Origin of the sequence: Micromonospora coriariae (assembly GCF_900091455.1) — a bacterium.
Lineage (GTDB): Bacteria > Actinomycetota > Actinomycetes > Mycobacteriales > Micromonosporaceae > Micromonospora > Micromonospora coriariae.
The window spans coordinates 6,476,552-6,589,692 of the sequence record NZ_LT607412.1; the positions used below are offsets into that span (position 1 = coordinate 6,476,552).

Below are 113,141 nucleotides of genomic sequence, written 5' to 3' on the forward strand. Positions count from 1 at the left end.
AACCCGATCGGGCTGCACCGCGTACGGGTGCTGGCGGTGGACGGGCTGCGCGTCCGGGTGGCCGATCTGGAGGCGCTGGACGGCACGCCCGTGCTCGACGTCAAGCCGGTGCTGGGCGCGGCCGACGAGCGTTGACTCGCCGGCCCCGCCCCGGCCAGCCGACCGTGCTCAGTGGCCTCGGGCCAGCCACTCCTGAAGGTGCGGCGCCTCCGCGCCGATCGTCGTGTCGTCACCGTGCCCGGTGTGCACGACCGTCTCCGGCGGCAGGGTGAGCAGCCGGGTGCGGATCGACCGGACGATGGTGTCGAAGTCGCTGTACGAGCGGCCGGTGGCACCCGGGCCGCCGGCGAAGAGCGTGTCGCCGGTGAACACGACGCCCAGCTCGGGCGCGTGGAAGCTGCACGCGCCGGGGCTGTGCCCGGGGGTGTGCAGCACCCGCAGCGTGGTGCCGGCCACGTCGATGCTCTGCCCGTCGTGCAGTTCGCCGTTGGGCGGCAGCTGGGGGTGGACCATGTCCCAGAGCACCCGGTCGGCGGTGTGCAACAGCACCGCCGCGCCGGTTGCCTGGGCCAGCTCGGGCGCCACGCGGACGTGGTCGTCGTGCGCGTGGGTGGCCAGGATCGCCCGCACCCGCCGGTCACCCACCACGGCGAGGATCGCGGCCACGTCGTGCGGCGCGTCGAAGACGACGCACTCGCTGTCGTCGCCCAGCACCCAGACGTTGTTGTCCACGTCGAACGTCTGCCCGTCCAGGGAGAACGTCCCAGAGGTGACCGTGTGCTCGACCCGGGCGCTCACGGGAACACCACCACCGAACGGAGCACGTCGCCGTGGTGCATCCGGCCGAACGCGTTCTCGACCTGGTCCAGCGCGATCTCCTCGGTGACGAACGCGTCCAGGTCGAGCCGACCCTGGAGGTACAGCTCGGTCAGCATCGGGAAGTCCCGGCTGGGCAGGCAGTCCCCGTACCAGCTGGACTTGAGGGAGCCGCCGCGACCGAAGACGTCCAGCAGCGGCAGCTCGATCTTCATCTGCGGGGTCGGCACGCCCACCAGCACCACTGTGCCGGCCAGATCCCGGGCGTAGAACGCCTGCTTCCACGTCTCCGGTCGACCCACCGCGTCGATCACCACGTCGGCGCCGAAGCCGCCGGTGGCGGCGCGGATCGCCTCGACGGGGTCGGTCTCGGAGGCGTTCACGGTGTGCGTGGCGCCGAACCGGCGAGCCCAGTCCAGCTTGCGGGAGTCAGTGTCCACGGCGATGATCGTCGTGGCGCCGGCCAGGGCCGCTCCGGCGACCGCCGCGTCGCCGACGCCACCGCAGCCGATCACCGCGACCGAGTCGCCGCGGGTGACGTTACCGGTGTTCATGGCCGCACCCAGGCCGGCCATCACCCCGCAGCCGAGCAGCCCCACAGCGGCCGGTCGGGCGGCCGGGTCCACCTTGGTGCACTGTCCGGCGTGCACCAGGGTCTTCTCGGCGAAGGCGCCGATGCCCAGCGCCGGTGCGAGCTCGGTGCCGTCGGTGAGGGTCATCCGCTGGCTGGCGTTGTGGGTGTTGAAGCAGTACCAGGGGCGGCCACGGCGGCAGGCCCGACAGACCCCGCACACCGCCCGCCAGTTGAGCACCACGAAGTCGCCCGGGGCGACGCCGGTGACGCCCTCCCCCACCTGCTCGACGATGCCCGCCGCCTCGTGCCCGAGCAGGAACGGGTAGTCGTCGTTGATGCCACCCTCGCGGTAGTGCAGGTCGGTGTGGCAGACCCCGCAGGACTGGATCCGGACGATCGCCTCACCCGGACCGGGATCGGGCACCACGATGGTGGTGACCTCGACCGGCGCGCCCTTGCTGCGGGAGATGACTCCCCGGACTTCCTGGCTCACTTCGCCTCCTGCTGGTGATCTGCGGCGGGGTCGGGTGCCGGGCTGGCGGGTGGCCGGGGCCGGCGGGAGCCCCTCGCGAACCTACCGCGATCACCACGGCCGGCCCAGTCGGCTCAACGGGTTATCGCGGGCCGCGGCGGGTACGCGGGCCGCATTCGGACCACGGCCACCGGGAGTGATCATGAAACTGGCGCATCTGCCGCTGCGGGTCAGCATCGGCGCGTACGTCCTCAATTCGGGCCTGACCAAGCGGACCCTGGAGGGCGATGCCGCGCAGGGCCTGCACGGGATGGCGGTGGCGGCCATTCCGCAACTCGGCCAGCTGGAGCCGGCGCGCTTCGCCAAGCTGCTGTCGTACTCCGAGCTGGCGTTGGGTGCCGCGTTGATCGCCCCGTTCGTGCCGGCGACGCTGGCCGGGCTCGGCCTGACCGCCTTCGGCGCGGGCCTGGTACAGCTGTACCTGAAGACGCCGGGGATGCGCGAGGCCGGCAGCGTGCGCCCGACCCAGCAGGGCAGCGGGCTGGCCAAGGACGTCTGGCTTGTCGGCGCCGGGCTGACCCTGGTGCTGGAGGGGCTGACCCACGGCCGCCGGCGCCACTGATCCGACCGGCGAAAGCAGCGGTCCGTCGGCGCAGGCGTGAGCGGGCCGTGCCGGGGTAGCAGGGCCGCCATGACCGACGTGACAGTGGTGGTGGCCACCCGCAACCGACGTGAGCAACTGCTCGACATGCTGGGCCGGCACACCGCCCCGGTGATCCTGGTGGACAACGGCTCCGACGACGGCACAGCGGCGGCGGTGGCCCGGGCCTTCCCCGCGGTGCGGGTGGTGCGGCTCGCCGAGAACGCGGGTGCCGGCGCGGCGCGCAACATCGGTGTCGAACTGGCCGACACGCCGTTCGTGGCGTTCGCCGACGACGACTCGTACTGGGCGCCGGACGCGCTGGAACGGGCCACCGCGATCCTGCGCGCGCACCCCGGCACCGGCCTGCTCACCGGACAGGTGCGGGTCGGGCGGGAGCAGCGGCTCGACCCGGTGTCCGCAGCGATGGCCCGCGCGCCGCTGGGCACCCCGCCGGGCGCGCCGGGCCCTGCGGTGCTGGGCTTCCTGGCCTGCGCGGCGGTGCTGCGCCGTCGGGCGTTCCAGCAGGTCGGCGGCTTCACCGAGCGACTGGGCACGTACGGCGAGGAGGCGCTGCTGGCGATGGACCTGGCCGCGGCCGGCTGGCAGCTGGCGTACGCCGACGAGGTGGTGGCCCACCATCTGCCGCTGCCGGTGGGGCGGGACGGGCCGGCCCGAAAGCGGATGGAAACGCGCAACCGGCTGCTCACCGCGCTGCTGCGTCGTCCGGCGGGGGTGGTGCTGCGCACGGCGACCGCCGTGGCCCGGGACGCCGCCGGCCGGGGCGGGCTGCTCGACGCCGCCGGTGACCTGGGGTGGGCACTGCGTGGCCGGCGCCGGTTGCCCGCCGAGGTCGAGGCTGCCCTGCGCACGCTGGCCCGCTGACCGCCCCGGCGGCGATCGATCCCGCGACAAGCGTCGGGCTCGCTATCGTGTGGGCGACCCGAGGAGCTGCGTTGACCCGTTCCCGATCCGTGCGGCCGTTCTACCGGCCGATGAGGCCCCGCCACCGGCGTGAGCCGCACCGCTCGGCCACGCCGCTGGAGCTCTTCTTCGACCTCTGCTTCGTGGTGGCAGTGGCGCAGGCCGCCGGCAGCCTGCACCACGACGTCTCCGAGGGTCACTTCGGTCACGCGGTGGCCAGTTACGCGATGGTGTTCTTCGCGATCTGGTGGTCGTGGATGAACTTCACCTGGTTCGCCTCGGCCTACGACACCGACGACGACGTCTACCGGATCACCGCGCTGGTGCAGATCACCGGAGCGTTGATCCTGGCGGCCGGGGTGCCGCGCGCCTTCACCGACGGCGACTTCACCGTCATCACCTACGGCTACGTGGTGATGCGGTTGGCCGCCGTCGTGCAGTGGAGCAGAGCCGGCGTCGGCGACCCGGCGCACCGCGCGGCGGCACGCCGCTACGCGATCGGCGTGACAGTGGTGCAGGTCGGCTGGTTGCTGCGGCTGACGCTGCCCGACGAGTGGGGCATCGCGTCGTTCGTGCTGCTGGCGCTGGCCGACCTGCTGGTGCCGGCGGTGGCCGAGCGGCCCGGAATGACCCCGTGGCACCCCCGGCACATCACCGAGCGGTACGGGCTGTTCACCCTCATCGTGCTCGGTGAGGTGGTGCTGTCGGTGTCGGTGGCGATCCAGACCGAGCTGGACGGCGGCGGAAGCAACCTCTGGTCGCTCGCGGCGGCCGGCACGGTCATCGTGTTCGCGCTCTGGTGGCTCTACTTCGACCGGCCGATCGAGGCGCCCGACCGGCTGCCGTACTCGCTGATCTGGGGCTACGGCCACTATCTGATCTTCGCAGCGGTCGCGGCGGTCGGCGCGGGCCTGGTCGTGGCGGTGGACCACCAGCGGCACGTCGGGCACATCTCCGGAGTCGCCGCCGGATACGCGGTCGCCGTACCGATCGCCGTCTACCTGCTCACCATCTGGGTGCTGCACGTCCGCCGGCAGCAGCACGGCGCGGTGGTCGTCGCCTTCCCGGTGGTCGCGCTGCTGGCACTGCTCGCGCCGCTGGGTCCGGTTCCGGTGCACCTGCTCGCGCTGCTGCTCTTCGCCCTGGTGGCGCTGACGGTGGTGATGCGCCAGCGGGACGTCCTGCCGACCTCGGCGCCGGCCGACGCCGACGAGACCTGATTCGCCGCGACCGTCGGCCGCCCGGCCTGCCGTTGAGCGCGACGGCCCGGGAGTGGGCAGAATTGGGGCATGCTTCGCCGCCGATGGTTGCTGGCCGACCAACTCGGGCCACACTTCCTCGACGACCCCGACCAGCCGGTGCTGCTGGTGGAGATCCGGGAACTGTTCCGCCGACGTCCGACGCACCGGCAGAAGGCGCACCTGATCCTCTCCGCGCTGCGGCACCGGGCGGCGGAGCTGGGCGACCGGGCGCTGCTGCTGCGTACCGACACGTTCCGTGCGGCACTGGCGCAGGTCGCCGAGCCGGTGGAGGTGTGCCATCCGCACTCCCGGGCGGCGTTGCGCTTCGCCCGATCGGTGCCGGGGCTGACGGTGCTGCCGCCGCGTGGCTTCATCACCAGCCAGGCCGACTTCGCCGGCTGGGCGGACCGCAGCCGGCGCGGCCCGCTGCGGATGACCGACTTCTACCGGCACGCCCGCCGCCGGCACGACGTGCTGACCGGTCCGGCCGGCGGACCCCGACCGCGCACCGAGGGCCGCGCGGCGCCGGGGACGCCGCCACCACCGCCGCCGATCGTCGAGGACGACATCGACGCGGAGGTCCGCCGCGACCTGGACCGGTGGGCGGCCGACGGGGTGCGGTTCGTCGGCCGGGACGGCCCGCGGCGGTTCCCGGCCACCCACTGCGAGGCGCGGGCCCGGCTGGAGCACTTCCTGACCCACCGGCTGGCCGAGTACGGCCGCTACGCCGACGTGATGAGCGCCGACGACCCGCTGTTCGCGCACTCCGTGCTCTCGTCCTCGTTCAACCTCGGACTGCTCGACCCGGAGTCGGCCGTCCGGGCCGCCGAGCGGGCGTGGCGGGCCGGCGCTGCTCCCCGTACGGCGGTCGAGCCGTTCATCCGGGGGTTGCTCGGCTGGCGCGAGTTCCTCTGGCAGCTGTACTGGCATGTCGAGCCGCGGTTTCGGGGAGCGGACCGGCTGGCTGCGACCGAGCCGGTGCCGGACTGGTTCGCCGAGTTGGACGCCGACGCGGTCGAGGCCCGCTGCCTGGCCGACGTGCTCGCCACCGTCCGGGACGGGGCGTGGACGCACCACGCGCCCCGGTTGCTCGTGCTGGCGAACTACGCGTTGCAGCGCGGCTGGCGCCCGGCCGAGGTGGTGGACTGGTTTCAGCGTTGCTTCGTGGACGGCACCGACTGGGTGATGAACGCGACGGTGATGGGCATGAGCCGGTACGCCGATCTGGGTCCGGTGGACACCCGCCCGTACGCGGTGGACGGCACCGACATCGACGAGATCAGCGACTACTGCGCGGGCTGCCGCTACATGCCCGAGCGGGCGCTCGGTGACCTGGCCTGCCCGTACACCGGGGGTTTCGAGAGCTTCCTGCACCGCAACCGGGCGCAGCTGGTGGCCGACCCGCGGCTCGCCGCCGAGCTGGCCCGCCGGGACGAGCCGGAGCACCGCGAGGCCGTGCTGGCCCAGGAGGAGAAGCGGGGCGGCACCCCGCCCTGACCGTCAGCCGCGGCCGGCGTCGGCGGCCGGCACCGCACCGGCGGGCGGCACGGGGCGGACGACGCCGCGGTTCAGGCCGGTGACCAGCAGCCGGTTGTACGAGGCCGGCATGACCCGGGCCAGCAGGTCGGGCAGCTTCGCCGACCAGCCGATCAGCACCCTGCCCCGGCGTCGCTCGACGCCCCGCAGGATCACCTCGGCGGCCCGTTCCGGAGCGATGGTGAGCAGCTTCTCGAACTGCGCCCGGCCGGCCGCGTACTCCTCGATGGAGACGCCGCTGCCGACGCGGGCGTTCTCGGTGATCCGGGTGCGGATCCCGCCGGGGTGCACCGAGGTCACCCCGATGCCGTCGTCGACCAACTCGTGGCGCAGCGCCTCGGTGAAGCCGCGCACCGCGAACTTGCTCGCCGAGTAGGCGGTCTGCCCGGCCGGCGCGATCAGCCCGAACAGGCTGGAGACGTTGACCAGGTGCGCGCCCGGTTCCGCCTTGAGGGTGGGCAGCAGCGCGTGGGTCAGCTGCGCCACGGCCCGGAAGTTGATGTCGATCACCCAGCTGAACTCGTCGAACGTCACCTGGTCGAACCGGCCTCCGAGGCCGACACCAGCGTTGTTCACCAGCAGCCGGACCCGCGGGTGCCGTTGACCGATCTCGACGGCCACCCGCGCGGTGGCCGCCGCGTCGGCGAGGTCCACCAGGTAGGTGTGCAGCTGGCGATCGGGGTGGTCGGCCCGGATGGCGGCGGCGACCGCGTCCAGCCGCCCGGCGTCGCGGTCCAGCAGGACCAGGTCGCTGCCCCGGCGGGCGAGCGCGTGCGCCAGCGCGGCGCCGATGCCGCTGGCCGCGCCGGTGACCACGGCCGTTCCGCCGGCGAAGTCGAATCTCTGCACGACCGGTGCTCCTTTCCTGGTGGCCCCCGAACGGGAGAACCGCACGCCCTCGTCGGTGAGCCGGCCGTGCCGCATCAGCAGCACGTCGCGGGCGTAGTTCTGGTAGAGCCGCCACGGCGCGGTGGCGCCCTGCTTGGGCAGCGCGTCGACGCTGCGCAGCACGTACCCGGAGCGCAGGTCGATGAGTGGTACCCGCTCGTCGTCGGGCGGTGGGAGCGGGGTGACGACGTGCTGGCCGGTGCGGGCCAGGTGGCGCAGCAGCCGGCAGACGTAGCCGGCGACCAGGTCGGCCTTGAGCGTCCACGAGGCGTTGGTGTAGCCGATGGTGAACGCGAAGTTCGGCACGCCGGAGAGCATCATGCCCTTGTAGGCGACGGTGCTGGCCAGGTCGACCTCGGTGCCGTCCACGCTGAGTGTCAGGCCACCGAGGGCGAGCAGGTTGAGCCCGGTGGCGGTGACCACGATGTCGGCGGGTACCTCGTCGCCGGAGGCCAGCCGGACGCCGTGCGCCGTGAAGGTGTCGACGGTGTCGGTGACCACCGACGCCCGGCCCTGCTGCAGGGCGGTGAACAGGTCGCCGTCGGGCACCACGCAGAGCCGCTGGTCCCACGGGTCGTAGCGGGGCGAGAAGTGCCTGTCGATGTCGTACCCGGCTGGCAGCCGACCCTTCGCGCCCCGGCGCAGCAGCCGCTTCACGAGCCCGGGCGCGCGTCGGCTGAGCTGGAAGTTGATGGTGGACAACAACACGTTCTTCCAGCGCACCACGGGATACGCGGCCTTCGCCGGCAGCCAGCGCCGCAGCGCGTCGGCCAGGACGTCGCGCGAGGGCAGCGCGATGATGTACGTGGGTGAGCGCTGGAGCATGGTCACGTGGGCGGCCCGCTCGGCCATCGCCGGCACCAGGGTGACCGCGGTGGCGCCGCTGCCGATCACCACCACCCGCTTGCCGGTGTGGTCGAGGTCGGCCGGCCAGTGCTGCGGGTGCACCAGCCGTCCGGCGTACTCCTCGACGCCGGGCAGCGGCGGGGTGTATCCCTCGTCGTAGCGGTAGTAGCCGGCGCAGGCGAACAGGAACGAGCAGGTGAGCAGGATCGCCTCGGCGGTGTCGGTGCGCTGTGCGTGCACCGTCCAGCGGGCGGTGTCGCTGTCCCACTCGGCGCGCAGCACCCGGTGCCCGAAGCGGATGTGCCGCTGCACGTCGTACTCCCTGGCGGTTTCCCGGACGTACTCGCGGATGGCCGCGCCGTCGGCGATGGCCTTCGGGTCGGTCCACGGCTTGAAGGAGTAGCCGAGGGTGAACATGTCCGAGTCGGACCGGACGCCCGGGTAGCGGAACAGGTCCCAGGTGCCACCGATGGCGTCGCGTGCCTCGAGCACCGCGTACGTCTTGTCGGGGCAGTCGCGGCGCAGGTGGCAGGCCGCGCCGATGCCGGACAGGCCGGCTCCGACGATGAGCACGTCGACGTGGTCGGAGGTCATCGCGTTCCTCCATCCGGGGCAGTGGACGGACACTATCCACCGCCGTCGACAGCAGTCAACACCCTGTCGAGTGCCGTCGACAGGGTGTCGAGTTCGGGTAGCATCACCGGCCATGACGACCGCGCGTACCGGGAGGGCGAGTCCGCGCGGTCGCCGCGCCGCCCGTTCCACAGGCGACGACCGGGAGACGGCGATCCTGGCCACCGCCGAGCGGCTGCTGGAGCGCAAGGCGTTCGGCGACATCTCGATCGACGACCTGGCCCGGGGAGCGGGCATCTCCCGGCCGACGTTCTACTTCTACTTCCCGTCCAAGGACGCCGTGCTGCTGACCCTGCTGGATCGGGTCACCGAGGAGGCCGACGCGGCCGCCGGAGACGTCCTGGTCCGGCTCGCCGAGGACCCACGGGCCCGGTGGCGGGAGCTGATCCAGCGGTTCCACGACACGTTCGGCGCACACCGCGCGCTGGTGCTCGCCTGCGCGCAGGTCCGTGGCACAAACGCCGAGGTACGCCGGCTCTGGGCGGCGGTGCTGGAGCGCTGGGTGCAGGCGATCGAGGCGGCCATCGAGGCGGAGCGGCGACGCGGCGCGGCCCCGGACGGGCTGCCCGCCCGGGACCTCGCCATCGCGCTCAACTCGATGAACGAACGCGTCTGGTACGCGACCTTCGCCGGCGACGGGCCGGCGGTCGACGAGCGGGACGTGGTGGACGTGCTGCTCGACCTCTGGCTGGCCGGCATCTACCGCGACACCACTCCCCCGCGGTCCAGCTGAGCTACTCCGCCGCCTTGGTGAACGTCATGATCCAGTTGGTCTCCCAGGTGCGCTCGCCGTCCACGGAGAAGGCCTGCTCCCAGCGGGCGGAGGTCGCGGTGATCTCCGACCAGATGAACCGGCACCGCACCGGGCGCCCCTCGTGCTGGTCGTCGGCGTAGAGGCGGCCCACACCGTCGACGAAGCGGCCCACCATCGGCGGCTGCTCCAACTCGCCGCGACCGCTGTTCATCCAGTAGATCGACCACTGCTCGGTCGCCGGGTCGAAGAGCCGGATCGTGGCGCCGGCGAAGCCCTTGGTCGGGAAGACGATCTCGTCGAAGTGGCCGCCGCCGCCGAAGAAGCCGTGCGCGACGGACATCCCCGGAAACTCCTCCCACTCGTCCGAGCCGACCAGCCGCTTGCGCAGCCGCCGGTTTACCACGTTCCAGGTGCCCACAAAGAAGTCGAAGTCGCCCATCAGCGGCCCACCGGCCCTTCCGCTCGCGTGTCGTGCAGGTAACCGGTCAGATCGGGGTTCTCCGGCACCAGCATGTGCCGGACCCAGGCGGCCCGCTCGTGCTCCAGCACCGCCAGCTCCCAGACGCAGCCCACGGCGGGGCGGCGTAGTTCGACGAAGTGTGCCGGATCATCGTCCGGACAGTCCAGTGCGGGCTGCCCGGCGGCCGCGATGCGGACCTCCAACGCGTTGTCCCACACCCAGGTGTACGCCAGCAGGTAGGCGCCGGTGTCCGCGCCCCGATGCAGCACCACCCACCCGGCGGCCGGTGTGCCGTCGTCCGCGACGTCCGCCAGCAGCGCGGGCAGCAGGTCGTACGCGGCCTTCTCCACCTCCGGCTCGAGCGGCCGTTCCAGCTGGTCGATGTGGTAGCGCTTGAGCTGTCGGCCGTCCACCATGACCGGTCCCGGCGTTCGTAGATCCTTGTCGCGAAAAGCCATGCCGGGACGGTAGAACGACTCCCCTGACAGCTAGTGTCAGTGAAGTGCGGGCCAGTCGACTTCTCTCCCTCCTGCTGCTGCTCCAGTCGCACGGCCGGCTCACCGCCGGGCAGCTCGCCGAGCGGTTGGCCGTCTCACCACGGACGATCTACCGGGACGTGGAGTCGCTGCACGCAGCCGGCATCCCGCTCTACGGGGAGGCCGGGCACGCGGGCGGCTACCAACTGGTCGACGGCTGGCGGACCCGGTTGACCGGTCTGACCGCCGAGGAGGCCGACCGGCTCTTCCTGGCCGGCCTGCCCGGGCCGGCCGACGAGCTGGGCTACGGCGACGTGGTGGCCGCGCTGCAACTCAAGCTGCACGCCGCCCTGCCGGCCCCACTGCGCGACCGGGCCACCCAGCTCCAGCAACGCTTCCACCTCGACACGCCCGGCTGGTACGCCGACGGCGACGCCTCCCCCGAGCTGGCCCGCACGGCCGAAGCGGTCTGGCGGCAGCACCGCGTCGAGGTGCGCTACCGCAGCTGGCGCGGCGAGGTGACCCGGGTGCTGGAGCCGTACGGGCTGGTGCTCAAGGGCGGCCGGTGGTACGTGGTGGCCGACCGGCCCGGCCGGGGTGCCCCGGCGACCTACCGGGTCAACCAGATCCTCACCCTGACCCCCCTGGCCGAGGAGTTCGACCGCCCGGCCGACTTCGACCTGCCGGCCTGGTGGCGCGCGCACGTGGTGCAGTTCCGGGCCCGACTGCACCGGGACGAGGCCACCGTGCGGCTCTCCCCGGGCGGCCGGCAGCGGCTGCGGGAGATCGGCAGCGATCCGGTGGTGGCCGCGGTGGAGGCCAGCGCCGGGCCACCGGACGCCCAGGGCTGGGTGACCGCTGTGCTGCCGATCGAGTCGCTCACCCACGCCCACGGTGACCTGCTGCGCCTCGGCGCCGACGTGGAGGTGCTGGCCCCGGTCGCGCTACGCGAACGGCTCGCCGCCACTGCGGCCGGACTCGCGGCCCTCTACGCCCGTGCCGACCAACCGGCCGGATGACGGCACGAGCCATCTTTTCTCCACAGTGGAAGATCCACGGGGCATCGACTGTCGGCGCGATGTGCCACCCTGGGACGGTCACCAGCGGTCACCGGAGGTGAGGGTCACGTTACGGCTAAGCGCACTGGTCGCCGTCCCCGGCACCGGGCCGGTGACCCTCGACGTTCCGGCCGGCACGACCGCCGCCCTGGTGGCGCCGCCCCGGGTCGGCACGGCCGTGGCCCGGGTGCTGGCCGGGCTCGCCGCCCCGGTCACCGGGCGGGTCATGGTCGGCGACCGGGACGTCACCGCCCTGCCGCCGCCACGCCGGCAGATCGGCTACGTGCCCGCCGGCGGCGCCCTGCTGCCACAGCTCACCGTGCGCCGCAACATCGAGTACGGCCAACGCCGGCGCGAACGGGTGCACGAGGTGGCCGACGACTGGACGGCCACAGTGGTGGACCGGCTGGAGCTGGCCCCGACGCTGGCCCTGCTGCCGCATCTGCTCTCCGACGCCCAGCGGTTCCGGGTGGCGCTGGCCCGGGCCGCGGTCTGCCTGCCCGAGGTCCTGGTTGTCGACCTTCCCGTCGATCCGACCGGCGGTAGCCGCCTCGGCGACCTGCTGCCCCGACTCTCCCCACCGGACGCGCCGGGGGTGGCCGTGGTGGTGTGCACCGCCGACCCGGCCACCCTGGCCGAGATCCCGCGCCGGCACGAGCTGGTCACCGAACCCGACGGGACGCCCCGGTGACGCCGGCCGGCCGGGCGACCCGCCGTACCCTGCTGCGCGCCGCCGCGGCCGGGGCCGCGGCGACCGCGGCCGGCTGCACCGGCGGCACCCGGTCCGTGCAGGTCGCGGTGGTCTGGAGCGGAAGCGAGCTGGACAGGTTCCGACGGGTCGTCGCCAACTACCCGGCGCCGGTGCACGTGGTCAGCGCCGGCAACGACATCGACGCGTTCCTGCGTGCCCGGCACCTCGCCGGCACCAGCCCCGACGTGGCGATCCTGCCGCGCCCCGGCCTGGTCACCGAGTACGCCCAGCGAGGCTGGCTGAGCCCGGTGCGCCCGTCGAGCGAGTACGCGGTGCCCAGCGGGCTGAGCGACCTGCTGATGACCCGCGGGCGGCGCTACGGCGTCTGGGTGAAGGCGGCGCACAAGTCGCTCATCTGGCATCTGCCGTCGGCGCTGCCCCGGCCGCCGGCCACCTGGGACGAGCTGGTCACGCTGACCCGCACCCTCGGCGCGCTCGCCCGGCGCGGGTCCGGCCCGGCGCCCCTGGCCATCGGGGCGGCGGACGGCTGGGTGCTCACCGACTGGTTCGAGAACGTGCTCGCCGACCTGGCACCCGACGCGTACGACGCCCTCGCCGGGCCGGACGCCGACTGGCAGGGGCGACCGGTGCGCGACACCCTGGACCGGCTCGCCGAGCTGTGGAGCATCGATGGCGCGTTCCCCGGCGGCGGCCGCCGTGCCCTGCTCACCCAGTACGAGGAGTCGGTGATCCAGGTGGTGCGCTCCCGGCGGGCGGTGATGGTCTTCGAGGCCGACTTCACCGCCGAGGTGGTCGGCACGTTCCGACGGGGCCCGGAGCAGCCGAAGACCTTCCGGTTCCCGAGCGCGCGGGCGGGCGGCGGTGGCCCACTGATCGTCGGCGGAGACGCGGCGGTGGCCTTCGCCGACGCCCGCGGCGGGGTGGAGCTGGTCGAGTGGCTCACCCGGGCCGCCTCGTTCCAGCCCTGGTTGGACGCCAGCGGCTACCTGTCGCCGAACACCACTGTCGCGCTGGACAGCTACGCCGACCCGGTCAGCCGCCAACTCGCCGGCGAGATGCGCGCCCCCGGCACCCTGCGCTTCGACCTCTCCGACCAGCTGCCCGGGCCGTTCACCGGCTCCGACGGGGTGGGCATCTGGCGGATCATGCAGGACTTCTTCGCCGACGTCACCGACGGCGTACCCACCGCGGTGGCGGTCCGCCGGGCCACCGGGCAGCTCGCCGCGGCGGCCCGCAGCGCGGGAGGCGGCCGGTGAGCCGGGTCCGGGTGCTCGGCGAGCTGGCCGTGCTCGACGATGTGGGGCCACCCCGGCGCGGCCGGGCGTACCCGGCGGCCGGCGCGACCTCCGCGCTGCTGCTGCCGGCGATCCTGCTGCTCGGCGGGCTGGTGCTGTGGCCGGTGCTGCGAACGGTGCACGCCAGCGTCACCACGGACGGCCACTGGGTCGGCGCCGAGCACTTCCGTACCGCGCTCGACGCGCCGGACACCGGCGCGGTGGTCGGCCGCACGGTCCTCTGGGCGGTGCTGGTGCCGGCGGTGGTCACGGCGCTGGGCTACCTGCTCGCCGCCGCGTCGCGCCGCTCTCAGGAGGGTGGGCTGGTCCGCCTGATCCTGCTGGTGCCGGTGGCGTTGCCGCTGGTCGTCACCGGAGTGACGTTCCGGCTGATGTACGACCCCGACCCGAGCCGGGGCCTGGCCACGCTGGTCGCGGCGCGACTGACCGGCCGGTCCGCCGCGGACGCCCCGCAACTGCTCGGGCCGGGCCTGGTCACTGTGGCGCTGATGTCGGCGTTCGTCTGGGCCTGGGTCGGCCTGGCCGTGCTGGTCTTCCGGGCCGCGCTGGACGCGGTGCCGCCGAACCTGGCCGACGCGGTACGCGCCTACGGCGGCGGTCGCCGGCATGTGCTGTGGGACGCGCAGTGGCGGCCGCTGCTGCTGCGTACCGTTGCGGTGGTCTTCGCGCTGGTCGCGGTGGGCACCAGCCGCACCTTCGACCTGATCCTGGTGATGACCCCCGGCTCGGTCCGGGACGAGGCCGCCGTGCTGGCGTTGCGGGTCTGGCAGACCTCGGGTGGCACCACCACCGGCGAGGGCGCCGCACTCGGTGTGGTGTGGCTGGTGGCGGTGATCGGCGGGATCCTGGTGGCCGCGCTGTTCGTCCGGCAGGCGTGGCCGCCGCCGCGGGCCGAGGCGCCGCCGGACCCGGACCGGGTGGCACCGCCCCGGCGGGTGTTCCGACTGCTCGCGGCGGGTGCCGCGGTGGCGTGGCTGGTGCCGCTGGTGGTGCTGGTCGCCACTTCCCTGCACGGTCAGGTGGACGCGGCGGCGCGCGGCTGGTGGTCGGCGCCGCCGGGGGCCGGCTCCTACCGTGACCTGGTCACCGGCACCGAGCTGTGGCGCACTCTGGCCTTCACGCTGCTGCTGGCCACCGTCGTGACCGCCACGGTGCTGGTGGTCGCGCTGCTGGCCGCGTACCCGCTGGCCTGGTTGACCGGGCCGGCCGCGCAGGCCACCGGGCTGCTGCTGCTGGCCGCCAGCGTCGTACCGGTCCAGGTCATCGCCGGGCCGCTCAACGAGGTGCTCGGCCTGGTGCTCTCCTCCGGGACCGCCCGCGGCCTGGCCCTGGTGCACGTGGCGCTGGGCGTGCCGTTCGCGGTGCTGGTGCTGCGCAACGCGTTCGCCGACCTGCCCGCCGAGCAGGTGCGCGGCGCCCGGCTGGGTGGGCGCCGCTGGTGGGGCACGCTGCGCCGGCTGGCCCGGCACAACCTGCCCGCGGTGGTCGCGGTCTCCGTGCTGGAGTTCGTCCAGGTCTGGAACGACCTGGTGGTGGGCCTGCTGTTCAGTGGGCCGGAGGCGACACCGCTGGGGCTGTTCCTGGCCGGGCAGTCGCGTGGCTTCGTGTCCAACAGCGGGGCGCTGGCCGCCGCCTCGGTGCTCGCCTCGGTGCTGCCGGTGCTGCTGGTGGTGCTCGCCCGGCGGCAGCTCGTCGCCGGGCTGGTCTCCGGGGGCGTCCGGTGACCGGCCCCACCGGCGCCGGCCGGGGGCCGCGCTGGCCGGTGCTGATCGCGGTCGGCACGCTGGTCAGCGGGGTGCTCGGCAACCTGGCCAGCAACATGCTCTCCGAGCTGGCGGCCAGCGTGCTCGGGCCGGCCAGCATCGCGCTGGTGGTCAGCGGCGGGGTCGGTTTCGTGGTGTTCGAGATGCGCCGGCGCCGAACCGGTCGGGAGGTGAGCCCGGAACCCACCGAGGTCGTCGCCGCACCGGCCACCGGCGCGCCGACGCTGCCGTACCCGGCCGGCTTCACCGGCCGCGACGAGCACGTCGAGGCTGTGCTCGCGCTGCTCACCCGGGAGCACGCGGTGGCGGTGCTGGGTCGGCGGGCGGTGGGCACCTCCGCCTGCGCGGTACAGGCGGCGAACCTGTGCCGGGAGGACTTCCCGGACGGGCAGTACTACCTCGACCTGCGCCGCGGCGGGCGACCCCGGTCCGCCCGACAGGTGCTCACCGCGCTGGCCGGGGTGCTGGGCACCGCCGCCCCCGTCTCGGGCCGGCCGGACGCCCTCGCGGTCGCCGCCGACGCGCTGCGTGGCCAGCTCGACGGCCGCAAGATCCTGCTGGTGCTGGACAACGTCGACCGACCCGAGCAGGTCCTGCCGCTGCTGCCGCCGACCGCGCGGACCTGCCGGCTGCTGCTGGCCGGCGGGCCGGCGTTGAGTGGGCTGCAGGGTGTGGTCGCGCACTGGATCGCCGAGCCGGGCCGGGCCGAGGCGGTCGAGCTGTTCGCCGCCGCGGGCGTGGCCGCGCCGGCCGCCCGGATCCGCCGCGCCGACCCGCGCACCGACCCGGCGGTCGGCGAGATCGTCGAGCTGTGCGGGCGGCAGCCGCGCACCGTCCGGGCCCTCGGCTACCGCACAGCACAGCACGGCTGGCGGCACGCCGACGTGCTGGACGCGCTGCGCCGCGCGGTGCAGACGCCACCGCACCAGCGGGTCACCGTCTCGCCGGCGGCCCGGCTGGTCACCGAACGGGACACCGCGTACCGGGCGTTGACCCGCGAGGCCCGCCGGCTGTACAGGCTGATGTCGCTGGCGCCCGCCCCGGTGGACCGGCCCGCCATCGCCGCCCTGGCCGGTCGGCACCCGGAACGGGTGACCGCGCTGCTCGACCAACTGGCCGCCGCGGCGTTCGTCGTCGGCGCGCCCGGCGACCGGTACGAGATCCGCCCCCTGCTCGCCGGCAACGCACGGCTGCACCTGCGCGACGCCGATCCGGCCCGGGCCCGGGTCGCCGCGCAGGCCCGGCTGACCCGGCACCTGGCCCGGCGGGCCGAACGGCACGCGGCCAACCTGGCCGTGCTGGGCTCCCCACCGGACCGGGAGTGGTCGCTGCCGCTGGACGACGACCCGTACGGCTGGTTCGATCTGCACCAGGAGCTGCTGCTGGCGGTGGTCCGGGTGCCGGCCGGCGCGGCTGAGACGCTGCCCCGCCGGGTGCGCCGGTGGTGGTTCCGGCTGGCCGTGGCGCTGTGCGGATGGCTGGCGCACGTCGAGCGGCTGACCGAGTGGGAGCAGGTCTGCCGCACGGTGCTGGCCACCCCGACCGCCGACGACCGACCGGAGATCGCCGGGTGGGCGCACAACGAGCTGGGGGTGCTGCGCCGGCGCCGGCACGACCCGCAGGGTGCCGCCGCCGCCCTGACCCTCGCGGTGGCCGAGCGTGGCCGGCGGGGCACCGCCCAGGCCCGGATGAACCTCGGCCTGGCCCTGCTCGACCTGGGGCAGCTCGACGACGCGGTGGAGCACCTGGAGCTGTCCCGCCGGCACCGCTCGGGGGCGGACCGGGCCGGGCACGCCCTCACCGACCTGGGCCTGGGCGCCGCGCAGTTGGCCCGGGGTGAGCTGGACACCGCGCACCATCATCTGGTGCGGGCGGCGAACACCTTCCGGTCGGTGGGTGACGCCCGCGGCTACGCGGCGGCGCTGACCAACCTGGTGCTGGTGCACGCCGCCCTCGGCGAGCACCTGGACGCCGCGCAGGCGTGGCGGGCCGCGCTGCGCGAGTACGAGTCGGTCAGCGACCCGACGAGCCGGGCGGCGGCGCTGCTCAACGCCGGGGCGACGCTGTTGACCGCCGCACCGGCGCAGGCGCGGGCGGCGTACGAACTGCTGGCCGAGGGCCGGCGGCTGCGCGAGGAGGGCCGACCCACCCCGGGGCTGGCACGCACCCTGCTGTACCTGGGTGACGCCGCCGCGGCGCTGGGCGACCGGGCCGAGGCGCGGCGCCACTGGGCGGACGCGGCGGCGGTGGCCGAGGAGGTCGGCGACGCCGACGGGCAGGCCGCCGCGGACAGCCAGCTGGAGGACGACGGCGACCTCCCGGCGACCGGCGGGTGATCCGCGCCCAGCTCAGCGGGGGCACGGGGAGCGCGCGTGATGTCGGTCGCTCAGGTTGGCCGGTTGAAGGGGTCTGGGAGAGTGTGTGATCGTGGATACGCTCTCGGTGCGGGGACTCAGCCGCAACTTCGGCAACCTGGTCGTGCTCGACGACGTGAGTTTCACGCTCCAGGCGGGCCGGATCGCGGTGGTGCTGGGCCCCAACGGCAGCGGCAAGACCACGCTGCTGCGCTGCGTGGTCGGCGCCGACCGGCCGGACGCGGGCGAGGTGCTGGTGCAGGGTCGCCGGGCCGATGAGACCGATCCCCAGGTGCGGGCGCTGGTGGCGGCCGCCCTGGACGACATCGACTTCTTCCCCGACCTGTCCGTGGTCGAGCACCTGGAGCTGGTCGCGTACGCGCACGGCGGCAACGCCGAGCCGGTCGAGGAGGTGCTCGCCGAGCTGGGCCTGGAACCGGCCCGCGATCAACTGCCGGTGACCCTGTCCAGCGGGCAGCGCCGCCGGCTGGCGCTGGCGTCCTGCTTCGTGCGCCCCCGCCGGGTGCTGATCCTGGACGAGCCGGAGCAGCGGTTGGACGTCCGGGGCCGGCAGTGGCTGGCCGACCGGCTGCGCCGGGAACGGGACGCGGGCACCGCCGTGCTGCTCGCCTCGCACGACCCGGAGCTGATCGACGCGGTGGTCGACGAGCGCATCGAGATCGGCCGGTGACCGCCCCACCGGTGACCGTCGCCGACGCGCCGGCGGGTGTGCCCACCGCCCGGCAGGTGCGTACGCACCTGCGCCGGGCCCGCCGCCGGCATCACGACCACTCCCTCGGTGACGTGCTGGGCGACGCGTACGTCATGGTCCTCTTCGTGGGTATGTACGGCTGGTTCGCGATCAGCGCCAGCCGCGACATGTTGAACTCCCCCACCGTCGGCCGGGCCGACCCGGGGGTGCGCTGGTGGCTGGCGGTCGCCGCGCTGCTGGCCGGTGCCGGGCTCGCCTGGCGCGGCCTGCGCGCGCTCGGTCCGCTCCTGGTCACCCCGGCGACGCAGAGCTGGGTGACCAGCGCGCCTGTCGACCGCCGGGCCTGGCTGGCGCCGCGCCTCGGTGTGCTGCTGACGGCCGCGGCGGTCGGCACCGCGCTGCTCGGGGTGGCCGTGGCGGCGCTCGGCGGCGTCAGCGACCCGACCGCGCTGGGCTGGGCGGCGGCGGCCGGCGCGGGGTGGGGGGCGGCCGCGCTGGCGCTGAGCGTCGTCGCCCAGGGCAGCCGGACGGGCCGGCGGTGGCCGGCCATGGCGGGGGCGGCGCCGATGCTGGCGGCCGCCGTCATCACGGGGCTGGTGGTGCTCGTCGGTCGTCTCGGCGACGGGCTGCCCCGGCCGGCGGCGACGCCGACCGCCGCCCTGGTGGCCGTCGGGGCGCCCCTCGCGGTCGTCGCCGCCGTCCTGGCGGTCCGCGCGCTGCCCCGGGTGGACCGGGCCACCCTGACCACCGGCGCGCAGTTCGCCAACGCCGCCGCCACGGCCACGATCCTGCTCGACCCGAGCCTGCTCACCGGCCTGGTGGAGAGCCGGCGCTGGCGCCGGATCGGCCGGGTGCGCAGCAGGCGCTTCCTGCCCGGCCCCGCCTGGTGGGCGCTGCTCCAGGCCGACGTGCGCCGGCTGGGCCGCCACCCCAGCGCCCTGCTGATCTGGGCGGCGCTGATCGGGGTCCAGTACGCCGCCGCGCTCGCCCTGCCCGGGCTGGCCGGTGCCGCGCAGGTGGTGTTCGGCTACCTCGCCGCCTCCCGGTTGACCGGCGGCCTGCGGTCGGTCAGCCGGTCACCCGGGTTGCGTCGGGCGCTCGGTGGCAGTGACGCGGCGCTGCGCGGGATCCACGTGGTCGTGCCGGCGGTCGGCGCGGGCCTGTGGTGGCTGTTGACCCTGCCGACCGTCGACGGTGGGCCGCCGTGGCTGGCGCCGACGCTGGCGCTCGGGGTGGTGGCCGCCGCCTGGCGGGCCGCCACCCGACCGGCGATCGACTACGGCGGCGCGACGGTGAACACGCCGTTCGGGATGATCCCGGTGGACCTGCTGCGCCAGGGCGCGCGCGGGCCGGCGCTGCTCGCCGTGCTGGTCCTGGTCCGCCTGCTCGTGGGCTGACCGGGCGGGACCCGCCCGGTCAGCCCCGGACCGTCAGCCGTCCAGGCGGCGGATCATGTTCATGACGGTCTCCACCTGGGCGCCGCCCTTGATCGGGTAGTTGGTCGCGCCGAGGTAGCCCCACCAGTCCCAGCAGCCGTTCGGGTTGGTGCCGGCGGTGCTCGCCTGGGGGTAGAGGACGATCAGGTTGTTGGTGTCGGCGTACTGGTTCAGGTTCGCCCGGTCGACGAAGGCGGTGCCCACCGAGCCGTACCCCTGCAGGCAGCCGTGCAGCGCCACCAGCAGCCGGCACGACTGGCCGGCCGCGCAGGACGAGGGGACGTACGCGAAGCCGTTGGCGTCCATGCTCAGCCCGTTGGCCCAGCCGTTGACCGCGAACGTGTTCTGGCTGAACCGGATGAGCGTGCCGCCGAGCGGGCCGGTGTTCGGCGCGTTCACGCCACCGAGCAGTTTGCGGAGCAGGGCGTTCTGCGGGTCGGTGCCGCAGTCGTTGAGGAACGGAGAGGTGGTCGCGGTGCAGCCCCGCGTCCCGTACGGGGTGACCCAGCCGTGGCCGGCGGCGGAGCCGCTGTCGTACTGCACGCTGGCCCCGAAGTGCTGGTAGTAGCGGACCAGGTCGTCGGTGACGGACTTCTTGACGGTGGTGTCGTTGCCGCCGTGGAAGACGTACACCGGGTCACCTGACAGGTTGCCGACCGGATCGACCCAGCCGTAGGACGCCCAGGTCCGGGTGTACGTCTGCAGGGCGGACAGGTTCGTCGGGTACCGGTTGTCGCCGCAGCCGTAGAGCGCCTGGGCGACGTTGTTCTGGGCGCAGTAGTACGGTCCGGCGGCGAAGACGGCCGCGCCGCGGATCCGGGACGAGTAGGCGACGTGCAGTTGCGTGGCGAGGTAGGCGCCGGAGGAGACGCCCGCGACGTAGACGCCGGACACGTTGTAGGTGCCCAGCGATCCGGAGACCGGGGGCTTGGTGGCCGGGTTGGCGGCCTGGGCGGGCGCCGGGGTGGTGAGGATCAGCAGGAGGACGGCGGCGAGGGCGGTGGCGGCTTTCAGCGGTGTCGTCATGGACGCTCTCCTTGCGAGCGCCGGCGGGGGCGTCGGCGTGCGCCCGACGCTATCGTGACATAGAGCACAGCAGATATGAGCGCAACCGACACGTCGGGCGGAGACGGTGTGTTCCCCGCGCCCATCCGCGGTCACGGCCCGGTGATCCACCGGGCAACGTGATCACGGTTGACGGAGCTGGCGGAGCGCGGTGGCGACCGTGGCGACGCCCTCCTCGATGTCCGATGCGGTGTTCGCCGCGTAGCCGAGCACCAGACCGGGCCGGTGTGGCCGCTGGCAGTGCCAGGACAACGGCTGCGTCTTCACCCCACGGGCCAATGTCGCAGCGGCCAGCTCGGTGTCGGCCAGCTCGGAGTCCAGTGTGATCATCAGGTGCAGCCCGGCCGCCGCGCCGTGCACTGTCGCGCCGGGCAGGTGCCGGGTCAACGCGGTGATCATCGCGTCCCGGCGACGGATGTGTCGGCGGCGCAGCAGCCGCAGTTGTCGCTCCAGCGCGCCGGAGGTCATCAGTTCCGCCAGCACCAGTTGCGGTAGCACCGCGTTGCCCAGGTCGGCGTTGCGCTTGGCGGCCACCACCGCATCCCGGTGGCGGGCCGGCACGAGCAGCCAGCCGACCCGCAGCGCCGGGGCGAGCAGTTTGGACACGCTGCCGGCGTAGCAGACCTGCTCGGGCAGCAGGCCGCGCAGCGCCGGCACCGGGGGCCGGTCGTAGCGGTGCTCGGCGTCGTAGTCGTCCTCGATGATCAGGCCGCCGGCCCGGGCCCAGTCGAGGAGCTGACGCCGACGGTCGCCGTCGAGCACCACGCCGGTCGGGAACTGGTGCGCGGGGGTGAGCATCACCGCGGGCGCACCGCTGGCGGCCAGCTCGTCGACGCGCAGCCCCGCGCCGTCCACCGCGATCGGCGGGGTGTGGATCCCCCAGTTGTTCAGGTGCTGCCGTACGCCCAAGGAGCCGGGGTCCTCGACCGCGATCCGGTCGATGCCGAGTGCCTGGGCGAGCAGCCCGAGCGCCTGGGACACGCCCGCCACGATGATCACCTCGACGGGGTCGACGGCGATGCCCCGGCTGCGGGCCAGCCAGGCGGCCACGGCTCGGCGCAGCACGGGAGTGCCGCACGGGTCGCCGTAGCCCAGGTCGGCCGCGGCGAGGTGGCGCAGCACGGTCCGTTCGGCGCGCAGCCAGTCCGCGCGCGGAAAGGCGGCCAGATCGGGCACGCCGGGGGTCAGGTCGATGGTCGCGCTCGCCGCGCGTACCGCGTCGAAGATGTCGCTGCCCGGAGCGGGAGGGAAGAGCGCGGCCGGTGCCGACGCGGCGGCCGGGGCGGGCGCCGGCGTGGCGGGCGCGGCCGGGGCGGCGACGACCACCGTCCCGGCGCGACCCCGACCGGTGACATGCCCCTCCTCGGTCAGCCGCTGGTACGCCTCGGTGACGACGCCCCGGGAGACACCGAGGTCGGCGGCGAGCACCCGGGTGGCGGGCAGCCGCCCGCCGACCGGCACCCGCCCGTCGGCGATTGCCTGGCGTAGCCGGGCGGCCAGCCAGTCGGCCCGCCCACCCGGCGGAGCGTCAGTGATGGTCAGGTGCAGGAAGTCCGAGCCGGCCGTTATGGACCTCTCGGGCGCTCTCGGTTTGGCCCTGCTCACCGGACCATCCTGGCAGCAGAGTGGAGATCAGGCAGCACCACCGAGGGCATCGGAGGACAACCGTGACAATCCCGTTCCTGGTCACCACGCTGGTCGTGGTGGTCACTCCGGGCACCGGGGTGTTCTTCACCCTGTCCGCCGGCCTGTCCCGGGGCGCCCGGGCCGGCGTGCTGGCCGCGTTCGCCTGCACGCTGGGGGTGGTGCCGCACCTGCTGGCGGCGATGACCGGTCTGGCAGCCCTGTTGCAGGCGAGCGCGGCGGCGTTCGAGGTGGTCCGGTACCTCGGCGTCGGGTACCTGCTCTACCTGGCCTGGTCGACCGTGCGGGACCGCAGCGCCTTCACGGCGACTCCCGGCACGCCACCCCGCTCGGCTGCCCGGGTGATCATCTCCGGGGTGCTGGTCAACCTGCTCAACCCGAAGCCGACGCTGTTCTTCGTCGCGTTCCTGCCGCAGTTCGTGGACACCACCGCGCCCGGCTCGACGCGGTCGATGCTCGCGTCCGGGGCGGTGTTCATGCTGCTCACCTTCGTGGTGTTCAGCGGCTACGGCATTTTCGCGGCCCGGCTGCGCGACCGGGTGCTGACCCGGCCGAGGGTCACCGACTGGCTGCGCCGGTCCGTCGCCGGCGCGTTCGTCGCGCTCGGCGTGACGCTCGCTCTCACCGAACGATAGGAAGTCCCGTGCACTTCGAGCATTCCGCGCGGCTCCGCGCCGCGTACCCGGACCTGGTGGCCGGCGTGGTCCTGGCCACCGGCATCACCGCCACGGCGGACGTGGCGCAGCGGACCGCCGCGTACACCGCCGTCGCCCGTGAACGGTTGGCCGGTGGCGCCGAGAGCGGATTCCCGCAGATCCAGGCGTGGCGGCGGGCGTACGCGGCGATGGGGCTGCGGCCCACCCGGTACCGGTGCGCCGCGGAGGCCCTGCTGCGCCGGCTCCGACTGGACGACGAGCTGCCCCGGCTGCACCCCCTGGTGGACCTCTGCAACGCCGTCTCGGCCGCGTACGCGATCCCGGTCGCGGTGCTCGACCTGGACCGGGTCGACGGCGACCTGGTGGTCCGCCCCGCCCACGGCGACGAGGAGTACCTGAGCTTCGCCGGCGAGACCGAGCATCCCGACCCGGGCGAGGTGACCTTCGTGGACACCGCCGGCCGGGCGCACGCCCGGCGCTGGACGAACCGGCAGAGCGGCTGGTCGGCCGTGCGGGAGGGCACCTCGTCGGTGCTGATCGTCGCCGAGGCGCTGCACCCCGGCGCCGAGGCGGACGTGACCCGGCTGGTCGCCGCACTGGTGGCGGAACTGGCCGAGGGGTGGTCGGCACCGACGCGGGCCGCCGTGCTCACCGACACCGCACCCCGTTTCGACGTGACGACCGCCGGTGAAGCGTCAGGTCAGGCGGTGTCGCCGGGGACGAGGTGGCGGTAGCCGGGGATCGTATCGGCGAACCAGCCGGCGACGCTGGCCAGGCCGCGCTCGTTGAGCTGCGCGTCGTGGATCGGGTACGCCCGTTCGGCGCCCACCTCCCGGGCGAAGCGGATCGCCTCGTCGAGGCGCAGCCAGGACCCCTGCGCCGGGACCAGCAGCGTGCGCACCGGCTCGTCCGGCACGTGCACCGAGTCGCCCGGGTGGTAGAGCCCGTCGCCGATCAGGTAGCCGAGGTTGGGACAGTCCGGCTGGCCTTCGTGGATGGCGGCGTGCCGGCCGCCGTGGGCGGTGACCGTGATGCCGGCCGCGGTGAAGCGCTGCCCGGCGTGGACCCGGGTCACCGGCAGCGGGGCGAGGTCGGGCAGTTGAGCGCCCTCCGGGGCGTACACCGGGACGCCCAGGCCGGCGAGCCGCAGCACGTCCACGTGGTCGGTGTGCTCGTGGGTGACCAGGACGGCGTCCGCGCCGACCAGGGCGCGCGGTTCGCTCCACGTGCCGGGGTCGACGACCAGCACGCCGCCGTCGTGCTCGACGCGGACGCAGGAGTGGGTGAACCGGGTGATCCGCATCAGGTGACGGTACGTCGCCGGCCGGGCGGCCGTGGTCCCGGCCGATCGGGGCGGTGGGTGGGCCACCGGCCGGCATGATCGGGGGCATGCAGCGCTCGACGCGACGAGGGCACCGGAGCGTGCCGCACACCGCAGACGTACGGATCGAGGCGTGGGCGCCGGACCGGGAGGGGTGTCTGGCCGAAGCGGTCGTCGCCCTGGTCGAGACGTTCGCCGACCTCAGCGGCGCCCGGCCGCAGGCGGACACCGAGTTCCAACTGCCGCCCGGTGACGACGGGGACCTGCTGGTCGGCCTGCTGGACGAGGTGATCTTCCGGCTGGACACCGAGGGCACCCTCCCGCTGGACTGCGACGTGCGGCCGACCGGGGACGGCGGGCTGACCGCGCGCTGGCGATCGACAAGCACCGACGCTGTGGAACTGGTCGGCGCGGTGCCGAAGGCGGTGTCCCTGCACGCGCTGCGCGTCGGCCCGGACGACGCCGGTTGGTCGTGTGCAGTGACCCTGGACGTCTGAGCGTCGACCGGCGGGCACCGGCCGGTCAGCCGGTGCGGTCAGCCCTTGACCACGCCGAGCGACGTGAGCCGGGCGACCAGCCGGCACAGCCCGGCACCGCTTGCCGCCTCCACCACCGCCGACACGTCCTTGTACGCATCCGGCATCTCCTCGGCCAACCCCTTGCGGGACGCGCCGCGCACCGCCACGCCCCGCGCCGCCAGGTCGCGCCGAACGTCCTGGCCCCGAGCGGCGCGGGTGGCCTCGCCCCGGCTGCGGGTACGGCCGGCGCCGTGACAGGTGGACGCGAAGGCGGGATTGCCGGCGACGCCGGTGAGCACGTACGAGGACGTGCCCATCGAGCCGGGAATCAGCACCGGCTGCCCCACGTCGCGCAGGTCGGCGGGGAGGTCCGGGTGATCGGGCGGCAGCGCCCGGGTGGCGCCCTTGCGGTGCACGCAGAGCCGTCGGGTGCCGCCGTCCCGCTCGTGTTCCTCGATCTTGGCGAGGTTGTGCGACACGTCGTAGACCAGATCCAGATCGGTCCCGGCGACCCGGGTGAAGACCCGGCGGGCCGCCTCGGTGAGCAGTTGACGGTTGGCCCGGGCGTAGTTCGCCGCCGCGGCCATCGCGCCCAGGTAGGCCCGTCCCTCCGGCGAATCGACAGGCGCGCAGGCCAACTGCCGGTCCGGCACCTCGATGCCGTGCCGGGGCATCACCCCCTCCATGATCCGCACGTAGTCGGTGCAGATCTGGTGGCCCAGCCCACGGGAACCACAGTGGATCATGACGCAGACCTGTCCCGGGCGCAGCCCGAAAGCCGCCGCGACCGGCTCGTCGTACACCTCCTCGACGGCCTGCACCTCGAGGAAATGGTTGCCGGAGCCCAGGCTGCCGACCTGGCCCTGCCCCCGCTGCACGGCCCGCTCGCCGACCTGCGCCGGATCGGCGTCGGTCACCGCGCCGTCGTCCTCGCAGCGGGCCAGGTCCCGGGGCACCCCGTGCCCCCGCTCGACCGCGTACCGGGAACCGCCGCGCAGCACCGCGTCCAGCTCGGCGCGGTCCGCGAGCTGCCACACCGCGCCCCGGCCCATGCCGCGCGGGATGGCCGGGTCCAGACCGTCCATCAGCGCCTCGATGACCCGGGGAAGCTCCGCCCGGTCCAGCTCGGCGGTGAGCAGCCGGACCCCGCAGGAGATGTCGAAACCCACCCCGCCGGGCGAGACCACCCCGCCGGCGGCGACGTCGGTGGCCGCGACGCCGCCGATCGGGAAGCCGTAACCCCAGTGCACGTCCGGCATGGCGTACGACGCCTCGACGATGCCGGGCAGGGTGGCCACGTTCGCCACCTGGTCCAGCGACCGGTCGGCGCCGACCTCGGGCAGCAGCTCCGGCACGGCGAACACGACCCCGGGCACCCGCATCGGCGCCTCGCGGTCGATCCGGAACCGGTACGGCGACTCCTGGACCAGCTCCATGCCGGGCGGCTACCCGCCGCGCCGCCTGGTACACCCGATTGGGGCCCGGCCGGTCCGGGTAGTGCGGGAGCATGCCCCAGCGATACGAGAACTACCCGAGAATCGCGGTCGTCACCGGCGCGGACTCCGGCATCGGAAAGGCGTGCGCGGTCGCCCTTGCCCAGGCCGGCTTCGAGATCGGCATCACCTGGTACGGCGACCCGGACGGCGCCGAGCGGACCGCGACCGAGGTCCGCGCCACCGGGCGGCGCTGCGAGGTCGCCGAGGTCGACCTGACCCGGCTGCCGGCGGCGGCGGCGGTGGTGGATGAGCTGGCCGACCGGCTGGGCGGCATCGGGGTGTTGGTCAACAACGCGGGGACCGGCGCCTCGACCCCGTTCGTCGACACCGGGTGGGAGCAGTGGCGAGAGGTGCTCGCCGTCGACCTGGACGCGCCGTTCCTGTGCGCGCAGCGCGCCGCCCGGCGGATGCGGGCCGCCGGGGCCGGCGGGCGGATCATCAACATCACCAGCGTGCACGAGCACGCACCCCGGGTCGGCTCGGCCGCGTACTGCGCCGCCAAGGGTGGGCTGGGGCTGTTGACCCGGGTGATGGCACAGGAACTGGCCGCGGACGGCATCACCGTCAACGCGGTCGCCCCGGGTGAGATCGCCACGCCGATGACCGGCCAGGAGGACGTCGACCCGTTCACCCAGGAGCGGCCCGGCGTACCTGTGGGACGGCCGGGCGACGCCCGGGAGGTCGCCGGCGTGGTCGCCCTGCTCGCCTCCCCCGCCGCCAGCTACGTCACCGGGGCGTCCTGGCCGGTCGACGGTGGCATGCTGCTGATGGGCCCGCAGGCCAACAGCCTGACGTCCGACGACTGGCGGTCGGTCTGACCGTCAGCGGGAAAGCGGTCGGTCCATGCACGCCCGGTTCGAGGAGCTGTGGGAGCACGAGCAGGCGACCTTGGACCTGGAACGGTACTGGTCGGTGACGGTCACGCTGTACGGGCCCGGCAACGGGGAGCGGGCGATCCGCCGCTTGGCGCCGCAGCAGCCGGGCGGCCCGCGTACCCCCGCGCCCCGCTCCTCGGCGGCCGGTGACACGCACGGACGGTGACCCCGACCCGCCTGGTGGGGCGGCGCGCGGGACAATGGTGGCTGCCGTGCCCGATCACCAGGAGGACCTCCCGCGTGTCGCCCAGCCCCGCTTCCCCGCCCGAGCCGACGCAGCTGCGCGCGGACTGTGGGCGCTGCTTCGGGCTGTGCTGCGTGGTGCCCGCCTTCGCCGCGTCGGCTGACTTCGCCGTCGACAAGCCGGCCGGTCAGCCCTGCGCCAACCTGCGTGCCGACCACCGCTGCGGCATCCACACCGAGCTGCGGGAGCGGGGCTTTCCCGGCTGCACGGTGTTCGACTGCTTCGGCGCCGGCCAGCAGGTCGCCCAGGTGACCTTCGGTGGGCGGGACTGGCGGGACGCGCCGGAGACGCTGCCGGACATGGCCGCGGCGTTCACCGTGCTGCGTCCGCTGCACGAGCTGCTCTGGTACCTGACCGAGGCGTTGGCGCTGCACCCACCGGCCGAGCTGCGCGTCGAGCTGGAGCGTGCCCGCGCCGAGACGGCGGCGCTCACCGGGGGCGATCCGGCGCAGCTGCGCGCCGTGGACGTGGCCGCGCACCGCGACCGGGTCAATCCGCTGCTCTCGCGGGCCGGGGACGCGGCCCGATCCCGGGGCGGGGCCGCCGGCCCCGATCGCCGTGGCGCACAGTTGCTGGGGGCGGATCTGCGCGGGATGGACCTGCGCCGGGCCAACCTGCGCGGGGCGCTGCTGATCGGCGCCGACCTGCGCGGTGTCGACCTGGGCCTGGCCGACGTCACGGGCGCCGACCTGCGCGGCGCCGATCTGCGCGGCGCGGACCTGCGCACCACCCTCTTCCTGCACCAGGCACAGCTGGACGCCGCTCGCGGTGACGTGCGCACCGCGCTGCCGGCGACCCTCACCCGGCCGGTGCACTGGACGGCGCTGGCGCTGACGCCGGTCCGCCGACCGCACCGGGCTGCGGCGCCCGCCCGTCGCGGCCGGCGTCGGTAGGCGGAGCGACCCCACCGCAGCGGCCCGGCTCGCCGAGACGTACGGCTGGTCGCAGACCGCCGGCCAGCTCGGCATCGCCGTCGGCTCGGCGACCACACGCCGGCGGTCAGCGCCGGCGGTCGAGGTTTCGCCCGCGACGACGCCGGGTAGCCACCGCCGACGCGGAACGGCACCGACGGGGGGCACGGCGTGGGTTTCCGAAAGCGCGACGGTGAGCAGCCGAGCGACCCGCAGCACAGCGAGGACGAGGCCGGCCAGGCCCGGTTGGTGCAGGTCGAGGCGGACACCGAGGTCCCGCCGCCGGACGGCACCGACGTACGACCGGACATCGTGACCGAGGACGACAACTCGGGTGTCGCCGGGGGCTCCTCCGGCAGCAGCGGCGGCGGGTCGACCATGCCCGGGCATCCGGACGCGACCCGCTGACGCGGGCTCAGCCCGGAGTCAGCGGCTGGCCAGCGCGGCCGCCCGCGCCTCGGTCATGCCCCTGTTGGCCAGCCCGTCGGCCCGCTCGTTCTCCGGGTGACCGTTGTGCCCCTTGACCCACAGCCAGGTGACCTGGTGTCGCTCGCAGGCCGCCTCCAGCCGCTGCCACAGGTCGGCGTTCTTCACCGGCTGCTTCGCGGCGGTCAGCCAGCCGTTGCGCTTCCAGGACGCCAGCCAGCTGGTGATGCCGTTGCGCACGTACGTGCTGTCGGTGTGCAGCTCCACGGTGACCGGCCGGTTCAGGCTCTCCAGCGCCTGGATGGCCGCCATCAGCTCCATCCGGTTGTTGGTGGTCGGGCTGGCCTCGCCGCCGCACAGCTCCCGCTCGTGGTCGCCGTAACGCAGCAGGGCGCCCCAACCGCCCGGCCCGGGGTTGCCGCTGCAGGCCCCGTCGGTCCAGATCTGCACACCCCTACCGGCCGCCGCGTCCACCATGGCGAGCAACCTACCGGGCTGCGCCGCCGCGCCCCGCGCTCGGGGGGCCGCCACGCCGGGCGACGCCTGGCGAAAATCCCGCGCGCCATCCCGGCGCGGTCTGCCAGAGTCGATCGCCATGGGCGGAAAGTGGGACGGCCTGCGGGCCGAGGTGCGGCAGCGGATTGACGAACTGATCGCCGCCGGGCGGGAGTCCGGCGTGCAGGTCGCGGCGTATCTCGACGGCGAGCCGATCCTGGAGGTGCACGTCGGGGCCGCCGACCGGGCCACCGGCCGGCCGCTGACCGCCGACACCCCGGTCTGGAGCGTGTCCACGGGCAAGGCGCTCACCGCGACGGTGGTGCAGGTGCTGGCCGAACGCGGCGAGCTGGACTACGACCTGCGGATCGCCGAGGTGTGGCCCGAGTTCGCCCGGCACGGCAAGGACGGGGTCACCCTGCGGCACGCGCTGACCCACACCGCCGGCGTACCCGCCCTGCCGGCGGACGTGACGCCGGAGGACTTCACCGACTGGGACCGGATGTGCGAGATGGTCGCCGACGCCGAGCCGATCGCCCCGCCCGGCGCGGTGAAGGCGTACCACGCGTGGACCTTCGGCTGGCTGGTCGGCGAGGTGGTCCGCCGGGTGACCGGCCGGCGCGTCTCGCAGGTCCTGGCCGAGGACGTGGCCGGCCCGCTCGGGGTGCCAGGCGAGCTGTACCTCGGGGTGCCCGCGGCCGAGCTGGGCCGGCTGGCCCGGGTCGAGGACCGCAACCTGTCGGCGCTGTTCGACTACGCCAGCGCCAACCTGCCGAACTTCGACCGGGTCGCCCCGCCCGGCGTCCGGCCCGGCGCGGAGATCGGCAGCCGCGCCGACGTCCTCACCGCCGACGTGCCGGCCACCGGCACCATGACCGCCCGCGCGGCGGCCCGGATGCTCGCCGCCCTGATCGGCGAGGTGGACGGCGTCCGGCTGATCTCGCCGGCGCGGCTGCGCGCCGCCACCACGCCCGCCGGGCCGGGCCGGGAGTGGGTGTTCGGGCAGGAGGCGACCTGGGGTCTCGGGTACGCGGTGGACTCCGACGGGTCGTTCGGGGCGGCCGGCAGCGGTGGCAGCCTGGCGTACGCCTATCCGGAGCTGGGGCTGACGGTCGCGGCGACGAAGACGCTGCTCGGGGCCGGCGACGGTGACCCGATGGAGGACCTGCGGGTCCTGATCCGCGACGCGGTGACCGCCCAGCGCTGACCCGCCCGGTCAGCGCGGCGTGCCACGCTCCGACCCGGCGCCGTCCGGCACGGCATCGCCGGCCGCGCCCGCGGGCGAAACGCCCACCACGGCTGCCGGGATGGCCGGGGCGGATCGGGTCGGGCGCAGCCGGTAGCGGACCCGGTCCGCCGCGTCGCCGGCGGTGGCCGCGATCATCGGCAGCAGCCGGGTGGAGTTCATCACGGCGACCTCCTCGGCGGGGGTGGTCACGCCGTCGAGGAAGCGCAGCACCCGCTCGGCCGGGTTGCGGTCGAAGAGCCGGTCGAAGAAGTCCGGGCCACCGACACCGCCCCGGTCCAGCGCGCGCAGCGCGACCGCGTCCATCCAGCGGTGCCGGCGCGGGTACGCCGGCGCGGGCACCGGCGGCCGCCCGGCGGCGAGGGCACGGGCCACCTGGTCGGCCTGGCGGTACATGGCGGAGAAGGTGAAGCCGGTGGAGGGGCGGGTCGCGCCGCCGGCCGTGCCGAGGCGGACCACCCGGGGTGAGGGCCGGGCCGGGAACGGCGCGTCGGTCATCGGGATCACCCCGTTCTCCACCTCGCGCACCCGAAGCCCGGCCGGATCGAGCCCGAGCAGGTCCCGGTAGCCGGTCAGCGCCGTGTCGTACCCGGAATCGGTGAGCAGCGCCGGCGAGAACTCGGTGTACTCGACCAGGGCGTAGCGATCGCTCACCGGGAGCACGTACCCGAACGAGACGCCCCGGGCCGGCTGCGGGGTGCGAAAGTCCATCAGCACCGCCCGCGCCGGGTCGAACACCGCCCGGTCGGCTTCGAGCCACCACCCGCGGAAGTGCTGCAACCAGGTGGTGCGCCCAGGTCGGGCCGGTGGTCGGGGACGGGAGTCGAGCACCCAGCCGGCTCGCACAGTGGGCCCGCCGCCGGTGCGCACCACCACCCGGGTGCCGTCGTCGACGACCGTCCCGGCGGGCGCGACGATCCGGGTGGCGCCGAGGCGACGCTCGGCCTCGGCAGCCCGGTCGTAGACCGGGCCGGAGCGGAGCATGGCGTACCGCAGCGGGGCCAGGTCCAGCACCCGTCGCCGCGCCGCCGTGATCACCTCGACCTGCTGCCAGCTCGCGCTGAGCAGCGGGTCCAGGTCATCGTCCGGGTGGCCCCAGAACGCCCAGGTACGGTCCTGGCCGCGCCGGCGCACCGGGTCGACCACCGCGATCCGGAGGTCGTGGACGCCGTGCCGGTCCAGCGCGGCGAGCAGCAGCGACGCGGCGCCGCCGCCGCCGAGCAGCGCGAGGTCGACGTCCAGCGGCGCGGATTCGGTCACCGCCCCACGCTGCCACACCGCTCCGCCCGGGTCCTGCGCCGCGCCACTCGACGCGCCGCGGTCAAGCAACGCGTTTGACAGGCAACCATATGGTTGCCTATGTTCATGAGCAACCAGACGGTTGCGCATGGGGAGGGTCATGGACGAGGCGTTCCGGGCGCTGGCCGATCCCAGCCGCCGCCGACTGCTCGACCGGCTCAACGAGCGCAACGGCCAGACCCTGCGGGAACTCTGTGACGGGCTGGCGACGACCCGACAGGCGGTCAGCAAGCACCTGTCGGTGCTGGAGGCGGCACATCTCGTCACGACAGTGCGGCGCGGCCGCGAGAAGCTGCACTACCTCAACGCCGCCCCGATCACCGCCATCGCCGACCGGTGGCTCAGCCGCTACGACCATCAGCGGGCGGCGGCGCTCGCCGACCTGAGCACAGCATTGGAGCGCCAGCCCATGGAGAGTCCCACCTTCGTCTACACCACGTACATCACCACCACGCCGCAGCGGCTCTGGGCCGCCCTCATCGAGCCGAGTTTCACCCGCCGCTACTGGGGCGGGGTCGCGCTGGTGTCGGACTGGCAGGTCGGCTCACCGGTGCTGTGGCAGGACGCGCCCGACGCCGAGCCCCGCGACCTCGGCCAGCGGGTGCTGGTCGCCGAGCCGCACCGCCGCCTGTCCTACAGTTGGCACGGCTTCCAGCCGGAGCACGCCGAGCACTTCGGTTGGTCCGCCGAGGAGCTGGCCGCCCGGCTCGACGAACGCCGGTCGACCGTGACCTTCGAGATCGAGCCGCACGGCCCGTCGGCCGTCCGGTTGACAGTCATCCACGACGGCTTCTCCCCCGACAGCGAGATGCACCGTGCGATCAGCGGCCAGCTCGACGGCAGCGGAGGCTGGCCGGAGCTGCTGGCCAGTCTCAAGACGCTGGTGGAGACCGGCGAGCCGATGCCCGAGCCGGCCCCGGCGGAGCGGGCCGGCTGAGCCGCCTCTCGGGTGGTGCATTACCGCCGTCGCCGGCAATACCTCGCCATCGACCCAGGCGTGACAGCCCGGCCGGACGGACATCGATCGGATCAGCGGTGCCGGTCGGGCCGTGCGGGCCTTTCCGCAGCTCTCCCCGCCTTCGGGTGGACACGTGACGGCAACGAGGATTTCTCATTTTCACCGGATCGAGGTCCCAACACACCTAGTGTTGGGCACACCGGTGCTAGTCACGGAGTTGGCCACCCGAACGACGTCCCACGCAGTCAGCGGACGAAAAGTGAGGGAAGACGCGTATGAAGGTCTCAACAGCACTCTGTTCGGCAGCGCTCGGCGTGGGCCTCGGCACGCTCCTGCTGCCGGGCGCCGCACTGGCCGACACCACCGTGTCACCAGCCACCACCCCGGTCGGTGGGACCGTCGTGCTCACCGCGACGACCTGCAACCCGAAGTCGGGCGACGCCATCTTCCGCGTCACCGGCCCCAACCGCGACCAGAACGTCCGGTCCACCACCGCCGCGGCCGGCGGCGGGCTCAGCGCCGAACTCTTCACCGCCGGGTTCACCCTGGGCACGTACACCGTGGCGGCCACCTGCGGCGACGGCAGCTCGGCCGGCAGCGCCACGTTCACCGTGACCCCGATCGGCGGCGCGCCCGCCGGCTCCGGCGGCGGCAACCGCGACAACGGTGCCCTCGCCGCCGGCGGCACGCTGCTCGGCACCGCCCTCGCCGGCGCGGTGATCCTGTTCCGCCGGCGCCGTCCGGTGTCCGCCGTCGCCTGACCGGCGACGAGCTCCATCCCTGAGGACGGGTGCCCGCGCCGTGTCACGGCGCGGGCACCCCGACGATCCCGTACGGAGGTCGGCACGTGTGGAGACGGCGGACCCTACCGGCCGTGGTCGCCCTGCTCGCCGTGAGCGGCCTGGGGCTGATCACCGTCGGCGTCACCGCCGACCCGCCGCGGCCGCCCCGGCCGCCGGCCGACACGCCGACCCGCACCCACCCCGCGCCGGACCTGGCGCCGCTGCCCCGCGCCGCGCCCGTCCGGGTCCAGATCCCCGCCATCGACGTACGCGCCGAGGTCGTCCCGGTCGGCGCGGACGCCGCCGGGGTGCTGGAGGTGCCGCCACTGGACCGACCGACCCTCGCCGGCTGGTACCGGCACGGCGTCAGCCCGGGCGAGACCGGCAACGCCGTCCTGGTCGGACACGTCGACTCCCCGGCCGGCCCGGCCGTCTTCTTCGACCTCGGGCGGCTACGCGCCGGCCAGGAGATCCGGATCACCCGCGCCGACGCGCGCGTCACGACGTTCACCGTGGACGGCGTGCGGTCGTACCCCAAGGAACACTTCCCCACCACGCTGGTCTACGGCCCGGCGGACAGCGCCGGGCTGCGCCTGATCACCTGCGGCGGCCGGTTCGACGCCGGGACCGGCAACTACGTGGACAACATCGTCGTCTTCGCCACCCGCACGACCTGAGCCGGCCCGCCCGGCTGTCGGGAGCCGGACCCTGCTCGGCAGAATGCGGTGGCACCATCCCCTGCGGGCATCGTGAGGCGGTGCGCCGGCGACGGGGAGGCACGCTGTGGACCAGCAATCCGTACGGGACCGGGCCGGCCGAGGCGTACGCGCCCTGACCCGTCGGCTCCTCGGTCGGGTCGAGGAGCAGTTGCCCGCTCCGCGCCGGTCCAACCCGGACGCCGTGGTCGACTGCGCCGTCTACGTCAACGGCCGGCGCGAGCCCGGCCGCCCGCACTACGCCGACGCGTACGCCCACGCCCGGCGCGGCCGCGACGCCTTCGTCTGGCTGGGCCTGCACGAACCCGGGCCGGCGGTGCTCGCCGCGGTGGGCCGGACCTTCGGGCTCGACGAGCTGACCGTCGAGCAGGCGCTCGCCGACGGGCACCGGCCGACCGTGCAGCGCCACGGGCCGGTCACCCTGCTGGTGCTGCGCACCGCCGGGTACGTGGAGCACGACGAGCTGACCGACACCTCCGAGGTGATCGACACCGGGGACGTGATGGTGCTGCTGGGTGACCGGTTCGCCATCACCGTGCGGCACGGCGCCGCCGGGGCGCTGCGCAGCGTCCGCGCCGACATCGAACGCCGACCGGCGCTGCTGGCCGCGGGACCGTGGGCGGTGGCGTACGCGGTCTGCGCCCGGATGGTCGACTCCTACCTGGAGGTGGCCGGGCACGTGGAGCGGGACCTGGAACGCGTCGAGGAGTCCGTGTTCGCCCGTGACCGCTCCGCCGACATCCAGCACATCTACCAGCTCAAGCGGGAGGTGGTGGAGTTCAAGCGGGCGGTGCTGCCCTTGCAGGCGCCCCTGCGTACGCTGCTCGACCCGGGCCCGGACGGGCCGCCGCGCGCACTGCACCGCTGGTTCGTCGACATGGACGGCCGGTTGAGCCGGGCGGTGGACCGGGTGGCCGCGTACGACGACCTGCTCACCTCGATCGTCCAGTCCCGGCTGGCGCAGCTCGCCGTGGAGCAGAACAACGACATGCGCAAGATCGCGGCGTGGGCGGCCATCGCGGCCACCCAGACCGGCATCGCCGGCGTGTACGGCATGAACTTCTCGCACATGCCGGAGCTGGCCTGGCGCTACGGCTACGCCGGCGCGCTCACCCTGATGGCGGTGGCCGCCCTCGCCCTGTACCGGCTGTTCCGCCGCTCGGGCTGGCTGTGAGCCCCGCGTCCACCGCCGTCCGCTAACCTCGCGCCGTGATGTGGCATCGGTACGTGGCGATCGGCGACAGCACCACCGAGGGGCTCGACGACCCGGACGGCGCTGGCGGCTACCGGGGCTGGGCCGACCGGTTCGCCCTGGCGGTGGCCCGCGCCCAGGGTGGCCTGGAGTACGCGAACCTGGCGATCCGTGGCCGGACCACCGCGCGGATCCGCGCCGAGCAGCTCCAGCCCGCCCTCGACCTGGCCCCCGACCTGGCCACCGTGGTCGCCGGCATGAACGACGTGCTGCGACCCTCGTTCGACGCCGACCAGGTCGCCGAGGACGTCGCGGCGATGCAGCGGGCGCTGGTCGGGCAGGGCGCCACGGTGCTGACCTTCACGATGCCGGACCCGGCGCCGGTGATGCCGCTGGCCCGGCCGCTGCGGGGTCGGATGCTCGCCCTCAACGAGGCGCTGCGGGCCGCCACCGCCCGGACCGGCGCCACCCTGCTCGACCTGGGCGTCCACCCGGTCTCCTCCGATCCCCGGCTGGAGCGACGACCGGCTGCACGCCAACAGCGCCGGGCACGAGCGGATCGCCGCCGCGCTGGCGTACACGGCGGGTCTGCCCGGGTTCGACGACTCATGGACGCGGCCGCTGCCGCCGCCGCCCCGGCGTCGGCGGGGCGAGGTGTTCGGCGCCGAGCTGGCGTGGACCCGACGGCATCTGCTGCCCTGGCTGGCCCGGCACCTGCGCGGGCAGTCGTCGGGCGACGACCGGGTCGCGAAGCGGCCGGTCCCGCTGCCGGTGCCGGTGGACTAGCTTCTGTGCGTGGGCGCCAATTTCTCCACAGCGGCGCGAAGGGTCTTGGAGAATCACGACACGGGCTGTCAGCGTGGCGAAAGCCCCGGTTTCGCCGGTCGCCGCGTCAGCGGCGGTCGCGCGGGTGCTGCGGCGGATCCAGCACGTCCGATGGTGGCGGTGGCTCCTTTGGGCCGCGCCCGTACCGCACCACCCAGAGCGCGATGACCGCCACGATGACGACGACCAGAAAGAAGCATGCGATGCCCCCGGTGATGCCCATATCGAGAAATTATCGTGTTGCGCACAGCGGGGACCCGGTTTCGAGGACCTACGTGGTTACTCCGGCGACCCGGGCCTGATCGTTTGGCGCCCCGCCGGCGGGCTGCGACCGACGCGCTGACGTCTGAAACACGCCCCCGCTCCGGTCGGTGCCCGGTGCCGTCAGGTGGTGCGGCAGGATGGCGGGGTGGGCAAGGGTGCGGGGCGCCGGCGGGCGGACGCGACGACGGGACGGGCCTGCCCGTGTGGCTCCGGTCCGGCCTACGCCGACTGCTGCGCACCGGTACACGGCGGCGTGGCGCAGGCGCCGACCGCCGAGGCGCTGATGCGCTCCCGGTTCAGCGCCTTCGCCCTCGGCGACAGCGGCTACCTGCTGCGCAGCTGGCACTCCTCGACCCGCCCGGCGAGGCTGGAGCTGGAGCCCGGGCAGCGGTGGACCCGGCTGGAGATCGTCGAGACGGAGCGGGGCGGGCTGCTCGACACCGCCGGCACGGTGACCTTCCACGCCCATTACCGGGAGGCGGGGCGCCCGGGCACGATGACCGAACGCAGCCGGTTCGCCCGGGAGAACGGCCGGTGGGTCTACCTCGACGGCGAACAGTCCTGACGACCGCCCCGGCGGCCGGTTCGGTCGTAGGATGACTGTGGCGTAGTTCTGCGCCGCACCTCGGTCAGCGGCGTGGCGGCGGGTCCGCCGGAGTCGGACGGAGACCACGGATGACCATGACGTTCATCAACCTTCCGGTGCGTGACCTGACGACCGCCGCCGAGTTCTACCGGTCGCTCGGCTTCACCAGCGAGCAGGCCGAGCTGGACGGGGACAGCCTGGCGCTCACCATCTCCGACAGCACCCGGCTGATGCTGCACCTCCGCTCGGCCTTCGAGGAGTACACCGGGGTCGCCGTGACGGACACGCAGACCAGCCGGGAGGTCATCGTGGGGCTGACGGCCGAGAGCCGGGAGCAGGTCGACGAGCTGGTCGACCGGGCGGCGGTGGCGGGCGGGGAGTCGCTCGGGCCGGGGACCACCGACGGCCGGCTGTACATGCGCGGCTTCCGGGACCTCGACGGCCACCAGTGGTCGTTCCTGCACATGCACGCTTGACCCAGGGGTCCGGCGACCGGTGCGACCGCGCCGGCTCGTGCCGCACGTCGCCCCGGTCACTCCGGGCCGGGTGCGCCGAGCGCCGCGACGTCGCCGCGCGCGCCCACGCTGGCCGTACGACGCCTGCGGTGGGCCACCAACACCAGCGCCACGATGAGGTACGGCCCGGCCGCCACCGCGAACGCCACAGCGTTGCCCGCCGCCGTGGCGACGAGGCCGTAGCCGATGTAGGTCGCGATGACCAGCACGTCGGTGGCCATCCCGGCCAGCGAGGTGACGGTGGCGCGGCTGCTCCCGGTGATCCGCGCCTGAAGCCGCGCGTCGGCCAGCACGGTGGCCAGCTGCGCGGCCCCGAACGCCACCGCGAGCAGCACGAACCCTGCCGGGTGCGCGATGAGCGCTCCCCCGGCCAGCGCACCGGCGACGACGACCAGCAGGGCGGCGTAGCCGAGCGCGCCCAGCCGCTCCCCCGCCGGCGCGAGCAGCCCGCCGGTGGTCACCCCGGCCCAGAGCAGCAGGAGCAGCAGCGGCACGACCTGCGCCCCGACGCCGGTGTCCAGGGCCAGCAACGGGGTGTACTCGTCGAGGGCGCCCCAGTCGGCCGTCACCACCGCGACCAGCAGCACGGTGGCCCGTACCGGCGGATGCGTACGGACCTGCGCCACCCCCGCCCGCAGCGTGTCCCACCAACCCGGATCGGTGTCGTGCACACCGGACGGTGGTGTCAGGTCGGGCTCCCCGGCCACGGCGGGCGCGGTTGGCGGCCTGCGGTGCTCGGGGAAGCGGGCGGCGACAACGGTGGCGAGCAGACAGGCGAGCACGCTGGCCGCGCCGACCGCCGGGTAGCCGCCGGCGGCGAGCACCGGGCCGGCGAGCACTCCGGAGACCAGCACCCCCAGGACACCCGCCGTCCGGGCGCGGCCGAGCACCCGGGGATACCGGCCGGCCGCGCCGAGCCGATCCAGTTCGGTCCAGACCAGAGCCTCCAGGGCGCCGGAGACCAACGCACCACCGGCACCCCAGAGCAGGAACCCGACAGCGAACGCCGGGTACGACGGGACCAGCACCCAGAGGGCGTACGCGGCGGCGGTCACCAGCGGAGCGAGGCGCAGCAGCAGCCGGCGGGACACCGCGTCGGCCCAGGCGCCGGAGGGCACCTCGAACAGGATGCCGGCGGCCGACCAGATGACGAAGAGCGAGGAGATCTGCCCCACCGACAGCCCGGTGTCGGCGAAGAGCAGCGCGTACACCGGGTAGAGCAGAACGAGGTCACTGAGGAACGCGTACCCGTAGAGGGTGGTCGTCAGCCGGCGGACCGGCGGGTCGGGCACGCGTGCGGCGATGCGGGTCATGAGGCCTTCCCGTGGGAGTGGAGACGGACACCGGACGTGCGGTGCCCGCGGTGGCCCACGGATTCGGCCTACGGCGTTGGATCAATGTCGCCAGGTCATGTCGGAGATGCTAGACCCGCCTCGGGGCGCCGGCCAGCGCTTTCGGCGCGCCGGACGACGCGACGCGGGGCGGGACCTCCACGGACCCGCCCCGCCGTCCGGTGCGGTGTCAGCGACGGTTCTCCTCGACCGGCGGAATGACGGTGGTGGTCTCGCTGTCGTCGCTGGCCCGCTGGTCGGGCACGGCGCGGTCGGCGCCGGCGGTGACCACCTGGGTCGCGTCCGGGTCGGCCGGCCGCGTGACCACCTGGGTGGCGTCCGGGTCGACTGAGGGACGCACCACCTGCGTGGCCTCCGGGTCGGTGCCGGCGGTCGACTGCCGAGCCACTTCGGCCTCGGCGTCCCGCCGGCCGGCCCGGTAGGCGCGGGCGTGCGTGGCGATCAGCTGCGACTCCTGCTCCGCACGGCTCAGCCAGGTCTCCCAGCGGCTCTGCATGGGACGGATCAGGCCGCCGCCGACCCCGACGACGAGGATGCCGCCGACGGTGGCCAGCACGGCGATCAGCACGGGAGTGGTGACCGCGGTGGCCACGCCGATCTGGTTCAGCGCGGCGATGACACCGAGGCCGAGGATGAACACCGAGGCGATGCCGGCCAGGACCCGGCCGTACGACAGCCCGCCGAGCGCGCCACTGATGATGTCCTTGACGGCGCTGGCGATGGCGGCGGCGACCACGACAATCACGATCGCGACGAAGGCGCGGGGCAACCACGAGACCACCGCGGCGATCAGGTCGGAGATCGGGTTCGGGCCCCAGATGCCGAAGGCGAGCTGGAGGGTGAGCAGCAGCACCGCGTAGTAGACGAGCTTCGCCACGATGTCGCTGGCGTCGTACCGGGAGCGGCTCAGTGCCCGGCGGACGCCGCCGCGCTCGACGGCGCGGTCGAAGCCCACCCGTTCCAGCACCTTCTCGACAATCTTCAGCACGGCCTTGGCGATCAGCCATCCCGCCACCAGGATCGCCAGGAAGGCGACGGCCTTGGGCAGGAAGAGCATCACCGAGCGGAGGGCGTCGCCCACCGCGTCGCTGACGTTGTCACTCATCGGGTTTTCCTCCATGCGGGGCAGCCGGGACGGTCGGCCCCGGACCTACCCCCGGCGACACGCGCGGAAACGCCGGCGGCTCAACCCGGTGCCGCCGACCCGGGGTCGTCCTGCTCGGCGGCGGTGGCCACCTGCTCCGTCACCGGCCCCAGATCGGGCACGGCGGCTGTCGTCGGCCGACCCGACCCGGCGGTGTGCGGGGCCAACTGGTCGAAGAAGCGCAGCAGCTCGACCGGGAACGGCATGACCAGCGTGCTGTTCTTCTCCGCGGCCACGTCCACCACCGTCTGCAACAGGCGCAGTTGGTACGCGCCGGGGGTGGCCTCCATCGCCCGCGACGCGTCGGCGAGGCGCCGCGACGCCTGGAACTCGCCGTCCGCGGCGATCACCCGGGCCCGCCGTTCCCGTTCGGCCTCGGCCTGCCGGGACATCGACCGCTTCATCCCTTCCGGCAGCGAGACGTCCTTGACCTCCACCCGCTCGATGAGCAGGCCCCACGGCTTCTCGGTGGGCGCGTCGATGACGGACTTCAGCTCGGCGTTGACCCGTTCCCGGTCGCCCAGCACGGTGTCCAGGTCGGCCCGCCCGATCACCGAGCGCAGCGCGGTCTGGGCGACCTGGAGCACCGCCGAGGGGTAGTCGTGCACGTTCACCAGCGCCTTCACCGGGTCCACCACCCGGTAGTAGACCACCGCGTCGACGGTGAGCGTGACGTTGTCCCGGGTGATCGCGCCCTGCGGCGGTACGCCGATCACGGTGGTCTGCATGCTGACCCGCACCATCCGGTCGGCGACCGGGACGATCAGTTGCAGGCCCGGCTGGCGGACCCGCTCCAGGACCCGGCCGAACCGGAACACGATGCCGCGCTGGTACTGCTGCACCAGTCGGACGCTGAGCGACAACGCCAGCACCACGACCACGGCCACGGCGACCAGGCCGACGACAGCTCCCATGACATCCGCGCTCCCCCGGAGGCGCCCGCCTCCCGGAGCGCCGGGTACCCGTTCCGATCCCCGCCATGCCGCCCCGATCGCAACACCGGAGCCCTGCTCAAGGACGTGCGCCGCGACCACGTCAGCAACGTGCTGACCAAGCTCGGCCTCCGAGAGCGCCCAGGCGGTGAGCTGCGCCTATGAGGCCGGCCTGATCACCGCTGGCGAGAACCGAGCGCGGAGCATCAACCGACTGAGCTCGGCCGTGGGCCAGGTACTTCTCATTGGCCGTCGTCGGAGCGGGGGGTGCGCTCCCTACGATGACGGCTCGTCGGAGTGCGCAGGGGGTCGTGGGTGGACGGGTTCGGTGAGTTGTCGACGGCGCTGGTGGCGGACGCGTGCGTGCGGCTGGGGGTGCCGGTGCGGGTGGCGCCACCGGGCATCCGGCCGGTCGTGTCCGGTCAGCGGGTGGCGGGGCGGGTGCTTCCGGCACGGCACTACGGCAGTGTGGACGTGTTCCTGGAGGCGTTCGAGCGGGCCGAGCCGGGCGACGTGCTGGTGATCGACAACGGCGGGCGGTCGGACGAGGCCTGCGTGGGCGACCTCGCGGTGCTGGAGGCGGGCGCGGCCGGGGTGTCCGGTGTGGTGATCTGGGGGCTGCACCGGGACACGGCGGAGCTGATCGAGATCGGGCTGCCGGTGTTCAGCTACGGCAGCTGCCCGCCCGGACCGTCCCGCCTGGAGGACCGGGAGCCGGCGGCGTTGGCCAGTGCCCGGTTCGGCGGATACGAGGTGGGCCGGGACGACCTGGTGTTCGGCGACGACGACGGGGTGCTGTTCGTGCCCGCCGACCGGGGCGGGGAGGTGCTGGCCACGGCCGCGGAGATCCGGCGGGTAGAGCGGCAGCAGGCCGCCCGGATCCGGGCCGGGGACACACTGCGGCGGCAGACCGGATTCGCCGACTACCTGGGGCGGCGCGAGGCCGACCCGAGCTACACCTTCCGCCGGCACCTGCGACGGATCGGCGGCGCCATCGAGGAGTGACGTGGGGTGCAGAACCTCTAGCGCGCGGGCGAGTCTTGGCAATATCCTCCGGGGAACGTGCGGCCACTGGAGCTACTTTTCATTCACCGCCGGCCGCAGGAGGAGAGAACATGCACGTCGACCCTTCCGAAGTGGACCGCCGGACGCTGCTGCGTGCCGGTCTCGGCGCGGCCACGGTCGCCGTGGTCGGGAGCGAGCTCGCCTTCCCGGGCGCCGCGCAGGCCGCCCCCGGCGGCGACCTGGACTGGATCATCAGTTGTGACGAGTGGGCGGCACGGCCGCCGAAGGACCCGCTGTCGGTCAGCGCCATCGCCACCAACAAGATCATCGTGCACCACATGGCGTTCCCGAACGTCACCGACTACTCCCAGGAGCAGGCGGTCAAGCTGGCCCACGACTGCCAGGACCTGCACATGGACGGCAACGGCTGGTCCGACACCGGCCAGCACTTCACTGTGAGTCGGGGCGGCTACGTGCTGGAGGGTCGGCGGGGCAGCCTGGAGCGCCTCGAGGCCGGCGACCGGCAGATGATCTCGGCGCACTGCCCGGGCGAGAACGGCCGGGCCATCGGGATCGAGAACGAGGGCACCTACGTCACCGAGACCCCGCCGAAGGCGCTGACCGACTCGCTGGTCAAGCTCTGCGTCGCCGTCTGCCGGCAGTACGGGCTGCACGCGCACGACATCTTCGGCCACTGGGACTTCCGCACCACGCAGTGCCCCGGCGCCGCCTTCTACCGCGAGTTCCCGGCGCTGCGCCGGCGGGTGTTCGCCGCCCTCGGCACCGACCTGGCCGACGTTCCGGCACGCCGGTGGCCGGACCTGTGGCGCTTCGTCAACTCCCCGTCGGTCCGGGTGGTGCAGTACCTGCTCGCCTTCCGCGGCTACCCGGTGACGGTCAGCGGCACGTTCGACGCCGCGACCGTGACCGCCGTGCAGGACTGGCAGGCACGCAACGGCATACCGGTGGACGTGGACGCCACCCTCACCACGCCGACCTGGGAGACCCTGGCGCCCGAGTTGGACCAGCACGCCAGCGGCCTGCCGGTGACCGCGGTGCAGGAGATCCTCGCCACCAAGGGGTACGCCGTCACAGTCACCGGGGCGTACGACCACGCCACCCGTGCGGCCGTGCAGGACCTGCAGGAGCTGCACGGGCTGCCCCGCAACGGCAAGCTCAGCACGAGCACGTGGTGCGCGATCGTCGGCGGAAACGTCCGCCAGTCGTTCCGGCACCGCTGATCCTCCGGAGCGCCAGCGGCGGCACGGGCTCGCACCCGTGCCGCCGCCGGGCCCGGCGACCAGCGCGAACGCGGGCGCGCCTCGTTGGTCGCCCTCCCGGGGTCTGCGACGATGACGCTGACCAGAACCCAGGAGGGTGCGCTGTGCAGACGCGACTCAACCCGTACCTCAACTTCCCGGGCACGGCCCGGGCGGCGATGGAGTTCTACCACCGCGTGTTCGGCGGCGAGCTGACGATGAACACCTTCGGCGAGTTCGGCAGCACCGAGCCGGGCCTGACCGACCAGATCATGCACGCGCGGCTGGAGTCCCCCAACGGGTTCACCCTGATGGCGTCGGACACCGCGCCCGGGATGAACCATGTGCCCGGCACCAACATCGCGATCAGCCTCAGCGGCGACAACGCCGACGAGCTGCGCGGCTACTGGGCGCAGCTCTCCGAAAGCGGATCGGTGACCGTCCCGCTGGAGAAGCAGATGTGGGGCGACGAGTACGGCCAGTGCGTCGACCCGTACGGCATCGACTGGATGGTCAACATCACCCAACCCCGGACCTGACCAGCGCAGCGTCGCCGGTCAGCCGGTTTGGCCGACGGCGCGGGCGGAAAGAGTGCCGGGCATGAGATGGGCCCGTCGAGCCGTACCCGCCGTCGCCGCCGCCGTCGCCGCGCTCGCCGCGCGGGACCTGATCCAGCGCGACCACGCGCTGCTGCGCAACTTCCCGGTGCTCGGGCGCGCCCGATATCTGCTGGAGGCGGTCGGGCCGGAGCTTCGGCAGTACATCGTGGCCGGCAACAACGAGGAGCGGCCGTTCACCCGGGACCAGCGCCGCTGGGTGTACGCGTCGGCGAAGCAGCAGAACAACTACTTCGGCTTCGGCACGGACAACGACATCGAGTACACCCCCGGCTATCCGATCATCAAGCACCGTACCTTCGGCCGGGCCGTGCCGCCGTCGACGCCGACCGCCGGGCACGACGTGCGACTGCCCTGCGCCAAGGTGCTCGGTGCGGCCCGGGGTCGGGCCCGCGCGTTCCGACCGGAGTCGGTGGTCAACGTCTCTGGGATGAGCTTCGGCTCGCTCTCCGGCAACGCCGTCGCGGCCCTGAACAGGGGTGCCGCGCTCGCCGGCTGCCTGCAGAACACCGGCGAGGGTGGCCTGTCGCCGTACCACCGCAACGGTGGTGAGCTGGTCTTCCAGCTCGGTACGGCGTACTTCGGCTGCCGCGACGAGCACGGCCGGTTCAGCCTGGACCGGCTGAAGGACCTGGTCGCCAGGGCGCCGGTGAAGGCGCTGGAGATCAAGCTGAGCCAGGGCGCCAAACCCAGCCTCGGCGGGTTGCTGCCCGGCGCGAAGGTGTCCGCCGAGATCGCAACCATCCGGGGCATCCCGGCCGGTCAGGACTGCGTCAGCCCCTCTCGGCACGCCGAGTTCTCCGACTGCGACAGCCTGCTCGACTGGGTGGAGCTGCTGGCCGCCGAGACCGGCCTGCCGGTCGGCATCAAGTCGGCGGTCGGCGATCTGGGCTTCTGGCAGGAGCTGGCCACCCTGATGCGGGACACCGGCCGGGGTGTCGACTTCGTGACGATCGACGGCGGCGAGGGCGGCACCGGCGCCGCGCCGCTGATCTTCACGGACTCGGTGTCGCTCCCGTTCCAGCAGGGCTTCTCCCGGGTGTACAAGGTCTTCGCCCAGCACGACCTGCACGAACAGGTGGTCTTCGTGGGCGGCGGCAAACTCGGCCTGCCGGACAACGCCATCGTGGCCTTCGCGCTCGGCTGCGACCTGGTAAACGTCGGTCGGGAGGCGATGCTGTCTGTAGGCTGCATCCAGGCGCAGAAGTGCCACACCGACACCTGCCCCACCGGCGTGGCGACCCAGAACGCCTGGCTGGCCCGGGGACTGGACCCGACGGTGAAGTCGGTGCGCGCGGCCAACTACCTGCGGACGCTGCGCCGCGACCTGGTGAAGGTCGCCGAGGCGTGCGGCGTGGAGCACCCCGGCCTGATCGGCACCGACGCGGTGGAGATCCTGGACGGCCGCACCGGCTCCACTGCCCTGCACGAGGTGTACGGCTACCGGCCGGAGTGGGGCCTGCCCTCGCCGGCCGACCGGGCGGAGATCGTCCGGCTGATGGCACCCGAGGCGCCGCAGGGCGGCAGTGCGACGCCCTCCCCCACCGCCGTCGGCTGACCGGCGCTCGCCGATAACCCGTGGAGCCGGACGCCGGGGCCCCGTATCGTGGCGCGGTGCTGATCAGACGCGAGACGCCCGCCGATGTCGACGCCATCCGCGCGGTGCACGCCGCCGCGTTCACCGCGCCGGACGGTGGCGTACCGGTCGAGGCGACGCTTGTCGACGCGTTGCGCGCCGACGAGGGCTGGCTGCCCGCGTACTCAGTGGTGGCGACCGCCCCGGACGGGCAGGTGGTGGGGCACGTGGTGGCCACCCGCGCCCGGGTGGCCGGCCAACCGGTCGCGCTCGGCATCGGGCCGCTCGGCGTGCTTCCCGACTGGCAGCGACGCGGGGTCGGCTCGGCGCTGATGCACGCGGTGCTCGGCGCGGCCGACGCCCGGGACGAGCCGCTTGTGGTGCTGCTCGGCCACCCCGACTACTACCCGCGATTCGGGTTCCGACCGGCCGTCGAGCTGGGCGTCACTCCGCCGCAGCCGTGGGGCCCGCAGTACTTCCAGGCCCGCCCGTTGAGCGCCTGGCGGGAGTCGATCCGGGGCGAGTTCCGGTACGCCGCCCCGTTCGACGAGCTGTGACGCCACCGCGGATCCGGCGGCGCCGGGCCACCGACCTCGACGGATGCGTGGCGGCGCTCGCCCTCGTCCACCGGGCCGACCGGTACCCGCTGAACTGGCCCGCCGACCCACACCAGTGGCTACGCGAGCCCCGTCCGGCGCGCGCGTGGGTCGCCGTGGACGCCGACTCGGCGATCGTCGGGCACGTGGCGGTGCACCGGCTGCCCGACCCGCCGGACGGGTCGCTCGCCCGGCCGACCGCCGAGGTGGCTCGCCTCTTCGTGGTGCCGGCCGCCCGCGGAACCGGGCTCGGCGGTGCCCTGCTGAACCGGGCCCGGCGGTGGGCGAGCGAGCGCGGGATCGACCTGGTGCTCGAGGTGGCAGGCAGCGACACCGCGGCCGCCGCGCTCTACGAGCGCACCGGGTGGCGGTGCACCGGCACCAGCACGGCGCAGTGGACCGCCCCCGACGGTGGCGCGGTGTCGCTGCACCGGTACACCCTGCGCACCGATGCCGCACCGGGGTACTAGACACCGCCTGGGCGCGTTCCCCCAGCTCACTGCAGTGATCGCGGACGCCATGCGAACATATGTACGTGTCGCCCGGCGCCAGCATCCTGCACGCCGACCTGGACGCCTTCTACGCGTCGGTCGAGCAGCGCGACGACCCGCGCCTACGGGGGCGGCCGGTGATCGTCGGCGGCGGCGTGGTGCTGGCGGCCAGCTACGAGGCGAAGGCGCGGGGCGTACGCAGCGCGATGGGTGGTCAGCAGGCGCGCCGGCTCTGCCCGGACGCGATCGTCGTACCGCCCCGGATGTCGGCGTACACGGCCGCCAGCCGGGCGGTGTTCGAGATCTTCCGGCAGACCACGCCGCTGGTCGAGGGGCTCTCCATCGACGAGGCGTTCCTGGACGTGAGCGGTCTGCGCCGGCTGGCCGGGTCGCCGGCCGACATCGCCGCGCGGCTGCGCCGGGAGGTCCGGGATCGTGTCCACCTGCCGATCACCGTGGGCGTGGCCCGGACGAAGTTCCTGGCGAAGGTGGCCAGCGGGGTGGCGAAGCCGGACGGGTTGCTGGTCGTCGCGCCCGACGCCGAGCTGGCGTTCCTGCACCCGCTGCCGGTGGAGCGGCTCTGGGGCGTCGGCCCGATCACCGCCGCGAAGCTGCGGGAACGGCGGATCCGCACCGTCGGCGAGGTGTCCCGCCTCGGCGAGGCGGCCCTGGTGTCACTGCTCGGCGCCGGCGCCGGTCGACACCTGCACGCCCTGGCGCACAACCACGACCCCCGTGCCGTGCAGGTCGGCCGCCGGCGCGGCTCAATGGGCGCGCAGCACGCGCTGAGCCGTACGCCACACGCGCCGGCGGAACTGGACGCCGTCCTGGCCGGCCTGGTCGACCGGGTCACCCGACGGATGCGGGCGGCCGGCCGGTCCGGGCGCACGGTGATGCTGCGGCTCCGCTTCGGCGACTACACCCGGGCCACCCGCTCACACACCGTCCGCAAGGCGACCGCGGACACCACGCCGCTGCTCGCCGCCGCGCGGGCGCTGCTGCGGGCCGCCCTGCCCGAGATCGACAGGCGGGGCGTCACGCTGATCGGCGTCTCGGTCGGCAACCTGGACGACAACCCGGTCCAGCCGGAGCTGCCGTTCCACCACGATCCGGGCGTCGAGCTGGACGCCGCGGTGGACGCGGTCCGCGACCGGTTCGGATCGGCGGCACTCACCCGCGCGGCGCTGCTCGGCCGGGACCCGGGCTTCGAGATGCCGCTGCTGCCGGACTGACCGCACCCGGTGGCCGCGGGCGGACATCACACGCGCTGGAGGGTTTAGCGACGGCCACAGCGGTCAACGTAGTAAAGATCAGCCTTACCAGGGGGGACCACCATGTCCGACGACACCAGCAACCGTCCGAGCCGGCGCGAGCAGCGTCCCGACGATGTGACCGACCCGCTGCTCTGGCAGCTCGCGATCGACGTGCTCAGCGCACATGAGCCGGACGAGGACGGCGCCTGCCGCAACCTGCTCTGCGCCGGCCAGCCGTGGCCGTGCGCAGCCCGCAGCTCCGCTGAACAGTCGCTGCGGCTGGCCCGTGGCGCGGCCGGCACACCGTCCACAGTCGCCGTTGAGCGGGGCGAGGACGTGACCACACCCGCCGACCGGTCCGCTGAGGGCGTTCCGGCCGCGCGCCGGACCTGGTCGGCCCGCCCCGAGGCTGCCGCGTCGGCCGCCTGACGCCCCACCCTTCTCGACACGCCCGCGGGCGCCCGACCGGAGTCCCCGGTCGGGCGCCCGCGCGTCGTGTGTCAGAGGGCGAGCCGCTGACCCGGGAAGATCAGGCCCGGGTCGGCGCCGACCACCTGACGGTTGCGCTCGTACAGTGCCTGCCAGCCGCCGGTGACCTGATGAGCCTGGGCGATCTCCGACAGGGTGTCGCCCGACTTGACCAGGTACGTCCTGCCGTCCGTGGACGGCGCGGTGCGCTCGTGGTGGCGGGTCGCCGGCTGCTCGCCGCGCGACGACCGCTCCCGGGGCTTGGGCGTCGAGTCGGACTTCTTCGTCGAGGACTTCGCCGCGGAGCCGCCCGACGAGCCGCCCTTTCTGCCGCAGGTCGGCCAGGCCCCGATGCCCTGCCCGTCGAGCACCTTCTCGGCGATCGCGATCTGCTCGCCGCGGCTGGCCAGGTCGGCGCGGGCGGCGTACTTCTTGCCGCCGTAACCGGCCCAGGTGCTCTGCGAGAACTGCAACCCGCCGTAGTAGCCGTTGCCGGTGTTGATGTGCCAGTTGCCGCTGGACTCGCACTTGGCGATCGCGTCCCAGTTGACAGCGGCCTGAGCCGGGGCGGCCGGGCCGAAGAGGGCGACGGCGCCGGTGACCGCGCCGACGGCCAGGGTGCCGACGGCAAGGCGGCGGGTGGTGACCCGTCGGTGACGGGGCGTGTGTGCAGATGACATGTGAGCTTCCTCCACGCCGGCGAGGTGAGCTGTCGGGTTCGGGCCGAGGAGCCCGGCCGCGCGGTGGCGGCTTCACCCCGAGGTGACGTGCACCGAGGAACGTTGGGTCCCCCGCTCCTGCCCGGGTGACTGGGTTCCGACGACCGGGGGCAGGATTAGGCGTTGCCGGTCGCGGTGTCCGCATTGGCGAACCCGACCGACGTTAGGCACGGCCGGTGACGGTCGCCCACCCCCTGTGAACTTCTTCACCGGGGCACACGGGGCGGCCCGCGCAGCGGTTGCGGATGTCGCGTGACTGTGCGGTGACCACGATGGACCGTTACCGATCAGGTCGGTCACAACAGCCGCCGGGGGGCGCGGCACGGCGGATCCGGGCGGCCGTCATCTGCCACGCCTGCGCCTCGTCGACCAGGCAGCCGGCGAGCAGCTCGCGGCCCCGGGCGAGGACCGCGAGGGCGTCGGGGTGGCCCGGCAGCCACTGCTCGGCGTCTCCGACGGTCAACTCGGCCCGCCGGCCGGGCAGCGGCTTCGCCCCGGGTGGCAGGCCGCCGAGCCGGTCGAGGTGCCCGGCGGAGAGGATCTGGTACCACATGGCGTCGGGGATGAGCACGTCGGCGAGCATCTCCACCCCGGGCCGCCGGGTCACCGTCTCTTCGTCGCTCGGGAGCCGCTGCGACCACTGTGGCGTGCTCACCCGACGGCTGTCCGGCGCGGCGTCCACTCCGGCCCAGACCAGCGATCCGCTGTGCGCGCGCAGCTTGTCGCGCAGCCGGTGCATCGGCCCGGCCAGGTCGGCAGGGTCGTCGCGCGGCCGCGCGACGGAGAACGCCGCCGCCGGTAACACATCGTGGTAGCCGCCGACGGTCGCGGCCACCAGCCGGTTGGTGAGGTCGCCGGCGAGCAGGGTCACCGTGATGGCGGTGGGCAGGGTGGACAATACGGCGGCAGTGGCCGGGCCGGCCGCCTCGGCGGTAAGGGGAACCTGCACGCCGAGCACGACAGCGCTCAGCTCGTCCGCGCGTCCTCGCTCGGCGTGCAACCAGTCGAGCGCCACGTTCAGCAGGGGCGGGGGCAGTTGGCACGGGGCGTCGCCGAACGGCGCGCCGAGTGGCCCGCGCAGGTAGGCCCGGGCGGACACGCCGAACTCCTCGATGTCGTGGCTCGGGCCGCGCCGGGCCACCGAGACCAGAGCGTCGCGCACACCGGCATCGCGCAGTTGCCGGACCAGCAGCTCCGGTATGGCGAGGACATGCTCGGCGGGGAGCGGGCCGAGGTCGATCACGAGGAGCTGCGCGCCGGGCAGGATGATCGGTGACGAGACGACGGCCAGGCCCACCCGCTCCCCGCCGGCTCCCGTCGCTTCGAGTCGGAGCAGAGCCTGCCGGAGCGCGGCCACCGCGACGGGCACAGCGACGTCGTCCGAGCGGACTTCGATCGTCAGGCTGTGCTGCTCGCGCAGAGTTTCATCGATATCAAGCACTACGACGACGGCCATGTGTCCCCCAATAGTGGCGCATCCGCACGCTGCGACAGCCCATTCCTAAACTCTGCTTCGCACGTGGACCGGAGTGGAGAATGGGATATTTGCTTTTGTCTATTGACAGCGGAAGGGGCTCGTCGGGAGCATATTGCCGGCGCCATTTTCTGGAAGCCCCACCAGGTGCGGAGCGCTCCAAACTGGCCAATCTGTCTCATTAGCGCGAATGCGCGCAGCATGAAATAGCGCGGCCCGGACTCCAGATGTAACAAAATCGAAGCGGTCAGCGCTATTCGCGAATGCCAATGACTATCGCCGCACTTTTCCCCACCCTTCGGTAACGGCCGATGCCCGCAATCGCCGTAAGGGGTGCCGGCTGCCTCGGTGATGTCACCCGCAGCCGGGCAGCGGCCCGCCGGTCCGGTGCGACGGGGGTGCGCGTCGTGGCCGGCTCGGGCGGTCCGGGGGGCGGGCAGGGGCAGTGCGTTCAGCCGAGCTGGTAGCGGCCCGCAGCGTGCGGGTGTCGGGCACACGTAGTCCACAAAGAGACGCCGGATGCGCGTGCTCCGCCGACCTCGACGCGTCGTGGACGTTGTCCGTCCGCTCCTCGGACAGCGCCGTGATCTGGTTCAGCGGCGTCGGGTGGGCTCGGCGTAGCCATCGGAGCAGTGAAGCTTCTGGATACCCGATCGACGCTGCGCGATCCAGAAAGCGACGCCGCCCACCCGACGTCAGGGTCAGTCCTCCTCCGGCTACAGGGTGCGGGCCAGCCGGTCAGCGAGCGCCCGGGTGAACCGTGCCGGGTCGGCCAACTCGCCACCCTCGGCGAGCACCGCCAGCCCGTACAGCAGCTCGGCCGTCTCGGTCAGGGCTTCGGAGCCCCCGCTCTGCTCGTGGGCCTTGCGCAGCCCGGCAACCAGCGGGTGACCGGGATTGATCTCCAGGATCCGCTTCGCCGACGGAACCTCGTGCCCCATCGCCCGGTACATCTTCTCCAGCGTCGGGGTGAGATCGTGCGCGTCGCCGACGACGCAGGCCGGTGAGGTGGTCAGCCGCGACGACAGGCGGACCTCCCGGACGCTGTCCGCAAGGGTGGTGCCGAGCCAGTCGAGTAGCGCGGCGAACTCCTGTCGCTGCTGCTCGCGCTCGGCCTCGGCCTGCTGCTTCTCGTCGTCGGTGTCCAGGTCGACCTCGCCCTTGGCGATGGACCGCAGCGGACGGCCGTCGTACTGGCCGACCCGCTCGACCCACACCTCGTCGACCGGGTCGGTGAGCAGCAGCACCTCGTGGCCCTTGGCCCGGAACGCCTCCAGGTGCGGGGAGTTCTCGATGGTGGCCCGGGAGTCGCCGGTGGCGTACCAGATGTCGCTCTGGCCGTCCTTCATCCGTGCCACGTAGCCGGCCAGGTCGGTGGGCTCGGCCGGGTCGTGGGTGGAGCCCACCGACAGGATCTCCAGCAGGGTGTCGCGGTTGTCGGTGTCGTCGATCAACCCCTCCTTGACCACCGCGCCGAACTCGGTCCAGAAGGTGCGGTAGCGCTCGGGGTGGTTGGCCTTGAGGCCCCGGACCGTGGCGAGGATCTTGCGGACCAGCCGACGGCGGACGATCTGGATCTGCCGGTCCTGTTGGAGGATCTCCCGGGAGATGTTCAGCGACAGGTCGTGCGCGTCGACCACGCCCTTGACGAAGCGCAGGTAGGTGGGGACCAGCGCCTCGCAGTCGTCCATGATGAACACACGCTTGACGTAGAGCTGGACGCCCCGGCGGCCCTGCGGGGCGAACATGTCCAGCGGGGCGTGGCTGGGCAGGAACAGCAGCGCCTCGTACTCGAAGGTGCCTTCGCCCTTCATGTGCACGACCTCGAGCGGGTCGGCCCAGTCGTGGCTGACGTGCTTGTAGAACTCGTGGTACTCGGTGGCGTCGACCTCGTCGCGGGGCCGCGCCCAGAGCGCCTTCATCGAGTTGAGCGTCTGCACCTCGCTGGTGGGTGCCGCGCCGTCGGCGCCCGGGCGCTCGACGCGCATCCGGATGGGCCACGCGATGAAGTCGGAGTATCGCTTGACGATCTCCCGGATGGTCCACTCGGCGGTGTAGTCGTGCAGGTTGTCCTCGGTGTCGGCCGGCTTGAGGTGCAGGGTCACCGCGGTGCCCTGTGGTGCCTCTTCGACGGTCTCGATCGAGTACGTGCCCTCGCCGGCGGACTCCCAACGGGTGCCGCCGGTCTCGCCGGCCTTTCGGGTCAGCAGGGTGACCCGGTCGGCGACCATGAACGCGGCGTAGAAGCCGACGCCGAACTGGCCGATCAGGTCCTGCGAGGCACGGGCGTCGGCGGACTCGCGCAGCTGGCGCAGCAGCTCGGCGGTGCCCGACTTGGCGATCGTGCCGATCAGCCCGACGACCTCGTCGCGGGTCATCCCGATGCCGTTGTCCCGCACGGTCAGGGTGCGGGCGTCCCGGTCGACCTCGATGGCGACGTGCAGGTCGTCGGTGTCGGCGACGAGGTCCTTGTCGACAAGCGTCGCCAGCCGCAGCTTGTCCAGCGCGTCGGACGCGTTCGAGATGAGTTCCCGCAGGAAGACGTCCTTGTTCGAATAGATCGAGTGGACGACCAACTGGAGGAGCTGACGCGCCTCGGCCTGGAACTCCAACGTCTCGGCCTGGTTGCTCACACCGTCTCCCTTCTCGGCTCGTGCGGAGGTTCGCGGAAAGGATACGAGCCGTCACCGGTGGGGTCGTGCCCGCGTCCCGGTCGTATTCCCGATCCGGTGGCGCCGCTTCGTGAGTTAGCTGACTTTGCCTGCCAGAAGTCAGCTAGGTAACGTCGGGGCCGGCAAGAACCGACCGAGCCCGACCACCCACCGTTCCGCCCGAGCAGCGGCGCGCGACCCCTGGAGCACCCCATGAAGATCGCTGGAAGCACCGCCCTCGTCACCGGCGCCAACCGGGGCTTCGGCCGGCACCTGGCATCCGAACTCCTCTCCCGGGGCGCGACGGTGTACGCCGGCGCCCGCAACCCGGACAGCGTCGACCTGCCCGGCGTGACGCCGGTCCGGCTGAACATCACCGACCCCGCCTCGGTGGCCGCCGCCGCCGCGCTGGCCGGAGACGTCAACCTGCTGATCAACAACGCCGGCATCGACACCGGAACGAACCTGCTCGACGGCGACCTCGACCTGGTCCGGCTGGAACTGGAGACCCACTACCTCGGCACCCTGTCGATGGTCCGGGCGTTCGCTCCGATCATCGCGGGCAACGGCGGCGGGACGGTCCTCAACGTGCTCTCCGCGCTGTCCTGGGTGACCTTCCCGAGCGTCGGGGCGTACGGCGCCGCGAAGGCGGCCGAGTGGTCGATGACCAACGCGCTGCGCGTCCAGCTCGCCGAGCGGGGGGTTCGGGTCGCCGGCCTGCACGTCGGTTACATGGACACCGACATGACCGCCGCGGTCACCGCGCCGAAGTCGGAGCCGGCGGCGATCGCGCGGATCGGAGTGGACGGCATCGAGGCCGACGCGTACGAGATCGTGACCGACGAGACCAGCCGGCAGGTCCAGGCCGGGCTTGCCGGCGGCGTGGCCGCGCTCTACCCGCAGCTGCCCTGAGCTGCGACACCACGGCCGTGGACGGGCCGCCGCCGGGTCCCCGGCGGCGGCCCGTCCTCGGTACGCGGTCAGCTCCGTCCGCGTACCCGCCTCAGCTACCGGTCAGCAACCGCCACAGCTGTAGAAGAGGATGTCCCAGTGACTGCCCTCCTTGGTGTAGAGGTTGCCGGAGGGGGCCCGGTACTGGTAGCCGAAGCCGGCGATGTAGCCGACGTAGGTGTAGTTCGCGGAGATGTAGTTCTGGATGCAGGTGCTCAGCGCGATGTCGAGCTTGTAGCCATTCCAGTGGCTGTACGTCCCGCCGGCATGCCCGACCTCGGTACCGGCGGTGATGGTCACCGCGCAGCCGCTGGCCCGCTTGAAGGTGATGATCCCGCTGATCGTCGCCTGCCGGACACCGTCGAACGAGGTGCAGGTGGCGACGTTGCGGTTGCTGCAGTTGCCGCTGGAGGTCCAGGAGACGTTGGCGGCGCGCAGCTGCGAGGTGGCGCTGGAGTGGCTGATGGCGAAGGCCGGGGCGGCGAGACCGAGCGCGGCGCCGACCGTGGCGACTGTGGCCACCAGCAGTGTGAGCACGCGGCGGCGCAGGGTGGATCGGGTGGAAGACATGGCACTCCCGTTCGCGTCAGGGGTGGAATTTTTGCGAACCAGGGGCCGGCCTTGAAGGATTTCTACCAGAGATAGACGGGCATGACTAGATGCCGGGTGGAGGCGGTCGCCCGGCTCCACCCGGCGACCCACGTCAGCTCGCCTGCAGCGTCACGTCGTCGATCACGAAGCTGGTCTGCAACGAGGAGTCCTCGGTACCGGTGAACCTCAGCGTCACCGTCTGCCCGGCGTACGCGGCGACGTTGAAGGTGCGCTGGGCGTAGCCGGCGGCGGCGTTGAGGTTCGAGTACGTCGCCAGCGCGGCCGAGCCCACCTGCACCGTGAGCCTGTCGTACGCCGTCGAGGCGGTGGTCTCGGCGGTGTCGATGTGCAGCCAGAACGACAGCGTGTAGCTGGCGCAGCCGGCCGGCACGGTCACCGACTGGGACAGGGTGTCGGTGTGGGTGCTGCCGTACCCGTCGAGCCACGCCTTGTACGACCCGGTCCGCGCCGGCTGACCGCTGGAGCTGGTGATCACGCCGGAGGACGCCGTCCACGGCGTGCTGCCGCTCTCGAAGCCACCGTTGCCGATCACCTGGCCGCCGGCGCAGCCTCCGGCGCCGGTCACCGTGAGCGTGAGGCTGGCGCTGCGGGTGACCGAGCCGGTGCCGGTGACCGTGATGGTGAAGGTGCCGGTCGCCGCGCCGGCCGACGCGGTCAGGGTCATCGTGGCCGAGCCCCCCGAGGTCACCGAGGACGGGCTGAACGAGACGCTCACCCCGGTGGGCGCGCCGGAGGCGGAGAGGCTGACCGACTGCGCCGAGCCGGCGGTGGTGGCGGTGACGACCGTGGCGGTGGTGCTGGCACCCCGCGCGACCGAGCGCGCGGTGGGGTTGACGGCCACGGAGAAGTCGTTTGTCGGGGTGCCGCCGCCCACGGCGAGCTGCCACAGCGCGTACGCGACGCCGTCCGCGGCCCGGTTCAGCACTGTGGCGCTGACGTTGGCGGTGGTGTCGCAGGCCCGGTGGTAGCAGGTGTCGTAGGCGGAGTTGGCGGTGCCGCCCCACTTGGCCGCCTGGGCGCTGGTCTTGCGGGCGCTGGCGCCCGCGGCGTAGCCGGAGGTGGGGATGCCGGCCTGCTGGAAGTAGTAGTCGTCGGAGCGGCCCTGACCCTCGACGTTCTCCTCGGGTTGCAGGCCCAACGAGTCCCAGTACGCCTTCAGCGGCGCCGCAGTGGTGGAGGTGACCCGGTTGATGAAGTAGCCACCGTTGGTCGAGCCGACCATGTCGAAGTTGTAGTACCCCTTGATGTAGCCGCGCTGGGTGGCGTTGAGCGAGTTGACGTAGAAGCGGGAGCCGTTGAGCCCCTGCTCCTCGTCGGTCCACCAGGCGAACCGGACCCGCTTGGTCATGGTCGGGCTCTGCGCCGCCAGGACCAGCGCGTTCTCCAGCAGGGTCGCCGAACCGGTGGCGTTGTCGTTGATGCCCGGGCCGGCCGAGACTCCGTCGAGGTGGGCGCCGAACATGACCACCTGGTCGGCCGGACCGCCGGGCCACTCCGCGATCAGGTTGTTCGAGGGGTACGTGCAGCTTGAGCAGTACTGCTCGCTGACCGTGTAGCCGGCCGCCTGGAGCCTGGTCTTGACGTAGGTGAGCGAGGCGGTGTAGCCGGCCGAGCCGGCCCGTCGGTTGCCGCCGTTGCTGCTGGCGATGGAGTTGAACTGGGTCAGGTGCGCCTGGACGTTGCTGACGGAGATGTCCGGCGCCGCCAGGACGGCGGCGGGTGCGGCGATCGGCCGGGCCACTGCCGTTCCGGCGATGGGTGACGCGGTCACCGGCTGGGCGGCCAGCGTCACCGTCATCCCGGTGAACACGGCGAGCGCGATGCCCGCGCTCAGCGTTCTGCCTCTCATGGGGGCTCCTCGGGGGTTGGAGAGATAACCGAGACACTTACAGATATCAATGTCTGGGGCATCGGTCGTTCGTCCGGAACGCCCACCGGTTCGGTGGCCGCCGCCTCGCTGCCCAGCGAGTCGCTCACACCGGCACGACGGGGGCGCAAGGGTACGTTTCGCCGTCGCCGCCCCGTACGCCGAGCGCACCGCGACCCGGGCGGGCGGCATCGGCGGGTGCCGGCGTCGGCACAGGTGAGTGAAGGTGCCAGGATGGGTAGGTAACGCCAGCAGGGGTCGTCGGGCCCGGAACGGGGGCTTGCGATGGAGCCGGGTCGAGCGTGAGACGACCCAGCACGGACCTGTTCACCGACGGCGGTGACACCGGGCGGTTGATGGCGGAACTCGACTGGACCGCCACCCCGCTCGGCCCGGTGACCGGCTGGCCGCAGAGCCTGCGGGCAGCGGTGCGGATGGTGCTCAGCTCCCGCTACCCCATGCTGCTGCTGTGGGGTGACAACTTCTCCCAGCTCTACAACGACGCCTACTCCGCGCTGATCGGCGACAAGCACCCGGCCGCGCTCGGCGCTGACGTGCGGGTGACCCTCGCCGAGGGCTGGGACGTGCTCGCCCCGCTGATCCAGCAGGCCATGGCGACCGGGGTGGCCAGCTGGGTGCCCGCCCTGCAACTGCTGCTGGAGCGGGCCGGCTACCGCGAGGAGGCGTACTTCAGCGTCTCGCACGCCCCGGCCCGCGATGACGAGGGCCGCACCGTCGGCGTACTGACCGTGTGCAGCGAGGTCACCCAGCAGGTGGTCGGCGAACGGCGGCTACGACTGCTGCGTGATCTGGCCGTACGCGGCGACGGGCGCACCGTCGACGTGGACGCCACCGGCGCCCGGTTGATCGACGCCATCGACGTCCACCCGCTGGACGTGCCGTTCGCCGCGATCTACCTGCGCGACGGCACGGTGCTGCGCCGGGTCGCCTGGGCCGGCGGCGACCCGGGTGACGCCACCGTGGCGGGGGCGCTGCCGGAGGCCACCGAACTGACCGACCCGAGCAGGGCCGCCCGCGCCTGGGGTCTGCCGGCCGCCGCCGAGGGCCGACCCACCGAGGTGACCGGCGTCGCCGATTGGCTGCCACTGCCGGCCGGCCCGTGGAAGGACCCTGTCGACACCGCGCTGGCGCTGCCGCTGCCCTCGGCCGCCGCGGACCAGCCGCTCGGCGTCCTGCTGGTCGGGGTCAGCCCCAGCCGGGGGCTGGACGAGGCGTACCGCTCCTTCTACCACCTACTGGCCCAGCAGGTCTCGGTGGCGCTGCGCAACGCGCGGGCGTACGAGGAGGAGCGGCGCCGGGCCGAGGCGCTGGCCGAACTGGACCGGGTGAAGACCGGCTTCTTCACCAACGTCAGCCACGAGTTCCGCACCCCCCTCACCCTCATGCTCGGTCCGTTGGCCGACGCGCTCACCGACGCCACCGCGCCACTGGCACCGGTGCAGCGGGAGCGGGTGGAGACCGCTTGGCGCAACGCCACCCGCCTGCTGACCCTGGTCAACAGCCTGCTCACCTTCTCCAGCCTGGAGGCGGGACAGGCCCGCAGCGATGCGCACGTGGTCGATCTCGCCGCCCTCACCGCCGAGCTGGCCGGCGTCTTCCGGGCCGCCATCGAGCGGGCCGGTCTGACCCTGGAGGTCGACTGCCCGCCGCTGCCCCGGCCGGTCACGGTGGACCCGGTCAACTGGGAACGCATCGTCACAAACCTGCTGTCCAACGCCCTGAAGTACACGTTCATCGGCCGGATCCGGGTCAGCCTGGAGGCCGACGAGGAGGAGGTGCGGCTCACCATCACGGACACCGGCATCGGCATCGCCGAGCAGGAGCTGCCGAAGCTCTTCGAACGCTTCCACCGGGTGCAGGGCGCCCTCTCGCGCAGTCACGAGGGCACCGGCATCGGCCTGGCCCTGGTGCACGAGCTGGCCCGCCTCGAGGGTGGCGAGGTCCGGGTGAGCAGCCGGGTCGGCGCCGGCAGCACCTTCACCGTGGCGCTGCCGTGGTCGGCGGCGCGCCGCGTGGCGACCGGAGCACCGCCCGACGGGCGGGGCGACGCGGCCCGTGCCGCCGTCCAGGAGGCGGTGACCTGGCTGGCCGACCCGGGCGGTGGCGTCGCGGAGCCCGGTCCGGCGTCCGGTTCCGCAGGGGACGAGCTGACCGGGGCGCGGATCCTGGTGGCCGACGACAACAGCGACATGCGGGCGTACCTGAGCCGGCTGCTCACCGGGCAGGGCTGGCGGGTGCGGACCGTCACCGACGGCCGGCAGGCCCTCGACGCGGTCCACCGCGATCCACCGGACCTGCTCCTCACCGACGTGATGATGCCGGTGCTGGACGGCTTCGAGCTGGTCCGCCGGCTCCGCGCGGACCCGGCGGCCCGGGCGTTGCCGGTGCTGGTGCTCTCCGCCCGCGCCGGTGGGGACGCCAGCGTGGCGGGCCTGAGCCTGGGCGCCGACGACTACCTGGTGAAGCCGTTCGCCGCAGCCGAGCTGATCGCGCGGATCCGCGCCGTCATCCGCCGGTCCCGCGCCAGCGCGGCACCCCGGTCCGACGCGGCGCAGGCCTGGTCCGACGACATCCCACCGGCATTCGACGCCACCCCGGCGGCGGCGCGACCGGCCATGGCCACCACCGTCGCGCCGGCTCCGACGGCCGTGGAGCCGACCTCGCCCGGCCCCGCCACGGCCAGCGACGGACCGGCCGGCGATGCCGTCGACGTCGGATGGACGTACCCCTCCGCGCCCACGTCGGCGGCGGCGATGCGTCGCGACGTCCGGCTGGCGCTGAGCGGCCTGCACGTCGATCCGGACGTGCGGGAGGACCTGCTGCTCGCCGCGTCCGAGGCGGTGAACAACGCCGTCGAGCACGCCCAGCGACCCAGCCGTCCGGAGGTGCGGGTCCGGCTCCAGGCTGGCGGTGGCCTGGTCCGGATCTCGGTGCGCGACTTCGGCACCTGGCGGGACCGCCGGCCGGCGATGGACCGGGGACGGGGTGCGCTGCTGATGAACGCCTACGGCGACGTGCGGCTGGTCTCCACCAGCGAGGGGACGACGGTGACCATCGAGGGTCGGCTGGCCTGAGCCGGCCTTGCGCGCGACGACCAGCGCGTCACAGCCGATGGTTGCCGGCGTCGCGGGCGACGATGCCGTCCAGCCGATCGCCCGGCGCCAGTTCGGCGGGGTCGAACCAGAAGATCACCACCTGCTTGTCGGCGCTCCACCGGGTCAGCCGGGCAGTGACCTGCCGGCCGTCCACCGTGCCGGTGATCCGCTGCGCCGGTCCGACGAAGTAGCCGAACGTGGGCACCGGCGCGGCCGCTCCCCCGCTGTCGTAGCCGATCTGGTGGAACCCGGGGCTGCGGTCCGCCCCCTCGACGTCGTTGACCAGCAGATCCGTGGTCAGTGTGCCGTCCGGGGCGCGGCGTCCGGCGGCCAACCCGATCTTCACCCGGGGCTGGCCGGGCACCGACACCTGAACGACGTAGTACACCCGCTGGTCGCCACCGTGCCGAATCCCGCTGTCGACGACCTGGCCCAGTGGCGAGGGCGGCGGCTCCCCACGGCCCACAGTGGTCGCCGGCGTGGGTCCGGGGCCACCCGGCGGCGTCGGAGAGACGCCGACCGGCGGCGTGGGGGCGACCGCGACCTGCGGCGGCCGCTCGACCGTACGCGGATCGCCCGGTAGCGCGCCGACCACCACCGCGACGACGGCGGCGACCAGCGCGGCCGCCAGCGTCGTCGCCCCGGCTCCGGCGACCCGGCGGCGAATCCGCAACCGCCGCCCGTCACGCATGACGGCCGCCAGGTCGAGGGTGGCCTCGGGACGCTCGGTGGCCCGCATGGCGTGGCGGAGCCGGTCCAGCTCGCTCATCGGCACGCCTCCTGACTGTCGAACGCGCTCGGTCCGGCCGCGCGCAGCTTCTCCAGCGCCCGAGAACTGGTGCTCTTGACCGTGCCCACCGAGATGGCGAGTTCCCGGGCCACCTGCGCCTCCGGGAGATCGAAGTAGTAGCGCAGCACGACGATGGCGCGCTCGCGTGGGCTGAGCGCGCCGAGGATCGCGGTCAACCAGCGCCGGGTGGCCACCTCGTCGGCCACGTCGGCCCGCCGTTGTTCCGGGACCTCCTCGGTCGGATACTCCCGGATCGGGCGCCGCCACCCGTCCACCAGATGGTTGACCAGGATGCGGCGGGCGTAGCCGTACGCGTCGTCGTCGCGGATCCGGGACCAGGACGCGTAGGTGCGGGCCAGGGCGGTCTGCGCGGCATCCTCGGCCTGGTGATGATCCCCGGTCAGCAGGAACGCGGCGTGCACCAGCCGCGCGGACGCCGCCCGCGCGAACTCGACGAACTCCTCGTCACCCCGCGCCACGCCGAACCCTCCCCCGTGCCACACCGTTACGGACGGGCGAGGACCACGAAAGGTTGAGTCTTCTTGAGATCAACTTTTCGGCGGCGTCACCCGTCTCCTCCCCTGCGGCGCCGCAGACCGGCGCGCGAGGGGAGAGAGATGTCGACGAAGGCTACCCGTCGAGGCCAGGCCGCCTCTGCGGCCTTGGTGCTGGTGGTGGCACTGCTCACCGGCTGCGGCCTGCCGGCGGCCGGGCAACCCGCCACCGGCCCGCCCACGACCGGGCCGGAACGCGTTGGGCAACCCCCGGCGGGGCGGGCCACGACCGGCCGACCGGCGGGAGCCGCCGGGAGCACCGATGTCACGCCCTCCCCGGCCGCCGCGATCAGCTATCCCGCGACCGGCGGCAACCGCTGGTCGACGGCCCCCGCAGAGACGGCCTCCGGGCACGGCGACAGCGGGCGGCTGCTGCGGTACCGGGTCTCCGTGGAGCGCGACATCCGCGGCCTGCCGGTGGCCGACGTCGCCGCGGCGATCTCCGCGACACTCAACGACCCGCGCGGGTGGACGGGCGGCGGCACCTGGCGGCTACGCAGGGTGGGCGCCGGCACGCCGGCCGACTTCACCATCTACCTGGCGACCCCCGGCACCCGTGACGAACTGTGCCAGGACGTTCCGGACGGCTACACCTCGTGCCGCAATGGCCAGCGGGTGGTGCTGAACGTGGCCCGCTGGGTCGAGGCGGTGCCGGGATACGGCGCCGGCCTGGCCACGTACCGGCAGTACATGGTCAACCACGAGGTCGGGCACCGGCTCGGCCTGGGTCACGAGCGGTGCCCGGGGCGGGGTCGGCCGGCACCGGTGATGCAGCAGCAGACGCTGGGCCTGCACGGGTGCGTCGCGAACGCCTGGCCGTACCCGGACGGGGTTCGCTACCGCGGGCCGATCGGGGCGTACCACGACGAGATCCCGCCGCGCGAGGGCGCTCGGCCGGCTCGCTGAGGCCGGCGGCCGGGCGCCGCGCGTCAGGACCGGTGACGGCGTTCCTGTTCGAGCCGCTCGTCCAGCCGGCCCAGCTCGTAGATGGCGTTGAGGTTGGTGGGAAGTCGGCTGACATTGTCCGGCGCAGGGCCGGGATCGGGCGCAGGAGTCGGTGCCGGCGCCGGGGCGGGGGCACCGGCGGCGCCGGCCGCGCGGGCCGCGCGGGCCGCCCGGCGAGGACGCAGGAGCAGCAGCGCCAGCACCGCGAGGGCACCCGCGACCAGCAGGTAGTACGCCGGCAGCACCGGCCAGCCGCCCCGGTCCGGGGCGGCGAGCGTCGGCGGGGCGACCGGGTCGCCACCGTTCGGCAGCGGCACGGCCGCCTCACGCTGGCCCCGACCGCCGGCCGTGCGGTCGGGCGCTGCGGGCGCGGCCGGCTGCCGGAGACCGGTCGACGATCCGGTGAGCGTGGGGGTCGATGCCGGCACCATCGGGGCAGGCGTCACCGGTGCGGGCGTCACCGGGGCCGACGGCCCGGCGGACGCCGGCGGAGTCTGGCTCGGGTTCGGGTTCGGGCTCGGGTTCGGGTTCGGGGAACCACTCGGGGTGCTGCCGCCACCGAGCAGATCGTCGACGATCTGGCCGACGCCGCCGAGCAGGCCACCGACCGGGCCCGGGGGGCCGAGGGCGACGGCGCGGGCGACAGTGCGAGGGTCAGCACGAGTGCGACGACGGCAGGCATGAGACCACCTCGGATGGGTCGATGTGCCAGGCACGCTACCCCAGCGCGCGACACCTGGGCGACCCGGCTACGCGAGGCGGGCACGCGTGTCGCGCGTACCCGCCTCGGGTGTCCGAAGTGATCAGACGGGCAGACCACCGACCTGGGTGGACATCCAGGACCGGATGGACGGCAGATCGACGTAGATGGACGGGCCGGTGGCGCAGGTGGAGTTGTTGTTGCCGGCCCGACTGGTCGCGCCGATCAGGTTCCACACCCCGTTGACCCGGCGCACCTGGGGACCACCGGAGTCGCCGTAGCAGGCTCCGGAGGTGCCGTTCGTGTTGTTGGTGCAGATCTCGTAGGGGCCGTTGATGCCCGAGCACCGGCTGTCGGCCACGATGGACGTGTCCAGCTCGTTGGCCACCGTGGGGGCCGAGCCGCAGCCCGGCCGGGGGCAGGTCTGGCCCCAACCGATGATCCGGGTGGCGGTGCCGACCGCGCCGGAGGTCGTCGGGATAGGGGCCGGGGCGTAGCTGACCGAGCTGGCCAGCTGCAGCAGCTTGACGTCGACGCTCGGGTGGTTGACCGCGCGGGTCACCCGGACGACTGTCCCGCCGCTGGTGCGGTTGACGCTGCCCACCCGGACCGAGGACGGCGTCGAGCAGTGCTTGGCGGTGACCGCCCAGTTGGCCTTGATCAGCGTGCCGGTGCAGCCGGAGACGTACACCATGAACGGGTAGTTCTCGGAGGCCGGCCGGCCGCCGACCACCGTCGGTCCGATGTCCCCGGCGCCGTCCCAGGTGTACGTCGCGCCGGTGACCGGCGCGGCGAGTGTGCCGGCGAACAGCGAGTTCACCCGGGACGCCTCGGCCGAGCTGGGGTTCGCGTTGCGGCAGGAGACCGGGGCACTGCTGCCGGACATCAGGTCGGAGCAGAGGCCGGTGCGCCGGTCCGGCAGACCCAGGATGTGGCCCAGCTCGTGGGCGGCGATCCGGTTGCGGTCGTAGCCCTGGTTGACTGCCGTGCGGCCCATCCAGATCCGGCCCGAGCCGAGCCCGGTCGGTTGCGCCCGGGGCCAGCCGTCGTCGACGTAGATGGTGATGCTGGCCGGGGTGCCGGGTTGCAGCCGGACGGTGCTGACCCGGCTGTTCCAGATCTGCGCGGCCTGGTCGAAGTTGGTGCGGAACTCGCCGGTCCGGCTCGCGTCGTAGTAGACGGTCCGTACGGCGGCGGCCGGAGCCCCGGTGGCGAGCTGCACCCCGGCCGCCGCCAGCACGGCCACCAGTACGGCCTGCGCCGCACGCAGCACTTGTCGTCGGAACATCACGCACTCCCCTGCGGTCGTCCGGCGACCCTCGGCCACCGGTCATCGAAATACGTCAATGTTAAGACGACGATGGTCGATGTCCGGCATAGCGGAAGAGTCATAGCGGTGAGGTCGACGGGTGTTGACCGGCCGTTACGCCGCGGTGCGGCCTCCGCATGGCCGTGCGGAGGCCGCACCGCGGGCATTGCCCGGGTCAGTCGCTACCAGTTGCCCAGCACCAGGCGGCCGGCGACGTTGCCGAGGTTGAACGGCCCGCTGTCATACCAGACACGGGCAGACGAGTTGCCGTTGCGCCAGACGTAGTAGGAGAACGTTCCGCCCGGCTGCTGGTACGCCATGACGATGTCGTCCTTGCCGTCACCGTCCACGTCACCAGAGGCCATCCGGTCACCGACGACGCTCAGCCGGAAGGCTCCCGAGTCGTAGTCGCTGGTGCGGTTGAAGGAATCACCGTCGGACAACCAGCGGTAGATCCGCATGGTGCCGTCACCCTGGTCGTACGCCAAAGCCGGCTCGGCCTTGCGATCACCGTTGAAATCACCGAGCACGAGGCGGCCGCCGGCCCTGCTCAGGCTGAACGGCCCACTGTCGTACCAGACACGGGCAGACGAGTTGCCGTTGCGCCAGACGTAGTAGGAGAACGTGCCATCCGGCTGCTGGTACGCCATGACGATGTCGTCCTTGCCGTCACCGTCCACGTCACCGGAAGCCATCCGGTCACCGACGACGCTCAGCCGGAAGGCTCCCGAGTCGTAGTCGCTGGTGCGGTTGAAGGAATCACCGTCGGACAACCAGCGGTAGATCCGCATGGTGCCGTCACCCTGGTCGTACGCCAAAGCCGGCTCGGCTTTGCGATCACCGTTGAAGTCACCGAGCACGAGACGGCCGGCAACGTTGCCGAGGTTGAACGGCCCACTGTCGTACCAGACACGGGCAGCGGAACTGCCGTTGCGCCAGACGTAGTAGGAGAACGTGCCGCCCGGCTGCTGGTACGCCATGACGATGTCGTCCTTGCCGTCACCGTCCACGTCACCGGAGGCCATCCGGCCACCGACGGCACTGAGCCGGAAGGCCCCGGAGTCGTAGTCGGTGGTGCGGTTGAACGAATCACCGTCGGACAACCAGCGGTACATCCGCATCGTGCCGTCACCCTGGTCGTACGCGACGGTCGGGGCGGCACGCCCGGTCGGCTTCGGCGGTGCCGGCGGCGTGGAGGGTTTCGCGATCTTCGTGTATCGCCGCGCGACATAGCTGGTAGCCCGGTGGCTGTCGATGTTCCCGGCGTCGATCGCCGCCGTTTTGATCCTCACCGGCGTCGAACCGAAGGTGTAGTAGGTGAAGTGCCGACGGTCGGTCTTCCAGCTCTTGAAGAGGACGACGTGCCTCGCGGCGAGGTTGAGGATGTCGCCGGGCTGCAGGTCCGCCTTGTTGATCTCGGTGGAGAACTTGTCCAGCGTGTGCGTGCTGGGGTCGGCGTTCAGATGCCAGGCCATGTCCACGAGGCCCGAGCAGTCACGCCGGTATTTGCGGGTGTGAGTGGGATCCCAGGAGAACGCTTTCTTGCTGTACGGGCCGGGCTGATGGTCCACCCAACCCTGGGCACGCTGCAGGACCTCGGCTCGCGTGATCGTCCCACCGATCGCGGAGGCCAACGTCGACATCTGGCCACCGTCGGAGCCCTGGGGCGCCGCGGGATCCTCGGTCTCGTCGACCGGATCGTCGTCGGGCAGCTCGTCGCCCGGGTCGTTCAGCTGGCAACCGTCGAGCTGGGCCGCGATCTCGGCCGGAACCGTCTCGTCGCAGACCCCACCCGAACCGACGTTGAGCGGCTTCCACTGCTGTGCCACATCCTCGTAGCGGAACAGCACGAACGACGCGTCGTACTCACCTTCCGCCGGCACGACAGCGGTGGCCCAGGGCAGGGCACAGCTCACGCTCTCCAGCAGAGCGGGATTCCCGGCCGCCTCGTCGGTGAGCGGATCGGCCCGCAGGCCCGCCAGCAGGGTGTCCGGCGCCGGACAGGCCGGAGCCGCCGCGGCGGCCTGCGCCGGGACCCCTCCCGGAACAGCAAGAACACCAGTCATCAGCAGTACTGTCGCGAGCTTTCGCCCGCCTGATTCACGCACAGTCTTCCTCCCCGTTCGTCATTGATGGATGTCCGCACCATGGATGATCGAGGGCGACTCAGGGTCGTCGAGCGCTCGACGCACGTGTCGCCCCGGACGCATCCGGAGCGCGCCTCCCGACGTTGGCCAAGCGCCGGGCGTCCGAAGTGGAGATTACGGCGGGAGGGGGGCGTCGTCTGTCCCGCGATCCGGCGGCCAGACCCGTGAAGTTGCGGGCATGAATTAGGGTGGTCGGCCGCCCCGCACCGGCACGGAAGACGTCGATTCGTTGTCGGGGGTGGGCCGGAGCACCTGCTACCCACACCGGATCGTTGGCCGGCGCGCGCACGCCGGGATGCTCGAGGCCGCCGAGACGGCACACGATCAGGGACTGGGCCTCGTACCCGCAGTCGGAAGCCCGACTTCGCGCCCGAGTCCAACGACAACAGGCCGATCTGGTGGGGGCAGCCCGCTGCTGGACCGTGGTCGGGGCTGTTACCCAGCGGTTACGCCGCAGCGAAGTGCCTGTGCCGAGGCGGGACGACGGTGGCGGCAGAGGGTCACCGGCAACGCCGCCGCGGCGTGGCCCCGAGCATCAGACGGAGGCACCACGATGAGGATCAGGAGCGCACTGACGGCGCTGGCGGTCGTGCTCGTCGGGCTGGTCGCCGGCGCGGGCAACGGCGCCGCGGCGGGAACCACCACGGCGACGACCATGGCGCCGTACTGCGGTATCACCTGGGGCAGCGCCGAGAAGTCGGCCGGCGCGCTGAGCACCGCCCCGCTGGTCGACGTGCGGACCGGACGGCACGACTGCTACGACCGGGTGGTGTTCGAGTTCGCCGGGTCGGTCAACGGGTACGCGATCGCCTACGGCGAGACGTGGACCGAGGGCGAGGGGTTGGCGCTGTCGCCGTACACCGCCGGAGGCGCGCTGCTGCGGGTCTCGCTGCGGGCCCCCGCGTACGACGACTCCCGCCTGGGCACCGTGCCGTACCGGGTCGGTGAGCACGCCGCGAACCTGCTGCGGTACCCGACGCTGCGCGACGTCGTCTTCGGCGGCAGCTTCGAGGGCTACACGACCTTCGCCGTCGGCGTGCGGGCCCGGCTGCCGTTCCGCACGTTCGTACTAGCCGGCCCCGGCGGGCACAGCCGGATCGTCCTCGACGTAGCCCACCAGTGGCAGCAGTGACCGACACGGTCTCCTCGGGGGGAAATGGCCGGCTGCGCCCATCGTCGGTCACGCTCGGCAGGACGTTGAGGCACCCGCAGGGCTAGATCCTGGTGACCTTTTCGGTGCAACCGAAGAGGTCACCAGGAGAGGACGGCATGGTCGGCACTGCTCATGGGATCGGAATCGCGACCAATTTCGCCGCTCACCGTGACAGCCCCGTGATTACCCAGCCCCGTCGGTGATCCCAGGAAGGCACCACGTTCCACAGCCTGCGTACTTGAACACCGGTAGGCAGACCGCCAACTTCCGCGGGAACAAGCTGCTGGCCGCCGACGAGATGAACCCGGACAGGTTGTTGTCGCGGGCCTAACACCGTCGGATCGAACGGGTCGTCCAGCCGAAGGTAGAGATCTCGCAGTCGGGGTAGCCGGGCAAGGAAGTCGAGATCCGACACGCCACAGTCGATCAGAGCCAGGCTCTCGAGCGTCGTGATCGAGCCGATGGTGGACACTTCGGCGACCTTGTCGCAGTCGCGAAGGACCAATTCCGTCAGTTTGAGCGTTGCCAGTGGAGCAACAGACCGCAGCCCATCGCTTTGAAGAACACGAACGCGACGGAGCTCCGTGAGGGCACTGAGGCTCTGGCCTAGTCCTGTCCCGTAATACTCGACGAGCGTCAGGTCCTCAAGCCCTCGAGCCAGCCGATCCAGACGAATCGAACTATCCTCCGCCAAGTGCCAGAGCGACAGCTCGCGGAGCTTGTCCAGATCCTCGAGCGCCGCAAGGTCGGTAACCTGCCGCAGCGACTTCATGGTAAGCGCTTCCAACTTGGGAAGCCCGTTCAAGAATGAAAGATCGGAAGGCGAGTCGGCGAACGTGACATGGAGCCTCCGCAGCGAGGGCAGATCCGCCAGGTACGCCACCGCTTCGGCTGGCACCGGGGTTTCCATCACCAGACTGTGGAGCGCGTCGAGCGACGGCAGCTGCGCCAGCCTCTCCACCGGGAACTGTCGCGTGGACCTGCCCCTGACCACGAGGGTAGTCAGTTGCGGAAGCTTGGTCGCCTCCTCAACGCTGTCCAGGTCCACGATCGCGGTGAGCGTACGCAGGTTTCTGAGGTGTCGGAGCGCGCGTACCTGGCGGGGGTCCGAAGACTCAATCCCCCCATCGATCAAGGGCGAGTCGGCCAAGATTTCCTTGGCGTACTCCTCAGCGTCGAAGTAGTCCCAGCCCGAAATCAGCTGCGCGACGACCGCCGGCCGGCTGTCGCGGCGGTAAAGCTTCAGCTTGGCAATCGCGTGTTCGCCCCCGATATGCACCACGGTCCGAATCACGGCTGCCGCCGAGGTCGGTGCATTCTCGGCTAGTGAATTGGGCAGGCGTGTGAGCAGATGCTCTCCCGCAGAGGACAGCGATCTCGCTTCTGCTGCGTTCCGGGGTGGCAAAATCTGGCCGAGGCACTCCTCAAGTCGCTTGCGGCGCCCCTCCGTGAGAGAAGTCGCGGTCTCCATGCACGAGATCGCGAGAAGGCGCAGCGTCCGCGCCCGTCGCGGTTCCCGCTCAGCGCGGTCCAGGATCCCATCGAGCAGTTCGCCCTGCAGTTTTGGCCCACCATGCCCTGCGGTCATGATGACGATCTCACGCCATTGGTCCAGGTGTGCTTTGTCGACGAGGAGGTCGAGGTGCTCTTCCTCGGCGGCCTCCTTGCCGGCGAGAAATTCGAGAAAAGATCTGTGAATGAAGTCGATCCGCCCGGGAACAGGTTCGCGTAACAACCCGCTCCGCGCAACGAAGTCACCGATTATCGAGGAGGCTGAAGGCAGGTCGCCAGCTACGGGAAGACGGCGCAGCCTGCTCTCTGTCCAGGCGATCGCCCTCTCCTTGGACACCTCCGAATTTGCTCTTTCCGCAAGCCGCCAAGCCAACCCTTGCAGCAGGTACTGCCGCTGCCGCATGGTCAAGGAAGAGATTGCGGACCTGGGCAGCTCCCGTTCTGTCTCCCGCAGCTCAAGCATGTCGAGAGCCGCCCGGTATATCTCCATCCGGTCTGGAGGCAGGAAACCTCTTCGGGTGAAATTCAGAGCACACAAAAGAGCACAGAGCAGCGGTGTGGTGGCCAGGTTCCTCAGGTGAGGGCGAGCGTCGAGTTGGCCCATGATTCGCCGTTCCGCCGCTTCGACGAGCCCTCGGTCCGGTTCTCGTCCCCGTACACGACTGGCGTGCCATACCGCCTGGTGCCACTGTCGAATGAACACGCGCACGTCCAGGCGATTCATGGGCTCAAGCATCACGGTCTTGAACCCGAATTCTTCGAGCCAGTCAACCGGAACCGCCGCAGGACGGGTCGTGACGAGGACATGCGCGTCGTAGAGTCGAGCCAGCTGCCCCAGCCATGCGGCAATGGTTCGACGTCGGCTCGCCGCCAGTTCGTCCACCCCGTCGACTAGGATTAGCAGGCGGCCTGCCCGAAGTTGGCGGGCCGCCCAGTCCGCCGGTTCTTCGGCGGCGATGGCTGGCACGGCTGCGCGGACCAGGCCCGAAGGATCAGGCAGGTCCTTGCTGTCGAATCGACGAAGAGTCAGTAGGACGGGAACCAAGCTGTTCCATCCGACCAGGGAGTCGACAAAGCTCGACCTCGCGGCAGTGACCGCCAGCCATTTGAGCAGCGTCGTCTTGCCTGAGCCGGCTTCGCCTCGGATCACCGTCAAGCGGTTCTTGCCGAGGGCGTCCTCTATCCGGGACCGCTGGTGCTCACCGCCTTTACCCTGCGACCCGAACCAGTGCCGTCCCGTCCCACTCTCTCGGGCGGGTCTCGGCCGGCTGGCCGAGACCGTCAGGCCGAGGTAGGCGACACTGAGGGTTGCCCTCTTGGGATCGTCCGGTGCGTCAACACCGATAAGGTCCAATGTGTCCAAATCCTCGCTGATGAACGACAGGTAACTCTGCAGGAATGATGCGTCCTCGTCGACGGTGTTCGTGCGTACCGACCGGGGCATCCGGGCAAGGACCTGGCGAACTTCATCCGACAACGCGGTGAGGCGTCCCAAAATCTCCACATCAACCCGTGGACCAAAGTCCGGCAGCAGCTGTGCGACTCGGATGAGATAGTCGCACGAGTCGACGAGCAGGCGGTCGAAGAACGCTTCCCCTTCGTCACTCAGGCCGTGAGGCGACAGCGACCCGTAGGCTCGTCGCAGGTTCTGCGCGAGCTTGACCGCGTCCATGTCGGCCTCGAAGAGATCTCGGTCGGAGGTGCGACGGAGTGTGATATGCGCAATCACAGCCTGGATGCACGCCTTGCGTTCCTCTTTATCCAGATAGCGGAACTTGCCGTCCCATGTCTTGATGAGTCGTTGTTCGATCTGATCGCAGACCGACTCGACCTGACGGCTGAACTCCCGGCGGACAAATCTGTCCGCAAAGCTCACTTCGATGAGCTCTACCAGGCCCTTTGCAGGCCTAGTTTTCGCGGACCGATGTCTGAGCCAATCGCCTGCCACTCGCGTGACGATGGCCTTGGCTAAGCCCCCGAGGGCCACGTCAATCATCCGCATCTCCTGGAAGCCAGTCTGGACGCACGGAACCAGCCGGACGCTCCCGGTCGCCTCTCCGGCACCCACACTAGTATGCTTCGCATACTTGTCGATCCGTCGCTACGGCAAGGGGGGGTCGTGCCAAATCCGTCCGCGCTCCCTCCGATCGGAGAGGTCGCCGAGCACCTGCGAGACTTCACCTCGGAGCTGCGGAACCTCCATCGCCAGGCAGGTTCACCCGGTTTGGAGTTGCTCAATCTGTCGCTTTCGGACCAAAAGGATCCATTCGCCACAGTTGTTATCGACCTCGCCAGCCAGGCGATGCGCGGTCAGGTACTGCTTCCGTGGCCCAAGGTACAGACGCTGGTGCGGCGGCTCGCCGAATGGGTCGGGGCGCCCGACCCGGACGAAATAGTTGACCGCCTCCACGTGAAGTGGACGACAGCGGACGCGAGTCAGATGCTCCATCGCCTGCCGACGAAGGTCCAGCCGGTCGACGGCGACCCCTCCTCGGGAGGAGCGTCCCCGCCGTGCGGATTCCTCGAGGCAAGGCGCGGCGGAGCCAGGGGCCAGATATGGGAGTTGCCGGACGGACCGGTGATGATCGGGCGCAGCTCCACCTGCTTCGTCACCCTGCCCGACTCATCGGTGTCACGTGAGCACGCGGTGATTTCGAGGACCGGGATCAACTTCACCGTACGGGACCTGGGCAGCACCAACGGGACGTATCTGAACGCCGAGAGGCTGGACCACTCGGTTGAGTACCTTCTAGAACACAATGATCAACTCAGTGTCGGAGTGGTCCTGCTGACGTTTCTGCTCGACGCGGCCGTGTACATATCGAAGCGGCGACAGCCGTAGTGGCCACCGCAACGGATAGCGGCTCACGATAGGTGCCAGGCCGACCGCCGACTCCGACCGTTTCGCCAGGGCTGCGTACCGTCGCGGCGGGTCTACCCTCAGCTCATGGAGGGCCGCGTGCTGGTGGTCGAGGACGATGCCTCCATCCGGGAGGTCACCGCCCTCGGTCTGCGCCGCGCCGGCTTCCGGGTCGACACCGCCGTCGACGGGCGGCAGGCCCTCGCGGCGTGGCGGGCCCGCCCGGTCGATCTGATCGTGCTCGACGTCATGCTGCCCGGTCTGGACGGCTTGGAGGTCTGCCGGGAGATCCGGCGCAGCAGCCAGGTGCCGATCCTGATGCTGACCGCGCGCACCGACACGCTCGACGTGGTGGTCGGGCTGGAGTGCGGAGCGGACGACTACCTGCGCAAGCCGTTCGACCTGCCTGAACTGGTGGCCCGGGTTCGCTCGGTGCTGCGCCGGGCGAGCGCGCCGGTCACGTCGAGCATCATCGAGGTCGGCGGCCTGGAGATCGACCCGGGCAGCTTCGTGGTCCGGCGGGACGGCCGGGAGGTGGCGCTGACCGCCACCGAGTTCCGCCTGCTGCTGGAGTTGGCCCGCCGCCCCGGGCAGGTCTTCACCCGGGAACTGCTGCTGGATCTGGTCTGGAACCACAGCTTTCTGGGCGACTCGCGGCTGGTCGACGTGGCGGTGCAGCGGCTGCGCGCCAAGGTCGAGGACGACCCGGCGCACCCTCGGCTGGTACGCACAGTCCGCGGCGCCGGCTACAAGCTCTCCACGGGCTGACAGGAGGTCCGCGATGGCCGGACGCGCGGTACCCCCGGGCCGGCTGCGGCGCCGGCTGACGATCGCCTTCGTGCTGGTCGCCGGGGTCTCCGCCGGCCTGCTCGCCGGGGGCACGGGGCTGCTGCTGCGGCAGTCCTGGTTGGACGCCTCACTGCACCAGGCCGCCGCCGACGCCCGCTACCAACTCGTCCTCGCCGGACAGTTCCTGCCGTTGTCCGACCAGCGCAGCACCGAACTGCTCACCAGTTTCGAGGGCAGCGGCCGGCACGTGGTGCTCGTCGACGGTCCAGCGCGCCCCTCGCACCCGTCGTACGCCCCGACGCTCGGCACCCGGCTGCGGGCCACTGTCGCGGACGGGCAGCTCGGCTACCAGCGGTCCGCGCCAGCGGAGCGCCCACGGTTGCTGGTGGTCGGCGGACGCATCCCCGGCTCGACCGCCGAGCTGTACGTGATCACCGTCGAGGACGACATCGCCGCCGACCTGGGTCAGCTGCGCACCGCGCTGCTGGCCGGCTGGGTGCTGGTGGTGCTGCTCGCCGCCGGGGTGGGACACCTGCTGGCCCGCCGCACGCTGGAGCCGGTGGGACGGGCCAGCCGGGCCGCCCGGGCGCTCACCGAGGGCCTGCTCGCCACCCGTCTGCCGGTACGCGGGCGGGACGAGTTCAGCGTCTGGGCGGCGTCGTTCAACGAGATGGCCGAGGCGCTGGAGTCGAAGATCGCCGCGCTCTCCGCGGCGCAGGCACGGGAGCGGCGGTTCACCGCCGACGTCGCGCACGAGCTGCGTACCCCGGTCACCGCCCTGGTGGCCGCGGCCTCGTTGCTGCGCGAGCACCTGGACCAGCTGCCCGACGACGCCCGACCGGCCGCACGGCTGCTGGTCGGTGACGTGGTCCGGCTTCGCCGGCTGGTCGAGGACCTGATGGAGATCTCCCGGCTGGATGCCGGCCAGGAGCGGCCGACCATGGAGCCGGTGGACGCGCCGGCGCTCCTGCGCGGGATCGTCGCGGCACGCGGCTGGTCGGAGCGGGTGCTGGTCATTGGTGATCCGGTCGCGCTGCGCACCGACCCGCGCCGGCTGGAACGGGTGCTGGCCAACCTCGTCGCGAACGCGGTCGAGCACGGCGGCGGCGAGATCCGGGCCACCGTGGCCGGGGAAGGCCCGCTGGTCGTCTTCGAGGTCACCGACCAGGGACCGGGCATCCCGCCCGAGCACCTGCCCCGCCTGTTCGACCGGTTCCACAAGGTCGACCCGTCCCGTTCGGCGCCGGGCAGTGGGCTGGGGCTGGCCATCGCCCGGGAACACGCCGTCCTGCTCGGTGGGGTGCTGACCGCGCACAGCGAGCCGGGCGTGGGCAGCCGATTCCGGTTGGAGCTGCCCGCCCCGGGCCCCGCCCGGTCGCGCGAGGGCGCCCCGCGCCAGATCGAGCACCCCGACGACCAGGCCTCGGCGCGTCCGCCCGGTGGCGGGCGCGCGGCCCGCACCGCGCCGTCGGGCGGTGCGGGGTGAGCCCGCGGAGTGCTGCCCGGCTGGCGGCGCCGGTGCTCATCGCCGCGGTGCTCGTCGGCGGGTGCGGCACCCCACGGTCCGGCGTCCTCGGGCCCGCGCCCACCGCCGCGCCGTCGAGCGCCCCCGCGCCCACCGAACGTCCCGACCCGACCCCCACGCCATCCGCGGAACCGCGACCGTCGCGCACCGGCACCCCGACCCTCCCGCCGGCGCCGTCCGCCACCGGTACGCGCCCCCGGGCGGCCACGGTGACCATCGAGCTGTGGTACGTCCGTTCCGGCCGGCTCGTCCCGACCCACCGGACCCGGCCGGCCACAGTGGCGACGTCCCGGCTGGCGCTGACCGAGCTGGCCGCCGGGCCCACGCCGGCGGAGGCCGCGACCGGGCTGGCCACCCTCCTGCCGACCGGCGTCGAGGTGACCCGGATCACCGACGGCGTGGCGACGCTCGGGACCGTCCCGTCCACCGGCGACCGGGTGGAGCGCCGGCTGCGCGAGGCACAGGTGGTGTGGACCCTCACCCAGTTCCCCACCGTGCGGCAGGTCCGCTTCGGCGGGGGCGGCCCGGTCGGCCGGGCCGACTACGCGGATCTCCTACCGCCGATCGTGGTCTCCGGCCCGCGTGTCGGCGAACGCGTCACCGCCCCGCTCACCGTCACCGGCACCGCCGACGTGTTCGAGGCCACGGTGAGCGTCCGGGTCCTGGACGCCGCCGGCCGGGAGGTGGCCACCGGCTTCGGCACCGCGAGCTGCGGGAGCGGCTGCCGGGGCGGGTACCGGGTGGTGGTCGGCTGGCACACGGCCCGCGAGCAGCGCGGGACCATCGAGGTGTACGAGGTGTCCGCCCGGGACGGTTCCCGGATCAACACGGTCGTCGTCCCGGTGCTCCTCGCCCCTTCCGGAGGCTGAGCACCCGGTTCACCTGCCGGCCATCGGATGGAAACGTAATCGTTTCGTCGACCCGGTGCGACGCAACTCATAAAAGCCTGCACGATCTCCAGAACGCGAACTAGGGTCAGTACGACATCGTTTCGCGGGGGGGTCGAGATGCTGGGTGGTCAGCAGGTGGGCGCGGGTGCCGGGGTGCCGGCTGCCCGGGCCGCTCGGTGCACCGCGGCAGACCTCTTCGCCGTCGTCATCGACCTGCTGCGCGAGGTCGGCTACGACCGGATGACCATCGACGCCATCGCCGCCCGGGCCCACGTCAGCAAGGCCACCATCTACCGGCGCTGGGACGGCAAGGCCGAGTTGGTCGTCGCCGCCCTGCGCGACCGGCACGTGGGCGTACACAACCCGCCCGACACGGGCTCCCTGCGCGGCGACCTGATCGAGTTGCTGCGCGCCACGGCCGCCATCTGCGTGGCCGACTGTGACCTGATGCAGGCGTTGACCTTCGCCATGCGGACCAACCCCGAGCTGGAACGACTGGTACGCCACCAGGTCCTACCGGCCGGGCGGGTGGCCAGCACCGCCATCCTCGTCCGTGCGGCCGCCCGCGGCGAGATCCCGCCGGAGGCCGGTGAACGCGATCTGTTCCACGACCTGGCGCCCGCGCTCACCATGTCCCGAATCGTCGCGCACGGCCTACCCGCCGATGACGCGTTCCTCATCCAGGTCGTCGACCAGGTGCTGATCCCGGTGCTCCGCTACCAGCCCAACCGCCAGGCCCAGCCCTGACCTGACCGGCTCCGCTCCTGACCTACCGAAACACGGAAGGCTTCATCATGCCCGGAACTACCTCGACAGCTCCCGGCGCGCCCGGCGCCGAGACGTCGACGAACGCGCCGCACCCGCGGCGCTGGATCGCGCTGGCCGTTATCGCGGTCTCGCAGCTCATGGTGGTCCTGGACGCCACGATCGTGAACATCGCACTCCCCCAGGCCCAGTCCGACCTGGGCATCACCGACGCGAACCGGCAGTGGGTGATCACCGCCTACACGCTGGCCTTCGGCGGCCTGCTCCTGCTCGGCGGCCGGATCGCCGACTTCTGGGGCCGCAAGCGCACCTTCCTGGTCGGCATGACCGGCTTCGCGCTGGCCTCCGCGCTGGGCGGTCTGGCCACCACCGGCGGGATGCTCTTCGCCGCCCGCGCGTTGCAGGGCGCCTTCGGCGCGCTGCTCGCCCCGGCCGCGCTGGCGCTGCTCACCGTGCTGTTCACCGAGGCCACCGAGCGGGCCAAGGCGTTCGCCGTGTACGGCGCGATCGCCGGCGGCGGGTCCGCGGTCGGCCTGCTGCTCGGCGGGGTGCTCACCGAGTACGCCGACTGGCGCTGGTGCCTGCTGGTCAACATCCCGGTCGCCGCCATCGCGATCGCCTTCGCCCTGCCGCTGGTGCCGGAGAGCCGGGCGCACGGCAACACCCGCTACGACGTGCCCGGCGCGGTCGTCGTCACCGCCGGTCTGGTCTCCCTGGTGTACGGCTTCACCAAGGCCGCCGAGGACGGCTGGGACGCCACCGCGACGCTCGGTTTCATCGCCGCCGGCGTGGTGCTGCTCGCCGCCTTCGTGGCGATCGAACTGCGCTCCAACCACCCGCTGCTGCCGCTGCGGATCATCCTGGACCGCAACCGGGGCGGGGCGTACCTCGCGTCGACGCTGATCGGCGCCGGCCTGTTCGGCGCGTTCCTCTTCCTGACCTTCTACTTCCAGGTGGTGCTGCAGTACAAGCCGCTGGAGGCCGGGCTCGCCTCGCTGCCGGTCACCGCCGGCGTGCTGATCGCGGCGGGCGGCGCCAGCCAGTTGATGCCACGGTTGGGCGCCAAGCCGCTGATGGTCGGCGGTGCCGTGCTCGCCGCCGTGGCCATGCTGTTGCTGACCCAGATCGACGTGGACACGTCGTTCCTCACCCACCTGCTGCCGGCCCAGGTCATCCTCGGCATGGGTCTCGGCTTCACCTTCGTGCCGCTGTCCAGTCTCGCCCTGGTCGGGGTGCCGGAGCACGACGCGGGCGCGGCCAGCGCGACGCTCAACGCCACCCAGCAGATCGGCGGCTCGCTGGGCACCGCGCTGCTGAACACCATGTACACCAGCGCGGTGGCCACCTACCTGGTCTCGCACGTGCCGAACCCGGCCAACCAGATCGAGGCGCTGGTGCACGGCTACAGCGTGGCGTTCGCCTGGGGCGCGGCCCTGATCGTGCTCGCCGGGCTGGCCACCCTGATCCTGATCAAGGTGCGCAGGGAGGACATCCCGGCCGGCAACGCTGTGCACATGGGCTGAGCCGACCGACGCGTCCGCCGGCCGGTCCGCTCCCCACCCGGGGATGGGCCGGCCGGCGGCCGCGTCCGGTAACGTCCCGACCACCGTCGAAAAATCCATTGAGGAGACATATGTCCACGGCTGCCGACCAGATCATCAGTGCTCTGCGCGCGGGCCACGAGGAGCTCGCCGCGCTCGTCCGGGACCTCAAGGAGGACGACCTCCTTCTGCCGTCGGGGGCCAGTGAGTGGCAGGTGTCCCAGGTGCTCAGCCACCTGGGCAGCGGCGCGGAGATCAACCTCGCGACGCTGACCGCCGCCCGCACCGGCGCGCCCGCACCGGACGGCGACTTCAACCGCGGCGTCTGGCAACGCTGGGACGCGATGCCCCCGGCCGAGCACGCCGCCGGCTTCCTCGAGGCCAACCAGCGGCTCGTCGAGGCGTACGAGGCGTTGGACGCCGAGAGCCGGGCCTCGCTGCGGATCGACCTCGGCTTCCTGCCGGACCCGGTCGACGTGGCCACCGCGGGCCGGTTCCGGCTCAGCGAGTTCGCGCTGCACCAGTGGGACGTCGAGGTCGCGTTCAACCCGTTCGCGGCGGTGACGCCGGGGGCGGTGCCGTTGCTGCTCGACCAGATCGGCGGCATGCTGGCGTGGACCGGCCGGCCGCAGGAACTCGCCGGCCGGGAGGCCACCCTGCTGGTCCGGCTGCACGAGCCCGAGCAGACGTACGGGCTGCGGCTGGGCGAGCACATCGAGTTGACCGACGCGCCGGAGCGGCCGGACGGCGAACTGATCGCCCCGGCCGAGGCGTGGCTGCGCCTCGCCACCGGACGGCTGGGCCCCCAGCACACCCCGGACGGTGTGCGGGTGACCGGCGCGGTGAGCCTGGACGACCTGCGGCGGGTCTTCGCCGGCTTCTGAGCTGGTGCCGCGCGGGCCGGTCACCCGGCCCGCGCGGCACACCCGGCTACCGGCCGACGACCCGGCGGGCGACCGCCAGCAGGTACTCCTTGCGGTCCAGCGGGTTGTGGTCCCAGCGTGCCCGGGTGGGGGCCGGGCCCCGCACCGGCCGGTACCTGTCGAACGCGGTTTCGAGCACACCCTCACCCCGGGTCAGGGACGGCAGGCGACGCTCCAGCGCGTGCACCCGACCCGCCGGAATCTCCCCCTCCACCAGGTACGACGTGCCCTGCCCGGTGGTGTCGGTCGGCACCGCGTCGAGCCGGGCGAGCGCCGGCAGCAGGGTGCCGAGGACATCGCCCGGCACCTCCAGCCGGAACCGGTGCACCGGCTCGTGCACCCGGGTGCCGGCCCGGGTGAGCGCGGTCATCAGCACCAGCGGGGTGAGGTTACGAAAGTCCCCGGCGGTGCTGGACATGCTCTTGTCGAAGGTGCCGTGGGAGTGGCTCTGCCGGGCCCAGTAGCCGGCGTGGGTCATCGTCACCTCGCAGTCGGGGATCTGCCAGCCGTGCGGCCCCTGGCGCAGCGTCCGGTGCACGGTCTCCTCGACGGCCGCGAAGAACGCCTGTGGCATCGAGCCCAGCTCAACGCCGAGCCGGAAGCTCACGCCCGCGCCGACCGGCGCCGGGGCCACCCGCAGCCCGACGGTCGCCAGGAACGGGTTGGGCGCCACGGCGATCACCTCGACCGCCTCGCCCACGCCGCAGACCCGCTCCACGTGCACCGTGCTGGTCTCCCGGAAGGTCACCGCCACCCCGAAGTCGTCGGCCAGGGTGGCCTGGATGACCTCCTTCTGCACCTCGCCGTAGAGCGAGACGGTGATCTCGTGCTGCCGGTCGTCCTGCCGGAGGTTGATCAGCGGATCCTGCTCGGCGAGCTGGCTCAGGGCGGCGTGCATCGTGACCCGCTCCGCGGCGCGGGCCGGGACCACGACGGTCTCCAGGGTGGGCGGTGCGAACTGGCGGTCAGTGCCGGCACGCTCCGGGGGTACGCCGACCGGGTCACCGATCCGCGCCTGGGTGAGGCCCCACAGCCGGGCGATGTGGCCCGCGCCGACCGACGACGCCGCGACGTCCGCCCCGTCGGCGACGACGCGTACCGCGGTGACCACCGCAGCGCCGCTCGCACCGACCCGGATCCGGTCCCGGACCCGGATGGTGCCGGCGAAGAGCCGGACCAGCGCGATCTTCTCCCCCGCCGGGCCGCGCTCGATGGCGAACACGGTGCCGGAGACCGGGGCCTCGGCGTCGCCCTGGGCCGTGGGCAGCAGTTCGGTGATCCCGGCGATCAGCGCGTCCACTCCGGCGCCGGTGATGGCCGAGCCGGCGAACACCGGCTCGACCAGCGCCCGGCCGGTGCGGTCGGCCAGCGCCCGGCGCAGCCGGGGGTACGGCAGCGTCGCGGGGTCGGCCACCCAGTCGGCGAGCAGCGCGTCGTCCTGACCGGCGAGCAGGTCGAGCAGCCGGTCGGTGAAGCCGACGTCGGCGGGGCCGTACGGCGTGCAGCGGGCGTCCCGCCTGCCGGGCCCCGCGACCGACCCCATCGCCACCACGGACGGGGTCAGTTTCTCCGCGACGGCCCGCATCACCCGCTCGGGGTCAGCCCCCGCCCGGTCGACCTTGTTCACGAAGATGAGCGTGGGAATGCGCAACCGGCGCAGCGTACGCATCAGCACCCGGGTCTGCGGCTGGACACCCTCGACCGCGGAGATCACCAGCACCGCGCCGTCGAGCACGCCGAGCACCCGCTCGACCTCGGCGATGAAATCCGGGTGACCGGGCGTGTCGATCAGGTTGACTGTCACGTCGTCCAGCACGAAGGAGACGACGGCGGAGCGGATGGTGATGCCGCGTTGCCGCTCCAGTGCCAGGGAGTCGGTGCGGGTGCTGCCCGCGTCGACGCTGCCGAGCCGGTCGGTCACGCCGACGGCGTACAGCAGTCGCTCGGTCAGGCTGGTCTTACCGGCATCGACGTGCGCCAGGATGCCGAGGTTGAGGGTCTTCACGAAGCGTCGTGTCCTTCAGGTAGGTGACAGGTCCCTTCTGGCCGGACATCGACGCAGCGCGCATTGCTTCTCCCTGAAGTTGGTGGCGGTTTCGGGTAGTTCATCAGCCCCTCGTCGGGACGAGCAACCGATTAACGGGGCGTCGGAGGTCGAGCTGATCTCCGGCAGACTGGGCGACATGGTGGAGACCTCCGTGCGGCTGCTGAGGCTGCTCGCCCTCCTGCAGGGCCACCGTGACTGGTCCGGCGCTGAGCTGGCCGACCGGCTGGCGGTCACCGCCCGCACCGTGCGCGCCGACGTCGAGCGGCTACGGGTGCTCGGCTACCGGATCGAGTCCCGACCCGGTGTGGCCGGCGGCTATCGACTCGGCGCAGGGTCCGCCCTGCCGCCGCTGCTGCTCGACGACGACGAGGCGGTGGCGGTGGCCGTCGGCCTGCGGGCGGCCGCGTCCGGCTCGGTACGCGGCATCGAGGAGACGTCACTGCGGGCGTTGGCCAAGCTCGAGCAGTCGCTGCCGTCGCGGCTGCGACACCGGGTCGACGCGCTGCGCGCTGCCACGGTCTCCGCCGCGGCCGGCGGCCCGACCGTGGACGCCGACACGCTCACCGCCGTCTCCACCGCTGTGCACCGCCGCGAGCGGCTGCGCTTCGACTACGCCGGGCACGACGGAACGGTGACCGTACGCGACGTCGAGCCGTACCGGCTGGTCTACACCGGGCGGCGCTGGTACCTGCTGGGCTGGGACACCGACCGGGCCGACTGGCGGACCTTCCGCGCCGACCGGATCCGGCCCCGGGTGCCGACCGGTCCGCGTTTCGCACCCCGGGAGCCGCCGGGTGGGGATGCGGTCGCGCACGTGCTGCGCGGCGTCGGCTCCACGGCGTGGCCACACCCCGCCCGGGTACGCCTGCACGCGCCGGCCGAGCGGATGGCGCAGCGCATCCCCAGCACTGCCGGCCTGCTCGAGGCCGTCGACGACCACACCTGCCTGCTGCACACCGGCGGGGAGTCACTGGCCAACCTGGCCGCCTTCCTCGGCACCCTGGAGGTGGACTTCGACGTGGTCGATCCACCGGAGTTGCGCGCCGTCATCCGGACCGTCGCCGCCCGGTTCGGCCGCGCTGGTCAGGCGTCGTAGCCGCCGTTGCAGAGCCGGCCGGACCGGAGGCGGCGCGAAGCGGGTCTACGGCTGCGGGACCAGCCGGAAGGACTGCGCCGCGGTGCCGTTGCAGGTGTACTGCACGAGCTGGACGCTGTCGGCGGTGGACGCTCCGGGCACGTCGAGGCACTTGCCGCTGTTGCGGTTGACCAGGCGGTAGTAGCCGCCGCCCTCCGACTCGGCCCGCCACTGCTGGTTGTTGCCGCCGCTGTACGACCACAGCTGGATGCGGGCCGAGTCGGCGGTCGACACGTTTGTCACGTCGAGCACCTGAGCGCTGTTGTTGCGGTTGTTGACCCGCAGGTAGCCGCCGCTGGTCGGCGGGAACTGGTACTGCTGCGCGGCGCTGCCGTTGCAGGCGTACTGCTGGATGGCGGTGCCGTTCGCGCTGGCGGCGGCCCGCGCGTCGACGCACTTGCCGCTGCCCCGGTTGACCACGGTGTGCCAGGCGGTCGGCGAGATCGGGCCGGCGGGCGGGGTGGGCGTCGGGGTGGGACTGGTGCCGGCTCCGGCGAGCCAGTGCAGGCCGTCGATCAGCAGCCGGTTCTGCGGTTCACTGTCGAAGGTGGAGGACAACCCGGTGTTGGTGTCGTAGTTCATCGCGTTGTGGCCGAAGTTGGCGTACAGCATCTTGTACCGCTTGTTGCTCCACACGAGCGGGTAGTAGCCGCTGTACCAGGACTGGTTGGGGTCGGTGCCGACCGGAAGGCTGGACGGGTCGATCGAGGCGAGGATGTCGATGTCCGGGTTCTGCCGCAGGTCGTTGCTCCAGGAGTACCACTCGCTGATCGACGACGGAAACGTCGCCGGGAGGTTGCGGGTGGCGGCGTGGGTGCGATTGTCGGCGCGCAACGTGACCCGGGTGGGGCCCCAGGTGTTCGTCTGGAACGAGCCGGTGCCCAGGAAGGTGTTGTAGTACCAGCTCCAGCTCGACGGGTTGTCGGTCCACGCGCTGACGTGGAAGCCCAGCCATGCCCCGCCGTTCTGCATGTACTGCTGGAACGCGGCCCGTTGCGCGGTCGGCGGCGCGTCGTCGAGGAACATGATGACCTTGTACTGGGCCAGGTTCGCGCTGTTCAGCAGGCCCCAGTTGGTGGTCGCCTCCCAGGAGAAGCCGTACTGGGCGGCCGCCTGCGGGAACCAGGCACGGGCGTCCCGGACGAAGTCGATGTGTGCCGGGTCCCAGGTGCCGTTGTAGAAGGCCAGGACCTTGAACGTCGGAGCGGCCTGCGCGGCACGTGCGGAGTTGACGGCGACGCCGACGCTCAGCGTGACGACCAGCGCGGCCAGCAGTGCGATGATCCGGCTGGCACGGGTGGAGAGTTCTGCGATCACCTGATCGTCCCTTCGGTGGTGGCCTGGGGACGCGCGCCGCCGCGTCGACGTGAACGACTGTTCACAATGTTTACAGATTGACGAAATGTTATGCGTTGGCCCGGTTGGCGTCAACCGACGGAGGAGCGGGCGACCGGCGCGGCGAAGTAGGTGTCCGGGTACGGCTCGTCGCGGTACCGGTAGTGCCACCACTCACGGTCGTAGTTGACGAACCCGGCGTCGGTCATCAGCCGCAGCAACAGTCGCCGGTTGTCCCGGGCCTTGCCGGTGACGCGGGGGTCGGCGGTGTGCGCCCTCGCGTCGAAGCAGTCGAAGCCGGTGCCCATGTCGATGCTGTTGTCGGCGAAGCGCCGCCCCTGCGGCGCGGTGCAGGCGACCAGCGGCCGGCCGGGATCGTACGCGGGCTGGCTGGCGGCGGGTTCGTCGACCAGGGTCAGGTCCAGGGTGCTGCCCCGGCTGTGCGCTGTGGGTGCCCCGATGTAGCCGTCGGCGAAGAGCCGGCTCTTGGCCACGTCCGGATAGAACTCGGCCTTGCTCTGCTGCTCGCCGGGGCGCTTCGCCCAGGCCACGAAGTCGTCCACCGCCGGCTGCGGTCGGTAGCAGTCGTACACCTTGAGGCTGTGCCCGCCGGCGAGCGCGGCGTCCTGCACCCGCCGCAGCGCCTCGGCTGCCGGCCGGGTGAGCAGGCAGAGCGGTTCGGGGTAGCCGCTGATCGGCCGGCCGACGAAGTTGTGCGCGGTGGCGTACCGGATGTCGCTGTGGATGCGGGGGTCGAGGTCGGTCAGCACCACGAACCCCGGCAGCCGGGCGGCGGCGGACCGGGCCGGGCTGGACGGGACGGGGCTCGACGACGTCGGCGCCGTGATCGTGGGCGCCGGGCGGGGTTGCGGCCGCGAGCAGCCGCCGAGCAGCGCGACGAGCACCAGCGCGGCGGCGCCGCCCACCCGTCCTGACCTGCGCACCCGTCCTGTCTATCAGGCCTGGCCGAGGCTCCGCGTCGGATCGGCGTCCGGCCGCCGGCGAAGCGGGCCGTCGCCCTCGCCCAGGTGCTCGCCGAGGAAGCGCAGCGCCGCCTCGTCGTCGTCGATGCCGCCGGCTTCGTGGCCGTTGTACCGCCAGACCGACAACTCGGTCGGCCCGGCGTGGGCGTTGACGGCGGCGTAGACCGTGGACGGCGGCACGATGTCGTCCATCAACGCCACCGAGTACCGCGCCGGCCGGCGGCAGCGCCGGGCGAAGTTCACCCCGTCGACGTACGCGAGGGTGGCCAGCACCCGATCCTCGGCGTCCCGGTGGATCGCCAGGTAGTCGCGGATCTCCCGGTACGGGCGGGCGTCGGTGACGACCACCGCACGCGGGATGTCACAGAGGAACGGCACGGAGGCCACCACCGCCCGCAGGCCGGGTGCCAGCGCGCCGGCCGCGAGCGCCAGCCCGCCGCCCTGGCTGTGCCCGAGCACCGCCACGCGGGTCGGGTCGACCACCGGCAGGGTCCGGACGGCGTCCACCGCCCGGACCGCGTCGGTGATCAGCCGCCGGTAGTAGTACGTGCGCGGGTCGGTGATGCCCCGGGTGGTGACCCCGGGCGCCTCCGGGCCGGCGGCGCCCGGATCCGGGGTGTCGCCCCGGCTCCAGCCCGAACCCTGCCCCCGGGTGTCCATCTGCAGATGCACGAACCCGGCCGACGCCCAGAGCAGGTTCTCCAGCGGGTGCCCCCGCCCGCCGCCGTAACCGGCGTACTGGACAAGGGTCGGCAGCGCCGTGCCGGCGCCGCGGGGCACCCGCAGCCAGGCCCGCACGGGCTGGCCGGCGAAGCCCGCGAACGTCACATCGAGCACGTCGATGCCGGCCAGCCCGCTCGCCACCGGCTCGGCCCGGACCGGCCATCCGGCGTCCCGAGCCTCCGCCAGGGTGCCGGCCCAGAACTGGTCGAAGTCCGTGGGTTCCCGCACCGCGCTGCGGTAGCCGCGCAGCTGCTCCTCGGGCAGGTCGGTGTACACGGCGCGCTCAGACGGTCGTCTGGACGGTGAACAGCGGATGCATCCGTCGGGTGTGGTCCACCTGCCGTGCCGGCCCGGTCAGCGCGACGGCCGCCACCAGCCGGGGTTGAGTGCTGGACGAGGCGAGGCGCAGCTCCAGCGCCCCGGGCTCGATCACCCTCCGGCCGTCCCGCCCGGTGAACGAGAACAGATCCGCCGGCACGCTCACCTGGATCCGGCGACCCGCGCCCGCGTCCAGCGGCACCCGCAGGTAGCCGATCAACCGCTGCACCGGCTGCACCACCGAGGCCACCGGGTCGTGCGCGTAGAGCTGCACCACCTCGCTGCCCCACCGGTCGCCGCTGTTGCGCAGCGTGAAGGCCAGCCGCAGCTCGCCATCGGTCTCCGCCGTCGCCTGTTCGACCGCCAGCTCCGACCAGTCGAACGTGGTGTAGCTCAACCCGTGCCCGAAGCCGTACGCCGGGGTGGGGTCGAGGTTGGAGACGTCGCTGGCGTGCCCCAACCGGGCGGCGAGGTAGGTGGTGGGCTGGCCGCCGGGGCTGCGCGGCACGCTGACCGGCAGCCGCCCCTGCGGCTCGACCCGCCCGCTGAGCAGCCCGGCGATCGCCGCCGGCCCCTCCTCGCCCGGGAAGAAGGACTGCACGATGGCCGCGGCCTCGTCGACCGCCCGGCCCAGCGCGTACGGCCGGCCGGCGATCAGCGTGACCACCACCGGCGTGCCGGTGTCCAGCAGTGCGTCCAGCAGGTGTTGCTGTGCCCCGGGCAGGGCCAGCGATTCGGCGTCACAGCCCTCACCGCTGGTGCCCCGGCCGAACAGTCCCGCCCGGTCGCCGAGCGCCACGATCACCACGTCGGCGTCCCGCGCCGCCTCGACGGCCGCGGCGACACCGCTGGTGTCGAGGTCGTCGATGCCCACACCGACCTCGACGACCACCTCGCTCGTCGGGAACTCGCCGACCAGCGCCTGTGCCAGCGTGGGCAGCTCGATGCCGACCGGCAGCTCCGGGTGGTGGGAACCGACGTGCACCGGGAACGAGTAGCAGCCGAGGGCCGCCGTCGGACTCCCGGCCTGCGGGCCGATCACCGCGATCCGCGCCGGCCCGGCGAGCGGCAGGGTGCCGTCGTTGCGCAGCAGCACGATGGCCTGCTCGGCCACCTCCCGGGCGAGCGCCCGGTTCGCCGGCGAGTCCAGGTCGACGGTGCCGCGCACGGCGTCGGGGTCGGAGACGTCGACGCCGTCGAGCGCCGGCGGCACCGGGTTCCAGTCCGGGTCGAGGAGCCCGAGCTGCGCCTTTTGCAGCAGCACGCGGCGCACCGCCCGGTCCACCAGCGCCTCGGGCACCTGCCCGGCGGCGATCGCCTCCCGCAGCGGCAGGCCGAACGTCTTCACAGTGGGCAGCTCGACGTCCACCCCGGCGGCGAGCGCGGCACCGGCCGCCTCGCCCCAGCTGCCGGCCACCCCGTGCAGGGTGTGCAGGAAGGCGATGCCGAAGTAGTCGGCGACCACCGTGCCGGTGAACCCCCAGGTCTCCCGGAGCAGGCCGGTGAGCAGCTCTTCGTCGGCCGCCGACGGGATCCCGTCGGTGTCGGTGTAGGCGTGCATCACCGATCGGGCGCCGCTCTCGCGGACCGCCATCTCGAACGGCAGCAGCATCACGTCCGCCCGCTCCCGGGGGCCCATGCCGACCGGCGCGTGGTTGCGCCCGGCCCGGGAGGCCGAGTAGCCCACGAAGTGTTTGAGGGTGGCCACCACACCGGTGGTCTCCAGCCCCTGGATGTACGCGGTGGCAACCGTGCCCACCAGGTACGGGTCCTCGCCGATGGTCTCCTCGACGCGCCCCCACCGGGCGTCACGGACCACGTCGAGCACCGGCGCGAGCCCCTGGTGCACACCCAGGCGGCGCATGTCCGCACCGATGAGGGTGGCCATCCGCCGGATCAGACCGGAGTCGAAGGTGGCCCCCCAGGACAGCGGCACCGGGTACGCGGTCGCGCCCCAGGTGGCGAAGCCTGCAAGACACTCCTCGTGGGCCAGGGCCGGAATGCCGAACCGGTTCGCGGCGGCGATGCGCTGCTGGGTCCGCAGCAGCGACAGCGCGCCCAACGCCGGGTCCACAGGTGCGGTGCCGAACGGCCGCGTCAGCTGCCCCAGCCCGGTGGCGAGCAGATCGTCGAGGTCGACCGGCTCCTCCATCTCGTGCTGGTGCGGGGCGACCTCACCGCCGTCGGCGGAGGCTCCGACCCACACGCCGTAGAGCTGCGAAATCTTCTCCGCCAGGGTCATGGCGGCGACCAGGGCGTCGACACGGGTGGTCAACTCCTGCGTCGGGTCGTTCCAGGTCGCGGTGCTTCGTTCGATGTCCAGCGTCACGTTGTCGGTCACTTTCCTCCGACGCCCAGCGGCCCCCGTACGAGGGACCACTGGGCGAACAGGTAGACGGTTATGCGGTGTTTCGGCTCTCTGCGCGTACCGGTGCTGCTCAGCCCTTCACCGCGCCCTGCAGGCCACCGACGATCTGCTTCTCGGCGAAGGTGAAGAAGAGAAGCGCCGGGAGCATCGCCAGCGAGGTGAACGCGAGGATTCCCGCGGTGTCGGAGGTGTACTGGCTGGAGAAGTTCTGCACGCCCAGCGGCAGGGTGTGCAGGCTGGCGTCGCCGAGCACGAGCAGCGGCAGGAGGAAGGCGTTCCAGCTCGCCACGAACGCGAGGACCCCGACGGTGACCAGCGCGGGCCGGGACAACGGCAGCATGACGCGCCAGAGGAAACCGAGCCGGCCCGCGCCGTCGATCGCCGCGGCGTCCTCCAACTCGCGGGGTACGGCGGCCAGGAAGGGACGCAGGATCACGATCGTGAGCGGCAGCGAGAAGGCGACCTGCGGGAGGATCACCGCGTAGTAGGAGTTGATCAGGTTGAGGTCACGCAGCATCAGATAGAGCGGCAGGATCGCCGCCCCGGCCGGGAAGAGCAGACCGAGGGTGAAGAAGGTGTAGAGCGCCTCCCGGCCACGGAAGCTGTAGCGGGCGAGCACGAACGCGGCGCAGACGCCGAACAGCACGACGCTGAGCGTCGTACCCAGGGCGATCACCGCGCTGTTGAACGCCTGCTGCCAGAAGTCGCTGCGCGTCAGCACCCTGGCGTAGTTGTCGAACACCCACGGGTCGGGCAGCCCGGCCGGGTCCGCGACGATCTGCGGGGTGGTGCGGAAGCCGCCGACGATCACGTAGACCACCGGGGCGATGGAGACGGCGGCGACCGCGAGGGCCAGCCCGTAGGTCAGCGGACTGCCCCACGAGAACGGACGGCGGGGCGGCGACGAGGGGGACGTCAGCGCATTTTCGGCCACTGTCAGTTCCTCCTTCCGGTGACGGCGCCCTCGATGTCGCGCCGGAGGAGAAAGCGTTGGAACAGCAACGCCGCGATGAACGAGATGACGAACAGGATCACGGCAACCGCGTTGCCGTAGCCCCAGAGCCGGGCGAAGAAGCCGTTGTCCACCATGTAGGTGGCCATGGTGGCCGAGGCTCCGAGCGACCGGACCGCGGGCACCGAGGTCACCCAGATCACGTCGAAGACCTGCAACGAGCCGATCATCGACAGGAACATCCAGATCCGGATCGTCGGGCCCAGCAGCGGGAGCGTGACGTGGCGCTGGGTCTGCCACCAGCTCGCGCCGTCGATCGCGGCGGCCTCGGTCAGCTCGGGCGGCACGTTCGACAGCCCGGCGAGCAGGAGAATGATCGCGAAGCCGACGTACTTCCAGGTGAGGACGACCAGCAGCGTCCAGATGACGATGTCGAGGTCGGCGAGCCACGCCTGCACCAGGCCGCCCAGGCCGATCTTCTGCAGCAGCACGTCGACGGTCCCGCCGCCGGTGAGGATCAGCTTCCACATGATGCCGACCGTGACTTCGGCGAGGACGTACGGCACGAACATCAGGAGCCGGAACGTGGTGCGGCCGCGGAAGCGACGGTTGAGCAGGAGAGCCACGGCCAGGGCGATGGGCCCCTGGAGCAGCAGCGACCCGAACACGATGATGGCGTTGTTGCGCAGGGCGTCCAGGAAGATGGGGTCCTGGAAGGCGAGGACGTAATTGTCGAATCCGACGAAGTCGGTGGGCGGTCCGACCCCGCGCCAGCGGAAGAGGCTGTAGTAGACAGCGAAGCCCATCGGCACCAGCACGAACATCACGTAGACGGCGACCGCCGGTGTGGTGAGCCCGATGATCTCGTACCACTTGCGTCTGGTCTCGGCAGCGCGGGACGACCGGCGTCGGGCGGCCGGGGGGCCCGCCGGCGGCGCGGACGCGCCGCCGGCGGGGCTGAGGGTCGGGTTGGTGGAGGTCACTTCTTCGCGGCCGCCTTCATCGCTTCGACGACCTTCTCCGGGCTGCCGCTGCCGGCGAAGATGGCGACGACCGCGTTGTTCATCGCGGTGCCGACCGTGCTGCCGAAGGCCGTGTCCAGCCAGAGCTGCACGTACGTCGCACTGGAGGTGGCCTCCAGGATGGACTTCAGCGAGGGGTCGACCACGCCGGCCTCCGCACCCTTGGTCACGGGCAGGCCGGTGCCGGTCTCGGCATAGCCCTTCTGCACCTCGGGGCTCACGATGTACTTGAGGAACTCGACGCACTCGGCCGGGGCGTTCTTGGCGCAGGCGAACCCGTCGCCGCCACCGAGGGCCGCCTTCGGGTCACCGGCGGAGCCGGCGATCGCCGGTACGGGGAACCAGCCGAGGAACTTCGTGAGCGCCTTCGGGTCCTCCGCGACGGTCTCCAGGGTGCCCCTGTTCCAGTCGCCCATCAGTTCCATCGCGGCCTTGCCGTTGGCGACCAGCCCGTTGGCGCTGGTCGGGTCGTTCTGACCCGGCGTCGCGATGAAGTTCGGCTGGAACGGCTTGGTGTCGATGAAGGCCTTCAGGTCCTGGCCCGCCTTGACGAAGCACGGGTCGTCGAAGACCGGTTCGACGGACGCCTTCTTGAGCGTGTCGACCGAGCAGGCACGCAGCGCGAAGTTGTACCACCAGTGCGCGGCGGGCCACTTGTCACCGGCGCCCACCGCGATCGGGATGACGTTGATGGCCTTGAGCTTCGTGACCGCCTGGTTGAGCTCCTCCAAGGTGGTCGGAGGAGCGGAGATGCCCGCCTTCGCGAACATGTCCTTGTTGTACCAGATTCCCTCGATTCCCATCCGGTACGGCAGGCCGTACTGCTTGCCGTTCACCTGCCAGATCTCGGTCGCGCTGCCGATGTTGGCCACTTCGTCCTTGACCTGATCGGTGATGTCCTTGAGGTAGTCGGCCTCCACCTGCTCACGCATCTCGCCGCCGCCCCACGCCTGGAAGATGTCCGGCGGGTCGTTGCTCAGCAGCGCGGCAGGGAGCCGGGTGCGCTGGAGTTGGTTGGTCTCGATCCCCTCGATCTGGATCGTGACGGTCGAGTGCAGTGCGGAGAAGTCCTTCGCGACCTTCTCCCAGTAGGTCTTGCCTGGGCCGTCCTGGGAGGCGTTGTGCCACCAGGTCAGGGTCACCGGGTTCTTGTAGAGCTCGTTCTCGGCGGGTGCTTCGCTGTCGCCGCCGTTACACCCGGCGACGAGCAAAGCGGTGGTCACTAACAGCGCCAGGGTGGCGCCCGCGCGGTGCTTCATCGCCATCGACACGTCTCCTCGACTAGCAGTGGCGGTACTTAGGTGCGGCGAGTTTTACAGTCCCGTAACGAGGTGTCAACCGTTGTCGATAACGTTTTCGACTCCCTTGCGAGGAGTCCCAGCTGGCCCTCTATCATCGTCGGCGTGACCTTCCCCGAGCGTGTCAAGATGTCGGACGTGGCCCGTACGGCCGGCGTCTCGGTGGCGACTGTGTCGAAGGTCGTCAACGGTCGCTACGGCGTGGCGCAGGCGACCGTGCAGCGCGTCCGGGAGGTCATCCACCAGCTCGGCTACGAGGCCAGCCTGGGAGCGCAGAGCCTGCGCAGCCACCGGACGAACGTCCTGGGCATCCTGGTCGCCGAGTTCGAGCCGTTCTCGACCGAGCTGCTCAAGGGCGCGTCGAAGGAGGTCACCGGCACCGGCTACCAGCTGCTGGCCTACTCCGGCGGCGACGGCGACGGCACGGCCGTCGGCTGGGAGCGGCGCTCGCTGGCCCGCCTGTCCGGGACGCTCATCGACGGGGCCGTGATCGTCACGCCGACGGTGGTCGAGACCAAGCAGGGCTTCCATGTCGTGGCCGTCGACCCGCACACCGGCCCGTCCGGGCTGCCCACCGTCGACTCCGACAACTTCGCCGGCGCGGTGCTCGCGACCAACTACCTGCTGTCGCTCGGTCACCGCCGCATCGGCCACATCAGCGGTCGCCCCGACCTCGAGTCGGCGCGCCTTCGCGAGGCCGGCTTCCGCCGGGCGATGCTCGACGCGGGCGTCGCGGTCGACGAACGACTCGTCCGCGTCGGCGGTTTCCGGGTCGAGAGCGCCGCCGCCACGGCCGCGGAACTGCTGGCACTGCCCGACCGGCCGACCGCCGTCTTCGCCGGCAACGACCTCTCCGCGATCTCCACGATGGACGTCGCCCGGACCATGGGCCTCACGGTGCCCGGCGACCTGTCCGTGATGGGCTTCGACAACATCCCCGAGTCGGCGCTGGTCACCCCGCAGCTCACCACGATCGCGCAACCCCTGCAGCGCATGGGCGCCGAGGCGATGCGGCTGCTCATCGACCTCGTCGGCGGCGTCGAACGCGACCCGCACGTCCGGCTGCCGACCGAACTGGTCGTCCGGTCTTCCTGCGCCCCGTACACGCCCTCCGCCGGGCCCGATCGGCCGCCGTCGGCCGCCGGTGCGACGAACGGCTGAGCGGCGAGGTCCGGGGCTGCGCCGGGCCCGGTGACGCGCCGGTCCGTGCCGATCAGCCGGACTTCCGGGAATTCTCCGCAACTTCCCTGGACACGGCGCCGATACGCCCTGTCGCCAGCCCCCGGTCCGTGCGGCAAGATGACCGTGGGACGGGCACGCTGCTCCGGGGCATCCCGGTGCCGGCGTCCGGCCCGCCCCCGAAAGAACAAAGGAGACGCGGGTGGACGCGGACGACGGACGCAGGGTCACCATCAGCGCCATCGCGCGAGAGGCCGGAGTCTCGGTACCGACCGTGTCCCGGGTGCTCAACGGCCGCTCGGACGTGGCCCCCAGCACCCGGGAACGGGTCGAGGAGTTGCTGCGCCACCACGGCTACCGGCGTCGCGCCAGCCGCACGGTGCAGCCCGCCGGCCTGGTCGACCTGGTCTTCAACGACCTGGACAGCCCCTGGGCCGTGGAGATCATCCGCGGGGTCGAGGACGTCGGGCACGCCGCCGGCGTGGGCACAGTGGTCTCCGCGATACACCGACAGTCCACCGCCGCCCGGCAGTGGCTGCAGAACCTGCGCGCCCGGGCCACCGACGGCGTCATCTTCGTGACCTCGCACGTCAGCCCGCCGCTCTACGCCCAGCTGCGGCGGCTCAACGTGCCCGTGGTGGTGGTCGACCCGGCCGGCGTGCCCGCCATCGACGTGCCGACCATAGGAGCCACCAACTGGGCCGGCGGGCTCGCCGCGACGGAGCACCTGCTCTCGCTCGGGCACCGGCGGATCGGGTTCGTGGCCGGGCCGACGCACCTGCTGTGCAGCCGAGCCCGGCTGGACGGCTACCGGGCCGGGCTGGAGGCCGCCGGCGTGCCACTGGAGGAACACCTGCTCCGGCCCGGCGACTTCTACCACGCGTCCGGCTTCGCCGCCGGGTCCTCGCTGCTGGACCTGGACGAGCCGCCGACGGCGATCTTCGCGGCGAGCGACCAGATGGCGTTCGGCGTCTACGAGGCGATCCGGCAACGCGGCCTGCTGGTCCCCGGCGACGTCAGCGTGGTCGGCTTCGACGACCTGCCCGAGGCGCGGTGGGCGTCACCGCCACTGACCACTGTGCGGCAACCGCTGGTCGAGATGGGTCGGCTGGCCGCGCGTACCGTCCTGCGGCTCGCCCAGGGCGAGGCCATCGACTCCCCCCGGGTGGAACTCGCCACCGAACTGGTGGTGCGCGACAGCACGGCCGCGCCGCCGGTCAGGTCGTCGCGGGCGTCGTGACGGCCGACCCGCATCCGCGAGCGGCCCGAGCGCTTCCGGTCCGGGGTCCGAGAATTCCGGAGAAGTCCGGCCGCCGGCAGCTCCGCGCCGGCCGGAGCTGTTCCCGGTCGGCGCGGCGCGCACGTGAGCCGTCAGCGGTGGTGGTGCCGCAGGGCCTTGCGGATGTCGACCGGTAGCGCGGGAGCGCCGTCAACGGGCGCCGGGTCCTCCTCGGTCGGGGCCACTCCCCCCGCCGCGATCCGGTCGAGCGTGGCCAGCCCGGCCCGGTCCACCGAGCCGAAGACGGTGTAGTTCGGCCGCAGCGCCGAGTCGGCGTAGACCAGGAAGAACTGGCTGCCGTTGGTGTCCGGGCCGGCGTTGGCCATGGCGAGCGTGCCCCGGGCGTAGAGGCGGCGCTCGCCCGTCGGGTCGGTGGGCGCCGGCGGCAGGTCGGTCGGCAGCTCGTCGCGGTACCGGTAACCCGGGCCGCCCTCGCCGGTGCCGGACGGGTCGCCGCACTGCAGCACGCTCAGCGTCGGGTACGCGGTGAGCCGGTGGCAGATGGTGCGGTCGTAGAAGCGCTTGCGGACCAGGTGCAGGAAGCTCTGCACGGTGCACGGCGCGGATGCCCGGTCCAGGGTCAACCCGATCGGCCCGAGGTTGGTGGAGAGGGTCACCTGGACGGTGCCCCGGTCCGGCGTACGCCGTGGGTCGGGCGGCAGTGGCACGGGCCGGGCAGCCGGCTCGTCGGGCGTCTCGGTGTACGCGCACGGGCCGTGCGTGGTGCGCGGCGGTCGGGTGGCGGCATCGGTGGCGGCCGACGGCGCGGCGGACGCGGTGACCGCGTCGACGGTCGCGCGCGGGGCGGCGACGGCAGCGGCGGACGCACCGGCGACCAGCGCGCCGGCGAGCACCGTCACCCCCGCTAGGCGGTGCAGCGCGTGCACCGGACGGCGGGGTGCCGCCGCGCCGGACCGCGGTTCGAGTTCACTCGACAAGGGATCCTCCTGGACTCGTGGTGCCAGAAAGACCGGAGTCTATGGATGTCGAGGCTGGTTGTCGATCCGTCAGGGCAGCCGGCGACGGCGCCGCCACAGCAGCCCGCCCAGTAGCAGCAGCACGCCCACGCCGCTCAGCGCCGTCACCGACCAGGACCACGCCGATCCGGAGCGCACCGGACCGCTGGCCGCCGCCGGCCGCTGCCCGCGGGGCTCGGCCAGCTCGGACGGCGTGGCCGACGGCGTGGCCGTCAGCTCGCCCGGCCCGACCAGCCGGCCGACGGCGGCGTCGCGGGGCAGCGTGAAGCCCCAGTCCAGCAGGGCCGCGCCCTGCTCCCAGCCGCGCATCGGTGCCGGCTCGGCGCCCAGCAGGGTCACCACCAGCCGCCGCCCGTCACGCTGCGCCGCCCCGACGTAGGTGTGCCGGGCCAGATCAGTGAAGCCCGTCTTGCCGCCGAGCGCGCCCGGGTACCGGTAGATGAGCTGGTTCTCGTTCTGGATCTGGAAACCCTTGGTGCGCTGCGCCGGCTGGGCCGGGATCTGCGCCTGCTCGGTGAGCGCGTACCGGCGGAAGTTCGGCTCGGCGAAGCAGGCCCGGGCGATCAGCGCCAGGTCGTACGCGCTGGTGAACTGCCCCCTGCCGTCCAGCCCGGAGGGGGTGACCGCGTGCGTCTGGAGTGCGCCGAGCCGGTGCGCCTGCTCGTTCATGGCGCGTACCCCGCCGGCCGCGCCGTCCGCCCCGCCGCCCAGCCGGGCCAGCAGGTTCGCCGCCTCGTTGCCCGAGTTGAGCAGCAGCCCCAGCCAGACCGTCTCGATGCTGTACCGGCCGCCCTCGACCAGGCCGACGGCGGAGGACCCGGGCTCGATGTCCATGTCCGCCGCGGTGACGGTGACCGTCTGCTTCGGATCCAGCCGGGGCAGCATAGTGGCCGCCAGCAGCAGCTTCTGCACGCTGGCCGGGGTGCCGTACTCGTGTGGGCCGCAGCCACCGAGCACCTGGCCGGTGTCCAGGTCGGCGACCAGCCACGAGGTGGCGGTGACCGCCGGTGGCGCGCCGACGCCGGCCGGCACGACCAGGCCGCTGGTGGCCAGCCCTGCGCCGCCGACCACCCGCTGCTCGGGCACGGCCGGCGGAGGCGACGGTCGGGGCGGCCGGGACACCGCGGGCGCCGGCACCCTGGGGCACCGCACGGTCGTCGCGGCGGCGGCGCCCGTGGCGGCGGCGACCGGCGCCGGAGCGAGCAGGACGGCGGACGCCGTGACCGCCAGCAGCGCAGCTCTCATAGGCCCGACCCTAGCTAACAAGATCGCCCGGCGGGACCGGATGGCCCGCCGACTACCTGGCCGCCCCCCGATCGCCCAGGTAGTCGTGCAGCGCGGCGCTCCCCCGCAGCCGACGCAGGCTGCGGGCGTGCAACTCCTGCTCGCGGCGGCCCAGCTCGGCGCGGACCCGCTGGGCACTGCCGGTGGTGCGCAGCTCGCCCAGCACCGCCTCGATGATCTCGAACGGGTAGGCGCCCCGGCGCAGCAGCGCCACGACCTGCGCGGCCCGCAGCTCGGCCTCGTCGTACACCCGGTACTTCGTGCCCGGCGTGCGGCCCGGACGGAGCAGGCCGCGCTCCTCCCACAGCCGTAGCTGCGAGGTCCGGACCCCGACCAGGGCGGCGACCTCGCCGATGCGGGCGCTTCGGCGTGGCGCCGGTCGGGCCGCCGGAGGGCTGGCCAGCACGGTCTCGAAGGCGCCGAGCACCCGGCGGATCTCGGCGCGCTCCCGGTCCAGTTCGGCATGGCCGCCGTCGAGCGCCGCGAGGGCCGCGCAGCAACCCGGCCACCTACAGCGGGCTGCTCGACCCGATCCGCGCCGCCTTCGCCAAGGCCAACGGGGTCAAGGCTGCGCTTTTCAGCGCCAACTCCGACGGTGCCTGCCCGGCCTGCAAGGGGATCGGGCTGATCTACACGGACCTGGCGATGATGGCCGGCGTGGCGAGCGTCTGCGAGCGGTGCGAGGGCCGGCGGTTCACCGACGAGGTGCTCACGTACACGTTGCGCGGCAAGAACATCAGCGAGGTGCTCGCGATGTCGGTCACCGAGGCGCACGCGTTCTTTCCCAGCGGGTCGGCGCACCTCATCCTCGGCCGGCTTGTGGACGTCGGGCTGGGCTACCTCAGCCTCGGCCAGCCGCTGACCACCCTCTCCGGCGGGGAGCGGCAACGGCTCAAGCTCGCCATCCACCTGGCGGAGAAGACCAGCACGTACGTGCTGGACGAGCCGACGACCGGGCTGCACCTGGCCGACGTGGACCAGCTGCTGGCCCTGCTGGACCGGATGGTCGACGCCGGCAACACGGTGATCGTCATCGAGCACCACCAGGCCGTCATGGCGCACGCGGACTGGCTCATCGACCTGGGACCGGGCGCCGGGCACGATGGCGGACGCATCGTCTTCACCGGCACGCCGGCCGAACTGGTCGCCCGGGGCGACACGCTCACCGCCGACCACCTACGCAAGTACGCGTGGCCGGTCGGGGGGCGTGACGGTCGGCGGGCTTGACAGTGTGATCAGGCGATGCGGCGCAGCCAGCGCCGTTGCCACGGGGTCTCCACCGCCTTCGGGTGGTAGCCCGCCCGTACCCACGGCACCGCGCGGTCGGCCGGCAGGCCGTCGAGGATTGCCAGCGCGGCCAACGCCGTACCGGTGCGCCCCACCCCACCCCGGCAGGCCACCTCCACCCGCTCACCGTCGTGCGCCCGGCGCAGCGTCGCTCGCAAAGCGTCGAGCGCATCCGCCCGATCGAGCGGTACCCAGAAGTCGGGCCACCGGATCCGCCGGTGCGGGCACGCCGGTTCCGGGCCGGGGGCCAGCAACAGGGCGAAGTCGGCGGGTGAGGCGACCTCGGCGGCGATGCGCCGTCCGCGCACCGCGACCCCGCTGGGCAGTACGAGGACGCCTGACTGCTCCGACCAGGGCTGAGCGAGAGTCACCCCGACATTGTGCCGGCACCGGCACCTGACCACCGTCCCCCGTCGATCACGGACGGGGTACAGACAGCGCCGCCCCCGGCTGGTGGGCTGGGGGCGGCGCTGGGTGTCGGTGTGCAGGTCGCCTCTCGGCGAGTGGCGCGTCGCGGCTCCAGCCGAACGGTGTTCCGCGACGGCAATATTAGGTGAGGCCCGGGGACACTGGATCACACCGACACTGTCCACAACCCGCCGTCGGCCGGTGTCATTCCCCGCCCGTCGCCGGCGCTCGCGCCGGTCCAGACATGCCGCTGGCCGGCACCCCGGGTGGGGTGCCGGCCAGCGGTCAATGTGTGGTGGGTCAGCTGTTCCAGTGCTGGGCGACCAGGTCGGTGGCCTGCTGCTCCCACTGGGCGTAGGCATCGGGGTAGGCCGAGACCTGCACGGTCTGCGCGGCGTCGGTCAGCGCCATGTCCTGCCACCCGTCGACCTGCTTGAGGCCCTTGAGGAACGCGGTGGTCGAGTACTCGGGGTTGGTGATCTGCTCCGGGGTGCCCCAACCACTGGAGGGGCGCTGCTGGAACAGGCCCAGCGAGTCATGGTCGTTCATGTCGCCGAGGTGGCCCAGGTTCTCCAGCTTCGACTCCTGCAGGCTGGTGGCGATCGAGATGACCGCGGCCCGCTCGGGCAGGCCGGCCTTCTTCGTCGCGGCGATGATCGCCTTGACGTTCGCGGTCTGCTCGTCGTTCAGGTCGATGTGCGACTGCGCGCCCTGCACCTTGGCCACCGCCACGGCGGCCGGCTTGCCGTCCACGACGGGGGTCGCGGCGTGTGCGGCGATCGGACCGGCGAACACACCACCGGCGAACGCGAGACCAGCAACAGACAGCATGCTCTTACGAATGATCGTGTTCATGAGGGGGTCAGCTCCTTCACGGGGGTAGACACCCGCGCGGCGATCCGGGGGGAAACGGCGCAGGGTGCGAGCACCTCGTCGGGCGCTTTCAACTACGGGGGAAAGTCTTTGAGGTCGGCGGCCTACGGGCGGGGGGGCTCGTGGCGCCGGGTCTGTGTGTAACGACCGCCGGGCCGGGCTCATTCCGGGGGTGGCCCGGGCACCCTGGCCTGACTGCCATCCCCATCCTGCGGGGGGCGGGGGGCGGGCCGGTGGTGCTGCGATCGTCAGGGTGTGTAACGACCCCCGGCTCGCCATGATTCCGGCCCACGGATGCGCCCGGTCACAGCCCAGAAACCCCGATACCGGACATTCGACGCGCAGACCGGCCGGTCGCCGCGCCGCCAGTTCGGCTGGCTGGGGGTGATCGACTCGGTATCGCCGATATCGGGCCATCCGCAGGCGCGGGATACCCCGACATCGCCGACATCGAGTCGATCACCGTGAACGAGGCGCGTTCCCGGCGAGGTGGTCACCCGAGCGGTATACCTCAGAGGCATATTTATGGGTCTTGTGTCGTGTCTGTGGGTGGTTGGGCGCGTCGTTTGTGGCGCACGCCGTTGTCCTGCCTAGGTTCTGGCTTGTCGAAGGTCAGAAGGGACTGCCCCGGGTTTGGTTGACTCGCGGGGTTGAGTGGTTCAGGCCGCGTGTGCGGGCTGGTTGATTGTCTCAAACTCGATGGGCGTGAGCCGGCCGAGGCGGCGTTGCCGTCGCCGGCGGTGGTAGGTCCGTTCGATCCAGGTCACGATCGCCAGGCGTAGGTCGTGGCGTGTTTGCCAGCGTTGCCGGTCCAGGACATTGCGCTGCAGCAGGGCGAAGAACGACTCCATGGCGGCGTTGTCCCCGCAGGCGCCGACGCGGCCCATCGAGCCGGTCAACCCGTTGCGGTGCAACGCTTTCACGAATTTCCTGGACCGAAATTGGCTGCCCCTGTCGGAGTGCACGATCGTCGCGGCCGGGTTCCGCAGCCGGGTGGCGTTCGACAGCGCAGCGACGGCCAACGAGGCTTTCATGCGGGTGTCGATGGAGTAGCCGACGATCCGGCCGGAGTACACGTCCTTGATCGCGCACAGGTAGAGCTTGCCCTCGGCGGTGGGGTGTTCGGTGATGTCGGTCAGCCACAGCTGGTCGGGGGCGTCGGCGGTGAAGCGGCGCTGCACCAGGTCGTCGTGCACCGGGGGTCCGGCCCGCCTGGTCAGGCCTCTGCGCTTGGCGAAGACCGACCAGATGCGCTGCTGTGAACACAGCCGCGCGACCCGGTTGGCGCCGGCGCTGATGCCGTGGGCGGGTAGTTCGTCGGCGATGAACCGGTAGCCGAACGCCGGGTCGTCGGCGTGGATGTCGAGGGCGGCGTTGATCAGGTGAGCGTCGTCGAGGTGTCGCTGCGAGACCGGCTCGGCGCGCCACGCGTAGTAGGCCTGCTTACTGAACCCCAGCACCCGGCAGGTCACCGCGACGGGGATCCCGTCCGCGGCCAGGTCACCGACCAGCGGGTACATCATTTTGGGGAGATCTCCTTGGCGAAGTACGCCGCGGCCCGCCGCAGGATCTCGTTCTCCTGTTCCAGCACCTTGTTCCTGCGGCGCAGCTCCCGCAGCTCCGCCGACTCGCTGCTGGTGGTCCCGGGACGGATGCCGTCCTCGACGTCGGCGAGCTTGAGCCAGCGGTGCAAACAGGCCTCGGAGATCCCGAAGTCCTTCGCGATCTGGGCGATGGGGGCCTCGCCCTTACGGGCGACCGCGACGACGTCACGGCGGAACTCCAGGGGGAACGCTTTCGGCATGACAGACATCCTTCCAGCGAGGAACGCATCCTCACAGGTCAGGAGTCAACCGAACCGGGGGCAGTCCCGAACTGGATGGGCGGGAGAACGGCGTGCGTTCTGCCAGGGTATGGGCTGTGCTGCTCGGGGTCGAGCAGGCGGTGGTGGAGGGTGTGGAGTTCGATCCGGTCGAGTCGGTGGTGGTGGCTCGGGTGCGGGTGCGTAAGGGCGCGTCGCGGCGGTGTCCGCATTGCGGGCGGCGGTGTGCGCGCTATGACGCCGGGGTGCGGCGTCGGTGGCGGACGTTGGATCTGGGTGTGGTGCGGGCGGTGGTCGAGGCGGACGCGCCGCGGGTGTCGTGTCCGGTGCATCAGGTGGTGGTCGCGGCGGTGCCCTGGGCTCGTCATGGGGCGGGGCATACGCGGGCGTTCGACGCGACGGTGGCGTGGCTGGCGGTGCACACAGCGAAGTCGGCGGTGTCGCAGGTGATGCGGATCGGGTGGCGCACCGTCGGGGCGATCGTGGCCCGGGTGTGGGCTGACACCGGTGGCCTTGAAGACCGGTACGACGGGTTGCGTCGTATCGGCATCGATGAGGTCAGCTACAAGAAGGGCCACCGGTATCTGACGGTGGTCGTCGATCACGACACGGGTCGGCTGGTGTGGGCGGCGCCGGGCAAGAGCGCAGCCACGTTGCAGGAGTTCTTCGACCTGCTCGGTTCTGATCGGGCCGCGAAGATCACGCACGTGTCGGCTGACGGCGCGGACTGGATCACCACGGTCGTGCGTCGCCGCTGCCCGAACGCGGTGCGCTGCGCCGATGCGTTCCACGTCGTGGCCTGGGCCACTGACGCCGTGGATCGGGTTCGCCGCCAAGCCTGGAACGAGGCCACCGGGCGTGGGGCAGGCCGTCGCGGCGTCGCTGTCGGCGCGGCCCGGCAGTTGAAGAACACCCGCTGGGCGTTGTGGAAGAACCCGCAGAACCTCACCGACGCCCAGCACGCCAAACTCGCCTGGATCGCCAAGACCCATCCCCGCCTGCACCGGGCCTGGGCGTTGAAGGAAGGCCTACGACTGGTGTTCACCCTGGCCAAGACCAGCCCGACAGCGGCGGTCGAAGCCCTCGACCGGTGGATCGGATGGGCCCGACGCAGCCGCATCGACGTCTTCGTCGACCTGCAACGACGCGTGACGCGTCACCGCGACGCCATCGTCGCGTCCATCGAACACGGCCTGTCTAACGGCCGCATCGAGTCCGTCAACGCCAAGATCCGCCTGATCACCCGGATGGCCTTCGGCTTCCACTCACCCGACGCCCTCATTGCCCTGGCCATGCTCAGCCTCGGCGGCCACCGACCCCAACTACCCGCAAGATGATCACCAACGACCCACTAACTCGACACAAGACCCATATTTATGCCTCACAGGTATACCGCTCACCACCGCGACCGCCCGTGGGCCGAGCCGGGAACACCGCCAATGAGAAACGGACCGCGCCCAGCGACGAGGTGGGGCTGCGGCGCCCGGCGCACTATCAGGCAGCCATCCCTGCGGCCGGCCGAGGTGCTGGCGCGCCTCAGAGGCCGGTCGGGGTGTCAGGTGCCGAGGTAGCGCAGTACGGCGAGGATGCGGCGGCTGTAGCCGGCGACGTGCGCGAGGTCGAGCTTGTCGAAGATGGCGTTGACGTGCTTCTCCACCGCGCTCTGCGACACGTGCAGACGCTGGCCGATGGCGGCGTTCGTGTGCCCCTGGGCCATCTCGTGCAGCACGTCCCGTTCGCGCGGGGTCAGCCGACCGAACGGGTCCGGTCGGTCGGAGCCGGCGACCACCTGACGGACCACCTCCGGATCGAGCGCGGTGCCTCCGGCGGCGACGCGGTCCAGTGCGTCGAGGAAGTCGTCGACCTGGGCCACCCGGTCCTTGAGCAGGTACCCGACCCCCTCGGGACGGTCCGCGAGCAGCCGGCCGGCGTACCGTCGCTCCACGTACTGGGAGAGCACCAGGACGCCCGTGGCGGGCCAGCGCCGGCGAATCTCCAGGGCTGCCCGCAGCCCGTCATCGGTGTGCGTGGGTGGCATCCGGACGTCGGTGACGACCACGTCGGGACGGGACCGCCCGACCGCCTCGACCAGGTCGTCGGCGGTGCCGACCGCCGCGAGCACCTCGTGGTCCTCCTCGGCGAGCAGCCGTGCCAGGCCCTCCCGGAGCAGCGTCGAATCTTCGGCGAGGACTAGCCGCACGGCAGCTCCGCCAGGACGGTGGTCGGGCCGCCGGCCGGGCTGGTCACCCGGAGGTGGCCGTCCAGTGCGGCGACCCGTCGGGTCAGCCCCGACAGGCCTCGCCCGGTGGGGTCCGCGCCGCCCACGCCGTCGTCGTGCACGCGCATCCGGACCCACCCCTCCCGTACCCCGATCTCGACCGTGACCAGGGTAGCGGCGGCGTGTTTCGCGGCGTTGGTGAGCGCTTCGCAGGCCACGAAGTACAGCACCGTCTCGATCTGCCGCTCGGGGCGGACCGGCAGCTCGCAGCGGATCCGCACCGGCACCTCGGAGCGGTGGGCGACCATGGCGAGCACCTCACCGAGGTCGCTGCTGTCCAGCGCCGACGGGTAGACCCGCCACGCCACCTCGCGCAGCTCCTCGACGGCCCGCTGCACGTCCTCGTGTGCCTGGGCGAGCAGGGCGGCGGAGCGGTCGGCGTCGCGGGCGCGTCGGGCCCTGCCGAGCAGCATGCCGAGGGCGACCAGCCGCTGCTGGAGGCCGTCGTGCAGGTCGCGTTCGATGCGCTGCCGTTCGGCGTCGACCGCGGCGATGACTCCGGCCCGGCTGCTGGTCAGCTCGCGGACCCGCTGCGTCAGCTCCGCCCGACTCCCCGGGCCGAGCAGTCTCCGGGCCAGCCGGACGTCGAGTGCGGCGACGCTGACGAGGGCCTGGACGTTGAGCAGCAGCAGCACCGCCCCGACGGCGACCTGGGCCAGTGCGTCGAGGAGGGTCAGCTCGCCGCGTACCGCCGCGCGCAGCACGATCCCGGCCAGCACCACGCCGACGCCCAGCAGGGCGTACGCCAACAGACCGAGCACACCGGGCAGCAGCCGGGCCGCGAGGTAGCCGACGCGCCGCCGGGTCGACGCGGCGTTCGGCGCGGGCAGCTCACCCGCGGCGAGCAGCCCGGTCAACCGGCGGCGTTCCACGCGCACCAGCTGTGCGGCGTACCGTCTCGTCAGGTCGACGACCCGCCGGGCGGTCGGCGGCGCGAGCGCCGACCCGGCGAGCGCGACGGCCGCGACGGCCAGGAAGACCAGTTCGACGACGGCGGACGCGGTTCCGGCGGCGACGCCGACCGGTAACCGGAGCCCGTCCCACCGCTGGCCGGTCCGGCGCTCCCCCACCACCATCTGACGTCCCTCCGCGCCGAGCCCGCCCGGCTGCCGGTCTAGCGCTCGTCCGAGGCCCACGAGCCGCCACGGTAGAGGGTGCCGCGACCGCCCGGGTCGGGGACACCGCGCTGGTCGAGGGCATCGAGGCCGGCCGGCTCGGGATTGCGCGCGGCGCGGCGGGCCCGCAACACCCGGGACCCGACGAACCAGGCGACGGCCGCCACGCAGGCCACGATCACCACGTTCTGGAGCACCCCGACGTACCCCTCGACGAGGTGCCAGTTGTCGCCGAGCAGGTAGCCGGCGAACACGAACGTGGTGTTCCAGATCAGGCTGCCCAGCGTGGTGTAGAGCAGGAAGGTGCTCACCGGCATCCGCTCCACCCCGGCCGGGATGGAGATCAGGCTCCGGAAGATCGGAATCATCCGGCCGAAGAAGACCGCCTTCACGCCGTGCCGGAGGAACCACGCCTCGGTCTTGTCCACGTCGCTGAGCTTCACCAGCGGGAGCCGGGTCACGATGGCGCGCATCCGGTCCCGGCCCAGCGACGCGCCGATCAGGTAGAGCGCCAACGCGCCCAGCACCGAGCCCAGCGTGGTCCAGAAGATCGCGCCGACCAGGCTGATCCGGCCCTGCGCGGCGACGAACCCGGCCAGCGGAAGGATCACCTCGCTGGGGATCGGCGGGAACAGGTTCTCCAGTGCCACCGCCAGGCCGGCGCCCGGCCCACCGAGTCGCTCCACCAGGTCACTGACGTAGCCGACCATCCCGTCCTGGGGCGGTTCGGCCGCGGCGGTGGGGGTTCCGGTGGCGAGCAAGGCGTGGGACGTTCGAATCATGCCCCCACGCTACGAAGTGATCCTGAGAGTCGACCATGAGGAGGACCGCCCGGACGCGCGGGTCGACCACAGCGGCGAGGGTGTGGAAAACCGCACCCCGCTACGGCTCGCGGTGGCGCAGCCGCTGTGCGTACCCCGGGACGTCGCGGCGAACGCGCGGGCCCACGCCGCCGCGGTCCGCGCGGCGCGCGCCCGGGTGGTGCTCTTTCCGGAGCTGCCTGGCCAGCGTGCCCACCGGATCGCCACCGCGCACCGGGTCTGGGTGGCGGTGGCGAGCTTCGCCGGCTCGACCGGCGGCGGCTACACCGTGGCGACCGGCGGTTCCGGCATCTGGACGCCGGAGGGTGCGGTGTACGCCCGGGCGGGTACGCAGCCGGGCGAGTTGGTTCCCGCCACCATCGCTACGGCTGGCGCGGCCGGAGACCACGCAGTGCCGTGTCGACCACCTGGTCGGCGTACTCGGGATTCAGGGGACCGGTGCGCTGGAGCCACCGGTTGAGGACCGGGCCGAACAGCATGTCGACGGCCACGTCGAGGTCGATGTCCTCGGCCAACTGCCCCGCTCGTTGGGCGGCGCGCAGGCGGTCCTTCTTCAGCTCCCGCATCGGCTCGTCCAACCGCTTCGCGTAGTCGGCGGCCAGGGCCGGGTCGTGGACGATCTCGGTGTGCAGGGCGCGCATGGGCTGGTCGTAGCGCGGATCGTTCAGCTCGTCGACGGTGGCCCGCAGGACCAGCTTCAGGTCGGCTGTCAGGTCGCCGGTGTCGGGCAGGGCACCAGCCTGGCCGTCGGCCCCCTCGGTGGTGAGGGCGAGGAAGGCGTCGAACAGCAGCGCGCCCTTCGACGGCCACCAGCGGTAGATCGTCTGTTTCCCGACGCCGGCGGCGGCGGCGATGCCCTCGATGCTGAGTTTCGCGTATCCCACCTCGCCGACGAGGTCGAAGGCGGCGGCGAGGATGGCTCGTCGCGCGGTTTGGCTGCGGCGGCTGGAGTCGGGGGCGACCTGCTTGGGCACGCGGCCAATCTAGCAAAGAAGAGACGAGACGGTCCGTCTTGACAGACGGATCCGAGCAGGTAGGGTCAGGCAGCAACGAGACGGGACGGTTCGTCTCGTACGGCGGAAGGAAGCTCATGGAAACCTCAGGCACTGCCGCACCCCGGGTCTGGTTCATCACCGGGGCGAGTCGAGGCCTCGGCCGGGCCTTCACCGCGGCCGCGCTCGCCGCCGGCGACCGTGTTGTCGGCGCCGCCCGCGATGTCTCGCCGCTCGACGACCTCGCCGCCCGCCACCCCGGCCGTCTGCTGGCGCTGCGCCTCGACGTCACGGACCGCTCGGCAGTCTTCGACGTCGTCGGCCAGGCGGTCCAGCACTTCGGCCGGCTAGACATCGTCGTGAACAACGCCGGGGCGCTCTTCGCCGGCATGGTCGAGGAGTTCACCGAAGCCGAGGCCCGAGCGCAACTGGACCTCAACTTCTTCGGCGCGCTCTGGGTCAGCCAGGCCGCCCTGCGGACGATGCGGGCCCAGGGCGGCGGACACATCGTGCAGATCTCCAGCATCGGGGCGCTCGGCGGCTTCCCCAGCACCGGCCTCTACAGCGCGAGCAAGTTCGCGCTGGAGGGCATGAGCGAGGCGCTCGCCGCCGAGGCCGCCGGGTTCGGCGTGAAGGTCACGATCGTCCAGCCGGGCGGCTACTGGACCGACCTCTACAGCAGCAGCACGGCCACCACGCCGAACCCCGCCTACGAATCGCTGCGCGCGGAGCTGGAGAGGCAGTGGGCGGAAGGATCGATCGACAGCGAACCACGGCTGGCGGCCGACGCGCTGATGACGCTGGTCGCCAGCGACGACCCACCGCTACGGCTCCTGCTGGGCAGCATGGTGTACGACCTCGCCTTCGACATCTCCCAGCGACGCATGGACACCTGGGCCGGCTGGGAAGAGGTGAGTCGTCGAGCGGAGAAGGCAGTCCCGGCGCCGGGCACGAGCTGAGCTGGCCGCCACCCGACGAACAGCGCGATGGATCGGTGGGTCAGGGCATGTCGTACGGCTCGGGCAGGATCGGCCCCATGGGCCCACTTCCCGCTCGACTGTCCGTCGTGACCCTGGCCGCACGCGACATCGGCGTGCTGCGCTCGTTCTACCGATCGCTGGGCTGGCCCGAGCTGCCGTCCAGTGACGACGGCTGGTCCGCCTTCCTGCTGGGTGGCGTAATGCTCGCGCTCTATCCGCTGCCGGACCTGGCGGCCGAGGCGGCGCCCGGCGTGGCCGATCCGGCCGGCGGCTGGTCCGGCGTCACCCTGGCCTGCAACGTCGACAGCCGCGCGGAGGTCGACACGGCCTTCGCCGCGGCTGTCGCGGCCGGCGCGACGGTGGTGGCCGCGCCGACCGACCGGTCCTGGGGTGGGCGCTCGGCCTACATCGCCGACCCGGAGGGCAACCGCTGGGAGATCGCCTGGGCGGGCACGGCCCGCTTCGACGAACGCGGCGCCCTCATCTCCTTCGGCTGAGTCCTGTCCCGACGGTCACCCGGCGTCCAGCACCTCGCGCAGCCGCGCCGCGAACTCGTCGGGCTTGCCCGCGTAACCGAACTCGCCACCGAGGAAGCCACCGTGGTGGCTCGGGAACACCACGGCCTCCTGGCCGAGCAGGGCCGCGGTGCCCAGGGCCGTACGGGCGGTGTACGTCCCCGCCGACTCCTCACCGACGGCGATCACGATCCGGGTCGGTGCGGCGGTGAGCAGGCCCGCGTCGGGGCGGTAGTCGGTGATCGCCCACGAGTTCTTCGACAGCAGCGGGTCGTCGCGGGTGCCGTCGTCCTCGGTCGGCATGCCGAACATCGCCGGGTCGGGCGCGGGCTGGGAGAAGTAGGCGTCGGTGAACTCACCCTGCCAGGACGTCATCGCGATGAACGCGGCCATGCCCGCGCCGGTGCCCTTCGCCTGGTACGCGTCGTAGAAGGCCGCCCGGGCGCGCTCGGCGGCGGTGGCGTCGGGGAGCACCGCGTTGATCGGCGGCTCGTGCGCCACCAGCGTGACGACGTCGGCGGGGTGGGTCGCGACCAGTTCGAGTGCGGTCACCGCACCGCCGCTGCTGGCGAACACGTCGACCGGACCGGCGTCGAGCGCCTCGATCAGCAGGTGTAGGTCAGCTGCCTGCTGCTGGGGAGTGTGGTCGGACCGGCCGTCCGTGCGGATGCTGCGGCCCAGGCCGCGCGGGTCGTAGGTGACGACCGTGCGGTCGGTGAAGTGTGGGGCGAGCGCGGTGAAACCCTCCGCCGTCATCGGCTGACCGATCATGAGCAGCGCGGGGTGCCCGCCGGACGGGGGTAGCGGGCCGCGGACGTCGTAGACCAGGTCGACGCCGGGTACGGCGAGGGTGTGTGTCTGCGTTGTCATGCCGGTGAGACTACGGCCGCCGCCACCGGATCGGGGTGCTCTGTGCGCGGGTTGCGGCCGGCTGTGGCCACTGGCACGTCAGCAGGTGTCGCCGAAGCGACGTAGCGTCCAGCGGGCCGGCGGCCAGCGGGCGGCGTCGTCCGCGGTGGTCCATTCGGTGATCGAGGCCGGGGCGACCTCCAGGTCGAACGCCCGGTGCAGCGGTTGGGCGGCGAGCGCGTGGAACGCGCTTTCGACTGTCTCGGTGTGCCCGACGAGGATCACGGTCGCGCCCCGGTGCCGGTGTGCGATCTCCATGATCGCGCGGCTCACGCGGGCCACCAGTTCGGCCCAGCTTTCGTTGCCCGTCTGGAAGGGCCGGAACAGGCCCCCGCCCTCCGCCGCGTGGTCGGCGCGGAAGCGGATCGTCGGCATCCCGTCGGCGTACGGCGGTGTGTGCCAGGTGCACAGCCCGCAGTCCGCTGTGGGGCGGACGCCGAACGCGTCGGCGATCGGCTGCGCGGTCTCGACGGCACGGCGCAGCACCGATGAGTACACCGCGGCCGGTCTGTCGGAGGCGCAGTCGCTGACGAGCCGCTTGGCCAGGCTGCGTGCCTGGTCCCGGCCCAGCTCGGTCAGGCCCCGGCAGCCGTGCGGGCCGCCCACGATCCCCATGACCTGGTGGACCGACTCGCCATGACGTACGAAGATGAGCCGCGTCCGCATCGGACCATCATGCCAGCGGCGCAGGTGGATGTGTGTCAGTCGTCGCCGCGGCCGGCGGAGAGAGCCCAGGCCTGGGTGAGCAGGGCGTCGAGTTGGGCGCCCGTCCGCGCCGGTAGCCGTTCCCGGTCCACCAGTTCGGCGATCCTTTCCCGTAGGTCGGCGACGCGCCTGGCGCGGTCCTTGGACCGCCGGTTCAGGTCGGCCAGGTCGTCGCGCAGGTCCTCGGCGGTCTTCCGGTCGATGTCGTCACGGGCCTGCGCCTGGGCGAGCACCGCCGCGAACTCGGCGCTGACCTCCCGCAGGGTGATCGGCATCTGCTGGCCAACTGTCGAGGGCACAGCGCTGCTGGGCGGCGAGGACGGTGCCGGCGGTGTCGGCGACTGGGTGGTGGGTGTCGGCGCCGGTGCGGTGCTCGCTGGCGGGTTGACGCCCTGCGCCGAGCCGGGAGAGTCGGGCGAGCGGAGGCCCTGGGTGAGCAGCGCACCGATGCCGATCAGCGCGGCGAGGCCGGCAGCGGTCAGCACGGCGAGGGGTCGACGAGACCGGCGCTGGTGTGGCCCGGCACCGATCGGCGCGGGGTGGGGGCGGGCCGCCGAGCGATCGATCAGGGTGGGCGGGTGGGCCGAGTGGGCAGTCGGCAGGATGCGCAGCAGCTCGGTGGGCGGCTCGACCGGCTGACCGGCACCGAAACGGGTGGCCAGTTGCGCGGCGGTGGGTCGGCGGGCCGGGTCGGCGGCCAGGCAGGCGACGGTCAGCTCGGCGATGTCGGCCGGCAGGCCGGGCACCCGCAACGGCGGCACGGGAGTGCCCCGACGGTGCACCTCCAGCGCGTCCTCCCAGCTCTGCACCGGCAGCGGCGCCTGACCGGTGAGGGTGCGGTAGAGCAGCGCGCCGAGGGCGTACACGTCGCTGGCCGGGTCGGGTGGGCCGGCGGTCAGCCGCTCCGGGGCGAAGTAGGCCGGTGTGCCCATCAGCGGCTCACCGGCCTGGCCGCCGAGTGTGTGCTGCGGGCCACCGAGCGCGGCTATGCCGAAGTCGAGCACCTTGGCACCGGTGTCGGTGAGCATGACGTTGCCGGGCTTGACGTCGCGGTGCACCACGCCGATCCGGTGCGCGGCGGCCAGCGCGGCGGCGATCTGCCCGGCCACCCGCACCGCCTCCGGCCAGGGCAGTGGCCCGGTCCGCAGCCGGTCGGCCAGGTTGTGTCCCTCGACCAGCTCCATCACCAGGTACGGAACCACGGCGCCGCCGGCGAGGGTCGCCTCGCCGTAGTCGTACACCTGGGTCACGTGCGGGTGGGTGAGCCGGGCCGCCGCGCGGGCCTCGCGCTGGATGGTGGCCCGCAGCTGCGGATCGGTGGCGAGCTGTCCGGCGAGCACCTTGACGGCGACCGGCCGGCCGAGCACCTCGTCGTCGGCCCGCCACACCTCGGACATGCCACCGAGACCGATCCGCTCGTGCAGTACGTAGCGGTCGTGGAGACGGAGAGTGGGCGTGAACGGCGACATGGCCCCACCAGTCTGCCTGGCCGCGCCCGCCTCGACCACCTACGCCGCCCGGTTCCGGCCCACTTCTCCCGTGCGTACCAAAATGGCCGGCGTTCGGCTAGGAGCAGGTGGGGGCGGTGGGCAACGGTCGGGGCTGGATCCGGTCGGCGAGCCGGCGCAGGGCGATGGCGGTGGCCCGCCGGGTCGGGGCGAGCAGCGCCGGGCGGACCCGCTCGACCTGGACCGGCGCGTTCGGTCGGGCCGAGTTGACGTGTCGGTTCATCGCGTCCAGGGCGGTGAGGTATCCGGTGGGGTGTTCCATGGTCAACTCCTCGGGACAGGTCCGGTGGAGGTCCGGACGACGAGTGCGGTGGGCAGCAGCACATGACCGGCCGCGGCGTCCACGGGCGGGTCGAGCAGTAGTTGGGCGGCGATCCGGCCCTTCTCCTCGGCCGGTTGCCGGACGGTGGTGAGGCCGGCCGCGGCGGCCTCGGGGACGTCGTCGAAGCCGGTCACCGAGACCGGCGGGCGATCGCCGGACGGTCGCCCGGCGAGCGCGTCCAGGACGCCGAGAGCGAGCACGTCGGAGCAGGCCAGCACGGCGGTCGGCGGCGCCGGCCGGTCGAACAGCCCGGCGACGGCCGCCGCCGCGGCCTGGCGACTGTTGCCCTGGGCGTTGACCAGGTTCAGCTCGGCCCAGTCGACGCCGACCTCGGCGAACGCGTCGGCGAACCCGGCGAGCCGGCCGTGGGTGGTCGGGTGTGGCACCTGGTCGACCCCGGGAAGGGTGAGCGGGCCGGCCGGCGCGTCGGGCAGCACGGAGTCGGCGAGCAGGGCCACCTGGCGGTGGCCGAGGCCGGCGACGTGTGCGGCGACGCCGCGGGCCGCGGCCCGCTCGTCGATGCCGACGAACCGCTCGTCGGGGCCGGCGTCGTCGCGGGCGGCCGTACTGACGAACGGCAGCCCGCGGGCCCGGATCACGTCCAGGGCCCACTCCTCGTCGGCGACGCAGTAGACGCAGAACCCGTCGACCGCGGCGTTCTCCACCGCGCGACGGGCGTCGAGCTCCGCCCGGGACAGCGGCACCAACAGCATGCTGGTGCCGTGTCGCTCGGCGGCCTCACCCACGCCGGCGAGAAAGCGGACGGCGAACGGGTCGGTGAAGGCGTACGACAGTTGCGAGGTGAACAGCACCCCGATCGAGCCGACGAAGCCGCGACGCAGGGAGCGGGCGGTGGGGTTGGGGCCCGGGTAGCCGAGCTGCCGGGCGGCGTCCAGGATCCGCTCGCGCAGCGCCGAGGAGAGCTGGTCGGGGCGGCTGTAGGCGTTGGACACCGTGCTGCGGGAGACGCCGACGGCGTCCGCCACGGCTTGCAGGGTTGGCTTCACCGGCACCCCTCTGTATCGATCCAGTCTGTATCGATACAGAGATTAGCCGAACGAGTCGGCGGCGGTCAATACCAGGAAACGGGCGGACCGTCCGTGGCGGGACGAGGGGCCGCTCCCCGGCCGCCCCGACCGGCGGTCACGCTGGGTAGAGGTCCTCCAGCAGACGGCCGAGGATCTCCGGGGTGCGCTCCGGCGGCTCGGCTTCGACGCAGAGCCGCTCCATGGCCACCGCGTAGTAATCCAGGTCGTCGCGCTTGTCCAGGTAGATGGCGCTGGTGAGCTGTTCGATGTAGACGATGTCGGGCAGTTCCTGGTCGCCGAAGCGCAGGATGGTGAACGCGCCGCCGGCGGCCGCGTGACCACCGGCGGCGAACGGGATGACCTGGAGGCGGACATTCGGCGACTTGGTCGCCTCGATGAGCGCGGTGAGCTGACCGCGCATCACCTCGGCACCGCCGATCGGACGCCGCAGCGCCGCCTCGTCCACGACCGCCCAGAGCTGCGGCGGGTGCTCCCTGTGGAGCAACTGCTGGCGCTGCATCCGCAGCGCGACCCGTCGGTCCAGCTCGGACGGACCGGCCGCGCCGTGCCCGAGCAGCACGACCGCCCGGGCGTACTCACGGGTCTGCAGCAGGCCGGGCACGAACTGCACCTCGTAGGTGCGGATCAGCGCCGCCGCCGCCTCCAGGCCCAGGTAGGACTGGAACCAGGTGGGCAGGACGTCGCCGTAGCGGTGCCACCAGCCGGGGCTGTTGGCGTCGCGAGCGAGCTTGAGCAGCGCGTCGCGCTCCTGCTCGTCGGTGACGCCGTAGAGCGTGAGCAGGTCCGCCACGTCGCGTTCCTTGAAGCCGACCCGGCCCAGCTCCATCCGACTGATCTTGGATTCGGAGGCTCGGATCTCCCAGCCGGCACCTTCCCGCGTCACGCCGCTGGACTCCCGCAACCGGCGCAGTTGGGCACCGAGCAGGATGCGCAGCACGGTAGGCCCGGTTGTCGGGCCGCCCTCGGCGGGAACCATCGTCACGTGCGGACCTCCGGACACCGACCAGCGTGGTCGGGCGCCCCGGCCCGGCCGACGTGTAAGCATGCCATGGACCGACAGTGAGGTGAACTCCTCCGGACCGGTGGATCAGTCCCGTCCCCGGGACGGCCCACCGGGACCGCTCAGTTGATCAGATGATCGAAGTCGCCGTCGCGCGCGCCGAGCACGAAGGCGGCGATCTCATCCACCGTGTAGATCAGCGCCGGCCCTTCCGGATGTCGGGAGTTGCGGAGCGCGATCCCGGCTCCGCCGGGCAGTTCAGCGAGTTCGACGCAGTTGCCGCTGGGGTTGCTGCGGCGACTTTTCTGCCAGCTCAGCGGTGGCAACTGGTGGATCGGAACGCCGTTCGGTGGCTGCTGCATGAGGGCGTCTTTCTGCTCACGAGCCCGCCGGTGGCCGTGGGGAGGAGCGGTGACGGCGAGGGGTGCGGTATCGACATCGGACGGTGCTGCACGTGCATCTGCTATTGCATCTGCACCAGACGGCGAGCATGATAACGCACAAGATCGGTGCGTATCCGTGCACGCAGGGTTACCTGGCATGGGCATCGATGAGGGAAAACCGGGCCCGACGCGGCGCGCGTCGGCCGACGGCTGGAGGCGATAGCGGCGATGGGAGGGCTCGTGCCGGATCCGATGAGTGTCGCCTCCGGCATCTGCGCTGCTGGCGCGCTGCTGTCCTCGTGGCAACTACGACGGCGGGCGCTGCGCGCCGAGGCCGAGATCGGGCACCTCCAGGCCGAACTGGCCGCCGAGCGGCACGCCGCCAGCCACGACCCGCTCACCGGGCTACCCAACCGGCGTGCCTTCTACCGCCTCGCGGCCGCCCTGCTCACCGACACGGCCGGGCAGCCGTTGATCGCCATCGTGCTCGACCTGGACGACTTCAAGCAGATCAACGACCGGTACGGGCACGCGGCCGGCGACCAGGTGCTGATCTGCGTGGCCGAGCGGCTGGCCGGCTTCGCCGGGGACAATCTCGTCGCCCGCCTCGGCGGGGACGAGTTCGCCGGGCTGCTGGCCAGCCCGACCGTCGACCGGCGCTGGATCGAGCACGCCACCCGGCGGCTCAGCGAGACCGTCGCCGCCCCGATCCGGCTCAGCGGGGTGAGCGTCCAGGTGACGGCCTCCGTCGGGCTCGCCCCGGTGACCGGCCCGGCCCAGCTCACCGATGCGCTCAGCCGCGCCGACGCGGCGATGTACCAGGCGAAGAGCCTGGGCGGCAACCGATCGCCCCGGCAGCTCGTGGACAGCGTCCGCCTGGCCGAGTGCTGACCGCTCCGGCGTCCACGGCCACCTCGGGCTGGGCGGGGACAGCGCTCAACGCGGCCGGGCGAGGTCACGCAGCGCCGCGTCGGCGAGCGTGACCAGACCGACCGGCGACACCAGTCCGCGCACGATCCGGGCCGCCATCGCGCGGTGGGCCGCGTCCGCATCCGGATCGAGCGCCTGGCGGGTCCAGTCGCTGAGGTCGTCGAGCGCGCGAACAGCGAGGAACCAGGCCAGGCCGACCGGGTTGATGTCGACGCTGCCGTAGCCGGCGAGGAC

The 113,141-nt window shown here is 72.6% G+C and carries 106 protein-coding genes, 3 pseudogenes and 1 riboswitch (2 of these 110 running past the window's edge); of the genes and pseudogenes, 56 read left to right on the forward strand and 53 right to left on the reverse strand.

Features of this window, described 5'->3' with window-relative positions; all coding sequences use genetic code 11:
* Window positions 1-135 carry the 3' end of a tRNA (N6-threonylcarbamoyladenosine(37)-N6)-methyltransferase TrmO gene (gene tsaA / locus GA0070607_RS30225; RefSeq protein ID WP_089021244.1) on the forward strand. It extends 291 nt beyond the left edge of the window, so only the last 135 of its 426 coding nucleotides appear in the window; its start codon lies off the left edge, out of view; its stop codon occupies window positions 133-135.
* 33 nt (window positions 136-168) lie between these two features.
* Here the strand turns inward: tsaA and GA0070607_RS30230 are convergent, their stop codons facing one another.
* Complete coding sequence (locus tag GA0070607_RS30230) at window positions 169-798, reverse strand: MBL fold metallo-hydrolase (RefSeq protein WP_089021245.1); 630 nt, start codon at window positions 796-798, stop codon at window positions 169-171.
* Complete coding sequence (locus GA0070607_RS30235; RefSeq protein ID WP_089021246.1) at window positions 795-1,883, reverse strand: S-(hydroxymethyl)mycothiol dehydrogenase; 1,089 nt, start codon at window positions 1,881-1,883, stop codon at window positions 795-797. The genes GA0070607_RS30230 and GA0070607_RS30235 overlap by 4 nt, the downstream gene beginning before the upstream one ends.
* A gap of 181 nt (window positions 1,884-2,064) precedes the next feature.
* On the opposite strand from GA0070607_RS30235, the gene GA0070607_RS30240 reads away from it, so the two are divergent.
* The 4 genes from GA0070607_RS30240 (at window position 2,065) to GA0070607_RS30255 (ending at window position 6,164) form a co-directional block, all read left to right on the forward strand.
* The gene (locus GA0070607_RS30240) at window positions 2,065-2,484 is read left to right on the forward strand and encodes a hypothetical protein (RefSeq protein ID WP_089022197.1); all 420 of its coding nucleotides are present in this window, start codon (window positions 2,065-2,067) and stop codon (window positions 2,482-2,484) included.
* A gap of 69 nt (window positions 2,485-2,553) precedes the next feature.
* Window positions 2,554-3,387 (forward strand): glycosyltransferase family 2 protein, encoded by an 834-nt coding sequence (locus tag GA0070607_RS30245; RefSeq protein WP_089021247.1) that lies wholly within the window; start codon window positions 2,554-2,556, stop codon window positions 3,385-3,387.
* A gap of 71 nt (window positions 3,388-3,458) precedes the next feature.
* Window positions 3,459-4,646 carry a low temperature requirement protein A gene (locus GA0070607_RS30250; RefSeq protein ID WP_197701191.1) on the forward strand — a complete coding sequence of 396 codons (1,188 nt, stop codon included), beginning with the start codon at window positions 3,459-3,461 and terminating at the stop codon, window positions 4,644-4,646.
* A 69-nt stretch (window positions 4,647-4,715) separates the two neighbouring features.
* On the forward strand, window positions 4,716-6,164 hold the full coding sequence (locus GA0070607_RS30255) for a cryptochrome/photolyase family protein (protein WP_089021248.1): 1,449 nt from the start codon (window positions 4,716-4,718) through the stop codon (window positions 6,162-6,164).
* A 3-nt stretch (window positions 6,165-6,167) separates the two neighbouring features.
* Here the strand turns inward: GA0070607_RS30255 and GA0070607_RS32875 are convergent, their stop codons facing one another.
* Window positions 6,168-7,052: an SDR family NAD(P)-dependent oxidoreductase gene (locus GA0070607_RS32875; protein ID WP_172899242.1), complete on the reverse strand. Its 885-nt coding sequence runs from the start codon at window positions 7,050-7,052 to the stop codon at window positions 6,168-6,170.
* Window positions 7,048-8,531 (reverse strand): annotated as a pseudogene (locus tag GA0070607_RS32880) (flavin-containing monooxygenase); the annotation flags it as partial. The pseudogene GA0070607_RS32880 and the gene GA0070607_RS32875, both read right to left, overlap by 5 nt.
* 112 nt (window positions 8,532-8,643) lie before the next feature.
* Between GA0070607_RS32880 and GA0070607_RS30265 the strand changes: the two are divergent.
* The gene (locus tag GA0070607_RS30265) at window positions 8,644-9,303 is read left to right on the forward strand and encodes a TetR/AcrR family transcriptional regulator (RefSeq protein ID WP_089021250.1); all 660 of its coding nucleotides are present in this window, start codon (window positions 8,644-8,646) and stop codon (window positions 9,301-9,303) included.
* A gap of 1 nt (window position 9,304) precedes the next feature.
* On the opposite strand, the gene GA0070607_RS30270 is transcribed toward GA0070607_RS30265, so the two are convergent.
* A complete protein-coding gene (locus GA0070607_RS30270; protein WP_089021251.1) occupies window positions 9,305-9,763 on the reverse strand; it encodes a hypothetical protein in 459 nt (152 codons plus the stop codon).
* Window positions 9,763-10,242: a hypothetical protein gene (locus GA0070607_RS30275; protein ID WP_089021252.1), complete on the reverse strand. Its 480-nt coding sequence runs from the start codon at window positions 10,240-10,242 to the stop codon at window positions 9,763-9,765. Before GA0070607_RS30275 ends, GA0070607_RS30270 begins: the two co-directional genes overlap by 1 nt.
* Window positions 10,243-10,286: 44 nt before the next feature.
* Here GA0070607_RS30275 and GA0070607_RS30280 point away from each other — a divergent pair, with 44 nt between their 5' ends.
* The 7 genes from GA0070607_RS30280 to GA0070607_RS30310 all read left to right on the forward strand — a co-directional run bounded on the left by GA0070607_RS30280 (window position 10,287) and on the right by GA0070607_RS30310 (window position 19,551).
* Window positions 10,287-11,279 (forward strand): helix-turn-helix transcriptional regulator, encoded by a 993-nt coding sequence (locus GA0070607_RS30280; protein ID WP_089021253.1) that lies wholly within the window; start codon window positions 10,287-10,289, stop codon window positions 11,277-11,279.
* Window positions 11,280-11,376: 97 nt separating this feature from the next.
* On the forward strand, window positions 11,377-12,009 hold the full coding sequence (locus tag GA0070607_RS30285) for an ATP-binding cassette domain-containing protein (protein WP_157743316.1): 633 nt from the start codon (window positions 11,377-11,379) through the stop codon (window positions 12,007-12,009).
* On the forward strand, window positions 12,006-13,286 hold the full coding sequence (locus tag GA0070607_RS30290) for a type 2 periplasmic-binding domain-containing protein (protein WP_157743317.1): 1,281 nt from the start codon (window positions 12,006-12,008) through the stop codon (window positions 13,284-13,286). Before GA0070607_RS30285 ends, GA0070607_RS30290 begins: the two co-directional genes overlap by 4 nt.
* Window positions 13,283-15,049, forward strand: a complete 1,767-nt coding sequence (locus GA0070607_RS30295) for an ABC transporter permease subunit (RefSeq protein WP_089021256.1) — start codon at window positions 13,283-13,285, stop codon at window positions 15,047-15,049. Before GA0070607_RS30290 ends, GA0070607_RS30295 begins: the two co-directional genes overlap by 4 nt.
* Window positions 15,046-17,424, forward strand: coding sequence for a tetratricopeptide repeat protein (locus tag GA0070607_RS30300; RefSeq protein ID WP_089021257.1), 2,379 nt, complete (start codon window positions 15,046-15,048; stop codon window positions 17,422-17,424). The genes GA0070607_RS30295 and GA0070607_RS30300 overlap by 4 nt, the downstream gene beginning before the upstream one ends.
* 91 nt (window positions 17,425-17,515) lie before the next feature.
* Window positions 17,516-18,133, forward strand: coding sequence for an ABC transporter ATP-binding protein (locus GA0070607_RS30305; RefSeq protein ID WP_231930527.1), 618 nt, complete (start codon window positions 17,516-17,518; stop codon window positions 18,131-18,133).
* Entirely contained in the window at window positions 18,130-19,551 is a 1,422-nt protein-coding gene (locus tag GA0070607_RS30310) for a DUF6297 family protein (protein WP_089021259.1), read from the forward strand. Before GA0070607_RS30305 ends, GA0070607_RS30310 begins: the two co-directional genes overlap by 4 nt.
* Window positions 19,552-19,584: 33 nt before the next feature.
* Here the strand turns inward: GA0070607_RS30310 and GA0070607_RS30315 are convergent, their stop codons facing one another.
* Both GA0070607_RS30315 and pdxR read right to left on the reverse strand, forming a co-directional pair.
* Entirely contained in the window at window positions 19,585-20,616 is a 1,032-nt protein-coding gene (locus GA0070607_RS30315; RefSeq protein ID WP_089021260.1) for an extracellular catalytic domain type 2 short-chain-length polyhydroxyalkanoate depolymerase, read from the reverse strand.
* Window positions 20,617-20,778: 162 nt separating this feature from the next.
* On the reverse strand, window positions 20,779-22,260 hold the full coding sequence (pdxR, locus tag GA0070607_RS30320) for a MocR-like pyridoxine biosynthesis transcription factor PdxR (protein ID WP_172899132.1): 1,482 nt from the start codon (window positions 22,258-22,260) through the stop codon (window positions 20,779-20,781).
* Window positions 22,261-22,322: 62 nt separating this feature from the next.
* Here pdxR and GA0070607_RS30325 point away from each other — a divergent pair, with 62 nt between their 5' ends.
* Window positions 22,323-22,934, forward strand: coding sequence for a LysE family translocator (locus tag GA0070607_RS30325; protein WP_089021261.1), 612 nt, complete (start codon window positions 22,323-22,325; stop codon window positions 22,932-22,934).
* A gap of 8 nt (window positions 22,935-22,942) precedes the next feature.
* Window positions 22,943-23,689, forward strand: coding sequence for a B3/B4 domain-containing protein (locus GA0070607_RS30330; RefSeq protein WP_089021262.1), 747 nt, complete (start codon window positions 22,943-22,945; stop codon window positions 23,687-23,689).
* Here GA0070607_RS30330 and GA0070607_RS30335 read toward each other — a convergent pair.
* Window positions 23,656-24,258 carry an MBL fold metallo-hydrolase gene (locus GA0070607_RS30335; protein ID WP_089022200.1) on the reverse strand — a complete coding sequence of 201 codons (603 nt, stop codon included), beginning with the start codon at window positions 24,256-24,258 and terminating at the stop codon, window positions 23,656-23,658. The two genes, GA0070607_RS30330 and GA0070607_RS30335, sit on opposite strands and share 34 nt — an antisense overlap.
* An 86-nt stretch (window positions 24,259-24,344) precedes the next feature.
* On the opposite strand from GA0070607_RS30335, the gene GA0070607_RS30340 reads away from it, so the two are divergent.
* On the forward strand, window positions 24,345-24,773 hold the full coding sequence (locus tag GA0070607_RS30340) for an archease (RefSeq protein WP_231930530.1): 429 nt from the start codon (window positions 24,345-24,347) through the stop codon (window positions 24,771-24,773).
* Between the two features lie 38 nt (window positions 24,774-24,811).
* On the opposite strand, the gene GA0070607_RS30345 is transcribed toward GA0070607_RS30340, so the two are convergent.
* Window positions 24,812-26,230 carry an RtcB family protein gene (locus GA0070607_RS30345; protein ID WP_089021264.1) on the reverse strand — a complete coding sequence of 473 codons (1,419 nt, stop codon included), beginning with the start codon at window positions 26,228-26,230 and terminating at the stop codon, window positions 24,812-24,814.
* Between the two features lie 71 nt (window positions 26,231-26,301).
* Here GA0070607_RS30345 and GA0070607_RS30350 point away from each other — a divergent pair, with 71 nt between their 5' ends.
* The 4 genes from GA0070607_RS30350 (at window position 26,302) to GA0070607_RS30365 (ending at window position 28,728) form a co-directional block, all read left to right on the forward strand.
* Window positions 26,302-27,108: an SDR family oxidoreductase gene (locus GA0070607_RS30350; protein WP_089021265.1), complete on the forward strand. Its 807-nt coding sequence runs from the start codon at window positions 26,302-26,304 to the stop codon at window positions 27,106-27,108.
* Between the two features lie 25 nt (window positions 27,109-27,133).
* Window positions 27,134-27,331 (forward strand): hypothetical protein, encoded by a 198-nt coding sequence (locus GA0070607_RS30355; protein ID WP_089021266.1) that lies wholly within the window; start codon window positions 27,134-27,136, stop codon window positions 27,329-27,331.
* A 74-nt stretch (window positions 27,332-27,405) separates the two neighbouring features.
* Window positions 27,406-28,302 carry a pentapeptide repeat-containing protein gene (locus tag GA0070607_RS30360; protein ID WP_089021267.1) on the forward strand — a complete coding sequence of 299 codons (897 nt, stop codon included), beginning with the start codon at window positions 27,406-27,408 and terminating at the stop codon, window positions 28,300-28,302.
* A 189-nt stretch (window positions 28,303-28,491) separates the two neighbouring features.
* The gene (locus tag GA0070607_RS30365; RefSeq protein WP_089021268.1) at window positions 28,492-28,728 is read left to right on the forward strand and encodes a preprotein translocase YidC; all 237 of its coding nucleotides are present in this window, start codon (window positions 28,492-28,494) and stop codon (window positions 28,726-28,728) included.
* An 18-nt stretch (window positions 28,729-28,746) separates the two neighbouring features.
* Here GA0070607_RS30365 and rnhA read toward each other — a convergent pair whose 3' ends face one another.
* Window positions 28,747-29,223 carry a ribonuclease HI gene (gene rnhA, locus GA0070607_RS30370; protein ID WP_089021269.1) on the reverse strand — a complete coding sequence of 159 codons (477 nt, stop codon included), beginning with the start codon at window positions 29,221-29,223 and terminating at the stop codon, window positions 28,747-28,749.
* A 118-nt stretch (window positions 29,224-29,341) separates the two neighbouring features.
* Here rnhA and GA0070607_RS30375 point away from each other — a divergent pair, with 118 nt between their 5' ends.
* Window positions 29,342-30,448, forward strand: coding sequence for a serine hydrolase domain-containing protein (locus tag GA0070607_RS30375; protein ID WP_172899133.1), 1,107 nt, complete (start codon window positions 29,342-29,344; stop codon window positions 30,446-30,448).
* 9 nt (window positions 30,449-30,457) lie between these two features.
* On the opposite strand, the gene GA0070607_RS30380 is transcribed toward GA0070607_RS30375, so the two are convergent.
* Window positions 30,458-31,765, reverse strand: a complete 1,308-nt coding sequence (locus GA0070607_RS30380; RefSeq protein ID WP_408630857.1) for a lycopene cyclase family protein — start codon at window positions 31,763-31,765, stop codon at window positions 30,458-30,460.
* Window positions 31,766-31,886: 121 nt separating this feature from the next.
* Between GA0070607_RS30380 and GA0070607_RS30385 the strand changes: the two genes are divergently transcribed.
* The 7 genes from GA0070607_RS30385 (at window position 31,887) to GA0070607_RS30415 (ending at window position 37,585) form a co-directional block, all read left to right on the forward strand.
* Window positions 31,887-32,723, forward strand: a complete 837-nt coding sequence (locus tag GA0070607_RS30385) for an ArsR/SmtB family transcription factor (RefSeq protein WP_089021270.1) — start codon at window positions 31,887-31,889, stop codon at window positions 32,721-32,723.
* 296 nt (window positions 32,724-33,019) lie between these two features.
* Window positions 33,020-33,505, forward strand: coding sequence for a hypothetical protein (locus GA0070607_RS30390; protein ID WP_089021271.1), 486 nt, complete (start codon window positions 33,020-33,022; stop codon window positions 33,503-33,505).
* A 113-nt stretch (window positions 33,506-33,618) separates the two neighbouring features.
* The gene (locus GA0070607_RS30395) at window positions 33,619-34,203 is read left to right on the forward strand and encodes a class F sortase (protein WP_231930535.1); all 585 of its coding nucleotides are present in this window, start codon (window positions 33,619-33,621) and stop codon (window positions 34,201-34,203) included.
* Window positions 34,204-34,309: 106 nt separating this feature from the next.
* A complete protein-coding gene (locus GA0070607_RS30400) occupies window positions 34,310-35,416 on the forward strand; it encodes a magnesium and cobalt transport protein CorA (RefSeq protein WP_089021273.1) in 1,107 nt (368 codons plus the stop codon).
* 38 nt (window positions 35,417-35,454) lie between these two features.
* Window positions 35,455-36,561: an SGNH/GDSL hydrolase family protein gene (locus tag GA0070607_RS30405; RefSeq protein WP_231931220.1), complete on the forward strand. Its 1,107-nt coding sequence runs from the start codon at window positions 35,455-35,457 to the stop codon at window positions 36,559-36,561.
* Between the two features lie 107 nt (window positions 36,562-36,668).
* On the forward strand, window positions 36,669-37,088 hold the full coding sequence (locus tag GA0070607_RS30410; RefSeq protein WP_089021274.1) for a YchJ family protein: 420 nt from the start codon (window positions 36,669-36,671) through the stop codon (window positions 37,086-37,088).
* Between the two features lie 110 nt (window positions 37,089-37,198).
* Window positions 37,199-37,585 (forward strand): VOC family protein, encoded by a 387-nt coding sequence (locus tag GA0070607_RS30415; RefSeq protein WP_089021275.1) that lies wholly within the window; start codon window positions 37,199-37,201, stop codon window positions 37,583-37,585.
* 56 nt (window positions 37,586-37,641) lie between these two features.
* Here the strand turns inward: GA0070607_RS30415 and GA0070607_RS30420 are convergent, their stop codons facing one another.
* The 3 genes from GA0070607_RS30420 to GA0070607_RS30430 all read right to left on the reverse strand — a co-directional run bounded on the left by GA0070607_RS30420 (window position 37,642) and on the right by GA0070607_RS30430 (window position 41,034).
* Window positions 37,642-38,937, reverse strand: a complete 1,296-nt coding sequence (locus tag GA0070607_RS30420; RefSeq protein WP_089021276.1) for an MFS transporter — start codon at window positions 38,935-38,937, stop codon at window positions 37,642-37,644.
* Window positions 38,938-39,145: 208 nt separating this feature from the next.
* Window positions 39,146-40,081 carry a mechanosensitive ion channel family protein gene (locus GA0070607_RS30425; RefSeq protein ID WP_089021277.1) on the reverse strand — a complete coding sequence of 312 codons (936 nt, stop codon included), beginning with the start codon at window positions 40,079-40,081 and terminating at the stop codon, window positions 39,146-39,148.
* Between the two features lie 80 nt (window positions 40,082-40,161).
* Window positions 40,162-41,034 (reverse strand): SPFH domain-containing protein, encoded by an 873-nt coding sequence (locus tag GA0070607_RS30430; protein WP_089021278.1) that lies wholly within the window; start codon window positions 41,032-41,034, stop codon window positions 40,162-40,164.
* A gap of 333 nt (window positions 41,035-41,367) precedes the next feature.
* On the opposite strand from GA0070607_RS30430, the gene GA0070607_RS30435 reads away from it, so the two are divergent.
* The 8 genes from GA0070607_RS30435 (at window position 41,368) to GA0070607_RS30470 (ending at window position 48,278) form a co-directional block, all read left to right on the forward strand.
* Window positions 41,368-42,057 carry an RraA family protein gene (locus GA0070607_RS30435; protein WP_089021279.1) on the forward strand — a complete coding sequence of 230 codons (690 nt, stop codon included), beginning with the start codon at window positions 41,368-41,370 and terminating at the stop codon, window positions 42,055-42,057.
* A 110-nt stretch (window positions 42,058-42,167) separates the two neighbouring features.
* Complete coding sequence (locus tag GA0070607_RS30440; RefSeq protein WP_089021280.1) at window positions 42,168-43,298, forward strand: peptidoglycan recognition protein family protein; 1,131 nt, start codon at window positions 42,168-42,170, stop codon at window positions 43,296-43,298.
* A 143-nt stretch (window positions 43,299-43,441) separates the two neighbouring features.
* Complete coding sequence (locus tag GA0070607_RS30445; protein WP_089021281.1) at window positions 43,442-43,855, forward strand: VOC family protein; 414 nt, start codon at window positions 43,442-43,444, stop codon at window positions 43,853-43,855.
* Between the two features lie 61 nt (window positions 43,856-43,916).
* Window positions 43,917-45,491, forward strand: coding sequence for an FMN-binding glutamate synthase family protein (locus GA0070607_RS30450; protein WP_089021282.1), 1,575 nt, complete (start codon window positions 43,917-43,919; stop codon window positions 45,489-45,491).
* Window positions 45,492-45,547: 56 nt separating this feature from the next.
* The gene (locus tag GA0070607_RS30455; protein ID WP_089022202.1) at window positions 45,548-46,066 is read left to right on the forward strand and encodes a GNAT family N-acetyltransferase; all 519 of its coding nucleotides are present in this window, start codon (window positions 45,548-45,550) and stop codon (window positions 46,064-46,066) included.
* Complete coding sequence (locus GA0070607_RS30460; RefSeq protein ID WP_089021283.1) at window positions 46,063-46,575, forward strand: GNAT family N-acetyltransferase; 513 nt, start codon at window positions 46,063-46,065, stop codon at window positions 46,573-46,575. The genes GA0070607_RS30455 and GA0070607_RS30460 overlap by 4 nt, the downstream gene beginning before the upstream one ends.
* Window positions 46,576-46,640: 65 nt before the next feature.
* A complete protein-coding gene (gene dinB / locus GA0070607_RS30465) occupies window positions 46,641-47,828 on the forward strand; it encodes a DNA polymerase IV (protein ID WP_089022203.1) in 1,188 nt (395 codons plus the stop codon).
* Window positions 47,829-47,930: 102 nt separating this feature from the next.
* Window positions 47,931-48,278: a hypothetical protein gene (locus GA0070607_RS30470; RefSeq protein ID WP_089021284.1), complete on the forward strand. Its 348-nt coding sequence runs from the start codon at window positions 47,931-47,933 to the stop codon at window positions 48,276-48,278.
* Window positions 48,279-48,349: 71 nt separating this feature from the next.
* Here the strand turns inward: GA0070607_RS30470 and GA0070607_RS30475 are convergent, their stop codons facing one another.
* The 3 genes from GA0070607_RS30475 to htpG all read right to left on the reverse strand — a co-directional run bounded on the left by GA0070607_RS30475 (window position 48,350) and on the right by htpG (window position 53,143).
* Window positions 48,350-48,997 carry a LysM peptidoglycan-binding domain-containing protein gene (locus GA0070607_RS30475; protein WP_089021285.1) on the reverse strand — a complete coding sequence of 216 codons (648 nt, stop codon included), beginning with the start codon at window positions 48,995-48,997 and terminating at the stop codon, window positions 48,350-48,352.
* A riboswitch (cyclic di-AMP (ydaO/yuaA leader) is annotated at window positions 48,998-49,169 on the reverse strand.
* Window positions 49,170-49,316: 147 nt separating this feature from the next.
* Entirely contained in the window at window positions 49,317-50,492 is a 1,176-nt protein-coding gene (locus GA0070607_RS30480; protein ID WP_089021286.1) for a hypothetical protein, read from the reverse strand.
* A gap of 734 nt (window positions 50,493-51,226) precedes the next feature.
* On the reverse strand, window positions 51,227-53,143 hold the full coding sequence (gene htpG, locus GA0070607_RS30485) for a molecular chaperone HtpG (RefSeq protein WP_089021287.1): 1,917 nt from the start codon (window positions 53,141-53,143) through the stop codon (window positions 51,227-51,229).
* Window positions 53,144-53,374: 231 nt separating this feature from the next.
* Between htpG and GA0070607_RS30490 the strand changes: the two genes are divergently transcribed.
* Window positions 53,375-54,073 (forward strand): SDR family oxidoreductase, encoded by a 699-nt coding sequence (locus GA0070607_RS30490; protein ID WP_089021288.1) that lies wholly within the window; start codon window positions 53,375-53,377, stop codon window positions 54,071-54,073.
* A gap of 102 nt (window positions 54,074-54,175) precedes the next feature.
* On the opposite strand, the gene GA0070607_RS30495 is transcribed toward GA0070607_RS30490, so the two are convergent.
* Together GA0070607_RS30495 and GA0070607_RS30500 are read right to left on the reverse strand one after the other, a co-directional pair.
* Entirely contained in the window at window positions 54,176-54,682 is a 507-nt protein-coding gene (locus GA0070607_RS30495) for a hypothetical protein (RefSeq protein WP_089021289.1), read from the reverse strand.
* A 133-nt stretch (window positions 54,683-54,815) separates the two neighbouring features.
* A complete protein-coding gene (locus tag GA0070607_RS30500; protein ID WP_089021290.1) occupies window positions 54,816-56,573 on the reverse strand; it encodes a M28 family peptidase in 1,758 nt (585 codons plus the stop codon).
* Between the two features lie 320 nt (window positions 56,574-56,893).
* On the opposite strand from GA0070607_RS30500, the gene GA0070607_RS30505 reads away from it, so the two are divergent.
* Window positions 56,894-59,686, forward strand: a complete 2,793-nt coding sequence (locus GA0070607_RS30505; RefSeq protein ID WP_089021291.1) for an ATP-binding protein — start codon at window positions 56,894-56,896, stop codon at window positions 59,684-59,686.
* 28 nt (window positions 59,687-59,714) lie between these two features.
* Here GA0070607_RS30505 and GA0070607_RS30510 read toward each other — a convergent pair whose 3' ends face one another.
* Window positions 59,715-60,476: a hypothetical protein gene (locus tag GA0070607_RS30510; RefSeq protein ID WP_089021292.1), complete on the reverse strand. Its 762-nt coding sequence runs from the start codon at window positions 60,474-60,476 to the stop codon at window positions 59,715-59,717.
* The gene (locus GA0070607_RS30515) at window positions 60,473-60,976 is read right to left on the reverse strand and encodes a SigE family RNA polymerase sigma factor (RefSeq protein ID WP_089021293.1); all 504 of its coding nucleotides are present in this window, start codon (window positions 60,974-60,976) and stop codon (window positions 60,473-60,475) included. Before GA0070607_RS30515 ends, GA0070607_RS30510 begins: the two co-directional genes overlap by 4 nt.
* Window positions 60,977-61,114: 138 nt before the next feature.
* Here GA0070607_RS30515 and GA0070607_RS30520 point away from each other — a divergent pair, with 138 nt between their 5' ends.
* Window positions 61,115-61,957: a DUF3152 domain-containing protein gene (locus tag GA0070607_RS30520; RefSeq protein ID WP_089021294.1), complete on the forward strand. Its 843-nt coding sequence runs from the start codon at window positions 61,115-61,117 to the stop codon at window positions 61,955-61,957.
* A gap of 23 nt (window positions 61,958-61,980) precedes the next feature.
* On the opposite strand, the gene GA0070607_RS30525 is transcribed toward GA0070607_RS30520, so the two are convergent.
* The 4 genes and pseudogenes from GA0070607_RS30525 to GA0070607_RS30535 form a co-directional block, all read right to left on the reverse strand.
* Window positions 61,981-62,427: a hypothetical protein gene (locus GA0070607_RS30525; protein WP_089021295.1), complete on the reverse strand. Its 447-nt coding sequence runs from the start codon at window positions 62,425-62,427 to the stop codon at window positions 61,981-61,983.
* 372 nt (window positions 62,428-62,799) lie between these two features.
* A complete protein-coding gene (locus GA0070607_RS34225) occupies window positions 62,800-63,516 on the reverse strand; it encodes a S1 family peptidase (RefSeq protein ID WP_408630929.1) in 717 nt (238 codons plus the stop codon).
* Window positions 63,511-63,918: pseudogene (locus GA0070607_RS34230) on the reverse strand (snapalysin family zinc-dependent metalloprotease); the annotation flags it as partial. The gene GA0070607_RS34225 and the pseudogene GA0070607_RS34230, both read right to left, overlap by 6 nt.
* A 269-nt stretch (window positions 63,919-64,187) precedes the next feature.
* Window positions 64,188-66,071: an FG-GAP-like repeat-containing protein gene (locus GA0070607_RS30535; RefSeq protein ID WP_089021297.1), complete on the reverse strand. Its 1,884-nt coding sequence runs from the start codon at window positions 66,069-66,071 to the stop codon at window positions 64,188-64,190.
* 634 nt (window positions 66,072-66,705) lie between these two features.
* Here GA0070607_RS30535 and GA0070607_RS30540 point away from each other — a divergent pair.
* A complete protein-coding gene (locus tag GA0070607_RS30540) occupies window positions 66,706-67,284 on the forward strand; it encodes an AMIN-like domain-containing (lipo)protein (RefSeq protein WP_089021298.1) in 579 nt (192 codons plus the stop codon).
* Window positions 67,285-67,468: 184 nt separating this feature from the next.
* Here GA0070607_RS30540 and GA0070607_RS30545 read toward each other — a convergent pair whose 3' ends face one another.
* The gene (locus GA0070607_RS30545) at window positions 67,469-70,813 is read right to left on the reverse strand and encodes an NACHT domain-containing protein (RefSeq protein WP_157743320.1); all 3,345 of its coding nucleotides are present in this window, start codon (window positions 70,811-70,813) and stop codon (window positions 67,469-67,471) included.
* 123 nt (window positions 70,814-70,936) lie between these two features.
* Between GA0070607_RS30545 and GA0070607_RS30550 the strand changes: the two genes are divergently transcribed.
* The 7 genes from GA0070607_RS30550 (at window position 70,937) to GA0070607_RS30580 (ending at window position 78,071) form a co-directional block, all read left to right on the forward strand.
* Window positions 70,937-71,659: an FHA domain-containing protein gene (locus GA0070607_RS30550; RefSeq protein WP_157743321.1), complete on the forward strand. Its 723-nt coding sequence runs from the start codon at window positions 70,937-70,939 to the stop codon at window positions 71,657-71,659.
* A gap of 105 nt (window positions 71,660-71,764) precedes the next feature.
* Window positions 71,765-72,445: a response regulator transcription factor gene (locus GA0070607_RS30555; protein ID WP_089021301.1), complete on the forward strand. Its 681-nt coding sequence runs from the start codon at window positions 71,765-71,767 to the stop codon at window positions 72,443-72,445.
* Between the two features lie 13 nt (window positions 72,446-72,458).
* Window positions 72,459-73,952: a sensor histidine kinase gene (locus GA0070607_RS30560; protein ID WP_089021302.1), complete on the forward strand. Its 1,494-nt coding sequence runs from the start codon at window positions 72,459-72,461 to the stop codon at window positions 73,950-73,952.
* Window positions 73,949-74,860 (forward strand): Gmad2 immunoglobulin-like domain-containing protein, encoded by a 912-nt coding sequence (locus tag GA0070607_RS30565; protein WP_231930538.1) that lies wholly within the window; start codon window positions 73,949-73,951, stop codon window positions 74,858-74,860. The genes GA0070607_RS30560 and GA0070607_RS30565 overlap by 4 nt, the downstream gene beginning before the upstream one ends.
* A gap of 138 nt (window positions 74,861-74,998) precedes the next feature.
* On the forward strand, window positions 74,999-75,628 hold the full coding sequence (locus tag GA0070607_RS30570; RefSeq protein ID WP_089021303.1) for a TetR/AcrR family transcriptional regulator: 630 nt from the start codon (window positions 74,999-75,001) through the stop codon (window positions 75,626-75,628).
* A gap of 47 nt (window positions 75,629-75,675) precedes the next feature.
* Window positions 75,676-77,169, forward strand: a complete 1,494-nt coding sequence (locus tag GA0070607_RS30575) for an MFS transporter (protein WP_089021304.1) — start codon at window positions 75,676-75,678, stop codon at window positions 77,167-77,169.
* Window positions 77,170-77,279: 110 nt separating this feature from the next.
* Window positions 77,280-78,071, forward strand: a complete 792-nt coding sequence (locus tag GA0070607_RS30580) for a maleylpyruvate isomerase family mycothiol-dependent enzyme (protein ID WP_089021305.1) — start codon at window positions 77,280-77,282, stop codon at window positions 78,069-78,071.
* Window positions 78,072-78,117: 46 nt separating this feature from the next.
* On the opposite strand, the gene GA0070607_RS30585 is transcribed toward GA0070607_RS30580, so the two are convergent.
* On the reverse strand, window positions 78,118-80,115 hold the full coding sequence (locus tag GA0070607_RS30585; RefSeq protein ID WP_089021306.1) for an elongation factor G: 1,998 nt from the start codon (window positions 80,113-80,115) through the stop codon (window positions 78,118-78,120).
* A gap of 178 nt (window positions 80,116-80,293) precedes the next feature.
* Between GA0070607_RS30585 and GA0070607_RS30590 the strand changes: the two genes are divergently transcribed.
* Window positions 80,294-81,253: a helix-turn-helix transcriptional regulator gene (locus GA0070607_RS30590; RefSeq protein WP_089021307.1), complete on the forward strand. Its 960-nt coding sequence runs from the start codon at window positions 80,294-80,296 to the stop codon at window positions 81,251-81,253.
* Window positions 81,254-81,298: 45 nt separating this feature from the next.
* Here GA0070607_RS30590 and GA0070607_RS30595 read toward each other — a convergent pair whose 3' ends face one another.
* From GA0070607_RS30595 to GA0070607_RS30625, 7 genes are all read right to left on the reverse strand, one after another.
* Window positions 81,299-82,609 (reverse strand): RICIN domain-containing protein, encoded by a 1,311-nt coding sequence (locus GA0070607_RS30595; RefSeq protein ID WP_231930541.1) that lies wholly within the window; start codon window positions 82,607-82,609, stop codon window positions 81,299-81,301.
* 110 nt (window positions 82,610-82,719) lie between these two features.
* Window positions 82,720-83,571: a M15 family metallopeptidase gene (locus GA0070607_RS30600; protein WP_231930544.1), complete on the reverse strand. Its 852-nt coding sequence runs from the start codon at window positions 83,569-83,571 to the stop codon at window positions 82,720-82,722.
* 12 nt (window positions 83,572-83,583) lie between these two features.
* Window positions 83,584-84,609 carry an acetylxylan esterase gene (locus tag GA0070607_RS30605; protein WP_089021309.1) on the reverse strand — a complete coding sequence of 342 codons (1,026 nt, stop codon included), beginning with the start codon at window positions 84,607-84,609 and terminating at the stop codon, window positions 83,584-83,586.
* 7 nt (window positions 84,610-84,616) lie between these two features.
* Window positions 84,617-86,992 carry a beta-xylosidase/alpha-l-arabinosidase gene (locus GA0070607_RS30610; RefSeq protein ID WP_231930558.1) on the reverse strand — a complete coding sequence of 792 codons (2,376 nt, stop codon included), beginning with the start codon at window positions 86,990-86,992 and terminating at the stop codon, window positions 84,617-84,619.
* A gap of 97 nt (window positions 86,993-87,089) precedes the next feature.
* Complete coding sequence (locus GA0070607_RS30615) at window positions 87,090-87,953, reverse strand: carbohydrate ABC transporter permease (RefSeq protein ID WP_408630858.1); 864 nt, start codon at window positions 87,951-87,953, stop codon at window positions 87,090-87,092.
* 2 nt (window positions 87,954-87,955) lie between these two features.
* Window positions 87,956-88,954 (reverse strand): carbohydrate ABC transporter permease, encoded by a 999-nt coding sequence (locus tag GA0070607_RS30620; RefSeq protein WP_089021310.1) that lies wholly within the window; start codon window positions 88,952-88,954, stop codon window positions 87,956-87,958.
* Window positions 88,951-90,258 (reverse strand): ABC transporter substrate-binding protein, encoded by a 1,308-nt coding sequence (locus GA0070607_RS30625; RefSeq protein ID WP_089021311.1) that lies wholly within the window; start codon window positions 90,256-90,258, stop codon window positions 88,951-88,953. The genes GA0070607_RS30620 and GA0070607_RS30625 overlap by 4 nt, the downstream gene beginning before the upstream one ends.
* Window positions 90,259-90,396: 138 nt before the next feature.
* Here GA0070607_RS30625 and GA0070607_RS30630 point away from each other — a divergent pair, with 138 nt between their 5' ends.
* A complete protein-coding gene (locus GA0070607_RS30630) occupies window positions 90,397-91,452 on the forward strand; it encodes a LacI family DNA-binding transcriptional regulator (RefSeq protein ID WP_089021312.1) in 1,056 nt (351 codons plus the stop codon).
* A 220-nt stretch (window positions 91,453-91,672) separates the two neighbouring features.
* The gene (locus GA0070607_RS30635; protein ID WP_089021313.1) at window positions 91,673-92,710 is read left to right on the forward strand and encodes a LacI family DNA-binding transcriptional regulator; all 1,038 of its coding nucleotides are present in this window, start codon (window positions 91,673-91,675) and stop codon (window positions 92,708-92,710) included.
* 131 nt (window positions 92,711-92,841) lie between these two features.
* On the opposite strand, the gene GA0070607_RS30640 is transcribed toward GA0070607_RS30635, so the two are convergent.
* The 3 genes from GA0070607_RS30640 to GA0070607_RS30650 form a co-directional block, all read right to left on the reverse strand.
* The gene (locus GA0070607_RS30640) at window positions 92,842-93,687 is read right to left on the reverse strand and encodes a peptidylprolyl isomerase (RefSeq protein ID WP_197701193.1); all 846 of its coding nucleotides are present in this window, start codon (window positions 93,685-93,687) and stop codon (window positions 92,842-92,844) included.
* A 69-nt stretch (window positions 93,688-93,756) separates the two neighbouring features.
* Window positions 93,757-94,971 (reverse strand): D-alanyl-D-alanine carboxypeptidase family protein, encoded by a 1,215-nt coding sequence (locus GA0070607_RS30645; protein ID WP_089021314.1) that lies wholly within the window; start codon window positions 94,969-94,971, stop codon window positions 93,757-93,759.
* A gap of 52 nt (window positions 94,972-95,023) precedes the next feature.
* Window positions 95,024-95,437 (reverse strand): MerR family transcriptional regulator, encoded by a 414-nt coding sequence (locus GA0070607_RS30650; protein ID WP_231930561.1) that lies wholly within the window; start codon window positions 95,435-95,437, stop codon window positions 95,024-95,026.
* 65 nt (window positions 95,438-95,502) lie between these two features.
* On the opposite strand from GA0070607_RS30650, the pseudogene GA0070607_RS30655 reads away from it, so the two are divergent.
* Window positions 95,503-96,237: pseudogene (locus tag GA0070607_RS30655) on the forward strand (ATP-binding cassette domain-containing protein); the annotation flags it as partial.
* Between the two features lie 8 nt (window positions 96,238-96,245).
* On the opposite strand, the gene GA0070607_RS30660 reads toward GA0070607_RS30655, so the two are convergent.
* The 3 genes from GA0070607_RS30660 to GA0070607_RS30670 all read right to left on the reverse strand — a co-directional run bounded on the left by GA0070607_RS30660 (window position 96,246) and on the right by GA0070607_RS30670 (window position 99,382).
* Window positions 96,246-96,668: a protein-tyrosine phosphatase family protein gene (locus GA0070607_RS30660; protein WP_089021316.1), complete on the reverse strand. Its 423-nt coding sequence runs from the start codon at window positions 96,666-96,668 to the stop codon at window positions 96,246-96,248.
* 337 nt (window positions 96,669-97,005) lie between these two features.
* Complete coding sequence (locus tag GA0070607_RS30665) at window positions 97,006-97,560, reverse strand: hypothetical protein (protein ID WP_089019244.1); 555 nt, start codon at window positions 97,558-97,560, stop codon at window positions 97,006-97,008.
* A 677-nt stretch (window positions 97,561-98,237) separates the two neighbouring features.
* Window positions 98,238-99,382, reverse strand: a protein-coding gene (locus GA0070607_RS30670; protein WP_089020010.1) for an IS3 family transposase whose coding sequence is annotated in 2 segments (ribosomal slippage) — window positions 98,238-99,109 and window positions 99,109-99,382 — 1,146 coding nt in all. Because the reading frame shifts where the segments join, the coding sequence is not laid out codon by codon here.
* A gap of 92 nt (window positions 99,383-99,474) precedes the next feature.
* Between GA0070607_RS30670 and GA0070607_RS30675 the strand changes: the two genes are divergently transcribed.
* A complete protein-coding gene (locus GA0070607_RS30675; RefSeq protein WP_089017243.1) occupies window positions 99,475-100,737 on the forward strand; it encodes an ISL3 family transposase in 1,263 nt (420 codons plus the stop codon).
* A gap of 218 nt (window positions 100,738-100,955) precedes the next feature.
* On the opposite strand, the gene GA0070607_RS30680 is transcribed toward GA0070607_RS30675, so the two are convergent.
* The 3 genes from GA0070607_RS30680 to GA0070607_RS30690 are packed head-to-tail and all read right to left on the reverse strand — an operon-like array spanning window position 100,956 to window position 103,575.
* Entirely contained in the window at window positions 100,956-101,600 is a 645-nt protein-coding gene (locus GA0070607_RS30680) for a response regulator (RefSeq protein WP_089021317.1), read from the reverse strand.
* Entirely contained in the window at window positions 101,591-102,814 is a 1,224-nt protein-coding gene (locus GA0070607_RS30685) for a sensor histidine kinase (protein WP_231930564.1), read from the reverse strand. Before GA0070607_RS30685 ends, GA0070607_RS30680 begins: the two co-directional genes overlap by 10 nt.
* Window positions 102,793-103,575, reverse strand: a complete 783-nt coding sequence (locus GA0070607_RS30690) for a DedA family protein (protein ID WP_089021318.1) — start codon at window positions 103,573-103,575, stop codon at window positions 102,793-102,795. Before GA0070607_RS30690 ends, GA0070607_RS30685 begins: the two co-directional genes overlap by 22 nt.
* Here GA0070607_RS30690 and GA0070607_RS34235 point away from each other — a divergent pair.
* Window positions 103,574-104,074, forward strand: a complete 501-nt coding sequence (locus GA0070607_RS34235; RefSeq protein ID WP_408630859.1) for a hypothetical protein — start codon at window positions 103,574-103,576, stop codon at window positions 104,072-104,074. The genes GA0070607_RS30690 and GA0070607_RS34235 overlap by 2 nt on opposite strands.
* Here GA0070607_RS34235 and GA0070607_RS30700 read toward each other — a convergent pair.
* Complete coding sequence (locus GA0070607_RS30700) at window positions 103,977-104,588, reverse strand: TetR/AcrR family transcriptional regulator (RefSeq protein ID WP_089021319.1); 612 nt, start codon at window positions 104,586-104,588, stop codon at window positions 103,977-103,979. The genes GA0070607_RS34235 and GA0070607_RS30700 overlap by 98 nt on opposite strands.
* Window positions 104,589-104,704: 116 nt before the next feature.
* On the opposite strand from GA0070607_RS30700, the gene GA0070607_RS30705 reads away from it, so the two are divergent.
* The gene (locus tag GA0070607_RS30705) at window positions 104,705-105,565 is read left to right on the forward strand and encodes an SDR family oxidoreductase (RefSeq protein WP_089021320.1); all 861 of its coding nucleotides are present in this window, start codon (window positions 104,705-104,707) and stop codon (window positions 105,563-105,565) included.
* Window positions 105,566-105,672: 107 nt separating this feature from the next.
* Window positions 105,673-106,083, forward strand: a complete 411-nt coding sequence (locus GA0070607_RS30710; protein ID WP_197701195.1) for a VOC family protein — start codon at window positions 105,673-105,675, stop codon at window positions 106,081-106,083.
* Between the two features lie 15 nt (window positions 106,084-106,098).
* Here the strand turns inward: GA0070607_RS30710 and GA0070607_RS30715 are convergent, their stop codons facing one another.
* The 7 genes from GA0070607_RS30715 to GA0070607_RS30745 all read right to left on the reverse strand — a co-directional run bounded on the left by GA0070607_RS30715 (window position 106,099) and on the right by GA0070607_RS30745 (window position 111,956).
* Entirely contained in the window at window positions 106,099-106,971 is an 873-nt protein-coding gene (locus GA0070607_RS30715) for an alpha/beta fold hydrolase (protein WP_089021322.1), read from the reverse strand.
* A 78-nt stretch (window positions 106,972-107,049) separates the two neighbouring features.
* Complete coding sequence (locus GA0070607_RS30720) at window positions 107,050-107,676, reverse strand: histidine phosphatase family protein (RefSeq protein WP_089021323.1); 627 nt, start codon at window positions 107,674-107,676, stop codon at window positions 107,050-107,052.
* A 35-nt stretch (window positions 107,677-107,711) separates the two neighbouring features.
* Window positions 107,712-109,184 carry a protein kinase domain-containing protein gene (locus GA0070607_RS30725; RefSeq protein WP_089021324.1) on the reverse strand — a complete coding sequence of 491 codons (1,473 nt, stop codon included), beginning with the start codon at window positions 109,182-109,184 and terminating at the stop codon, window positions 107,712-107,714.
* Between the two features lie 97 nt (window positions 109,185-109,281).
* On the reverse strand, window positions 109,282-109,485 hold the full coding sequence (locus tag GA0070607_RS30730; protein ID WP_231930567.1) for a hypothetical protein: 204 nt from the start codon (window positions 109,483-109,485) through the stop codon (window positions 109,282-109,284).
* A 2-nt stretch (window positions 109,486-109,487) separates the two neighbouring features.
* Window positions 109,488-110,552, reverse strand: a complete 1,065-nt coding sequence (locus tag GA0070607_RS30735) for a LacI family DNA-binding transcriptional regulator (protein WP_089022210.1) — start codon at window positions 110,550-110,552, stop codon at window positions 109,488-109,490.
* Window positions 110,553-110,688: 136 nt separating this feature from the next.
* On the reverse strand, window positions 110,689-111,570 hold the full coding sequence (locus tag GA0070607_RS30740; RefSeq protein ID WP_408630930.1) for a helix-turn-helix domain-containing protein: 882 nt from the start codon (window positions 111,568-111,570) through the stop codon (window positions 110,689-110,691).
* Window positions 111,571-111,716: 146 nt separating this feature from the next.
* Complete coding sequence (locus GA0070607_RS30745; RefSeq protein ID WP_089021327.1) at window positions 111,717-111,956, reverse strand: DUF397 domain-containing protein; 240 nt, start codon at window positions 111,954-111,956, stop codon at window positions 111,717-111,719.
* 261 nt (window positions 111,957-112,217) lie between these two features.
* On the opposite strand from GA0070607_RS30745, the gene GA0070607_RS30750 reads away from it, so the two are divergent.
* A complete protein-coding gene (locus tag GA0070607_RS30750; RefSeq protein WP_089022211.1) occupies window positions 112,218-112,868 on the forward strand; it encodes a GGDEF domain-containing protein in 651 nt (216 codons plus the stop codon).
* A 45-nt stretch (window positions 112,869-112,913) separates the two neighbouring features.
* On the opposite strand, the gene GA0070607_RS30755 is transcribed toward GA0070607_RS30750, so the two are convergent.
* Window positions 112,914-113,141 carry the 3' end of a phosphotransferase enzyme family protein gene (locus GA0070607_RS30755; RefSeq protein WP_089022212.1) on the reverse strand. 789 nt of this gene lie beyond the right edge of the window, so only the last 228 of its 1,017 coding nucleotides appear in the window; the start codon falls outside the window, past its right edge — the gene reads right to left on this strand; the stop codon is at window positions 112,914-112,916.

Bases quoted from the DNA above. Each gene is read 5' to 3' on its own strand.
- GA0070607_RS30240 (WP_089022197.1), top strand. From the start codon at position 2,065: ATGAAACTGGCGCATCTGCCGCTGCGGGTCAGCATCGGCGCGTACGTC.
- GA0070607_RS30245 (WP_089021247.1), top strand. From the start codon at position 2,554: ATGACCGACGTGACAGTGGTGGTGGCCACCCGCAACCGACGTGAGCAA.
- GA0070607_RS30255 (WP_089021248.1), top strand. From the start codon at position 4,716: ATGCTTCGCCGCCGATGGTTGCTGGCCGACCAACTCGGGCCACACTTC.
- GA0070607_RS30265 (WP_089021250.1), top strand. From the start codon at position 8,644: ATGACGACCGCGCGTACCGGGAGGGCGAGTCCGCGCGGTCGCCGCGCC.
- GA0070607_RS30270 (WP_089021251.1), bottom strand. From the start codon at position 9,763: ATGGGCGACTTCGACTTCTTTGTGGGCACCTGGAACGTGGTAAACCGG.
- GA0070607_RS30275 (WP_089021252.1), bottom strand. From the start codon at position 10,242: ATGGCTTTTCGCGACAAGGATCTACGAACGCCGGGACCGGTCATGGTG.
- GA0070607_RS30315 (WP_089021260.1), bottom strand. From the start codon at position 20,616: ATGACGACACCGCTGAAAGCCGCCACCGCCCTCGCCGCCGTCCTCCTG.
- GA0070607_RS30335 (WP_089022200.1), bottom strand. From the start codon at position 24,258: ATGCGGATCACCCGGTTCACCCACTCCTGCGTCCGCGTCGAGCACGAC.
- GA0070607_RS30340 (WP_231930530.1), top strand. From the start codon at position 24,345: ATGCAGCGCTCGACGCGACGAGGGCACCGGAGCGTGCCGCACACCGCA.
- GA0070607_RS30345 (WP_089021264.1), bottom strand. From the start codon at position 26,230: ATGGAGCTGGTCCAGGAGTCGCCGTACCGGTTCCGGATCGACCGCGAG.
- GA0070607_RS30350 (WP_089021265.1), top strand. From the start codon at position 26,302: ATGCCCCAGCGATACGAGAACTACCCGAGAATCGCGGTCGTCACCGGC.
- GA0070607_RS30355 (WP_089021266.1), top strand. From the start codon at position 27,134: ATGCACGCCCGGTTCGAGGAGCTGTGGGAGCACGAGCAGGCGACCTTG.
- rnhA (WP_089021269.1), bottom strand. From the start codon at position 29,223: ATGGTGGACGCGGCGGCCGGTAGGGGTGTGCAGATCTGGACCGACGGG.
- GA0070607_RS30375 (WP_172899133.1), top strand. From the start codon at position 29,342: ATGGGCGGAAAGTGGGACGGCCTGCGGGCCGAGGTGCGGCAGCGGATT.
- GA0070607_RS30385 (WP_089021270.1), top strand. From the start codon at position 31,887: ATGGACGAGGCGTTCCGGGCGCTGGCCGATCCCAGCCGCCGCCGACTG.
- GA0070607_RS30390 (WP_089021271.1), top strand. From the start codon at position 33,020: ATGAAGGTCTCAACAGCACTCTGTTCGGCAGCGCTCGGCGTGGGCCTC.
- GA0070607_RS30405 (WP_231931220.1), top strand. From the start codon at position 35,455: ATGTGGCATCGGTACGTGGCGATCGGCGACAGCACCACCGAGGGGCTC.
- GA0070607_RS30415 (WP_089021275.1), top strand. From the start codon at position 37,199: ATGACCATGACGTTCATCAACCTTCCGGTGCGTGACCTGACGACCGCC.
- GA0070607_RS30420 (WP_089021276.1), bottom strand. From the start codon at position 38,937: ATGACCCGCATCGCCGCACGCGTGCCCGACCCGCCGGTCCGCCGGCTG.
- GA0070607_RS30425 (WP_089021277.1), bottom strand. From the start codon at position 40,081: ATGAGTGACAACGTCAGCGACGCGGTGGGCGACGCCCTCCGCTCGGTG.
- GA0070607_RS30430 (WP_089021278.1), bottom strand. From the start codon at position 41,034: ATGGGAGCTGTCGTCGGCCTGGTCGCCGTGGCCGTGGTCGTGGTGCTG.
- GA0070607_RS30440 (WP_089021280.1), top strand. From the start codon at position 42,168: ATGCACGTCGACCCTTCCGAAGTGGACCGCCGGACGCTGCTGCGTGCC.
- GA0070607_RS30450 (WP_089021282.1), top strand. From the start codon at position 43,917: ATGAGATGGGCCCGTCGAGCCGTACCCGCCGTCGCCGCCGCCGTCGCC.
- GA0070607_RS30470 (WP_089021284.1), top strand. From the start codon at position 47,931: ATGTCCGACGACACCAGCAACCGTCCGAGCCGGCGCGAGCAGCGTCCC.
- GA0070607_RS30475 (WP_089021285.1), bottom strand. From the start codon at position 48,997: ATGTCATCTGCACACACGCCCCGTCACCGACGGGTCACCACCCGCCGC.
- GA0070607_RS30480 (WP_089021286.1), bottom strand. From the start codon at position 50,492: ATGGCCGTCGTCGTAGTGCTTGATATCGATGAAACTCTGCGCGAGCAG.
- GA0070607_RS30490 (WP_089021288.1), top strand. From the start codon at position 53,375: ATGAAGATCGCTGGAAGCACCGCCCTCGTCACCGGCGCCAACCGGGGC.
- GA0070607_RS30495 (WP_089021289.1), bottom strand. From the start codon at position 54,682: ATGTCTTCCACCCGATCCACCCTGCGCCGCCGCGTGCTCACACTGCTG.
- GA0070607_RS30500 (WP_089021290.1), bottom strand. From the start codon at position 56,573: ATGAGAGGCAGAACGCTGAGCGCGGGCATCGCGCTCGCCGTGTTCACC.
- GA0070607_RS30510 (WP_089021292.1), bottom strand. From the start codon at position 60,476: ATGAGCGAGCTGGACCGGCTCCGCCACGCCATGCGGGCCACCGAGCGT.
- GA0070607_RS30520 (WP_089021294.1), top strand. From the start codon at position 61,115: ATGTCGACGAAGGCTACCCGTCGAGGCCAGGCCGCCTCTGCGGCCTTG.
- GA0070607_RS30525 (WP_089021295.1), bottom strand. From the start codon at position 62,427: ATGGTGCCGGCATCGACCCCCACGCTCACCGGATCGTCGACCGGTCTC.
- GA0070607_RS30535 (WP_089021297.1), bottom strand. From the start codon at position 66,071: ATGACTGGTGTTCTTGCTGTTCCGGGAGGGGTCCCGGCGCAGGCCGCC.
- GA0070607_RS30540 (WP_089021298.1), top strand. From the start codon at position 66,706: ATGAGGATCAGGAGCGCACTGACGGCGCTGGCGGTCGTGCTCGTCGGG.
- GA0070607_RS30545 (WP_157743320.1), bottom strand. From the start codon at position 70,813: ATGATTGACGTGGCCCTCGGGGGCTTAGCCAAGGCCATCGTCACGCGA.
- GA0070607_RS30555 (WP_089021301.1), top strand. From the start codon at position 71,765: ATGGAGGGCCGCGTGCTGGTGGTCGAGGACGATGCCTCCATCCGGGAG.
- GA0070607_RS30560 (WP_089021302.1), top strand. From the start codon at position 72,459: ATGGCCGGACGCGCGGTACCCCCGGGCCGGCTGCGGCGCCGGCTGACG.
- GA0070607_RS30570 (WP_089021303.1), top strand. From the start codon at position 74,999: ATGCTGGGTGGTCAGCAGGTGGGCGCGGGTGCCGGGGTGCCGGCTGCC.
- GA0070607_RS30575 (WP_089021304.1), top strand. From the start codon at position 75,676: ATGCCCGGAACTACCTCGACAGCTCCCGGCGCGCCCGGCGCCGAGACG.
- GA0070607_RS30580 (WP_089021305.1), top strand. From the start codon at position 77,280: ATGTCCACGGCTGCCGACCAGATCATCAGTGCTCTGCGCGCGGGCCAC.
- GA0070607_RS30590 (WP_089021307.1), top strand. From the start codon at position 80,294: ATGGTGGAGACCTCCGTGCGGCTGCTGAGGCTGCTCGCCCTCCTGCAG.
- GA0070607_RS30625 (WP_089021311.1), bottom strand. From the start codon at position 90,258: ATGGCGATGAAGCACCGCGCGGGCGCCACCCTGGCGCTGTTAGTGACC.
- GA0070607_RS30645 (WP_089021314.1), bottom strand. From the start codon at position 94,971: ATGAGAGCTGCGCTGCTGGCGGTCACGGCGTCCGCCGTCCTGCTCGCT.
- GA0070607_RS30665 (WP_089019244.1), bottom strand. From the start codon at position 97,560: ATGAACACGATCATTCGTAAGAGCATGCTGTCTGTTGCTGGTCTCGCG.
- GA0070607_RS34235 (WP_408630859.1), top strand. From the start codon at position 103,574: ATGCCCCCACGCTACGAAGTGATCCTGAGAGTCGACCATGAGGAGGAC.
- GA0070607_RS30690 (WP_089021318.1), bottom strand. From the start codon at position 103,575: ATGATTCGAACGTCCCACGCCTTGCTCGCCACCGGAACCCCCACCGCC.
- GA0070607_RS30705 (WP_089021320.1), top strand. From the start codon at position 104,705: ATGGAAACCTCAGGCACTGCCGCACCCCGGGTCTGGTTCATCACCGGG.
- GA0070607_RS30715 (WP_089021322.1), bottom strand. From the start codon at position 106,971: ATGACAACGCAGACACACACCCTCGCCGTACCCGGCGTCGACCTGGTC.
- GA0070607_RS30720 (WP_089021323.1), bottom strand. From the start codon at position 107,676: ATGCGGACGCGGCTCATCTTCGTACGTCATGGCGAGTCGGTCCACCAG.
- GA0070607_RS30725 (WP_089021324.1), bottom strand. From the start codon at position 109,184: ATGTCGCCGTTCACGCCCACTCTCCGTCTCCACGACCGCTACGTACTG.
- GA0070607_RS30730 (WP_231930567.1), bottom strand. From the start codon at position 109,485: ATGGAACACCCCACCGGATACCTCACCGCCCTGGACGCGATGAACCGA.
- GA0070607_RS30740 (WP_408630930.1), bottom strand. From the start codon at position 111,570: ATGGTTCCCGCCGAGGGCGGCCCGACAACCGGGCCTACCGTGCTGCGC.
- GA0070607_RS30745 (WP_089021327.1), bottom strand. From the start codon at position 111,956: ATGCAGCAGCCACCGAACGGCGTTCCGATCCACCAGTTGCCACCGCTG.